119 protein-coding genes, 1 tRNA gene and 1 riboswitch (1 of these 121 running past the window's edge) are annotated in these 110,859 nt (G+C 68.5%); of the genes, 58 read left to right on the top strand and 62 right to left on the bottom strand.

Going from position 1 to position 110,859, the window contains the following annotated elements; translation table 11 throughout:
- From pstA to AB0E69_RS16135, 3 genes are all read left to right on the top strand, one after another.
- On the top strand, positions 1-805 hold the 3' portion of the coding sequence (gene pstA, locus AB0E69_RS16145) for a phosphate ABC transporter permease PstA (RefSeq protein WP_360145310.1). It extends 116 nt beyond the left edge of the window; 805 of the gene's 921 nt are visible here — the last part of the coding sequence; the start codon falls outside the window, past its left edge; the stop codon is at positions 803-805.
- A 22-nt stretch (positions 806-827) separates the two neighbouring features.
- On the top strand, positions 828-1,604 hold the full coding sequence (gene pstB, locus AB0E69_RS16140) for a phosphate ABC transporter ATP-binding protein PstB (protein WP_360145307.1): 777 nt from the start codon (positions 828-830) through the stop codon (positions 1,602-1,604).
- A gap of 156 nt (positions 1,605-1,760) precedes the next feature.
- The gene (locus tag AB0E69_RS16135; protein ID WP_360145304.1) at positions 1,761-2,387 is read left to right on the top strand and encodes a hypothetical protein; all 627 of its coding nucleotides are present in this window, start codon (positions 1,761-1,763) and stop codon (positions 2,385-2,387) included.
- A 3-nt stretch (positions 2,388-2,390) separates the two neighbouring features.
- Here the strand turns inward: AB0E69_RS16135 and AB0E69_RS16130 are convergent, their stop codons facing one another.
- Positions 2,391-2,831, bottom strand: coding sequence for a DUF2752 domain-containing protein (locus tag AB0E69_RS16130; RefSeq protein ID WP_360145301.1), 441 nt, complete (start codon positions 2,829-2,831; stop codon positions 2,391-2,393).
- 106 nt (positions 2,832-2,937) lie between these two features.
- Here AB0E69_RS16130 and AB0E69_RS16125 point away from each other — a divergent pair, with 106 nt between their 5' ends.
- Positions 2,938-3,702, top strand: coding sequence for an RDD family protein (locus AB0E69_RS16125; protein ID WP_360145298.1), 765 nt, complete (start codon positions 2,938-2,940; stop codon positions 3,700-3,702).
- Positions 3,703-3,816: 114 nt separating this feature from the next.
- The gene (locus AB0E69_RS16120) at positions 3,817-4,473 is read left to right on the top strand and encodes an RDD family protein (RefSeq protein ID WP_360145295.1); all 657 of its coding nucleotides are present in this window, start codon (positions 3,817-3,819) and stop codon (positions 4,471-4,473) included.
- Between the two features lie 901 nt (positions 4,474-5,374).
- On the opposite strand, the gene AB0E69_RS16115 is transcribed toward AB0E69_RS16120, so the two are convergent.
- The 3 genes from AB0E69_RS16115 to thiC form a co-directional block, all read right to left on the bottom strand.
- Positions 5,375-5,929, bottom strand: coding sequence for a hypothetical protein (locus AB0E69_RS16115; RefSeq protein ID WP_360145292.1), 555 nt, complete (start codon positions 5,927-5,929; stop codon positions 5,375-5,377).
- Complete coding sequence (locus AB0E69_RS16110; RefSeq protein ID WP_360145289.1) at positions 5,926-6,483, bottom strand: transposase; 558 nt, start codon at positions 6,481-6,483, stop codon at positions 5,926-5,928. Before AB0E69_RS16110 ends, AB0E69_RS16115 begins: the two co-directional genes overlap by 4 nt.
- Before the next feature lie 317 nt (positions 6,484-6,800).
- Positions 6,801-8,423 carry a phosphomethylpyrimidine synthase ThiC gene (gene thiC, locus AB0E69_RS16105; protein WP_360145286.1) on the bottom strand — a complete coding sequence of 541 codons (1,623 nt, stop codon included), beginning with the start codon at positions 8,421-8,423 and terminating at the stop codon, positions 6,801-6,803.
- A riboswitch (TPP riboswitch) is annotated at positions 8,415-8,546 on the bottom strand. It overlaps the preceding gene by 9 nt.
- Before the next feature lie 40 nt (positions 8,547-8,586).
- On the opposite strand from thiC, the gene AB0E69_RS16100 reads away from it, so the two are divergent.
- Together AB0E69_RS16100 and AB0E69_RS16095 are read left to right on the top strand one after the other, a co-directional pair.
- Positions 8,587-9,339, top strand: coding sequence for a lysophospholipid acyltransferase family protein (locus AB0E69_RS16100; protein ID WP_360145283.1), 753 nt, complete (start codon positions 8,587-8,589; stop codon positions 9,337-9,339).
- A gap of 129 nt (positions 9,340-9,468) precedes the next feature.
- Positions 9,469-9,993, top strand: coding sequence for a hypothetical protein (locus AB0E69_RS16095; RefSeq protein ID WP_360145280.1), 525 nt, complete (start codon positions 9,469-9,471; stop codon positions 9,991-9,993).
- Positions 9,994-10,075: 82 nt separating this feature from the next.
- Here the strand turns inward: AB0E69_RS16095 and AB0E69_RS16090 are convergent, their stop codons facing one another.
- From AB0E69_RS16090 to AB0E69_RS16050, 9 genes are all read right to left on the bottom strand, one after another.
- Positions 10,076-10,309 (bottom strand): hypothetical protein, encoded by a 234-nt coding sequence (locus AB0E69_RS16090; protein ID WP_360145277.1) that lies wholly within the window; start codon positions 10,307-10,309, stop codon positions 10,076-10,078.
- A gap of 13 nt (positions 10,310-10,322) precedes the next feature.
- A complete protein-coding gene (locus AB0E69_RS16085; RefSeq protein ID WP_360145275.1) occupies positions 10,323-11,459 on the bottom strand; it encodes an inorganic phosphate transporter in 1,137 nt (378 codons plus the stop codon).
- 85 nt (positions 11,460-11,544) lie between these two features.
- Positions 11,545-12,543, bottom strand: a complete 999-nt coding sequence (locus AB0E69_RS16080; protein ID WP_360145272.1) for an inorganic phosphate transporter — start codon at positions 12,541-12,543, stop codon at positions 11,545-11,547.
- Between the two features lie 2 nt (positions 12,544-12,545).
- Entirely contained in the window at positions 12,546-13,178 is a 633-nt protein-coding gene (locus AB0E69_RS16075) for a DUF47 family protein (protein WP_360145269.1), read from the bottom strand.
- 140 nt (positions 13,179-13,318) lie between these two features.
- Entirely contained in the window at positions 13,319-13,627 is a 309-nt protein-coding gene (locus AB0E69_RS16070; RefSeq protein ID WP_360145266.1) for a DUF202 domain-containing protein, read from the bottom strand.
- Positions 13,624-13,959, bottom strand: coding sequence for a DUF202 domain-containing protein (locus tag AB0E69_RS16065; protein ID WP_360145263.1), 336 nt, complete (start codon positions 13,957-13,959; stop codon positions 13,624-13,626). Before AB0E69_RS16065 ends, AB0E69_RS16070 begins: the two co-directional genes overlap by 4 nt.
- Entirely contained in the window at positions 13,956-15,197 is a 1,242-nt protein-coding gene (locus tag AB0E69_RS16060) for a glycoside hydrolase family 3 N-terminal domain-containing protein (RefSeq protein WP_360145260.1), read from the bottom strand. Before AB0E69_RS16060 ends, AB0E69_RS16065 begins: the two co-directional genes overlap by 4 nt.
- Before the next feature lies 1 nt (position 15,198).
- Positions 15,199-15,612, bottom strand: coding sequence for a MarR family transcriptional regulator (locus tag AB0E69_RS16055; protein ID WP_360145257.1), 414 nt, complete (start codon positions 15,610-15,612; stop codon positions 15,199-15,201).
- On the bottom strand, positions 15,605-16,552 hold the full coding sequence (locus AB0E69_RS16050) for a DMT family transporter (RefSeq protein ID WP_360145254.1): 948 nt from the start codon (positions 16,550-16,552) through the stop codon (positions 15,605-15,607). The genes AB0E69_RS16055 and AB0E69_RS16050 overlap by 8 nt, the downstream gene beginning before the upstream one ends.
- A gap of 37 nt (positions 16,553-16,589) precedes the next feature.
- Between AB0E69_RS16050 and AB0E69_RS16045 the strand changes: the two genes are divergently transcribed.
- Positions 16,590-17,225: a helix-turn-helix domain-containing protein gene (locus tag AB0E69_RS16045; RefSeq protein WP_360145251.1), complete on the top strand. Its 636-nt coding sequence runs from the start codon at positions 16,590-16,592 to the stop codon at positions 17,223-17,225.
- 38 nt (positions 17,226-17,263) lie between these two features.
- Here the strand turns inward: AB0E69_RS16045 and AB0E69_RS16040 are convergent, their stop codons facing one another.
- A complete protein-coding gene (locus AB0E69_RS16040; protein ID WP_360145248.1) occupies positions 17,264-17,779 on the bottom strand; it encodes an acyl-CoA thioesterase in 516 nt (171 codons plus the stop codon).
- Between the two features lie 106 nt (positions 17,780-17,885).
- Here AB0E69_RS16040 and AB0E69_RS16035 point away from each other — a divergent pair, with 106 nt between their 5' ends.
- Complete coding sequence (locus AB0E69_RS16035) at positions 17,886-18,827, top strand: hypothetical protein (RefSeq protein WP_360145245.1); 942 nt, start codon at positions 17,886-17,888, stop codon at positions 18,825-18,827.
- Here AB0E69_RS16035 and AB0E69_RS16030 read toward each other — a convergent pair.
- Positions 18,824-19,447: a flavin reductase family protein gene (locus tag AB0E69_RS16030; protein WP_360145242.1), complete on the bottom strand. Its 624-nt coding sequence runs from the start codon at positions 19,445-19,447 to the stop codon at positions 18,824-18,826. The genes AB0E69_RS16035 and AB0E69_RS16030 overlap by 4 nt on opposite strands.
- Positions 19,448-19,522: 75 nt before the next feature.
- Between AB0E69_RS16030 and AB0E69_RS16025 the strand changes: the two genes are divergently transcribed.
- The 3 genes from AB0E69_RS16025 (at position 19,523) to AB0E69_RS16015 (ending at position 22,489) form a co-directional block, all read left to right on the top strand.
- The gene (locus AB0E69_RS16025) at positions 19,523-20,500 is read left to right on the top strand and encodes an aminoglycoside phosphotransferase family protein (RefSeq protein ID WP_360145239.1); all 978 of its coding nucleotides are present in this window, start codon (positions 19,523-19,525) and stop codon (positions 20,498-20,500) included.
- 99 nt (positions 20,501-20,599) lie between these two features.
- Positions 20,600-21,634 (top strand): L-glyceraldehyde 3-phosphate reductase, encoded by a 1,035-nt coding sequence (gene mgrA, locus AB0E69_RS16020; protein ID WP_360145236.1) that lies wholly within the window; start codon positions 20,600-20,602, stop codon positions 21,632-21,634.
- A gap of 204 nt (positions 21,635-21,838) precedes the next feature.
- A complete protein-coding gene (locus AB0E69_RS16015) occupies positions 21,839-22,489 on the top strand; it encodes a hypothetical protein (protein ID WP_360145233.1) in 651 nt (216 codons plus the stop codon).
- Between the two features lie 221 nt (positions 22,490-22,710).
- Here the strand turns inward: AB0E69_RS16015 and AB0E69_RS16010 are convergent, their stop codons facing one another.
- A complete protein-coding gene (locus AB0E69_RS16010; RefSeq protein WP_360145230.1) occupies positions 22,711-23,688 on the bottom strand; it encodes a TAXI family TRAP transporter solute-binding subunit in 978 nt (325 codons plus the stop codon).
- Positions 23,685-25,697: a TRAP transporter fused permease subunit gene (locus AB0E69_RS16005; RefSeq protein ID WP_360145227.1), complete on the bottom strand. Its 2,013-nt coding sequence runs from the start codon at positions 25,695-25,697 to the stop codon at positions 23,685-23,687. Before AB0E69_RS16005 ends, AB0E69_RS16010 begins: the two co-directional genes overlap by 4 nt.
- Positions 25,698-25,815: 118 nt before the next feature.
- Here AB0E69_RS16005 and AB0E69_RS16000 point away from each other — a divergent pair, with 118 nt between their 5' ends.
- A complete protein-coding gene (locus AB0E69_RS16000; protein ID WP_012918592.1) occupies positions 25,816-26,481 on the top strand; it encodes a response regulator transcription factor in 666 nt (221 codons plus the stop codon).
- Between the two features lie 3 nt (positions 26,482-26,484).
- Positions 26,485-27,858, top strand: coding sequence for a HAMP domain-containing sensor histidine kinase (locus tag AB0E69_RS15995; RefSeq protein WP_360145224.1), 1,374 nt, complete (start codon positions 26,485-26,487; stop codon positions 27,856-27,858).
- Positions 27,859-27,868: 10 nt separating this feature from the next.
- Here AB0E69_RS15995 and AB0E69_RS15990 read toward each other — a convergent pair whose 3' ends face one another.
- On the bottom strand, positions 27,869-28,906 hold the full coding sequence (locus AB0E69_RS15990; RefSeq protein WP_360145221.1) for a TAXI family TRAP transporter solute-binding subunit: 1,038 nt from the start codon (positions 28,904-28,906) through the stop codon (positions 27,869-27,871).
- Positions 28,907-29,074: 168 nt separating this feature from the next.
- Here AB0E69_RS15990 and AB0E69_RS15985 point away from each other — a divergent pair, with 168 nt between their 5' ends.
- On the top strand, positions 29,075-32,089 hold the full coding sequence (locus AB0E69_RS15985; protein ID WP_360145218.1) for a glycoside hydrolase family 38 C-terminal domain-containing protein: 3,015 nt from the start codon (positions 29,075-29,077) through the stop codon (positions 32,087-32,089).
- Between the two features lie 52 nt (positions 32,090-32,141).
- Here the strand turns inward: AB0E69_RS15985 and AB0E69_RS15980 are convergent, their stop codons facing one another.
- Positions 32,142-32,978: an SGNH/GDSL hydrolase family protein gene (locus tag AB0E69_RS15980; protein WP_360145215.1), complete on the bottom strand. Its 837-nt coding sequence runs from the start codon at positions 32,976-32,978 to the stop codon at positions 32,142-32,144.
- A gap of 110 nt (positions 32,979-33,088) precedes the next feature.
- Here AB0E69_RS15980 and AB0E69_RS15975 point away from each other — a divergent pair, with 110 nt between their 5' ends.
- A complete protein-coding gene (locus AB0E69_RS15975; RefSeq protein ID WP_360145212.1) occupies positions 33,089-34,279 on the top strand; it encodes a helix-turn-helix domain-containing protein in 1,191 nt (396 codons plus the stop codon).
- Between the two features lie 14 nt (positions 34,280-34,293).
- The gene (locus AB0E69_RS15970) at positions 34,294-35,619 is read left to right on the top strand and encodes a cytochrome P450 (RefSeq protein ID WP_360145209.1); all 1,326 of its coding nucleotides are present in this window, start codon (positions 34,294-34,296) and stop codon (positions 35,617-35,619) included.
- Between the two features lie 40 nt (positions 35,620-35,659).
- On the opposite strand, the gene AB0E69_RS15965 is transcribed toward AB0E69_RS15970, so the two are convergent.
- Positions 35,660-36,163: a DUF5709 domain-containing protein gene (locus tag AB0E69_RS15965; RefSeq protein WP_360145206.1), complete on the bottom strand. Its 504-nt coding sequence runs from the start codon at positions 36,161-36,163 to the stop codon at positions 35,660-35,662.
- Positions 36,164-36,232: 69 nt separating this feature from the next.
- Between AB0E69_RS15965 and AB0E69_RS15960 the strand changes: the two genes are divergently transcribed.
- Together AB0E69_RS15960 and AB0E69_RS15955 are read left to right on the top strand one after the other, a co-directional pair.
- Positions 36,233-37,387, top strand: a complete 1,155-nt coding sequence (locus AB0E69_RS15960; protein ID WP_360145203.1) for an FUSC family protein — start codon at positions 36,233-36,235, stop codon at positions 37,385-37,387.
- 71 nt (positions 37,388-37,458) lie between these two features.
- Entirely contained in the window at positions 37,459-37,581 is a 123-nt protein-coding gene (locus AB0E69_RS15955; protein WP_360145200.1) for a hypothetical protein, read from the top strand.
- 216 nt (positions 37,582-37,797) lie between these two features.
- Here AB0E69_RS15955 and AB0E69_RS15950 read toward each other — a convergent pair whose 3' ends face one another.
- Positions 37,798-38,247: an OsmC family protein gene (locus AB0E69_RS15950; RefSeq protein ID WP_360145197.1), complete on the bottom strand. Its 450-nt coding sequence runs from the start codon at positions 38,245-38,247 to the stop codon at positions 37,798-37,800.
- 6 nt (positions 38,248-38,253) lie between these two features.
- A complete protein-coding gene (locus AB0E69_RS15945) occupies positions 38,254-39,396 on the bottom strand; it encodes a phosphatidylinositol-specific phospholipase C1-like protein (protein ID WP_360145194.1) in 1,143 nt (380 codons plus the stop codon).
- Between the two features lie 91 nt (positions 39,397-39,487).
- On the opposite strand from AB0E69_RS15945, the gene AB0E69_RS15940 reads away from it, so the two are divergent.
- Positions 39,488-40,105: a TetR/AcrR family transcriptional regulator gene (locus AB0E69_RS15940; RefSeq protein WP_360145191.1), complete on the top strand. Its 618-nt coding sequence runs from the start codon at positions 39,488-39,490 to the stop codon at positions 40,103-40,105.
- Between the two features lie 48 nt (positions 40,106-40,153).
- Here AB0E69_RS15940 and AB0E69_RS15935 read toward each other — a convergent pair whose 3' ends face one another.
- From AB0E69_RS15935 to AB0E69_RS15920, 4 genes are all read right to left on the bottom strand, one after another.
- A complete protein-coding gene (locus tag AB0E69_RS15935; protein WP_360145188.1) occupies positions 40,154-40,549 on the bottom strand; it encodes a hypothetical protein in 396 nt (131 codons plus the stop codon).
- A 196-nt stretch (positions 40,550-40,745) separates the two neighbouring features.
- Positions 40,746-42,647 carry a DUF5107 domain-containing protein gene (locus AB0E69_RS15930; protein ID WP_360145185.1) on the bottom strand — a complete coding sequence of 634 codons (1,902 nt, stop codon included), beginning with the start codon at positions 42,645-42,647 and terminating at the stop codon, positions 40,746-40,748.
- A 36-nt stretch (positions 42,648-42,683) separates the two neighbouring features.
- The gene (locus AB0E69_RS15925; protein WP_360145182.1) at positions 42,684-43,742 is read right to left on the bottom strand and encodes a CU044_5270 family protein; all 1,059 of its coding nucleotides are present in this window, start codon (positions 43,740-43,742) and stop codon (positions 42,684-42,686) included.
- Entirely contained in the window at positions 43,739-44,239 is a 501-nt protein-coding gene (locus AB0E69_RS15920; protein WP_360145179.1) for a SigE family RNA polymerase sigma factor, read from the bottom strand. Before AB0E69_RS15920 ends, AB0E69_RS15925 begins: the two co-directional genes overlap by 4 nt.
- A 90-nt stretch (positions 44,240-44,329) precedes the next feature.
- Between AB0E69_RS15920 and AB0E69_RS15915 the strand changes: the two genes are divergently transcribed.
- A complete protein-coding gene (locus AB0E69_RS15915) occupies positions 44,330-45,985 on the top strand; it encodes an FAD-binding dehydrogenase (protein ID WP_360145176.1) in 1,656 nt (551 codons plus the stop codon).
- Positions 45,986-46,277: 292 nt separating this feature from the next.
- Complete coding sequence (locus tag AB0E69_RS15910; protein ID WP_360145173.1) at positions 46,278-47,228, top strand: tannase/feruloyl esterase family alpha/beta hydrolase; 951 nt, start codon at positions 46,278-46,280, stop codon at positions 47,226-47,228.
- Here AB0E69_RS15910 and AB0E69_RS15905 read toward each other — a convergent pair.
- Together AB0E69_RS15905 and AB0E69_RS15900 are read right to left on the bottom strand one after the other, a co-directional pair.
- Positions 47,212-48,135, bottom strand: coding sequence for an RIO1 family regulatory kinase/ATPase (locus AB0E69_RS15905; RefSeq protein ID WP_360145170.1), 924 nt, complete (start codon positions 48,133-48,135; stop codon positions 47,212-47,214). The two genes, AB0E69_RS15910 and AB0E69_RS15905, sit on opposite strands and share 17 nt — an antisense overlap.
- A 149-nt stretch (positions 48,136-48,284) precedes the next feature.
- Positions 48,285-48,989, bottom strand: a complete 705-nt coding sequence (locus AB0E69_RS15900) for an NIPSNAP family protein (protein ID WP_360145167.1) — start codon at positions 48,987-48,989, stop codon at positions 48,285-48,287.
- A 194-nt stretch (positions 48,990-49,183) separates the two neighbouring features.
- On the opposite strand from AB0E69_RS15900, the gene AB0E69_RS15895 reads away from it, so the two are divergent.
- From AB0E69_RS15895 to AB0E69_RS15885, 3 genes are all read left to right on the top strand, one after another.
- Positions 49,184-49,984 carry a sigma-70 family RNA polymerase sigma factor gene (locus AB0E69_RS15895; protein ID WP_360145164.1) on the top strand — a complete coding sequence of 267 codons (801 nt, stop codon included), beginning with the start codon at positions 49,184-49,186 and terminating at the stop codon, positions 49,982-49,984.
- Between the two features lie 75 nt (positions 49,985-50,059).
- Complete coding sequence (locus AB0E69_RS15890) at positions 50,060-50,911, top strand: hypothetical protein (RefSeq protein ID WP_360145161.1); 852 nt, start codon at positions 50,060-50,062, stop codon at positions 50,909-50,911.
- 51 nt (positions 50,912-50,962) lie between these two features.
- Positions 50,963-51,841, top strand: coding sequence for a Ku protein (locus tag AB0E69_RS15885; RefSeq protein ID WP_360145158.1), 879 nt, complete (start codon positions 50,963-50,965; stop codon positions 51,839-51,841).
- Here AB0E69_RS15885 and AB0E69_RS15880 read toward each other — a convergent pair.
- A complete protein-coding gene (locus AB0E69_RS15880; protein ID WP_360145156.1) occupies positions 51,838-52,425 on the bottom strand; it encodes a hypothetical protein in 588 nt (195 codons plus the stop codon). The two genes, AB0E69_RS15885 and AB0E69_RS15880, sit on opposite strands and share 4 nt — an antisense overlap.
- Positions 52,426-52,501: 76 nt before the next feature.
- Here AB0E69_RS15880 and AB0E69_RS15875 point away from each other — a divergent pair, with 76 nt between their 5' ends.
- Complete coding sequence (locus AB0E69_RS15875; protein ID WP_360145153.1) at positions 52,502-52,960, top strand: MarR family transcriptional regulator; 459 nt, start codon at positions 52,502-52,504, stop codon at positions 52,958-52,960.
- On the opposite strand, the gene AB0E69_RS15870 is transcribed toward AB0E69_RS15875, so the two are convergent.
- Positions 52,923-53,600 carry a hypothetical protein gene (locus tag AB0E69_RS15870; protein WP_360145963.1) on the bottom strand — a complete coding sequence of 226 codons (678 nt, stop codon included), beginning with the start codon at positions 53,598-53,600 and terminating at the stop codon, positions 52,923-52,925. The two genes, AB0E69_RS15875 and AB0E69_RS15870, sit on opposite strands and share 38 nt — an antisense overlap.
- A gap of 165 nt (positions 53,601-53,765) precedes the next feature.
- Between AB0E69_RS15870 and AB0E69_RS15865 the strand changes: the two genes are divergently transcribed.
- Positions 53,766-55,883: a thiamine pyrophosphate-dependent enzyme gene (locus AB0E69_RS15865; RefSeq protein WP_360145150.1), complete on the top strand. Its 2,118-nt coding sequence runs from the start codon at positions 53,766-53,768 to the stop codon at positions 55,881-55,883.
- Here AB0E69_RS15865 and AB0E69_RS15860 read toward each other — a convergent pair.
- Entirely contained in the window at positions 55,880-56,359 is a 480-nt protein-coding gene (locus AB0E69_RS15860; RefSeq protein ID WP_360145147.1) for a DUF1992 domain-containing protein, read from the bottom strand. The genes AB0E69_RS15865 and AB0E69_RS15860 overlap by 4 nt on opposite strands.
- An 88-nt stretch (positions 56,360-56,447) precedes the next feature.
- On the opposite strand from AB0E69_RS15860, the gene AB0E69_RS15855 reads away from it, so the two are divergent.
- The 4 genes from AB0E69_RS15855 to AB0E69_RS15840 are packed head-to-tail and all read left to right on the top strand — an operon-like array spanning position 56,448 to position 60,712.
- Positions 56,448-57,029, top strand: coding sequence for a hypothetical protein (locus AB0E69_RS15855; RefSeq protein WP_360145144.1), 582 nt, complete (start codon positions 56,448-56,450; stop codon positions 57,027-57,029).
- A 33-nt stretch (positions 57,030-57,062) separates the two neighbouring features.
- The gene (locus AB0E69_RS15850; RefSeq protein WP_360145141.1) at positions 57,063-58,607 is read left to right on the top strand and encodes an aldehyde dehydrogenase family protein; all 1,545 of its coding nucleotides are present in this window, start codon (positions 57,063-57,065) and stop codon (positions 58,605-58,607) included.
- 15 nt (positions 58,608-58,622) lie between these two features.
- Positions 58,623-59,780, top strand: coding sequence for an FAD-binding oxidoreductase (locus tag AB0E69_RS15845; RefSeq protein ID WP_360145138.1), 1,158 nt, complete (start codon positions 58,623-58,625; stop codon positions 59,778-59,780).
- Entirely contained in the window at positions 59,780-60,712 is a 933-nt protein-coding gene (locus AB0E69_RS15840) for an ornithine cyclodeaminase family protein (protein ID WP_360145135.1), read from the top strand. The genes AB0E69_RS15845 and AB0E69_RS15840 overlap by 1 nt, the downstream gene beginning before the upstream one ends.
- Here AB0E69_RS15840 and AB0E69_RS15835 read toward each other — a convergent pair.
- From AB0E69_RS15835 to AB0E69_RS15810, 6 genes are all read right to left on the bottom strand, one after another.
- Positions 60,709-61,452 carry an SDR family oxidoreductase gene (locus AB0E69_RS15835; RefSeq protein ID WP_360145132.1) on the bottom strand — a complete coding sequence of 248 codons (744 nt, stop codon included), beginning with the start codon at positions 61,450-61,452 and terminating at the stop codon, positions 60,709-60,711. The genes AB0E69_RS15840 and AB0E69_RS15835 overlap by 4 nt on opposite strands.
- Complete coding sequence (locus AB0E69_RS15830) at positions 61,449-61,937, bottom strand: SRPBCC family protein (protein ID WP_360145129.1); 489 nt, start codon at positions 61,935-61,937, stop codon at positions 61,449-61,451. The genes AB0E69_RS15835 and AB0E69_RS15830 overlap by 4 nt, the downstream gene beginning before the upstream one ends.
- On the bottom strand, positions 61,930-62,277 hold the full coding sequence (locus AB0E69_RS15825; RefSeq protein ID WP_360145126.1) for a metalloregulator ArsR/SmtB family transcription factor: 348 nt from the start codon (positions 62,275-62,277) through the stop codon (positions 61,930-61,932). The genes AB0E69_RS15830 and AB0E69_RS15825 overlap by 8 nt, the downstream gene beginning before the upstream one ends.
- Positions 62,278-62,327: 50 nt before the next feature.
- Positions 62,328-62,987, bottom strand: coding sequence for a hypothetical protein (locus AB0E69_RS15820; RefSeq protein WP_360145124.1), 660 nt, complete (start codon positions 62,985-62,987; stop codon positions 62,328-62,330).
- Positions 62,988-63,194: 207 nt separating this feature from the next.
- Positions 63,195-64,604 (bottom strand): aromatic amino acid lyase, encoded by a 1,410-nt coding sequence (locus tag AB0E69_RS15815; RefSeq protein ID WP_360145121.1) that lies wholly within the window; start codon positions 64,602-64,604, stop codon positions 63,195-63,197.
- Between the two features lie 2 nt (positions 64,605-64,606).
- Complete coding sequence (locus AB0E69_RS15810; RefSeq protein ID WP_360145118.1) at positions 64,607-65,620, bottom strand: ornithine cyclodeaminase family protein; 1,014 nt, start codon at positions 65,618-65,620, stop codon at positions 64,607-64,609.
- Between the two features lie 61 nt (positions 65,621-65,681).
- Here AB0E69_RS15810 and AB0E69_RS15805 point away from each other — a divergent pair, with 61 nt between their 5' ends.
- Positions 65,682-66,389 (top strand): hypothetical protein, encoded by a 708-nt coding sequence (locus AB0E69_RS15805; RefSeq protein WP_360145115.1) that lies wholly within the window; start codon positions 65,682-65,684, stop codon positions 66,387-66,389.
- On the opposite strand, the gene AB0E69_RS15800 is transcribed toward AB0E69_RS15805, so the two are convergent.
- From AB0E69_RS15800 to AB0E69_RS15790, 3 genes are all read right to left on the bottom strand, one after another.
- Positions 66,386-66,772, bottom strand: coding sequence for a pilus assembly protein CpaE (locus AB0E69_RS15800; protein ID WP_360145112.1), 387 nt, complete (start codon positions 66,770-66,772; stop codon positions 66,386-66,388). The two genes, AB0E69_RS15805 and AB0E69_RS15800, sit on opposite strands and share 4 nt — an antisense overlap.
- Before the next feature lie 94 nt (positions 66,773-66,866).
- The gene (locus AB0E69_RS15795) at positions 66,867-67,034 is read right to left on the bottom strand and encodes a hypothetical protein (RefSeq protein WP_360145109.1); all 168 of its coding nucleotides are present in this window, start codon (positions 67,032-67,034) and stop codon (positions 66,867-66,869) included.
- 24 nt (positions 67,035-67,058) lie between these two features.
- Positions 67,059-67,784 (bottom strand): M15 family metallopeptidase, encoded by a 726-nt coding sequence (locus AB0E69_RS15790; RefSeq protein WP_360145106.1) that lies wholly within the window; start codon positions 67,782-67,784, stop codon positions 67,059-67,061.
- A gap of 349 nt (positions 67,785-68,133) precedes the next feature.
- Between AB0E69_RS15790 and AB0E69_RS15785 the strand changes: the two genes are divergently transcribed.
- Together AB0E69_RS15785 and AB0E69_RS15780 are read left to right on the top strand one after the other, a co-directional pair.
- Positions 68,134-69,600, top strand: a complete 1,467-nt coding sequence (locus tag AB0E69_RS15785; protein ID WP_360145960.1) for a histidine kinase — start codon at positions 68,134-68,136, stop codon at positions 69,598-69,600.
- Positions 69,579-70,337 carry a response regulator transcription factor gene (locus AB0E69_RS15780; RefSeq protein ID WP_360145103.1) on the top strand — a complete coding sequence of 253 codons (759 nt, stop codon included), beginning with the start codon at positions 69,579-69,581 and terminating at the stop codon, positions 70,335-70,337. The genes AB0E69_RS15785 and AB0E69_RS15780 overlap by 22 nt, the downstream gene beginning before the upstream one ends.
- Here AB0E69_RS15780 and AB0E69_RS15775 read toward each other — a convergent pair.
- Both AB0E69_RS15775 and AB0E69_RS15770 read right to left on the bottom strand, forming a co-directional pair.
- On the bottom strand, positions 70,283-71,206 hold the full coding sequence (locus AB0E69_RS15775; RefSeq protein ID WP_360145100.1) for a hypothetical protein: 924 nt from the start codon (positions 71,204-71,206) through the stop codon (positions 70,283-70,285). The genes AB0E69_RS15780 and AB0E69_RS15775 overlap by 55 nt on opposite strands.
- A 76-nt stretch (positions 71,207-71,282) precedes the next feature.
- The gene (locus AB0E69_RS15770) at positions 71,283-72,656 is read right to left on the bottom strand and encodes a S8/S53 family peptidase (RefSeq protein WP_360145097.1); all 1,374 of its coding nucleotides are present in this window, start codon (positions 72,654-72,656) and stop codon (positions 71,283-71,285) included.
- A gap of 41 nt (positions 72,657-72,697) precedes the next feature.
- On the opposite strand from AB0E69_RS15770, the gene AB0E69_RS15765 reads away from it, so the two are divergent.
- Positions 72,698-75,304 (top strand): CHAT domain-containing protein, encoded by a 2,607-nt coding sequence (locus AB0E69_RS15765; RefSeq protein ID WP_360145094.1) that lies wholly within the window; start codon positions 72,698-72,700, stop codon positions 75,302-75,304.
- A gap of 5 nt (positions 75,305-75,309) precedes the next feature.
- On the opposite strand, the gene AB0E69_RS15760 is transcribed toward AB0E69_RS15765, so the two are convergent.
- The 4 genes from AB0E69_RS15760 to AB0E69_RS15745 form a co-directional block, all read right to left on the bottom strand.
- Complete coding sequence (locus tag AB0E69_RS15760; RefSeq protein WP_360145091.1) at positions 75,310-75,792, bottom strand: hypothetical protein; 483 nt, start codon at positions 75,790-75,792, stop codon at positions 75,310-75,312.
- Positions 75,789-76,385 (bottom strand): sigma-70 family RNA polymerase sigma factor, encoded by a 597-nt coding sequence (locus AB0E69_RS15755; protein ID WP_360145088.1) that lies wholly within the window; start codon positions 76,383-76,385, stop codon positions 75,789-75,791. Before AB0E69_RS15755 ends, AB0E69_RS15760 begins: the two co-directional genes overlap by 4 nt.
- Before the next feature lie 402 nt (positions 76,386-76,787).
- A complete protein-coding gene (locus AB0E69_RS15750; RefSeq protein WP_360145085.1) occupies positions 76,788-77,129 on the bottom strand; it encodes an MmcQ/YjbR family DNA-binding protein in 342 nt (113 codons plus the stop codon).
- Between the two features lie 36 nt (positions 77,130-77,165).
- Positions 77,166-77,729 carry a dihydrofolate reductase family protein gene (locus AB0E69_RS15745; RefSeq protein WP_360145082.1) on the bottom strand — a complete coding sequence of 188 codons (564 nt, stop codon included), beginning with the start codon at positions 77,727-77,729 and terminating at the stop codon, positions 77,166-77,168.
- Between the two features lie 114 nt (positions 77,730-77,843).
- On the opposite strand from AB0E69_RS15745, the gene AB0E69_RS15740 reads away from it, so the two are divergent.
- Genes AB0E69_RS15740 through AB0E69_RS15725 form a run of 4 tightly spaced genes read left to right on the top strand, consistent with a single transcriptional unit; the run spans position 77,844 to position 81,800 of the window.
- Complete coding sequence (locus AB0E69_RS15740) at positions 77,844-78,932, top strand: alpha/beta hydrolase-fold protein (protein WP_360145079.1); 1,089 nt, start codon at positions 77,844-77,846, stop codon at positions 78,930-78,932.
- On the top strand, positions 78,892-79,638 hold the full coding sequence (locus tag AB0E69_RS15735; RefSeq protein WP_360145076.1) for an alpha/beta hydrolase-fold protein: 747 nt from the start codon (positions 78,892-78,894) through the stop codon (positions 79,636-79,638). Before AB0E69_RS15740 ends, AB0E69_RS15735 begins: the two co-directional genes overlap by 41 nt.
- A gap of 54 nt (positions 79,639-79,692) precedes the next feature.
- Entirely contained in the window at positions 79,693-80,928 is a 1,236-nt protein-coding gene (locus AB0E69_RS15730) for a hypothetical protein (RefSeq protein WP_360145073.1), read from the top strand.
- A gap of 5 nt (positions 80,929-80,933) precedes the next feature.
- Entirely contained in the window at positions 80,934-81,800 is an 867-nt protein-coding gene (locus tag AB0E69_RS15725) for an amidohydrolase family protein (RefSeq protein WP_360145070.1), read from the top strand.
- Here the strand turns inward: AB0E69_RS15725 and AB0E69_RS15720 are convergent.
- Together AB0E69_RS15720 and AB0E69_RS15715 are read right to left on the bottom strand one after the other, a co-directional pair.
- On the bottom strand, positions 81,786-82,451 hold the full coding sequence (locus AB0E69_RS15720) for a cation transporter (protein WP_360145067.1): 666 nt from the start codon (positions 82,449-82,451) through the stop codon (positions 81,786-81,788). The genes AB0E69_RS15725 and AB0E69_RS15720 overlap by 15 nt on opposite strands.
- Positions 82,444-82,785, bottom strand: coding sequence for a metalloregulator ArsR/SmtB family transcription factor (locus AB0E69_RS15715; RefSeq protein ID WP_360145957.1), 342 nt, complete (start codon positions 82,783-82,785; stop codon positions 82,444-82,446). Before AB0E69_RS15715 ends, AB0E69_RS15720 begins: the two co-directional genes overlap by 8 nt.
- Before the next feature lie 66 nt (positions 82,786-82,851).
- On the opposite strand from AB0E69_RS15715, the gene AB0E69_RS15710 reads away from it, so the two are divergent.
- The gene (locus AB0E69_RS15710; protein ID WP_360145064.1) at positions 82,852-83,571 is read left to right on the top strand and encodes a class I SAM-dependent methyltransferase; all 720 of its coding nucleotides are present in this window, start codon (positions 82,852-82,854) and stop codon (positions 83,569-83,571) included.
- Between the two features lie 24 nt (positions 83,572-83,595).
- Here AB0E69_RS15710 and AB0E69_RS15705 read toward each other — a convergent pair whose 3' ends face one another.
- A complete protein-coding gene (locus AB0E69_RS15705) occupies positions 83,596-84,327 on the bottom strand; it encodes a methyltransferase domain-containing protein (RefSeq protein WP_360145061.1) in 732 nt (243 codons plus the stop codon).
- Between the two features lie 268 nt (positions 84,328-84,595).
- Here AB0E69_RS15705 and AB0E69_RS15700 point away from each other — a divergent pair, with 268 nt between their 5' ends.
- Complete coding sequence (locus tag AB0E69_RS15700; protein ID WP_360145058.1) at positions 84,596-86,404, top strand: sugar-binding domain-containing protein; 1,809 nt, start codon at positions 84,596-84,598, stop codon at positions 86,402-86,404.
- 30 nt (positions 86,405-86,434) lie between these two features.
- Here the strand turns inward: AB0E69_RS15700 and AB0E69_RS15695 are convergent, their stop codons facing one another.
- Positions 86,435-87,544, bottom strand: a complete 1,110-nt coding sequence (locus AB0E69_RS15695) for a putative sulfate exporter family transporter (RefSeq protein ID WP_360145055.1) — start codon at positions 87,542-87,544, stop codon at positions 86,435-86,437.
- 78 nt (positions 87,545-87,622) lie between these two features.
- On the opposite strand from AB0E69_RS15695, the gene AB0E69_RS15690 reads away from it, so the two are divergent.
- Both AB0E69_RS15690 and AB0E69_RS15685 read left to right on the top strand, forming a co-directional pair.
- Positions 87,623-88,402: a GntR family transcriptional regulator gene (locus AB0E69_RS15690; protein WP_360145052.1), complete on the top strand. Its 780-nt coding sequence runs from the start codon at positions 87,623-87,625 to the stop codon at positions 88,400-88,402.
- A gap of 27 nt (positions 88,403-88,429) precedes the next feature.
- Complete coding sequence (locus AB0E69_RS15685) at positions 88,430-88,831, top strand: VOC family protein (protein ID WP_360145049.1); 402 nt, start codon at positions 88,430-88,432, stop codon at positions 88,829-88,831.
- Between the two features lie 335 nt (positions 88,832-89,166).
- Here the strand turns inward: AB0E69_RS15685 and AB0E69_RS15680 are convergent, their stop codons facing one another.
- Entirely contained in the window at positions 89,167-89,775 is a 609-nt protein-coding gene (locus AB0E69_RS15680; protein ID WP_360145046.1) for a flavin reductase family protein, read from the bottom strand.
- 66 nt (positions 89,776-89,841) lie between these two features.
- On the opposite strand from AB0E69_RS15680, the gene AB0E69_RS15675 reads away from it, so the two are divergent.
- Together AB0E69_RS15675 and AB0E69_RS15670 are read left to right on the top strand one after the other, a co-directional pair.
- Entirely contained in the window at positions 89,842-90,522 is a 681-nt protein-coding gene (locus AB0E69_RS15675) for a helix-turn-helix domain-containing protein (protein ID WP_360145043.1), read from the top strand.
- 63 nt (positions 90,523-90,585) lie between these two features.
- Positions 90,586-90,825, top strand: a complete 240-nt coding sequence (locus AB0E69_RS15670; protein WP_360145040.1) for a hypothetical protein — start codon at positions 90,586-90,588, stop codon at positions 90,823-90,825.
- A 395-nt stretch (positions 90,826-91,220) separates the two neighbouring features.
- On the opposite strand, the gene AB0E69_RS15665 is transcribed toward AB0E69_RS15670, so the two are convergent.
- From AB0E69_RS15665 to AB0E69_RS15655, 3 genes are all read right to left on the bottom strand, one after another.
- Complete coding sequence (locus AB0E69_RS15665; protein ID WP_360145037.1) at positions 91,221-91,883, bottom strand: zf-HC2 domain-containing protein; 663 nt, start codon at positions 91,881-91,883, stop codon at positions 91,221-91,223.
- Positions 91,880-92,389: a sigma-70 family RNA polymerase sigma factor gene (locus tag AB0E69_RS15660; RefSeq protein ID WP_360145034.1), complete on the bottom strand. Its 510-nt coding sequence runs from the start codon at positions 92,387-92,389 to the stop codon at positions 91,880-91,882. The genes AB0E69_RS15665 and AB0E69_RS15660 overlap by 4 nt, the downstream gene beginning before the upstream one ends.
- A 69-nt stretch (positions 92,390-92,458) precedes the next feature.
- Positions 92,459-92,875, bottom strand: a complete 417-nt coding sequence (locus AB0E69_RS15655) for a MarR family winged helix-turn-helix transcriptional regulator (RefSeq protein ID WP_360145031.1) — start codon at positions 92,873-92,875, stop codon at positions 92,459-92,461.
- Between the two features lie 51 nt (positions 92,876-92,926).
- Here AB0E69_RS15655 and AB0E69_RS15650 point away from each other — a divergent pair, with 51 nt between their 5' ends.
- The 5 genes from AB0E69_RS15650 to AB0E69_RS15630 all read left to right on the top strand — a co-directional run bounded on the left by AB0E69_RS15650 (position 92,927) and on the right by AB0E69_RS15630 (position 97,108).
- Complete coding sequence (locus AB0E69_RS15650) at positions 92,927-93,520, top strand: TIGR03086 family metal-binding protein (protein WP_360145027.1); 594 nt, start codon at positions 92,927-92,929, stop codon at positions 93,518-93,520.
- A 101-nt stretch (positions 93,521-93,621) separates the two neighbouring features.
- A complete protein-coding gene (locus AB0E69_RS15645) occupies positions 93,622-94,617 on the top strand; it encodes an NADP-dependent oxidoreductase (protein WP_360145024.1) in 996 nt (331 codons plus the stop codon).
- A gap of 45 nt (positions 94,618-94,662) precedes the next feature.
- Entirely contained in the window at positions 94,663-95,529 is an 867-nt protein-coding gene (locus AB0E69_RS15640) for an alpha/beta hydrolase (protein ID WP_360145021.1), read from the top strand.
- 31 nt (positions 95,530-95,560) lie between these two features.
- Positions 95,561-96,367, top strand: a complete 807-nt coding sequence (locus AB0E69_RS15635) for a hypothetical protein (protein WP_360145018.1) — start codon at positions 95,561-95,563, stop codon at positions 96,365-96,367.
- A gap of 138 nt (positions 96,368-96,505) precedes the next feature.
- Positions 96,506-97,108: a helix-turn-helix domain-containing protein gene (locus AB0E69_RS15630; protein ID WP_360145015.1), complete on the top strand. Its 603-nt coding sequence runs from the start codon at positions 96,506-96,508 to the stop codon at positions 97,106-97,108.
- Here AB0E69_RS15630 and AB0E69_RS15625 read toward each other — a convergent pair.
- From AB0E69_RS15625 to AB0E69_RS15610, 4 genes are all read right to left on the bottom strand, one after another.
- Positions 97,097-97,375, bottom strand: coding sequence for a hypothetical protein (locus AB0E69_RS15625; RefSeq protein WP_360145012.1), 279 nt, complete (start codon positions 97,373-97,375; stop codon positions 97,097-97,099). The genes AB0E69_RS15630 and AB0E69_RS15625 overlap by 12 nt on opposite strands.
- Positions 97,376-97,970: 595 nt before the next feature.
- Positions 97,971-98,126: a hypothetical protein gene (locus AB0E69_RS15620; protein WP_360145009.1), complete on the bottom strand. Its 156-nt coding sequence runs from the start codon at positions 98,124-98,126 to the stop codon at positions 97,971-97,973.
- A gap of 254 nt (positions 98,127-98,380) precedes the next feature.
- Entirely contained in the window at positions 98,381-98,536 is a 156-nt protein-coding gene (locus tag AB0E69_RS15615) for a hypothetical protein (protein ID WP_360145006.1), read from the bottom strand.
- A gap of 123 nt (positions 98,537-98,659) precedes the next feature.
- A complete protein-coding gene (locus tag AB0E69_RS15610; RefSeq protein WP_360145003.1) occupies positions 98,660-101,245 on the bottom strand; it encodes a hypothetical protein in 2,586 nt (861 codons plus the stop codon).
- A gap of 109 nt (positions 101,246-101,354) precedes the next feature.
- On the opposite strand from AB0E69_RS15610, the gene AB0E69_RS15605 reads away from it, so the two are divergent.
- Positions 101,355-102,302, top strand: coding sequence for a LysR family transcriptional regulator (locus tag AB0E69_RS15605; RefSeq protein ID WP_360145000.1), 948 nt, complete (start codon positions 101,355-101,357; stop codon positions 102,300-102,302).
- On the opposite strand, the gene AB0E69_RS15600 is transcribed toward AB0E69_RS15605, so the two are convergent.
- Together AB0E69_RS15600 and AB0E69_RS15595 are read right to left on the bottom strand one after the other, a co-directional pair.
- Positions 102,228-102,650: a PPOX class F420-dependent oxidoreductase gene (locus AB0E69_RS15600; protein WP_360144997.1), complete on the bottom strand. Its 423-nt coding sequence runs from the start codon at positions 102,648-102,650 to the stop codon at positions 102,228-102,230. The genes AB0E69_RS15605 and AB0E69_RS15600 overlap by 75 nt on opposite strands.
- Positions 102,647-103,210: a pyridoxamine 5'-phosphate oxidase family protein gene (locus AB0E69_RS15595; protein WP_360144994.1), complete on the bottom strand. Its 564-nt coding sequence runs from the start codon at positions 103,208-103,210 to the stop codon at positions 102,647-102,649. Before AB0E69_RS15595 ends, AB0E69_RS15600 begins: the two co-directional genes overlap by 4 nt.
- A gap of 189 nt (positions 103,211-103,399) precedes the next feature.
- Here AB0E69_RS15595 and AB0E69_RS15590 point away from each other — a divergent pair, with 189 nt between their 5' ends.
- Genes AB0E69_RS15590 through AB0E69_RS15580 form a run of 3 tightly spaced genes read left to right on the top strand, consistent with a single transcriptional unit; the run spans position 103,400 to position 107,738 of the window.
- Positions 103,400-104,683, top strand: a complete 1,284-nt coding sequence (locus AB0E69_RS15590) for a CHAT domain-containing protein (protein WP_360144991.1) — start codon at positions 103,400-103,402, stop codon at positions 104,681-104,683.
- Positions 104,684-104,692: 9 nt separating this feature from the next.
- Positions 104,693-105,205, top strand: coding sequence for a hypothetical protein (locus tag AB0E69_RS15585; RefSeq protein ID WP_360144988.1), 513 nt, complete (start codon positions 104,693-104,695; stop codon positions 105,203-105,205).
- Between the two features lie 16 nt (positions 105,206-105,221).
- A complete protein-coding gene (locus tag AB0E69_RS15580) occupies positions 105,222-107,738 on the top strand; it encodes a tetratricopeptide repeat protein (protein ID WP_360144985.1) in 2,517 nt (838 codons plus the stop codon).
- A 321-nt stretch (positions 107,739-108,059) separates the two neighbouring features.
- Here the strand turns inward: AB0E69_RS15580 and AB0E69_RS15575 are convergent.
- Positions 108,060-108,135: transfer RNA gene (locus tag AB0E69_RS15575), tRNA-Lys, on the bottom strand.
- Positions 108,136-108,236: 101 nt separating this feature from the next.
- Between AB0E69_RS15575 and AB0E69_RS15570 the strand changes: the two genes are divergently transcribed.
- The 3 genes from AB0E69_RS15570 to AB0E69_RS15560 all read left to right on the top strand — a co-directional run bounded on the left by AB0E69_RS15570 (position 108,237) and on the right by AB0E69_RS15560 (position 110,067).
- Positions 108,237-108,821 carry a hypothetical protein gene (locus AB0E69_RS15570; protein ID WP_360144982.1) on the top strand — a complete coding sequence of 195 codons (585 nt, stop codon included), beginning with the start codon at positions 108,237-108,239 and terminating at the stop codon, positions 108,819-108,821.
- A 249-nt stretch (positions 108,822-109,070) separates the two neighbouring features.
- The gene (locus tag AB0E69_RS15565) at positions 109,071-109,343 is read left to right on the top strand and encodes a hypothetical protein (RefSeq protein WP_360144979.1); all 273 of its coding nucleotides are present in this window, start codon (positions 109,071-109,073) and stop codon (positions 109,341-109,343) included.
- 88 nt (positions 109,344-109,431) lie between these two features.
- Positions 109,432-110,067, top strand: a complete 636-nt coding sequence (locus tag AB0E69_RS15560; protein ID WP_360145954.1) for a G5 domain-containing protein — start codon at positions 109,432-109,434, stop codon at positions 110,065-110,067.
- Here the strand turns inward: AB0E69_RS15560 and AB0E69_RS15555 are convergent.
- Positions 110,022-110,549, bottom strand: a complete 528-nt coding sequence (locus tag AB0E69_RS15555; protein WP_360144976.1) for a YceI family protein — start codon at positions 110,547-110,549, stop codon at positions 110,022-110,024. The two genes, AB0E69_RS15560 and AB0E69_RS15555, sit on opposite strands and share 46 nt — an antisense overlap.
- Before the next feature lie 106 nt (positions 110,550-110,655).
- Here AB0E69_RS15555 and AB0E69_RS15550 point away from each other — a divergent pair.
- On the top strand, positions 110,656-110,859 hold a 204-nt coding region (locus AB0E69_RS15550), incomplete at its 3' end, for a hypothetical protein (RefSeq protein ID WP_360144973.1).

Raw genomic sequence — 110,859 nt, 5'->3', positions numbered from 1 at the left:
CTTCGTGCTCGCCCTGATCCCGCTGATCTGGATCCTCTGGACGGTGGTCTCGAAGGGCTACCACCTGCTGCTCAACGCGGAGTGGTGGTCGCAGTCGCAACGCGGCATCACCTCGCGGCACGCGGGTGGCGGCGCGTACCACGCGATCATGGGCAGCCTGATCATGACCGCGATCACCGCGATCATCGCGGTACCGCTCGGCATCCTCGGCGCCGTCTACCTGATCGAGTACGGCAAGGGCACCCGCGGCGCCCGGATCGTCAGCTTCATGGTCGACATCCTCACCGGTGTGCCGTCGATCGTCGCCGCGCTGTTCGTCTACGCGATCTGGATCACGATCCTCGGCTTCAACCGGATCGGCTTCGCGGTGTCGCTGGCGCTGGTGCTGCTGATGATGCCGGTCGTACTGCGCTCCACCGAGGAGATGCTGAAGCTGGTACCGGACGAGTTACGCGAGGCGTCGTACGCGCTCGGGGTACCGAAGTGGAAGACGATCCTGAAGATCGTCGTCCCGACCGCGTTCGGCGGCATCATCACCGGCGTGATGCTCGGCCTGGCCCGGGTGATCGGTGAGACCGCGCCGCTGCTGATCCTGGTCGGCTACTCGAAGGTGATCAACTACAACCCGTTCTCCGGGTTCATGGGCGCGCTGCCGACCATGATCAACAACGACCGCGGCGACATGGCACTGCCGGCCGCGGAGAACCGGGTCTGGGCCACCGCCCTGACCCTGATCCTGCTGGTTCTTGCCCTCAACCTGCTGGCCCGGCTGATCGCCCGGTTCAGCACCATCAAGTCGAAATAGTCACGAGAGGTTCTGAGTCGATATGGCTAAGCGCATCGAGGTCAGCGGCCTCAACGTCTACTACGGCGACTTCAAGGCCGTCGAGGACGTGTCGATGACGGTCGAGCCCCGATCCGTCACCGCGTTCATCGGCCCGTCCGGCTGCGGCAAGTCCACCTTCCTGCGGACCCTGAACCGGATGCACGAGGTGATCCCCGGCGCCCGCGTTGAGGGCAAGGTGCTGCTCGACCAGCAGGACCTGTACGGCTCCGGGGTCGACCCGGTCGCCGTCCGCCGCGTGGTCGGCATGGTGTTCCAGCGGCCGAACCCGTTCCCGACGATGTCGATCTTCGACAACGTCGCGTCCGGCCTGCGGCTGAACGGGGTCAAGGACCGCAAGAAGCTCGCCGAGGTGGTCGAGGCGTCGCTCAAGGGCGCCAACCTGTGGAACGAGGTCAAGGACCGGCTGGACAAGCCCGGCGCGGGCCTGTCCGGTGGTCAGCAGCAGCGGCTCTGCATCGCCCGGGCGATCGCGGTCGAGCCCGAGGTGATCCTGATGGACGAGCCGTGCTCGGCCCTGGACCCGATCTCGACGCTGGCGATCGAGGACCTGATCGAGAAGCTGAAGGACCAGTTCACGGTCGTCATCGTCACGCACAACATGCAGCAGGCGGCCCGGGTCTCGGACCAGACCGCGTTCTTCAACCTGTCCGCGACCGGCAAGCCCGGCCGGCTGATCGAGATGGCACCGACCAAGCAGATCTTCTCCAACCCGACGGAGAAGGCCACCGAGGACTACATCACTGGCCGCTTCGGCTGATCGGTCCGGTACTGCGAACCGCAGCCGGCCGCCGCGATCGGAAGATCGCGGCGGCCGGTTTCTGCTGACCGGGGTGGTGGATCGGAGTGGGGGCGTGACCGGCAACCTGTCGAAAAGATAGCCTTCGAGGATTCGACGTTTCAGAAGGGAACCGCGGTGAGCACTCCGACGCCACCCACCGGCGACGAGAACGACCCGAACCGGCCGCAGGACACGCCGGACACCCCGGAGACGCCGGGCGAACAGCCGACGCAGTACGGCGCCTCGGAACAGCCCACGCAGTACGGGCAGGAGCAGCCTGGTCAGTACGGTCAGCAGCAGCCGGGGCAGTACGGGCAGTCGCAGCCGGGGCAGCCGGGGCAATACGGGCAGCCGCAGTACCCGGGACAGCCAGGGCAGTACGGGCAGCAGCCCGGGTACGGCCAGCAGCCTTACGGTCAGCAGCAGCCGGGGTACGGGCAACAGCCTGGCTATGGTCAGCAGCAGCCGGGGTACGGACAGCAGCCGTACGGTCAGCAGCCGGGGCAGTACGGCCAGTACGGGCAGCAGGGCTACGGGTACGGCCAGCCGCAGAGCAACGCCGGTCAGACGCTCGCGATCATCGGCATCGTCTGTCTCGTGCTGTGTGCGCCGGCTTCGATCGTGCTCGGGCTGATTGCCCAGAGCAAGTTCCGTGAGCAGGGGCAGTCGGACACACTGGCGAAGGTCGCCTGGATCGGCGGCGTCGCGCTGGTCGGCCTCGGCATCCTGCTCTCCATCATCAGCGCGCTGGCCCAGAGCTGACCGTCAGTTCAGGTTGCGCGCGACGCCGTACACGAGCAGCAGGGCGACCAGGCCCTTGACCAGCCAGTTCGTCGCTCGTGGGCTGATCGTCAACCGCGGCAGGCGGATCAGCCGGACCGACTCGAGCCCCCAGGCCAGCAGTTGGTAGCCGATGGCAACACCGATCAGCGGTCCGAGCACCAGCACCACCGGGTTGAAGTGCCAGGCGGCGTCCACATCGCCGCGTAGCAGGGCCGCGGCCATCCGGGTCGAGCCACAGAGCGGGCAGTTCAGCCCGGTGGTCGCGTGCAGGATGCAGGGCACGCCGATCGTGCCACCGGACAGCTGGTAGACGCCGGCGAGTGCGAAACCACCCAGGCCGACCCAGGTAAGGTTCAGCACCTTACGGTCCAGCGGCTGGACTGGGCCGATCGGCCGGCGTACGACGCTCTGCGCAAGGCTCACGCGACAACGGTAACCCTCGATCGGGGGGATCCGCTGCCCGGTCTGAGCCGTCGGACCACTAGCCTGCAATTCACTCCTCACCTAGCAATCAGTAGAAGGGATCGTCGTGAGCACTCCGACGCCACCGCCGGGTTACGGCCCGCAGGACCCACAGCAACCGGGTCAGTACGGCCAGCCAGGGCAGCAGCCCGGACAGCCGGGGCAGTACGGTCAGCCGGGCCAGCAGCCCGGTCAGTACGGCCAGCAGCCCGGGTACGGCGGCCAGCAGCAGCCGGGCTACGGGCAGCAGCCCGGGTACGGCCAGCAGCCGGGGTACCCGCAGCAGCCCGGTCAGCCGGGCCAGTACGGTCAGCAGCCGGGCTATCCCCAGCAGCCGGGTCAGTACGGCCAGCCGGGGCAGCAGTTCGGCGGTGCATACGGCGGTCAGTACGGTCAGGCGCCGTACGGTCAGCCCGGGTACGGCGGCACTCCCGGCAACCTCGCGACGTGGCCGGTCCGGGTCGGCGGCGCGCTGATCGACGGTGTGATCGTGGGCATCCCGTACGGCATCGGCGCCGCGTTCAACAGCGGCCGTGGCTCAGTCGGCCTGATCTCGCTGGTCTTCTTCCTGATCGCGATCGGCCTGGCGATCTGGAACCACGTCATCCGCCAGGGCAGCACCGGTCAGACCATCGGCAAGCAGGCCGTCGGCCTGAAGCTGGTCGGCGCCGACACCGGTCAGCCGATCGGCGCCGGCAAGGCGTTCGTCCGCCAGATCTCCCACTTCCTCGACAGCATCGCGTGCTACGTCGGCTACCTGTGGCCGCTGTGGGACGAGAAGCGCCAGACGTTCGCGGACAAGATCAACAACACGTACGTCATCAAGCTCTGACCCGCAGCTTCTTCCGAACGCCGTGGCCCCGCTCGGGTCGCGGCGTTCGGTTGTTTGCCGGGGGCGGTGGGCGATACTCAGTGCTGACCTGCGCAGCCGCCGAGAGGATCCTCCGTGACCACTCCTCCAGACCAGCCGGGCCAGTTCCCTCCCGGGCAGCAACCTGGACAGTTCCCCCCGGGTCAGCCTGGGCAGTATCCGCCAGGCCGGCCGGGGCAGTTGCCTCCTGGGCAGCCGGGGCAGGTTCCGTACGGGCAGTTTCCTCCCGGCCAGCCAGGGCAGTACTCGGGGCCGGGGGCGTACAACCCTTATGGGCAAGGTGCTGACGGTTTCTCCTACGCCCCACCGGGCCGCCTGGCCGACTGGCCGATACGAGTCGGCGCATCACTCCTCGACTCGCTCCTCACCCTGATCCCGTCGGTCGCCGGCGTGATCGCGGCACTGGCCATCAACGGCAACCGCGACGAATTAGGCGCGGCCGGCGGAGTGGCAATGGTCGGCGGCTTCCTGCTCGCCTTCCTCGTCTGGGTCTGGAACCGCATCATCACCCAAGGCCGCACCGGCCAGTCCTTCGGCAAGAAGATCACCGGCCTCCGCATCGTCGACCAAACCACCGGCCAACTGATCGGCTTCGGCAGAAACCTCGGCCGCGAAGTCTGCGCCCAGATCTTCAACCAACTCTGCTTCCTGAACGTCCTCTGGCCCCTCTGGGACGACAAGCAGCAAACCTGGCACGACAAGGCCGTCAACGACATAGTCATCCGCACCTGACGGCCAACCTTTGAGCCGGCGGTCGAGGCGGTGTACTGCGACGAGGAGCTGTCCAGCTGCTTCTGGCCCGACGACAGTGAACCACCACCTCAGCCAGCACCAGTAGTTCGTTTACAACGAACGCCAGCCCGCTGCTGTCACCCGCGAGCGCAGCGAGCAACTCCGCGGAGTCAGCCGGGAACCCCGGGGCGCTCGCCCCGAACAAGCAGGGTGGGTGGGGCGGCGCGTAGCACGACGACGAAGGAGCCGTGCGTAGTACGCGATGGGACTACCAGCAGCACCATGCGCAAGCAGTACGGCGCGTAGTACGCCAGCCCGGGCTAGTCGCCCTCACCATCTTGTCCGACGCGAGTGGCCGATCCGCGCGAGTTCCCTCCACCCGGTGAGATCTCCGGAACAAAAATGCCACCTGGTGGCACTTAATCTCCGAAGATCACCCGCGCACCCCAGACTGAGTCGAACCACCGCAGCCCATCACCAGCAGTACGGCGAGTGGTACGCCAGCCCGCGGTAGTGACCCGCGAGCGGCAGCTCGCAACCAGCGAGCGAAGCGAGCAACTCCGCGAGCACAGCGAGCGAGCCCCGGCACTCGCCGGGAATACCGGGGCGCGCCCGCCCCGAACAACGGGGTGGGTGGGGCGGCGCGTAGCACGGCGACGAAGGAGCCGTGCGTAGCACCGCGATGGGACTACCAGCAGCACCACTCACCAGCAGTACGAGGGGTAGTGAGCCAGCCCGCAGCTGTCACCCGCGGGCGGCAGCCCGCAACTCGCCAGCGGCAGCTGGCAGCATGCCGGCGCTAAGCCGGAGGGTGGGCGGGAGCTCGCGTAGTGGTCGCGTAGGAGGAGCGGAGCGACGACGGAGTGGCCGCGGAGCACGCGTGGGACGGACCCAGTACGAGCTAGCGCGAGAGGAGGAAGCCGGCGCAGGTTACGGACCAGAGGACGCTGGTGAAGGTGCCGATGATGAAGCGTTCGGCGACGGCTTGGGGGGTGACGGAGGCTGGTTGGTCGGGGCTGCGGAGCTCCGGGTAGCGGGCCAGGCCTTTGATGGCGAGGACGACAGCGATGCCCTCGGGCCAGCCGGCGACGAGGGCGGCGTAGATGGCGGCTCGCTCGAGTGCGCCGATGAGGGCGCCGCCACGCAGTACCTCGCCGGCTTTCTGCGTGGACTGGGCTCGCGTGTTGCCTCGGTCTACCAGCGCCAGCACAGACGTGGTGAGTGGTCCGCCGCCGGTCAGTGCGAGGCCGCCGGAGAGCAGCAACAGCACGTTCCACCAGCGCTCGGGCCAGCCGACCACGCCATGCCCGGCCAGCAGCAGCACCCCGACAGCGGCCAGGCACCCGAGCATCAGTCCGCAAAGCACGATCTCCAGAGTGGAACCAGATCGCGGCACCCACGCCAGCACAGCCAGCACCAAACCAGCCGCCGTCAACGACAGCACAAGTGCCGTCACGCAGCCGCCCCGGGCTCGAGGAGTGCCGCGGCCAAGACTCGGCCGCGTTGTTCTTCGGTGTAGCCGGCGGCTTGGGCTCGCTGGGTGACCGCGGACTGACTGATGCCCAGTTTGACGCCGATCTCTCGCCTGGAGAGCCCTTCGGACAGCAGGTCGGCTACTGCCCAACCGCGCTCGCTGCGGCGACGCAGGATCGACGCCATCAGCCACAGCACGGTCTCCACCTGCTCCGCGACCCGGGCGTCCGTCCCGACCACGTTCACATGGTGCGGGCTCGACTTGGCACGCGTGACCGCCTCCCGCGCGAACACGAAGGCATCCCCGTTCCCAGCTCGGGTACTGCGAGGCAGCGGCTGCGCGACCGCTCCGACGCCAAGTCCGACGTACCAGCTGTCCGAGCGGAGCAGCTCGACGATGACGTCGACGGTCGGGCGGGCCTCGGAAAGCACACCCTGCACCTCGTCCCCGGCGGTCCGCTCGAACTTCCGGAGCAGTCCGGGCCGCCGCGGCCGGCGGTTCAGGGAGTTCAGCAGCTCGGGTACGAGATCGCTCATGCTTCGGCTGCCGCGCTGATCTACCGTGAGAACGAAGACCATCACCGCCACCATCCTTCCGAACTTCCGGACTCCGAGCTTCCGGACCAGAGAAGTTCACCGGTCTTAAGGCTACAGTCTTATTCACGCTGAGTGAAGGATAAAACCTGAATCGGTTCAGCCGATCACTCCCAGTGATCGCCCCGGTGGCCGCCGATCCTCCAATTTTCCGCTCAAACCAGCCGGCCCGGCATCTCGACGCATGCCGCGGCTTCACCGAGAGTCAACGCGTGAGACCCTCCCGGCAGACACCTCAGCCTGCCGGGAGGACCGAAATCTCACTCGGCCAACGGCAGGTACAACTTGCTGTCCGCGGCCTTGAACGTCTCCGACATCTCGGCGAACCCGGCCTCGATCGCCTCGGTCGAGGTCAGCCCGTGCTCCTCGGCGTACGCGCGGACATCAGCCGTGATCCGCATCGAGCAGAACTTCGGCCCGCACATCGAGCAGAAGTGTGCCGTCTTCGCGGGCTCGGCCGGCAGCGTCTCGTCGTGGAAGGACCGCGCCGTGTCCGGGTCCAGCGACAGGTTGAACTGGTCCTCCCAGCGGAACTCGAACCTTGCCCTCGACAACGCGTCGTCCCAGTCCTGCGCGCCCGGGTGCCCCTTGGCCAGATCGGCCGCGTGGGCAGCGATCTTGTACGTGATCACGCCGGTCTTGACGTCGTCGCGGTCCGGCAGCCCGAGATGCTCCTTCGGCGTGACGTAGCAGAGCATCGCCGTACCCAGCCAGCCGATCTGCGCCGCGCCGATCGCCGACGTGATGTGGTCGTACGCCGGTGCCACATCGGTTGCCAACGGCCCCAAAGTGTAGAACGGCGCCTCCCCGCACAGCTCCTCCTCGAGCTGCACGTTCTCCGCGATCTTGTGCATCGGCACGTGCCCCGGACCCTCGATCATCACCTGTACGTCGTGCTCCCAGGCCACCCGGGTCAGCTCTCCCAACGTGCGCAGCTCGGCGAACTGCGCCGCGTCGTTCGCATCCGCGATGCACCCCGGCCGCAGCCCGTCGCCCAGCGAGAACGTCACGTCGTACTCCCGCAGGATGGCGCACAGCTCCGCGAAATGCGTGTACAGGAACGATTCCTGATGGTGCGCGAGACACCAGGCCGCCATGATCGACCCGCCCCGCGACACGATCCCGGTGATCCGCCGCGCGGTCAGCGGCACGTACCGCAGCAGTACGCCGGCATGCACGGTCATGTAGTCCACACCCTGCTCGCACTGCTCGATCACCGTGTCGCGGTACACCTCCCAGGACAGCTCGGCCGGATCGCCCTTCACCTTCTCCAGCGCCTGGTACAGCGGAACCGTCCCGATCGGCACCGGTGAGTTGCGCAGGATCCACTCGCGCGTCTCGTGGATGTTCTTGCCGGTGGACAGGTCCATCACCGTGTCCGCGCCCCACCGGGTCGCCCAGACCAGCTTCTCGACCTCTTCCTCGATCGACGACGAAACGGCCGAGTTGCCGATGTTCGCGTTCACCTTCACCAGGAACTTCTTCCCGATGATCATCGGTTCGCTCTCCGGGTGCCGCCGGTTCGCCGGGATGATTGCGCGGCCGCGCGCCACCTCCGACCGGACGAACTCCGGGTCGACGCCCTCGCGGACGGCGACGTACCTCATCTCCTCGGTCACCACCCCGGCGCGCGCGTACCCGAGCTGGGTCCGCGGCTCGCGGCCGTCGATCCAGGCCCGCCGCAAGGCCGGCAGGCCGGCCTGCAGGTCGATCTCCGCGGCCGCGTCGGTGTACACACCCGACGTGTCGTAGAGGTCGAAGTGCTCGCCGTTGGTCAGATGCACCCGGCGGGCCGGTACGTCCAGCTCCCCGCGGTAGATCTTCTCCGAGCCCGAGATCGGGCCGGTGGTGACGGCCGGACGAATCGTGCTGACATTCACCATGCTGGTGCTCCCTACGCCGGAATTACCCGGACAGGTTCGGCGGTCGGCGGCGCCGGCCAGGTGCGATTCCTGGTCCAGCCGCCCTCTCAGCCCACTACGGTGCGAGCTCCCGCGATCTCAAGTTGTCACTGGACACCCTAGACGAAGCCGATAGGTTCGGGGCATGCGAGATCTCGTGTACCCGCCCGTCGTCGCGTTCGCGAGGACCGCGTTCAAGGTGCTGGACCTGCGGCTCCGGATGACCGGGACCGAGCACGTACCGCGGACTGGTGGCGCGGTGATCGCCCTCAACCACATCAGCTACGTCGACTTCATCCTCGGCGGATACGGCGCGCTGCCGAGCAAGCGGCTGGTCCGCTTCATGGCCAAGGACTCGCTCTTCCGCAACCGGTACTCCGGTCCGCTGATGCGCGGCATGCACCACATCCCGGTGGACCGGGAGGCGGGCGCCGCGTCGTACCAGCAGGCCCTGGAGTACCTCGCCGCCGGTGAGGTGGTCGGGGTGTTCCCGGAGGCGACGATCAGCCGCTCGTTCGAGCTGAAGGAGTTCAAGTCCGGCACGGTCCGGCTGGCCGCGGAGGCCGGCGTACCGATCGTCCCGATGATCCTGTGGGGCACCCAGCGGATGCTCACCAAGGACCATCCGCGGGACTTCTCCCGGCATCGCACGATCGCGATCACCGTCGGCGAGCCGATGAAGGTCACCGCTGACGACGATCCCACCGAGGCGACCGCACAGCTCCGGACGACGATGGCCGGGATGCTCGACGAGACCATCCGCGCGTACCCGGAGCAGCCTGCCGGCGCGTGGTGGCTGCCGGCGGCGTACGGCGGTGGCGCGCCGACACCCGAGGAAGCGGAGCGGCTCGACCAGGAGGAACTCGCCCGGCGGGCGGCGAAACGCGCGCAGCGCTGAGCGGACAAGACCTTGACCACCAAGGGGGTACGACGGTACTAAGGCAGTCGTTGACGGAGCAGGAACCTGGGGGGTCCCTGTGTTGCGAGCCGGGCGGGCTCGCCGACTCAGGCGGGGCGGGGAACAATTTTGATCGATACACCGGAAGAACTGCACCTGTTCGACCCGGGCACGCTGACAGTGGCGCCGCACGTCGCCGAGCATCTCCCCGATGCCGGCGCGTTCTTCGTCGACTGGGCGACCCGAGGTCTTCCTATCGACCGAGCGCGTGAGATCGAGTCCGCGGTGAACGGCCGGCGCCACCAGAACGGCTGGTTCCCGCTGGAGAGCCTGGACACCATCGGCCCGAAGGGCTTCTGGCGCGGTCCGCTGACCTACCTGGCCCGGATGACCGCCGATGACGCGTCGATCCTGCAGGAGTGGGCCTCGGACGGCCTGGAGGGCGAGAACGAGCGCCGGATCCAGGCGACGGTGAACCACCTGCTCTTCCAGCAGGGGCACGCCGCCGCGGCGACGTGGGCGGTCGCAGTACGGCCGAAGACCTACCTGGACGCGGAGGTGCTGGGCGACCGCCTGCTGGCCGCGTGGGAGTACAACCTCGGCTCGATCCGCGCCAAGGACGTCGCCAAGTCGGTACGGCGCTGGAACCGCTGAAAGACCGTACGGCGGGGCAGCCGCCAGACTGCCCCGCCGTACCTCCGCTACGGCAGTGGAACCTAGCGGAACTCAGCGAACCTCAGTGGAACTGCGGAATGATCAGGTAGAGGCCGTAGAGGACCGCTGCGAAGCAGGCCGCGAAGCAGAGCGCCGCGACGCCGGTGTCCATCACCGACGGCTGCTTGTTGTTGTCGATCGCGACCGCGCGCCGCGCCATCGCGCTGATGCCGAGCGAGAACAGGACGGCCAGGCCGACTCCGAAGAGCAGGCTGACGATCGCCACCTCACCGAGCGCACCCCATTTGATGTGCATTGCCGTGCTCCTCTCAGGCCGCCGCGGCCGGGCTGGTGGCCGGTGTGGTGGTCGGGTACTCGTTCACGTTGTCCGACGTCACCGAGTTGCGCCGGGAGGCCCAGTAGATGGCGCCGCCGATCGCGACCGCGAGGACCGCGATGACCACCACGCCCCAGTTGCCGGAGTTGGCCACCCGGCCGGACAGCGCGCCGACGAGAGCGGCGGCCGGCAGCGTGAGCAGCCAGGCGACGGCCATCCGGCCGGCGACGGTCCAGCGCACCTCTGCCAGCCGCTTACCAAGGCCGGCGCCGAGGATGCTGCCCGAGCAGACCTGCGTGGTCGACAGCGGGAAGCCGAGGTGGGACGACGCCAGCAGCACGGCAGTCGAGCTGGTCTCCGCGGCGAAGCCCTGCGGCGACTCGATCTCGGCCAGGCCCTTGCCCATGGTCCGGATGATCCGCCAGCCACCCAGGTAGGTACCGGCGGCGATCGCCAGACCGGCTGCCAGGATGACCCAGAGCGGCGGCTTCGAGCCCGAGGCCAGGCTGCCGGAGGTGATCAGCACCAGCGTGATGACACCCATCGTCTTCTGCGCGTCACCCGTGCCGTGGGCCAGCGAGACCAGCGAGGCGGACGCGATCTGGCCGAGCCGGAAGCCCTCCTTGACCGTGCCCTGCCGGGACCGCCGGGTGATCGTGTAAGCGAGGTAGGTGCCGAGCAGCGCGACCACGCCGGCCACGATCGGCGCCGCGACGGCCGGGATGATGATCTTCTGGACGACCGTGCCGAAGTGCACGGCGCCGCTGCCGGAGGCGATCCAGGTGGCACCGATCAGGCCGCCGAAGAGCGCGTGCGACGAGGAGCTCGGAAGACCGACGTACCAGGTCATCAGGTTCCACAGCACGGCGCCGACCAGGCCGCCGAAGATCACCGGCACGGTCACCTTGGTGTCGTCGACGATGCCGCTCGAGATCGTCTTGGCCACCTCCGTCGAGATGAACGCGCCGACCAGGTTCAGCACGGCGGAGACCGCCACCGCGACCTTCGGTCTGAGCGCACCGGTGGCGATCGAGGTCGCCATCGCGTTGGCCGTGTCGTGGAACCCGTTGGTGAAGTCGAACACCAACGCGGTGATGACGACCACGACGACGAGGAAGGACAGGTCCATCAGGATCACTTCCCTAGGCGGACGGTCTACAGCGTCGATCGACCGTAGGCCCGGTGAGTGAATTCTGAATGAACCGGTTCGGCAGTTACTCCAAGATCAGGTGGGCAAGTACGTAACAACCGGCAGCGACCAGGCCGGCGGCCGGAATGGTCAGCACCCACGCGGTGACGATGCCCTTCGCGACCCCCCAGCGGACCGCGGACAAACGCTTGGTCGCACCCGCTCCCATCACCGCCGAAGTGATGGTGTGCGTCGTCGAGACCGGCGCGTGCAGCGCGATGGCCATCACGTACAGGACGGCCGCGGCGACCACCTCGGAGGCGAAGCCGCGCGCCGGGTCCAGGTGGATGATCCGGCGGCCGAGGGTCCGCATGATCCGCCAGCCACCGGAGTAGGTGCCGAGCGAGATCGCGGTCGCCGCTGAGATCTTCACCCAGAGCGGGATGCCGTCGGCCTTGTCGGCGTGACCGGTGGTGAGCAGGGCCAGGAAGATCACGCCCATCGTCTTCTGCGCGTCCTGGAGGCCGTGCCCGAGTGCCATCGCCGCGGCCGACAGCGACTGCGCCATCCGGAAGCCGCGCGTCGTCCGGCCGGGGTTCCGGTTCCGGAACACCCAGAGGATCGCCAGCATCAGCAGGAACGCGCCGGCGAACCCGACCGCGGGCGACAGCACCATCGGGATGACGACCTTGTCGACGATGCCCGACCACAGCACCACGCTGCTGGACGCCAGTCCGGCGCCGACCAGGCCGCCGATCAGCGCGTGCGACGAGGAGCTGGGCAGGCCGAAGTACCAGGTGATCAGGTTCCAGGTGATCGCACCGATCAGCGCCGCGATCACGATCACCAGCCCGTGCTGGCCGGCCGGTGCGCTGATGATGCCCTTGCCGACGGTCTCGGCCACCTCGGTGCCGGCCAGCGCGCCGAGGAAGTTGAAGATCGCTGCCATCGCGAGCGCCACCCGCGGGGTCAGCGCCCGGGTGGAGACCGAGGTCGCGATCGCGTTGGCGGCGTCGTGGAAGCCGTTGGTGTAGTCGAAGGCCAGCGCGATGACGACGACGGCGATGACGAGCGTGAACTCCACGCTCAGCTCTCCTTGACGGCGATCTGCTCGACCGTGTTGGCGACGGACTCGAACGCGTCGATCGCGGCCTCGAGCAGATCGACCACGGTCTTCACCTTCATCACCGTCAGCGCGTCGTACTCGCCGCTGAACAGCTTGGCGATCAGCCGCCGGTGCACCGCGTCGCCGGTGTTCTCCAGCCGGTTGATCTCGATCCAGTACTCGGCCAGATCCTTCATCGTGCGCAGCCGGGGCATGGTGTCGGCGGTCAGCCGGGCCGCCCGCTGGAGTACTTCGATCTGCTCGGCGATCTCCTCCGGCAGGTGGTCCAGCTTGAACAGGTGGACCGAGTCGACGGCCTCCTCCATGAAGTCCATGACGTCGTCGAGGGCGGAGGCCAGCCGGTAGATGTCCTCCCGGTCGAACGGGGTGACGAAGGTCGAGTTCACCCGGCGGATGATCGAGTGGGTGGTCTCGTCGGCCGCGTGCTCCGCGTCCTTCATCTGGGCGGCGATCTGGTGGCTCGAGGCCAGGCCGGTACCGGCCGCGCTGCCGAGCAGCTCGGCGAGGATCCGGGAACCGTCCACGAGGTGGTTGGCGGCCTCGGTGAAAAGGTCGTAGAACGTCGGGTCGTTCGGACGCAGACGTAACGGCACTTCAATCTCCGGGTGAACGAGGGACAAACCGTGAACATGCTAGAGGGGACAACCGGTTGACGCGGCATCCGCCCGGGTCAACGTATCGCGTCGTGATGAATTGGTCAGTACGACGTTGTGCTTTTGGTAATCGAACGATTTCAGCGCGTAATCACGGCGTACAGGTCGAAGAGTCCGACGACCAGCACCAGACCGGCCGCCACCCGGAGTACGTGATCGTGGCCGAGGGCATGGATCGCGCCGCCCCGGGTCCGGCGGTAGACGGCGCTGACAGCGGCCCAGCAGGCGAGGGACAGCACAAGGACGACGATTCCGAGGCCGGTGCGGACGTCCGAAGTACCGTGGCCGGAAGCAACCAGCAGGGCGCCGTTGGCGATCAGACCGAGCGCGGTACGGCGCCACGCGAGCAGCGTCCGCTCCGGCTGGCGGCCCGGGTCCGGTGTGCTCATCGCCACAGTGAGAAAACCAGGCCGATCAGACCGACCGTGGCGATGGTTGCCCCCAGCATCAACGGCAGCCGCGTCACCGGCAGCGCGCCGCCGCGCCGGATCGCGGTCAGGTTCTGCTGCCAGCGGCGAAAAGCTCCTGCCGTGGTGGCGATTCCGGCGCAGACGAGCACGATGCCGATGATCCTGGCCGGCCACCGGTCCGGTCCGAGGTCCAGGAACTGCACGGCGGACAGTCCGCCCGCGTAGCAGGCCAGCGAGGTCCGCAGGTAGGCCAGGTAGGTCCGCTCGTTCGCCAGAGTGAACCGGTAGTCGGGCTCCTGCTCCTCGGTCATCCGCAGGTCACCAGGCCGTGTTCCTGCTTCAGTGTCAGCACCCGCTGCACGCTACTGGTCAGCTTGGCGGCGAACGCCTTGTCCTGCTGTGCCTTGGCGACCAGTGCGTTGACCATGGTCGCGGTCAGCCCGGCCTTGGCGTTGATCACGATGTCGCCGCCGGCCGCGACGAACCGGGTCGCCCGGTCGCCCACTGGTACGGACGCCACCTCAGCCGCGGCACCAACGTCGTCCGTGATCACCACGCCACGCCAGCCGAGGTCGCCGCGGACCATGCCCTGGATCACGGTCGGCGAGAAGATCGCCCGGTTCTTCGGGTCGATCTTGGTGTACGTGACGGTGGAGACCATCACCATCGCGGTACCGGCCTTGATCCCGTCGGCGAACGGCTGCAGGTAGGCGTCACCGCGGACCGTGATCGTGTCGACGACGCCGGACGAGAAGTCGGTGTTGCCCCGCACCCGCCCGAGTCCGGGGAAGTGCTTGACCGACGTCATCACCCCTGCCTGGCGCATGCCCGTCACGAACGCGCCTACGCCCTGAGCGGCGTCTCCCGGCGTGTTGCCGTACTCGCGGTCCAGCTTGCCGATCGGTGCGTTCTGCGACTTCAGCGAGTTGGGTACGACGTCGGCCACGGGTGCGAGGTCGACGTTGATGCCCGCCTGCTTGAGCTGACTCCCCCACAGCTGCGCGCGTGCGGTCAGCTTGGCGCTGGACCACATACCCTGCGTCGTCGGGGCCGGGATGCGGTCGAAGCCGGCGCCCTTCAGACGCTGGATCTGGCCGCCTTCCTGATCCGCTGCGATCAGTGGACGGATGCCGTTGACCGTCGCCGCACTGGTGACCGACGCCATCGCCGCACGGGTGTGTTCCTGGCTACCGCTGGAGCCAAGCAGGAAGACGCTGCCGGGGCGCTGCTTCTGGACGACGGAGCGCTCGGCCGAGGTCATGCCGGACGCGCTGATGCCGGTCATGATCAGCTGGGCGGCCTGCTCGCGCAGGGTCAGTGTCTGGAGCTTCTGGTCGACGCAGTTCGGTGCTGGTGTGTTGCTCGGCGTCGGTGTGGGCGTAGGCGTTTCACTGGGGGTGTCCTCGGAGGTGCTGGGCTGCTCGGTCGGGGTGATCGGCACCGAGGACGACGGGGCTGTGCTGGGGCCCGCAGTCGGCGGGGAGTCGTTGCCGCTGCAGCCCGCGACTACCAGTGCGGTCAGCGCCACGACCGCCACAGGGCGTCTCACGTCAGCTACGCTCCCACGCCGCACGGTCGACCGTGTCACCCAAGTGCCTGGCGAGCGTGGAACAGACGTCGTACAGCGCCTCGACCTGTTCCTCGCTCAGTGCGTCGAAGATCGACTTGCGGACCTCCTCGACGTGGCCGGGCGCGGTGTCGACGAGCTTCTGCCGGCCGAGCTCGGTCAGGATCGCGACCTGGCCGCGGCGGTCGGACTCGATGCCCTCGCGCTTGACCCAACCGTTCTGCTCGAGCCGGTTGACCGCGTGCGACAGCCGGCTGCGCGAGCCTTGGGTGGCGACCGCGAGCTCGCTCATCCGCAGCCGGTTGGCCGGTGCGTCGGACAGCCGGACGAGGATCTCGTAGTACGTGTGCGGGATGCCGGCGTCACGTTGGAGCTGCTGCTCGATGCGGCTACTCACTACTCGCTGGGCTGCGATGTACGCGCGCCAGGCCTGTTGCTCTCGCTGGTCCAGCCACCGGGTCTCCGCCATTCCCGCAGCGTACTGGTTGGCCGACCCTGATCAGCAGTACGGCGGCCGCGCACACGAGCATGCCGACCACGGCGAGGGCGCCGATGGTCTCGTGGAAGCCGACGTACGCGAACACCATCGTCGTCGGCGGGACGAGGTAGAGCAGCGAGCTGATCCTCGTCGCACCCGACAGACGCAGGTTGACCAGGTACAGCCCCCAGCCACCACCCGTGGCCAGGAGCACGAGCCAAAGGACTGCACCGTAGAAGCCGGGCTGCTCCGGGACGGTCATGCGGTGCGTTGTCGTGGCCAGTGCAGTGAACAGGACCGCAGAGGTCAGGCTCTGCACAGCCAGTGCGTCGAGCGAGCTGGTCCTGGGCTGTCGGTAGCGCTCGAGACACGTGCCGGCGACGAGGCCGAGCAGACCCGCGATCGGCAGAAAGAACAGCCAGGGTGAGACGTGGCCGGCATTCAGATCGTCGGCGACGACCAAGCCCACCCCGGTCAGGCCGAGGCCGAGCCCGACCCACTGACGCCGGCTCACCCGTTCGCCGAGCAACGGACCGGCGACGGTCGCGATCAGCAGTGGCTGGAGCGAGCCGACGAGTGCGGTCACGCCGGCGCTGACGCCGTGGTCGATCCCGGCGAAGATCAGACCCAGGTAGACGAACTGCGTCAGGACTGCCATCGACACCTGCGTCACCAGGTCCTGGCGCGAGATCCTGGGCCGTCTGACGGCCAGGATCACCGCGGCGAGCACGCCGGCGGTGAGGAAACGCCAGGCGAGCAGGTCGAAGGCGTTCGTGTACTGCGTGCCCCAGCGGGCGCCGATGAAGCCGCAGCTCCAGAAGAGGACAAAGGCGGCTCCGGCGGCGAATCTACGGACCATGGCTCGAGGTAACCACACCGGTCGGTATACTGTCAGTATGGTCGACTGGCAGCTGAGACTGATCGTGGACCGTGGCGTACCCGAAGCGCCGCGGCTGACGCCTGCTGGGGAGCGGATCCTGACGGCCGCGTCGACGCTCTTCTACGCGCAGGGCATCCGGACGGTCGGGGTGGATGCGATCGCGGACGCGGCCGAGGTGACGAAGAAGACGCTGTACGACCGGTTCGGGTCGAAGGACCGGCTGATCGCGGCGTACCTCGAGCAGCGCAACCGGGAGTGGCACGCGTTCCTGGACGCACAGCTGGCCGATCGGCGGCCGTCGACGCCCGCGGAGGTGATCCTCGCGCTCTTCGAAGCCCTGACGGACTGGCTCGCGGGCTCTCGGAACGGGTGCGGATTCATCAACGCGAGCGTGGAGCTCGCAGCACCGGACCATCCGGCGATGCCGGTGATCGTGGGCCAGAAGCAGTGGCTGCGATCCGAGTTCGAGGCTCAGGCGCGAGCAGCCAGGCTGGCCGACCCTCCAGAGCTCGCCGACCGGCTACTGCTGCTACACGAGGGAGCATTGGTCAGCTATCGCGTCGCGGCAATGGAGCGGGCCCCCGAGGTGGCTGCACGAGCCGCTGCGGATCTGCTGGCAAGCTGGCCACGGGCGCGTCGCTCCGACGGGTGACGTCTCGCACCTGAGCCTCGCACCTGAGCCGACCAGCGTCAGTCGTCGCCGCTTTGCCGGCGGGAGGCGATGATTGCCGCGCGGCGGGCGAGACGGTGGCTTCTGCGGATCTCGGCCTCACGTAGGCGCCGCTGCTCATCCTCGGTCTGCGGCACGACCTGTGGCACTTCGCGCGGCTTGCCTTCCGCGTCGACCGCCACGAACACGAGGTACGCCGAGGCGACGTGAACCTGCGGTCCGACCGCGTCCCAGCGGTCGGCGGTGATCCGTACGCCGACCTCCATCGAACTGCGACCGGTCCAGTTCACCTGGCCGCTGAAGTGGACGACGTCGCCGACCCGGACCGGGACCAGGAACGTCATCTCGTCCATCGACGCGGTCACCGCCGCGCCACCGGAGTGCCGGGCCGCAACCACCCCGGCGACCGAGTCGACCAGCGTCATGATCACGCCGCCGTGCACGGTGCCGAGAAGGTTGGCGTCGTTCTGCGCGGTGATGTGCGACAGCGACAGCCGGGTCTCCGACGTCGGTCGCGACAACGGGCTGCTGGTCATCCCGGCTCCTTCGGCTGGTAGGTCCCGGCAGCTTATCCACAGCTTCGAAAAGGCCGGTTCCGGCGAGGCCCGATCCTCGTACTTTCTTGGGCGAGGAGGTTTTCCGATGACCCTTGACACCTTTACCGAACATGCTCACGGCAACCAACCGGATGCGGCCCTGGCACCCCTGTCCCGACAACAGGCCGCCCTGCTCGTGCAGCTCGGCCTGCGCGCGGCGACGAGCCTTGGTCTCGACGTGACCTACGAGGGCGGCGCGGCGCTCGTGCCACCCGACCACTCTGCTCGGGGACCAGTGCTCGGGCTGAGCAACCTTGCCCGGATGCTGGCGCGGTACGACGAGACCTGCTGGCCGATGCTGGTCGACGAGCACTTCACTGAGATCCTGCGGCAGCTGCGGGCGGGACCGCCGACGCCGCCGGCTGATCCTTCGCGGGAGCTGATCCAGCGGTTGGTTCCGCGCGATGCGCTGCCCGACAACTGGACGGCCGACCGGCCCGACTTCGTTCCGGGGCTGCTGGCCGTGCCGTCCTCGGTGGACGACGACATCGTGACGATGTGGCTGGAGCCCGCGGATCTCGGTCTGGTGTGGTCCGAGGCCGAGCGGTTGGGGCTGGCTAACCTGCGGAGCATGGTGGACCACGTCGAGTACCTCGAGCAGGACGACGTGCGCGTCGCGCTGGTGACCGGCTCGGCATTCGCGGCGTCCCGGGCGCTGGTCCTCGACACCGTCCTGCGCGAGACGCTGCAACTCGAACATCCCCCGCCGTACGGCGTCCTGGCCGCGATGCCGGCCCGGGACAGACTGCTCCTGCACGTGATCCAGGACCTGAGCGTCATTCCCGCCCTGGGCCTCTTGCTCCACCTGACCGCTCGCAGCCACACCCGCGATCCCGGACCGCTGTCCCCTGACGTCTACCTGGTGACCCCGTCCCTCACCTGGCACCCAGCGACCACCGCCTCCCCGGACCGCCTCCCACTCCGAATGTCCCCAGAACTCCAGTCCCTGTCCGAACGTCTCGCCGAATTCGATGCTGGTGGCAACTAGCTGCCCGGAGGTGTGAAGTGACCTGGCCATTGGGAGTAGCGGATGCGGGGGATTTCGCGGACCTCGCCGAGGGTTGTCCACTCGTCCTTGCCGAGGCGGGCGAGTGGGCGGAGGCGGTGGATGTCGGGGTGGTCGCCGTCCATGACTGCCGCATCGATCGCGAGGTGCCGGACGTGACCGATGACGACGGTGCAGTCACCGAGCCCGATCGTGGCGTGCAGCGTGCACTCGATCGCGACCGGCGACTCGGCAACCCGCGGTACGGCGACGGTCGCGGACGGCTCGGTGGTGACGCCGATCGCCTCGAACTCGGAGATCTCCGGCGGGAAGTTCGTCCCGGACGCGTTGACCTGTTCGTAGAGCGGCTCGGCAGCGAAGTTCACCACGAACTCGCGGGTGGCCTCGACGTTGTTGAGACTGTCCTTGCGTCCGACGGAGGTGAACTGCACCATCGGCGGCTGCACACACGACACCGTGAAGAACGAGTGCGGCGCCAGATTGAGGACACCGTCGGCCGACAGGCTCGACACCCAGGCAATCGGTCGCGGCACCACCACAGAGTTCAGCAACGCGTAGAACTCCCGTCGCCCGACAGCCTCCGGATCTACATCGACACGCACCCCCGCAGTACATCAAACTCACTGGATACCTCCGGACCCGAGGGCCCACCCCGTGCTGCCAGACGGAGAAGTCGATTGGATCAGCAGGACGTCCTGCAACAGCTACAAGCCGTAGCCCACCGCCACGGCGTACCCGCTTGGCAGGTCAAGGAAGTGACCGGAGGCGTGGCCAACCGAGCCTTCGTTCTCGGCGACCACCTCTTCCTCCGCACTGCGCGCCCGGGCTACGAGCAAGATCTCCACAAGGAATCCAAGGTCATACCCACCGCCCGTCTGGCCGGCGTCCAAACCCCCGCCATCGTGGAGTACGACAGCAGCCGGCACCTCCTGCCGACGCCGTACATGGTCACCGAGCGAGTCCACGGCATCGAACCTCTCACCGCGCCCGTCGCCCTGGCTCGACAACTGGTCCTCCTCCACCAGTTGGACCTCCCTAGCAGTGCGGTGCGTGACCTGCGCGCGGCGCTCCCCGAGGTACCAGAGGAGGAGTGGGGGGATCCGTGGGAAACGGTCGAAGGGCTTGCTCAGCGCGGGTACGTGGATCCCGGGACGGCTGACTGGTTGAGCGGCTGGTTCACGCGGTTGGCTCAGCGGTTCGACAGGAACAGGCCGAAGGTGCTCATTCACGGAGATGTTGCCGTGCACAACCTTCTGGTGGACGGGGAAGACAACCTGCGAGCGCTCATCGACTGGGGCGACGCCGCCTGGGCACCGCGCGCGATGGACTTCGCCAAGCTCCCCCTGACCGAGGTGGCCACCCTCCTCCCCACCTACCTCCACCACACCAGTCCCGCATACCAGCACACCAAGCTCGCCTCCAGCATCACTCCGCGCAGCACGCGCAGGCTGGTGGCCTCACGTCGGGAGACCGAGGCAGTTGAAGAGTTGGCCGCGGCGATCCTGTGGTTCCAGCTGTCCTGGGCAGTCTCCAAGCTCCCCGCCGCGCCGTGGCCGGGTCAACGGCACTGGACCGCTCCGACTGCCAGCCGGCTCCTGAGCATCCTCCGCTTCTTCACCACCAGCCCACTCGAGCCCTGGGCGGCCCTGACCTGAGCCGATCAAGAAGTAGGTTCTCTGGCTGTCAGTGATGGGGTTTCTGCCCGAAAACAAGGGGGTTTGCACTTGTAGTGACATGGGGCAGACTGGGGTTCCGTGACTGACTACGTGGCGGCCGAGAGCCGGTATGACGACCAGATGACCTACCGGCGGACCGGGCGGAGCGGGCTGCTGCTGCCGGCGATCTCGTTGGGGTTGTGGCACAACTTCGGCGACGACAAGCCGTTCGCGACGCAGCGCGACATCCTGCGGCGCGCGTTCGACCTCGGGGTCACGCACTTCGACCTGGCGAACAACTACGGGCCGCCGTACGGCTCGGCCGAGACCAACTTCGGGACGCACTTCGCGCGCGACTTCAAGCAGTACCGCGACGAGCTGATCATCTCGACCAAGGCCGGCTACGACATGTGGCCGGGGCCGTACGGTCAGGGCGGCGGCTCGCGGAAGTACCTGCTCGCCTCGCTCGACCAGTCGCTGAGCCGGATGGGCCTCGACTACGTCGACATCTTCTACTCGCACCGGTTCGACCCGGACACGCCGCTCGAGGAGACGATGGGCGCGCTGGACGCGGCCGTCCGCTCCGGCAAGGCGCTGTACGCCGGCATCTCCTCGTACTCCGCGGACCGCACCCGCGAGGCTGCCCGGATCCTGGAAGAGCTCGGTACGCCGCTCCTCATCCACCAGCCGTCCTACTCGATGCTGAACCGCTGGATCGAGGAGGACCTGCTCGACGCGGTCGGCGAACTGGGTGTCGGCGTGATCGCGTTCTCGCCGCTCGCGCAGGGCGTGCTCACGAACCGCTACCTCGACGGCGTGCCGTCGGACTCGCGGGCGGCGCAGGGCAAGTCCCTCGACCCGGATTCGCTCACCGACGACACGCTGCAGCACGTTCGCGCCCTCGCCGAGATCGCCAAGGAGCGCGGCCAGTCCGTCGCGCAGCTCGCGCTCGCCTGGACGCTCCGCGACGACCGCGTCACCAGCGCGCTGATCGGCGCCTCCAGCGTCGCCCAGCTCGAGGACAACCTCGCCACGGTCCAGAACCTCAAGTTCAGCGCCGACGAACTCGAAGCCATCGACGCCGACGCCGTCGAGGCCGGCATCAACCTCTGGAAGAAGAGCTCCGACGCCTGACCGAACCCAGAGCGCAAAACCCAGAGCGCACGCACCCCCACCCAGGGCGCGTGCGCTCTGTCATTTCCGGCCGAGCCGGTGGCGTCGGCGGAGCGACCGAGGGAGATCCCTGCGTGTTGTGGTTGGGTTACGGAGCGGGGTCGGTCGGTTGCGGTGGTGGCTGGTTGGGCACACGCTGGGAGAAGACCCCGGGAGGTGGTTGACATGACCGCTTCGACGCTCGAAATGGCCCTGACCTACGAACATGACCGGCTCCGGGAGCTGGCCGAGCCGGCGCACCATCCGGACGCCGCGCATCCCGAGCGCAGGCACCAGACGGACTGGTTCTACGCCATCGCAGCCCAGCACCTGGCGGCCGCCGAGGACGTGCTGCTGCCGCAGGTACGACGACTGCCCGACGGCGGCGAACTGGTGACTAGGTACGTCGGCAACGCAAGGGAGCTGGAACGCTCCCTGCGCTTCCTCAAGGGAAGGCAGTACGGCGACAGCCGTTTCCTGCACCTCGACCACGACGACCTGTGGCAACAGATCGACCGCCTGATGGCTGAGCACGTGGAGATGGAGACGACGTACAGCCGGCAGATCTGCGAGGAACTGGACTCGGCCACCGTGAACGCGCTGACCGAGGAGCTGCTGGAGGCCGAGGAAGTCGCACCGACCCGAGCCCACCCAAGCTCTCCGCACACCGGCAGGGCCGGCCGGCTGGCGCACCGGATGTGGCGGATGGCCGACGTAGCGTGGGACAGCGCCGAGGGCCGCGTCGTACCGGTCAAGTACCACGCGCATCCCAAGCGCGACTCGGTCCTCTCCCACTACCTGTACGGCACCGCGCTGTCCGGCGACGACCAGCAGTAGAAGACCGGGCCCGCCGACCACGGATGCCTCCGTGGGGCGGGCCCGGCTGCCGGGCCTCACTGCGCCTGGTTGTGGGGCCGGCGGATGGCCCGCACCGCTGCGCCTGGTGTGCGGGGCGGGCCGTACGTCCTCCCCCGCTGCGCCTGGTGTGCGGGGGAGGACGGTCTGTGGCGGATCGGCCTAAGGCCCCGCTGATCCGGTGCCCAGGGCCAATCCACAGGTCATCTCAGTCCGTCGATCGCCTTCTTCGCTCCGGGGTGCAGGGGCACCGGATCGGTCTTGTCGGCGTTCTCCAGCGTGATCCCCTTGGCCGCCGCGTTCACTGCGACCAAGGCGTCCTTGTTGTCGTAGATGACCTTCGTGAGCTGCTCGGCGAGCTCGTCCTTCATGTCCTTGCGGACCAGCAGGACGTTCGGCACGATGATCGTCGCGACGTCGGCCGGCTGCTTGTAGGTCGCGGCCGGGATCGGCGCCTGCGAGTAGACCGAGCCGTACTTCCCTTGCATTTTGGGCAGCAGGTCCGCGATCGGCAAGAGCTTCACACCCTTACCCATGCTGGTGGTCAGGTCGGTGATACCGCCGGTCGGCAGTCCGCCGGACCATACCAGGGCGTCGATCGACCCCGACTTCATCGCGTCCACCGACTCCGGCAGGCCGAGCCGCTGCGCCGTCACGTCCTTGGCCGGATCCAGGCCGGCCGCCTCCAGCAGCCGGCGGGCGATCACCTCGGTCCCAGAGTTCGGCGAGCCGGTGGAGACCCGCTTCCCCTTCAGGTCGGCGATCGAGTTGATCCCGGCTGACGTCCGTACGGCGACCTGCGTGTAGTTGTTGTACAACCGGGTCAGCGCAACCACGTCCTGCTTGGACTTGAAGCTGTTCTCGCCCTTCACCGCGTCCGCGGCCGAGTCACCCAGCGAGAACGCGATGTCGTAGTTCCCCGCGACCAGACCCTGGATGTTCTGCACCGAGGCCCCGGTCTCGCTCGCCGTCGCGCGGTAGCCGGACACCTTGGCCGAGATCACCGACGCCAGCGCCCCACCGAGCTGGTAGTAGACGCCCGTGGTGTTGCCGGTGGCAATCGTCAGCCGCCCACCGTTCGCCGAACCCGATCCGGCTGGTTCGCGCTGACCACCGCAGGCGACCAGCGAGACGGCAGCGGCCAGCGCCACTGCGACGACAGGGAGGCGGCGAAGTCTCATGAAGCAACAGATCCTTCCGGGGAAACGGCCTGGCGTTGCCGCCGGACCAGATTGATGACGACGGCAACAAGTAGCAAACAGATTCCGACCGTGATGGTTACGGGCGCGAGGTAGAGCAGCAGCAACGCCGACGGTACGCAGACCGCCCGCTCGAGCGGGCCGCACGCAACGAAGATCCAGCCTCCGGTCACCACCGCCAGCGCGGCGACCGCGAGCATCGACACCAGCGTCGTCCACACCATCCCGACGAACGACCCCTGCCCGAGCAGGTGTGCGCCGTTGTCGGTGAGGACGAAGGCGAACGGCACCAGGAACGCGGGCAGCGTGTACTTCCACGCCTGCCACATCGTCGGTATCACCTTGCCGCCGGTGATCGCGGCCGTCGCCACCGCGGCCAGTGCGGTCGGCGGCGACACCTCGGACAGTACGGCGTAGTAGAAGATGAACATGTACGCCTCGGGCTGCGTCACCCCGAGGTGCACCAGCGCCGGCGAGATGATCACCGCCGCGATGATGAACGACGCGGTCACCGGCACCGCCAGCCCGAGCACCAGGACCGCGAACCCGGACAGTACGACGGTCAGGATCAGCACGACGGTGTGGTTGTCGGTCAGCCCACGCGCCGCCCCGACGATGATCTCGGCGAGGTTCAGGCCGAGACCGGTCTGTGTCGTCACCGCGACGATCACGCCCGCGGTCGCGCAGGTCGCCGCCACCGGCAGCACCGAACGGGTGCCCTGGGCAAGCGCCTTGAACAGTGGCCATCCGGTCAACCGGTGCTCACGGTCCAGGAACGACAGCCCGAACTGGATGATCACGGCGTACACGACGGCCTTGAACGGCGGGACGTCGACCGCCATGAAACCGATGATCACGAACAGCGAGAGGAAGTGGTACCCGAAGCGCAGCAGCAGCCGCAGCGCCGAGTCGGTGGACGTCTCGGCCGAGGTGGTGCCGTGCCGCCGGGCGTCGATCTCGATCGCGAGCAGGATGCCCAGGTAGTAGAGGATCGTCGGGATCACGGCGAAGCCGAGCACCTTCAGGTACGACACCTGCAGGAACTCGGCGATGATGAACGCGGCCGCGCCGAGCGTCGGCGGCGACAGGATCGCGCCGATACCGGACGCCGCGAGCATGCCACCGGCCGGTTCAGGCGGGTACCCGGCCCGCCGCAGGATCGGCCACGACACCGTGCCCAACGACACGGCGGTCGCCGTACCCGAGCCGGACACGCTGCCGAGCAGGAAGCCCGCCAACGTGACCGTGCGACCCGGCGCCGTACGGCTTCGCTTGAACGCCGCGAACGACAGTTCGATGAAGAACTTGCCCGCGCCCGAGTAGTCGAGCACCGCGCCGTAGATCGTGAAGAGCACGATGTACGACGCCGCGACGCTCAACGGCGTCCCGTAGAACCCCGCCGTACCCATCGTGAACTGCGCGATGATCGCGTCGAAGTTGAAGCCCTGATGTGCCAGCGACCACGTGTAGGGCAGGTAGCCGCCGTAGTACGCGTAGGCGATGAAGACCAAGCTGAACAGCGGCAGGACCCAGCCGGTGGTACGACGGCACGCTTCGAGCAGCAACACCAGCAGCAGAGCGCCGGCGATCACGTCCATGGCAGTAGGAGCCTGTCGCCGCTCGAGGAAACCGTCGAAGTCGAAGAGCGGGTAGAGACAAACAGCCAACGCCACCGCTGCGAGGATCCAGTCCGTCACACCGGGGTCGTCGTGCGACCGCACGCGCGCGCCAGGGATCCGGAAACCGCGGTAGCAGAGCAGCGTGATCGGCAGCACGGCTGCGAGAAAGATCACGAGGTAGAACTGGGTGCCCTGTGGTAGTGGAAAGAACACCTGCACCAACACGCCGACGCTGACGATCGCGCACCAGATGGAGATGACCAGGTCGAGGGCAGGGCGAAGCCGCCGAGCGGGCCGTTCCTGCTCGTACTCGGCGAGTTCCTGCTCGGAGGGCGCGGTGACGCCACCCCCCGTGCCAACACCGACAGTCATCTACCGGTTCCCTCCTGTGGTCGGAAGGCTAACCACGCCGAACACTGCTTGGAGTCGCGTGATTACGTCTTTACCAAGATCTGACACATATCACCGTCACCTGGCCTACGATCACCGCATGAGTGGCGCGGTCCGGATTCTGCTGGTCGAGGACGATCTCGATATCGCCAATGCCCTGATACCCGCGTTGCGGCGGTACGGCCTGATGGTGACGCACGTCCGCACGGCCGCGGACGCCCTGGCAGCCGACCCCGGGGACCTGGTCCTGCTGGACCTGGGACTGCCGGACGGAGACGGCATCAACGTGTGCCGGCAGATCCGTACGGTGTCGGACGTCCCGGTGATCGCGGTGACGGCGCGCGGCGAGGCCGCCGACCGGGTGCGGGGTCTGCGCAGCGGTGCGGACGACTATGTGGTCAAACCGTTCGCGATTTCCGAGCTGCTGGCCCGCATCGATGCTGTACTTCGTCGTACCGGCCTCTTGCAGCCCCGGCCCCGGGTGACCGTCGGCGACCTGACCGTGGACATCGAGGCCAGGACGGTGCAGGTAGCGGACAAGCCCATCAGCCTGACCCGCAAGGAGTTCGACGTGCTAGCAGTGCTGGCCGCACACCACGGCCGGGTGGTGCCCCGCGAGCAGGTGGCGCTGTACGCCTGGCAGTCCGTGTTCGAGGCGTCGTCGCGAACCATGGACGTGCACGTCGCCAGCCTGCGCGCCAAGCTCGGGCGGCCCGAGCTGGTGCAGACGATCCGGGGCGTCGGCTACCGACTGGGTTCGGACTGACCGTTGCGCCGTCGACTGCTGCAGTCCCTCGTCCCGATGGTCGTCGCACTGGCCATCATCGCCGTCATCCCGCTGGCGAACTTCATCGCGACCACCACGTCGCGGACGCTCTTCCTGTCCCGCAGCAACGACGCGGACTGGTTTGCCACGATGGCGGAGTCCCCGCTGCAGACCGGCGACATCACCAACCTGCGGGAGCTGGCCGTTCGGTACCAGGAGCTGTACGACACCCGGGTCTTCGTCGTCGACGTCGACTCGAAGGTGATCGCCACCTCGGAGTCCGGTGTGGACGTGACCGAGCCGGACATCGCGACCGCGCTGCACAGCACGCTGGCCGGCCGCCTCCCGGCCGAGCCGCCGGCCCTGTGGCCGTGGCGCACCGGCGAGATGGTCGTGTCCCGTCCGGTCGTCAACAACGGCAGCGTCCTCGGTGCCGCCGTACTGCGGGTGCCGACGGACAAGGGCCGCGAGCAGGTGCAGCGGTACCTTCTGCTGCTCCTGGGCGGCCTGTTGATCAGCATCGGCGCCATCATCATCGGTATCGTCCGGCCGATCACCCGCTGGGTGCTGCGGCCGCTGCAGGACCTCGACAACGCCACCCACCAGATCACCCGCGGCGCGCTCGACACCCGGGTCTCCACCGACGGTCGTGCACCGGAGCTGCGCCGGCTGGGCGACAGCTTCAACTCGATGGCGCTGAGCCTTCACCAGGCGCGGCAGCGTGAGCGCGAGTTCGTCGCGGACGCGTCGCACCAGCTGCGTACGCCGCTGACGTCGGCGCGGATCCACATCGAGGGCCTGTCCCGGCTGTCCCCGACCGCACGGTTCGCGCTGAGCGACATCGACCGGCTCGGCCGGATCGTCCAGCGGCTGTCCCGCCTGGCCGGCTCGGACCGTCCCTCCGGTGAGGACGGTGCCAGCGAGGAGCCGCTGGACCTCGCGCAGGCGGTGAAGGAGCGGCTGGTCGGCTGGAAGGCCGTGTACGCCGCCGACGACCTGGAGCTGATCATCGGCGAGATGGTCCCGGGCGGGGTCGCACCCGAGCTCGAGGTCGACGACATCCTCGACGTACTGCTCGACAACGCGTCGAAGTACGGCGCTCCGCCGGTCGAGGTCTCGGTCACCCGTGACGGCACCGAGGTGGTCATGTCGGTACGCGACCACGGTCTGGGTCTCGGCTCGCGGGACCTCAAGAAGGTCGGCGAGCGGTTCTGGCGGAGCGCGCACCACCGGGAGATGCCGGGCACCGGTCTCGGCCTGGCGATCGTCCGCTCCGAAGCGGCCCGGGTCGGCGGCCGCGTCGTCGCCCGTCCGCCGATCGGCGGCGGCCTGGTGATCGAGGTCCGCGTCCCGCTGATCGACGACTACGACGTCTGAGCAGCTGGTTCTAGATGTGATTCTGGCGGTACCAGCGCTCCGCCGCGGGGTGCAGCGGGACGGGCATGGTGGCGATCGCCGAGCGGGGGTCCAGCGAGCCGGCCTCGGGGTGCTTGGCGGCGATCAGGTCGTTCTGGCGGCGGAACAGCGTGTTCACGGTCCACCACGCCCAGGAGTCGGACAGACCCTGCTTGGCGATCAGGTAGTTCGGCACCGCCAGCGTCGGCACCGAGCTGGCCAGCCCGTACTGCGACGGCGGGATCGCCGACACCACGAACCCGCCGAAGTTCGTCAGCGCGATCTCCTGCGCCACCGCCCCGATGTTGAGCAGCCGGAACCCGAGGTCCTTCTGGAGGTCCGCGATCGGAGTCGTCGGCACGCCGCCGCTCCAGATGAACGCGTCGATCCCGTTCGGGGCCGTCTCTTTGTCGGCCTTCGCCTTCAGCAGCTTGATCGAGTCGGTCAGCGACAGGTTGACCATCTCGACGTGGATCCCGGCGGTGCCCAGGATCAGCCTGGACACGATCTCGGTGCCGGACTCCTTCGGCCCGACCCCGACCCGCAGCTTCTTCGACGACTTCGTGTTCAGGTCCGAGAGGCTCTGCGCCTTCGACGCCATCGGTACGACGACGTGGACGTAGTTGTCGTACACCCGGCCCAGCGCGTAGAACCGCATGTGCGCGTTCTTGAAGGCTCCGGTGCCCTCGTAGGCCGCGAGCGCCGAGTCCGACGTACAGAAGCCGAGGTCGGCCTTCCGCTGGGCCACCAGGTTCAGGTTCTCCACCGAACCGTCGGTCGCGATCGGCCGCAGGTCCATGCCGGTGACCTCGCTCACCAGCCCGCACAGCGCGGCGCCGAACGCGTTGTAGACGCCGCCGGCGTTGCCGGTGGCGAACGTCGCCGACTCGGACGGCGCGGGCTCTTCCGCCCGGCCGCGGGAGCAGCCGGGGACCAGCAGCGCCGACGCGGCGGCAGCGCCGAAGCCGAGCACACTGCGGCGGGTCAACCCGGTCGGCCGGTCAGGGGTCAGCAGGCGGGGGCGATCCATGCAGCACAACCTAGACAACAACAGGTCCTCGGCGGTAGGCGCGTCACCGAACCGCTACCGGCAGGGATTGGGCCGGTCTGCGTCTGGACGCACCCCCGGTCGGTGTGACAGCGTTGTCATCCTGCGGCCGCGGCGGTCGCGTGAGGAACTTCCCCGGAGGCTGATTTCGTGCACGACGACCGTCAACTCATCGAGGAGCGGCTCTGGCGCGCCCTGCGGGAGCGGCTCCGCCCCGCGATCTACGGCGCGGCGGTCCCGCTGGACATCGAGGTGTGGCACGCACCTGGTGAGCCGGTGTCCCCCGCCGAGGCGCTGGCCCAGACCTACGAGCCGGCCGCGGTCGGCACGTCGTGGGGTCCGGCCTGGGGTACCGCGTGGTTCAAGTTCAGCGGCGAGGTGCCGCGGGACTGGAACGGCAGCGAGGTCGAGGCCGTCATCGACCTCGGCTTCAGCGGTGGTCCCGGCTTCTCCGCCGAGGGCCTGGTGCACACCACCTCCGGCCGGCCGCTGAAGGGCCTGCACCCGCGGCAGACCTACGCGCCGCTGTCCATCCTCGGCCCGGACGGTACGGCGGCCCAGCCGGGCGACCGGATCGAGTTCTTCGTCGAGGCGGCCGCCAACCCGGAGATCCCGCTCGACAACGCCACCGCGAAGGTCGACATCGGCGCCGGGCTCGGCGACCACCCGATCTACCAGGTCGCCCGCGCCGACCTGGCCGTGTTCAACGCCGAGGTGTGGGACCTGATCCTGGACCTCGAGGCACTGGACGGCCTGCAGAAGGAACTGTCGCTGCAGGAGCCGCGCCGCAAGGAGATCCTGCGGGCGCTGAGCCGGTCGCTGGACGCGCTGGACTACGAGGACGTGGCCGGCACCGCGGCGAAGGCCCGGGCCGAGCTGACCGAGGTGCTGAGCCGGCCGGCGCACGCCAGCGCACATCAGGTGTCCGCGGTCGGGCACGCACACATCGACTCGGCGTGGCTGTGGCCGCTGCGCGAGACCCGGCGGAAGGTCGCCCGTACGGTCTCCAACGTCGCGACGCTCGCCGAGGAGTACCCGGAGCTCGTCTTCGCGTTCTCCCAGGCCCAGCAGCACGCGTGGGTGAAGGACAACTACCCCGAGGTCTGGGAGCGGCTGAAGAAGGCCGTTGCCGAGGGACACATCGTCCCGGTGGGCGGGATGTGGGTCGAGTCCGACACCAACCTGCCCGGCAGCGAGGCGCTGGCCCGGCAGTTCGTGCACGGTAAGCGGTTCTTCCTGGACGAGTACGGGATCGACACCCAGGAGGTCTGGCTGCCGGACTCGTTCGGTTACACCGCGGCGCTGCCGCAGCTGGTGAAGCTGTCCGGGTCGCGCTGGTTCCTGACCCAGAAGATCTCCTGGAACAAGGAGAACAAGTTCCCGCACCACACGTTCTGGTGGGAGGGTCTGGACGGGACCCGGGTGTTCACCCACTTCCCGCCGATCGACACGTACAACTCCGACCTGTCCGGCCGCGAGCTCGCGCACGCGCAGCGGAACTTCCAGGAGAGCGGCGCGGCGACCCGGTCGCTGGCACCGTTCGGCTATGGCGACGGCGGTGGCGGCCCGACCCGTGAGTTCGTCGCGACCGCGCGCCGGGTGAAGGACCTGGAGGCGTCGCCGAAGGTCACGATCGAGGCGCCGAGCGAGTTCTTCGCGGCGGCCGAGGCGGAGTACCAGGAGCACGCTCCGGTCTGGTCGGGCGAGCTCTACCTCGAGATCCACCGGGCGACGTACACCTCACAGGCGAAGACCAAGCAGGGCAACCGGCGCAGCGAGCACCTGCTCCGCGAGGCCGAGCTGTGGTCGGCGGCGGCAGTAGTGGCGGGCAAGCTGGACGCGTACCCGTACGAGGACCTGGACCGGATCTGGAAGGCCGTGCTGCTGAACCAGTTCCACGACATCCTGCCGGGCTCGTCGATCTCCTGGGTGCACCGCGAGGCCGAGGAGACATACGCCCGGTTGGCTGCGGAGCTGGAAGCGATCATCGCGAAGGCCCAGCAGGCGCTGGCGGGTGAGGGTTCCGCGCAGATCGTGTTCAACGCGGCGCCGCACGCGCGCAACGGTGTCGCCGGGCTGGGTGCGGGCGTCACGGCCGGCGAAGGCCAGGCGGTCACGGTCGAGGGTGGCGTACTCGACAACGGGCTGATCCGGGTCGTCGTCGACGAGCGTGGCCTGATCACCTCGCTGTACGACGTCGAGGCGCAGCGCGAGGTGATCGCGCCAGGTGCTGCGGGCAACCTTCTGCAGCTGCACGTGGACACCCCGAACCACTGGGACGCGTGGGACGTCGACTCGTTCTACAAGAACAACGTGCGCGACGTGACCGAGGTCGACAGCGTCGACTTCAGCACCGTGGACGGGGTCGCCACCGTGGTCGTGAAGCGTTCGTTCAACCGATCGTCGGTGACGCAGACGTTGCGGGTCCGCCCGGGTACGAAGCGGGTCGACATCGAGACGTCGATGGACTGGCACGAGGCGGAGAAGTTCCTCAAGGCGGCGTACCCGGTCGACGTGCATGCGGACCGGTCCGCGTCCGAGACGCAGTTCGGGCACATCTTCCGGCCGACCCACCAGAACACCTCGTGGGACGCGGCGAAGTTCGAGATCGCGGCGCACCGCTGGGTGCACGTCGGCGAGCCGGGGTACGGCGTTGCCGTGGTCAACGACTCGACGTACGGCCACGACGTGAACCGGACCGCCCGGGAGGACGGCGGCACCACGACGACGATCCGTACGTCGCTGATCCGCGCGCCCCGCTTCCCCGACCCGAAGACCGACCAGGGCGTGCACGTGGTCAACCACGCGCTCGTCGTCGGTGCGGGCATCCCGGAGGCGATCGAAGAGGGCTACCGGATCAACCTGCCGGAGCGGGTCGTCACGGGCGGCGAGGGCGTCGAGCCGATCGTTGCCCTGGACAACAACAACGTCATCGTCGAGGCGCTGAAGCTGGCCGACGACCAGTCCGGCGACGTCGTCGTCCGCCTCTACGAGTCCTCCGGCGGCCGCTCCCGCGCCACCATCACCCCGTCGTTCACCGCGACCGCGGCCACCGAGGTAGACCTCCTCGAACGCCACCTCGCAGACCGCGAACTCACCGACAACGGAGTCACCTTCGAACTCCGCCCCTTCCAAATCCTCACCCTCCGCTTCAAACGCTCCTGACCCCCACCCCCCCCGAAGACCCGCCCAACCCCGTTGGGCGGGTCTTCGTGTTTCAGCGGGCGGCTGCGGCGACCAACTCACCGAAAGCCTGCATGCCTCGGGCGCTCGGGTGGAGTGGGGCTGCGGCGGACGTTGGGACTAGGCCTTCCAGCCAGCGTTGGGGGGTGGGGGCGCAGGCGTCGTGGGTGATGCTGGGGGTGCGGAGGTCTACGTACGTCGCGTGGTGGGTAGCGGACTGGGTGGCGAGCATGGTGTTGAGGTCGTCGATGGTGGACTGGAGGTAGTTGGCGTCGACCGGCCAGACGGGGATCTGGGGGTAGCAGCCGTTGGGACGGATGTAGTTGCCGTAGCCGGTGACGAGGATCTTGGCGTGCGGGGCCAAGGTGTGGATTCGGTCCAGGGCTTGGGCGAACGGGGCTGCGGTTGCATCGATGGCGGCGGCCAGCTGGTCACGGCCGCCCGCCGTGAAGCGGGCCTTGCAGGAGGCGCCGGCAGGTGGCGGGAGCAGGTTGATGCAGCTCAGGGCAGCAGCAACGAGCCCGGTGTCGTTGCCGCCGATGGCCACCGTGACGAGGTCCGTCGTCGGCTTCAGAGCGTCGTACTGCGGGGGCACGAAGCCGAACTGCTTTCCGCTGAAGTCAGGGATGACCGCCCCGGAGCAGGTGACATCGGTCAGCTGGGCGCCCAGCAGCTCAGCCGCCACGTGCGGGTAGTTCATACCGGAGCGCAGGCACGGCAGATCCACCTGCGGCGGGATCAGCGGGCCGGCCGCGGACGAGTCGCCCAGTGCGACATACTCCGGCGGCCCGTCAGCCTGCGCCGCCGCCGGACCACCGACCGTGCCGACCAGGCCGGCCAGGATCACACCTACCGCCAGCAGTACCTTCATCGCTCATCACCCTTCGCGGCCGATCGGTCACTACCTTTGGGTAGTAATGTTCGACCCCAAAGCACCCGCCGGTCGCTGGGGTGAGACCCAGACTTCGTGAGGTGATCGTTGTGACGGATCACAAGCAGCTGCGGTCCGGCGGCGTACCCGTGCACGAGATCCTGCGCACCGACCTCGGCCGCCTCGTCGACGCCGTACTCGCGCAGCTCGTCGCAGACATCCCGCTCTACGCGCAGCTCCCGGCCGAGGAGCTGCAGGGTGACATCCGCCGCATCACCGAGCGGACGCTGCGGGCGTTCGCGGAGACGTTCCGTACCGGCGTAGTACCGACCGGGGACGCACTCGACCCGCTCCGCGAGTCAGCGACGCGACGAGCTGAGGAAGGCGTACCGCTGGAGGCACTGCTCGCGGCGTACCACCTAGGCGGCAAGGTGTGCTCGGCGCACGTCGCGGACCACTTCCGGCCCGACGAGCTCCCGGACGCGATCGCCCTCAACCGCCTCATCCTCGACTTCCTCCAACGCGTCACCGCCGTCGTGTCCAGCAGCTACTTCGAGGAACGCCAATCCATCGCCGGCGAGGACCAGGCCACGCGCCAGTCAGCCTTCACCGCCCTCCTCGACGGCCAACCGGTCGAGGACCTGCGCCTGCCGGCGGAGTTCGTGGTGCTGGGGTTGGCGTTCGGCGCCCACCCGGACGAGCACCAACCAGGTGTCGACCGCCAGATCGTTGCCAGACGCAAGGTTCGCCGCATCCGGGTGGAGCTCGATCGCATCCCGGACAGCATGTCCGGGCTGTCCGCAGAAGGTGGAATCGCACTGCTCCCAGGCGCGGTGGCTGAGGTCGAGGGGCTCCGGGCCCGGCTGAGCCGGGTGGCTGGGATCGACGTGACGGTGGCGGTGGCGAACAGGTCCGCGGCAGAGGTGCCGGCAGGGGTCGCGTTGGTGCGGGAACTCCTGGAAGTCGTGCGCACGCACCACAGGCCGCCGGCCGTCTACCAGCTCGACGATCTGCTGTTGGAGTACCAGCTGAGTCGACCAGGCCCAGCACGCGATCGGCTGGCCGAGCTGCTCACGCCGCTGGCCGACCGCGACGACCTGCTCGGAACGCTCCGGGTGCATCTCCGCAACGGGCGCGACCGGCGCCAGACTGCGGCTGACCTGCATCTGCATGCCAACACCGTGGACTACCGGTTGAAGCAGGTGGCCAAGCTGACCGGGCTTGATCCGGTGCGCGACGCGGACCTCCCGACCCTCGTGGCTGCGCTTGTCGCACAGGACGCCCGGTGTTCACCCGGCTGACGTAGCGTGAAGGTATGGCTCCGACTCCCTTGCTCGGCTCCGGGACGCTTGACCGGCAGACCGCGCGGACGCTGCCGCCCGGACCGAAGCTGCCCACGCTGGTGCAGACCGTGCTCTTCGCGAGCCACCGCAAGACCTTCTTCCCGCGGATGCGCGAGAAGTACGGCGACGTCTTCACGATCCGGCTGGTCCCGTCGAGCCGCGTCTGCGTCGTCCTGAGCCGCCCGGACCACATCCGTGAGGTCTTCGGCAGCCAGCCCTCCGTCATGCACGCCGGCGAGGGCAACACGGCGCTGGAGCCCGTGATGGGTTCGCGCTCGCTGATGCTGCTGGACGACGAGGACCACGTCCGGATGCGCAAGCAACTCATGCCCGCGTTCTCGGGCGCGGCACTCCGCGGGTACTCCGCGATGGTCCTGGAGCTGGCGAAGGCCGAGGTCGCGAAGTGGCCGGTCGGCGAGCCGTTCAAGGTGCACCACCGGATGCGCAACCTCACCCTCGAGATCATCCTGCAGGTGATCTTCGGCGTCACCGACGAGCACCGGCTGAACACCCTGCGCCCGATGATGGACAAGATCGTCTCGGTGCCGCCGATCATGATGCTGGCCGGGTTCTACCCCAAGCTGCTCGGGATCCCGCCGTGGAAGAGTTACATCGACACCCAGCGCAAGGTCGACGCGATCCTGTACGACGAGATCGCCAAGCGCCGCAAGACGTTTGCCGACCGCAACGACGTACTCTCCCGCCTGCTCGCCGCCGGCAACTGGACCGACGAGGAGCTGCGCGACCAACTGGTCACCCTCCTGCTCGCCGGCCACGAGACGACCGCCACGGCCCTGGCCTGGGCGTTCCACGAGCTGGCGAGGCGACCGCAGGACCTGGAGTTCGGTCAGCGAGCCGCGGACAACGGATCCGACGGCGAACTGGAGGCGATCGTCAAAGAGTCAATGCGCCTGCATCCGGTCGTCTACCAGGTCGGACGCCGCGTCACTGAGACGACGGACATCGCCGGCTACCGGCTCCCCCGCGGTACGACGATCATGGCCGCGATCGGCCTGGTCCATCGCGACGCGGAGCACTTCCCGGTCCCGGAGGAGTTCCGTCCGCAGCGCTTCCTGGCGGACGATCCGCCCGCGCCCGGCACCTGGATCCCGTTCGGCGGCGGCGCCCGGCGCTGCATCGGCGCCGGCTTCTCGCTGATGGAGGGCACCGAGATCCTCCGCGCCGCCCTCGGCAGCTACGACGTCTCGGCCCCGGACCCGAAACCCGAGCCCGCCCAACCGAAGAACGTCACGCTGGTCCCGCGCAACGGCGCCGAAATCACCGTCAGCCCCCGCTGAACCCCACCCAAGTCCTGGGTGGGGTCAGCGGGACTGCGGGTCAGTCCTCGGGGTCGGTGACGTCGCCCAGGTCGACGTCCGCGTAGCTCTCCAGGTCTTCCTCGTCGTCGTCCTCGAGCTCGAAGTTGTCCTCGTCGTCCACCACGTGGACGGCTGCCTCTTCGGCACCGGCGGCACCGCCGTCGATGCCGACCTCCTCGGCGAACAGCTCGTCGTCATCGTCGCTGTGCGCACCCTCGTCGGACGCCACCAGCCGCCCGGACCGCTGGACACCGACCTCCGGTCCGCCGACGTCCTCCCCTTCCTCGGCGTACGGGTCCGCGTCGGGCTCCTCCTGGGACAGCCGCTGGTCCAGCGTCTCCCCCTGCAGCGCCTCGTCGGCCGTCGTACCGAATCCCTCGCCCGCGGACCACTTCTCCGGCGGCGAGTACCCCTCGTCGAGCAGGTCGTCCACGCCCCGGTCGTTCAAGGTGTCCTGGGGCTGCAGCTGGTCCTCGTCGTCGACGGAGTAGCTGCCGTAGTCCTCACGGCTGTCATCGCTCATGTGCCCACCTTGGCGCCTCGCGCGCGGCGGAATCAAGCTGGACCTGGAGGCGGGCCCAGAATGGGGCAGGTGGATCCGGTCAGGTTGACGTTGGACCAGCTGCGGGAGCTGCGCGACGACATCGCGCCGCGGGCCGCTCGCCGGTCCCGTGCCTCGGTCCGCCGCCGGCTCGACCGCTGGCGCAGCCGGGCCTTCTTCATCGCCCAGTGCGCCCTGGCCGCGGGTCTCGCCTGGGCCCTCGCCCGGTACGTCGTGGGCCACAAGCAACCGTTCTTCGCGCCGGTCGCCGCGATGGTCTGTCTTGGCTTCAGTTTCGGCCAGCGACTACGCCGCGTGGCCGAGGTGATGGTCGGGGTAGCGGTCGGCGTCGGCGTCGGGGATCTGTTCGTCCGGGTGTTCGGGACCGGGATCCTGCAGCTGGTGTTCGTGATCGCGCTGGCGATGAGCATCGCCGTACTGCTCGGTGCCGGGAACCTGATGACCACCCAGGCCGGGGTGCAGGCGGCGATCGTCACCACCCTGCTGCCGAACCCGAACGCCGGCTTCAGTCGCTGGCAGGACGCCGCGCTCGGCGGCCTGGTCGCCCTGGCCGCCGCGACCATCGCCCCGGCCACCGCGATCCGGCGCCCGCGGCAACAGGCCTCCGGCGTCCTCAACGAGCTGGCCGAAATCCTGGTGGAGACGGCCGAGGGCCTGCGGTCCCGCGACGAGGAGGCGATCACCGACGCGCTTCGCCGGGCCCGCGCCAGCGAGTCCCGCCTCGACGACCTGCGCAGCGCCGCCGACGAGGGCGTCGCCGTGGTTCGCCTGTCGCCGTTCCGCCGGCGGCACCGCGGTCGCGTCCAGGAGATCGCCGACCTCGTCGTACCGCTGGACCGCGCGATCCGGAACATCCGCGTCCTGGTACGGCGCTGCGCAGTGTCCGTCTGGCGGGACGAAACGATGCCCGACGAGTACCCGATGCTCCTCGAGCGCCTGGCCGACGGCACCCGCCTGATCGCCGAGTCCCTGTTCGAACCGGCCGCGGACGTCGCCGCCCACCGCGTCCTCGGCGAGCTGGGCCGCCGTACGGCGGCAATGCCGCTGCCGGTCGGCCTGTCCGCGGTGGTCGTCCTCGGCCAGATCCGGTCCACGATCGTCGATCTGCTGGAGCTCACCGGGACGTCGTACGACGAGGCCCGCAAGCTGGTCCCGCTCCGCCTCGACGGGCTCGACGAGAGCTAGCCGCGGGCGACGTGGCTCAGGTCACATCCGGAATTCCCGTCATACCTTGCGTACACCGGCGTCTCACCGGCATGACGATCCACCGACTGATGAGCCACATGGCCACCGAGCAGGTCCGTCAGCTCGAGGACCTGCTGGCGATCGACTCCACCCAGACCATCGACGACCGGAGCGACGCCGCCGCTGAGCAGTAGGGCGCGAACCGGACGAACGGGTCCGGGCGGCGCGCCGGACGGTCTTGCCCACCGAGCCAGACCGCACGGAAACCGCACGACGAACGCAGAGGCGCCCTGGTGCGCCGCGCCGCCGGACCTGTTACGAGGTGCACGGCCACAGACGTGCACCGAAAACACCCGCCGGCTGTCCTGACGCCGCTTGCGCGAGGCTCAGGCCGGACCGGCGGGTGTTTTTTACTTGCTATCGGCAACCGTGATCTCGGTGGTCACCGAGTTCGCGATGAAGCACTCCTGGTGTGCCAGGTGGTGCATCCGCTCGATCGTCGCGGCGTCCGGCTCGGCGCCGCCCCAGACGATCTTCGGGTGCAGTGTCACCTCGGTGATCGCGAGCCGGCCGGTCGCACCGACCGCCATCACGCCGACCGCGTGGTCGTCGTACGCGTCCACGACCAGCCGCTTCCGGGCCGCGATGGCCAGGAAGGTCAGCATGTGGCAGGAGGAGAGCGCCGCCACGAACGCCTCCTCCGGGTCGACCGGGCCTGGGTTGCCCAGGTACTTCGGGTTCGCCGAGCCCGGCACCGAGACTCCGCCGTCGAAGCGCCACTCGTGGTCGCGGTTGTAGGTGTCGTAGCTGAACTCGTGCTCACCACGGCTCCAGCTCACGTCGACCACGTGCTCCGACATCCGGGATCATCCTTCCGAGACGGCCGCCTTCTTCGCTGCCGCGGTGACGGGATTGCATCGTACGGGAGTGTGTCCCGGCAGCTTGGCGACGAAGTCGCTGTCGTACCGGGCCGCCATACCGGCCACCGGGAAGTCGGTGGTCACCCACTGCGCGCCGCTGGCCAGCGCGATCCCGAGCCGGGAGTAGTCCTTGTCCCGGATCGTCGCCATCGGCTCGTCGGACCGGGTCCGGACCAGGTAGCCCTTCTGCACCAGCCGCTGGATCTCCGCCTGGCCGGTACCGCGCGGGTCGTTCACCTCGGTCACCGCCGCGTCCGGGGCGCCCTCCGGGCCGCGGGTGAACACGGCGCGTCCCTCGAGGTTCGGCTTGCCGGCCGTGTACAGGTCGCGGATCTCACCGGGACCACCGTTGTCGAAGTAGAACATCACCTGGCCGTGCACCGAGCTCAGCCGGGGCCAGCCCTTGGTCAGCACCGACTGCTCCAGCGTCAGTCCCGGCTTGCGGACGTCGTCCGGCGTCAGGATCTCGTCCTCGGTGAAGACCGAGCGGATCTCGGTGTCGACGCTGTCCAGGTTCGCCGCGTCCCACGGCGGCGCCTTCACGCCACCGGCCGCGACCACCTGCGGGTCGGACTGCTTGAGCTCGAGGTTGATCGCGATCGGCACGTGGTTCGGGTGCGCGTCGGACCAGGTCTTCACCTGCTGCAGGCAGAGCACGAACGTGGCGCAGTTCGTGTTGTAGTCGAAGTCCGGGACGTGCATGACCTTGATCCCGGGCTTTGCCATCGCCGGGTCGGTCAGCGGGCCCTGGCCGGTCAGCTTCCGGATCAGCGGGTAGGTGTAGAGGCCACCCTGCGGGTCCGGGAACAGGTCCAGCTCGAGCGCGCGGGCGTTCTGGTCCTCGAGCTGCTGCGAGATCGGGGCGTGCGAGTACCAGAGGTCGACCGAGCCGGGGTTCTGCTGCAGCTGGACCTTCTGCTCGTTCGGGCTGAGCTCCCGGTGGTACGAGTTGTGGGTTCCGACCACCTGGATCTGGTTCAGCCGCAGATCGCTTCCGGCCGCACGGCTGGTGACCGCCGTACCGGCGACCCCGGACGCCGCGAGGGCCGCGGTGGTGAGGCCGGCAACGGCTGTTCTGCTGAGACGCATGTGGGAGTTCCCCTCCTGTGATGGACAGCTGACGGCAATCTGTCACACAGGAGTGGCAACGTTGTCCCCTTTCACCGTGGACAATAAGGGCATGGTGACTTCGGGTGCCTATCCGCTCCGCCGGACGCCTACCCAGGACCGGGCCAGCCGGCAGGTCGAACGCATCCTGGACGCGGCGTGTGCCGAGGTGGTCGAGCGCGGGTACGACGCGGCGTCGACCAGCGGGATCGCGAAACGGGCCGAGATCGCGGTCGGCAGCGTCTACCGGTACTTCCCGGACAAGCGCAGCCTGATCCAGGCGATCGAGCGCCGGAACCAGGCGCGCTACACCGAGGCGGTGGCCGCGCGACTGGCGGACGTGACCAGCTGGCGGGCGGCGGTGGACGTGACGCTGGACACGTTCCGGGAGATGCACCGGACCGATCCCGGTTTCCGGGCGGTCGTGCTCAGCGGTCTGGGCGACCCCGAGCTGGAGGCGAAGCCGGGCGAGTTCGACGATCAGCACGCCGGTGAGTTCGCGGAACTGCTGGCGGCACGGTTCGGTGCGCGGGACACCCACGACTTCCGGCTCGCGGTGACGCTGAGCATCACGATGGGCGAGGCGCTGGCGCATCTGGCGGACCGGTTGTCCGCGGACGAGGCGGAGTACGTACTGGCTCAGGGCCGGCCGGTGCTGTACGGCCTGCTCGCCCCACATCTCCCTGCTTGAGCCGGGTTGATGGCTCAAGCAGGATGTCCGGGCCGACTTCCGCGGCCCTCAGACCGGGGTCGCCGTCCGCGGCAGCGCCGGCCAATGGCTGACGCGGCCGGCCAGGCGGGCCCGCCGCGGTGACCGGACGTCGTAGCTGACGATGACCCGGTCGTCCTTCGCGTAGGTGATCCTGCTCCCGACCGGGAACTTCCGCGAGATCTCGTACGGTCCCTCGCCCCGGCGGGTGTAGTACTCCACGATGACCTCGGTGTAGACCGCCGGGGCACCGTTCTCCAGTTGGCCGCGGACCGGGCCACGCACCCGGATCACTCGTCCCGCGGTCTTCTCTTCCGTTCCAGTGGGGAGCACGTTCCGCCGGATCCCGGCCAGAACGTCACTCACGATGAAGGCTGCCACCACCAGTACGAGGCCCAGCCCACCGAGCACAACCGTTGCCACCATTGCACTCACCCCCGACGCGCCGCCCGCAAGCAGCGCGGTCGTCGTTGTCGAACTTTCTCGCGGTCGTCGTTGCCGCACACCCGGTGAGACGCCACCGGATTCCACTTGGTTCCACGTAATTACATGAGCTTCTCTACACCCTCATGGTAGAGCCAGGTGTACCGGTGTTACTAGAGGTAGAACCGACTTGTAGTCGTTAGTTTTCGCCCATTCCGAACCTGTACTGCGGTGGAACCGGCCGCTGCGCGCCCAATGCCTCCTCGGCGGCGAGCCAGTAGTCCGTCAATGGGTTCGCACCCTCGCGAACCGTGGCCAACTGGATACCCTCCGCAAGCAGTTCGTGCGCGGTCGCGGGGTCTCCGGTCTCGAGTGCGTACCGGACGCGCAGCAGCTGGATGCGTGGATCGTCCGGCGCCTCGGCGAGCATCCGTTCGGCTACTGCTATGTCGCTGTCCAGCGCTGCCGTCACCGCCTCCACCAGCAGCGGCACGAGGTCGGGCAGCAGGGCCACGGCTCGTTCGTAGTACGCCAGCTCACCAGTGACCACACCTAGGTTGCGCAGGGCCCAGGCGTTCTCCCCTGATCGCTGCCATGCGTCCACCGCGCCCGCGAGGTCACCGTGGTAGTGCCGGGCGACGCCGCGGTGGTACCAAACCAGCCAGTTGTCGTCAGCAGCCTCCAGCAGCTCCCGCCAGGCGACCAACGTCCCATCCGGTACGGCGTCCTCCGCCGGCAGCCGCCCGTCGAGCAGCGGCAGCCAAGCGCGCTCGCGCGAGGTCATGGTGTCCGGAGCAAACGGCGTACCCGCCGACACTGCCCAGCCGGTCCGAGCCAACTCGAGAGCGCCCCACCCCGACCCCACCGCCAACCGCTCCCCCGGCTCCACATCAACCACACCCGGCCCTGCCGCGAGCCGCTCCCCAGCCGCGCCCAGCCAAGCTGCCTCTCGCGCAGCCAGTTGGTCCAGCAGCGGCCCCGCCGCTTCGGCTCCGGCGGCTCTAGCTGTCTTCCAGTCCTGGGAGTGCGCGATCTCAGCATCCAACTGCAAACGTCCGTACGCCTCCATCCAGTGCCACGACGTACTAGCAGGCATCCGCAGGTGCTCCATCTGCGTCCGAGCCAGCCCCGCCTGGATCTCGGCGTACCCATGCCCCCGCAACCCCAGCCACTCCTGCCATCGACGCCCGCCGTCCCCCTCGCCCCAGACGAACAGCTTCCGCCCACGCAGTCGAGAAGTAGACGCCTGCACCAGCCCACCACCGGTCCTGTCCACAGCAGCGATCCACGGCCGCTCGCCTGCCAGCGGCTCGAAGAAGAAGTCCACCGCCCGCCGGTGCCGCATCGGATAGGTCAGGTCGTCACCCTCGTGCAGCGGTACGTCGACCAGGTCGAGCCGGTTGCCGTACCCGAACCGCCACGCCTGGTCCGCCGGGACCAGCACCCGCGTCTCGGGCGTCTGCTCGACCGCCATGTTCGACCACCAGTACGCCGGGACCTCGACGTCGGACGGGTTCTGCAGCCGGACTCCGACGTACAGGAACTCAGAGTCGGCCGGGAGCCAGAAGTCGAGCTGGGTGATCAGGTTCCGGGTGCGCTCGAGCTCCCAGAGGCGCAGGATCGGGCTACCGTCCGGGCCCTCGACGCGGGCCGCGTGCATCGGGGCGCAGGTGCCGGTCCAGTGCCCGGTGCTGCCGACGTTCCACTCGACGCCGCCGGCGAACCAGGCGTTCCGCAGGGCGAGGTTCGCCGGCTGGAAGATCGGGTTCTTGTAGAGCAGTTCCTGGCCGCTCGCCTTGTGCAGCAGCGAGTAGAGCCGCCCGCCGAGGCCGGGCAGGATCGTCGCGCGGAGGTGGTCGTTCTCCAGCACCAACGCCGCTAGCACTGTCTCGACCAGGGTGCGGTCGTAGCCGTCCTGGTCGAGACACGGCAGCGTGCTGCGCAGACCGCCGTACCGGATGTTCGCCTGCAGGTCGGCCGGAAGGCCGGCGAGGTTCTCGACCTGGTGCAGCTCCTGCTGGCTGCCGAGCGGCGCCAACGGATTCTCCGGACCGAGCTGGGCGGCCGGCAGGACGAGATCATGCGCAGAAAGGGTCGTCACCCCACTTATCTTTGCAATTTCGCGCAGTCCCGTCCATCACTTCAGCACTGGGTCCGGCACGTGCGGCGTCTCCGTGGACCACTCCGAGCTGAGCCAGATCACGCTCTTCTCGTCACCGATCAGGTACGTGCCGAGGTACTTGCCAGTCGGGTCGAACAGCATCCGGACCGTGCCGTGCCCGTACTTCTGCTCGTAGTCCACAGCCGTGCCCTTGCGGCCGAGCGGATCGGAGACGTTGTGCCGGACCACGGTGCCCGGCACCGTCGCCAGCAGCCGGAGCGCGGCCGCCCGCACCTTCGGAAGGACAGGGGAGAACCGGAGCAGGTCTCCGACGGTCTGCAGCAGGTACGCCGGGTCGGTGTGGTCGGGCCCTCGCCCCTTGGCCCGCATCACGATCGGGCGCAGCTTGTCCGGATCGCTCGGCAGCGCCAGCACCTCGTCGAGCGAGATCCCCTTGTAGCCGAGGCCGGCGAAGTGGTCGGTCGTCTCCGGTGACTCGAACAGGGTGCCCTCGTCGGGAGTGGTCTGGAGCGAGTTGCCGGTGAGCGGTTCGATCAACCAGCGCGTCGGTGACCCGGCCCGGCGCCAGGCCGCTTCGTCGGCCGGGGTCGCCGGCTGCGCCCCGAGGTTGCGGGTGCCGATGTACGACGTACCGCCCTTGACCCCTGTCCACTCCTCCTCGATCGTCGTGACCCGGAGCGTGTACCGCTCCTTGTTGCGGCCCTGCACCACTGCGTTGCCCACGGCCGCCGTGCGGACCCGGTAGTACTTGCCCTCCGTCGGCTTGGCTTGCTCCGCCACGTCCGCCGCCATCAGCAGCACCTGCTTCGCGGTCGCCGTGGCGCCGGGTTGCCGCCATGGGCTTGCCGACTGCGCAGGTGGCGCCACCTGCACGGCGGGGTCCTTGGGGAGGACCATCGGTAGCGTCAGCGCCGCGAGCACGAGAGCTGCAACGCCGGCGGTTGCGCCGATCCTCAGCGACCGGCGTCGGCTGGTCGCCCGGCGAGCCCGGCTGACGTCCGCCGCGACGTCGGAGTCGGTGACGACCGGCTCGTCGCCGGCGGCCAGTTCCAGCAGGTCCTTCACGTCGTTCATGCTTGCGTCTCCAGGGTCACCAGTTCACGGAGCTTGTCGAGACCGCGGGCGGTTTGGCTCTTCACCGTTCCTTCGCTGCACCTCATGACGGCTGCGACCGCGGCCACGTCGAGGTCGCAGAAGTACCGCAGTACGACGGTTGCGCGTTGGCCCTTCGGCAGCTGCGCCAGCGCGTTCAGCACGACCAGCCGGTCCTCGTGGACCTCGTCCGGAACCGCTCGATGCTCGATCAGTTCGTCGGTCAACGCCTCCCGGTGCCGCCAGAACCGGCGCTTCTCGTCGAGGAACCGGTTGACCAGAACCTTGTTCGCGTAACCGCCGAGGGCAGTGGAGCGGTCAACCTTGTTCCACTGCTGGTACAGGCGGACCAGCGCGCTCTGGACCAGATCCTCGGCCCAGTGCGCGTCCCCGGCGGTCAGCAGCCGCGCAGTACGCAGCATCCGGCCACGCTGTGCGGCGACGAACCCGGCGAACTCTTCGTCTTTGGTCGTAGCCACTCGGCTCCTCGAGGTGTGGGCGGCTTCTCACTGGTGACCACCGGGCAAGGAGCCCCAACGGTTGCACGGGTTGCGCTATACATGGACCCCATGGACGCCGATGTGATCGTCGTGGGGGCAGGGCTGGCCGGGCTGGCGGCGACCGCGGAGCTGGCCGACGCGGGACGGAAGGTGCTGCTGCTCGACCAGGAGCCCGAGGCGTCGCTCGGTGGACAGGCGTTCTGGTCCTTCGGCGGACTGCTGTTCGTGGACTCGCCCGAGCAGCGCCGGATGGGGATCAAGGACTCGCGCGACCTCGCGCTGCAGGACTGGCTCGGGTCGGCCGGATTCGACCGGCTGGACGACGAGGACAAGTGGGCCCGCCAGTGGGCCGAGTCGTACGTCGACTGGGCCGCCGGCGAGAAGCGCTCGTGGCTGCATGCCCAGGGGGTGCGGTTCTTCCCGGTCGTCGGCTGGGCCGAGCGCGGCGGCTACCACGCCGACGGCCACGGCAACTCCGTACCGCGCTTCCACATCACCTGGGGCACCGGCCCCGGACTGGTCGCGCCCTTCGAGCGGCGCGTGCGGGAGGCGGTCGCGAAGGGACTGGTCGAGTTCCGGTTCCGGCACCGGGTGGACGAGCTGACCGTGATCAACGGCGTCGTCGACGGGGTGGCGGGCAAGGTGCTCGAGCCGAGCGACGTCGCGCGCGGCGTGTCGAGCTCGCGGACCGAGGTCGGCGACTTCCAGCTGACCGCGCAGGCCGTGATCGTCACCTCCGGTGGGATCGGCGGCAACCACGATCTGGTACGGGCGCAGTGGCCGAAGCGGATGGGGGAACCGCCGCGGCGGATGATCACCGGCGTACCCGCGCACGTCGACGGCCGGATGCTGGCGATCACCGAGCAGGCCGGCGGCCGGTACGTGAACCGCGACCGGATGTGGCACTACACCGAAGGCATCCAGAACTGGGACCCGATCTGGCCGCAGCACGGGATCCGGATCCTGCCGGGTCCGTCGTCGCTCTGGTTCGATGCCACCGGTAAGCGTCTGCCGGTGCCGCTGTTCCCCGGGTTCGACACGCTGGGAACGCTCGAGCACATCATGCGGACCGGGTACGACTACACCTGGTTCGTGCTGACCGAGAAGATCATCGAGAAGGAGTTCGCGCTCTCCGGGCAGGAGCAGAACCCGGACCTGACCAACAAGGACGTCCGCGGCGTGCTCGGCCGGGCCCGGGGCGGCGCGACCGCACCGGTGCAGGCATTCATGGACAAGGGCGCCGATTTCGTTGTCCGTAGCAACCTTCCGGATCTGGTCCGGGGGATGAACGACCTGACCGGCGAGGACCTGATCGACCTCGACGACCTCGAGCGGCAGATCCTGGCCCGGGACCGGGAGCTGACCAACACGTTCACCAAGGACCTGCAGGTGACCGCGCTCCGCGGCGCCCGCAACTACCGCGGCGACAAGCTGATCCGGGTCGCGCCGCCGCACCGGATCCTCGACCCGAAGGCCGGGCCGCTGATCGCCGTACGGCTGAACATCCTCACCCGCAAATCGTTGGGCGGCCTGCAGACCGACCTGGACTCCCGCGTCCTGCGCACCGACGGCACCCCACTCCCCGGCGTCTACGCAGCCGGCGAGGTCGCAGGCTTCGGCGGCGGCGGCATCCACGGCTACCGCTCCCTGGAAGGCACCTTCGTCGGCGGCTGCCTCTACACCGGCCGCACCGCCGGCCGCGCCGCCGCCAAAGCAGTGTCCTGACACCCCACACACCCACCCGAGCTTGTGTGCGCCGATCCGATAGGTGAGCGAGGAGGCGACTTCTAGCGTGACGCCATGCCCCGCCTCGCCACCCTCGCCCTCCTTCTCATCCTCAGTGGATCCATGACCGTGCCGGCCGAAGCCCATCGTCACCTCCAGGTCCCGGGTGCCGAGTACCAGGAGGTCGCCCAGCTCGACGACCTGACCACGGCCGGGACCGTCGCGTCCGGTCAACACCAACCCGGCCGATTACGCCGGGCTCACTCACTCCGGGCTGCCCCAGCAGTCCGGCGTGCCCGGTCTGCAGGTCGACGGGTACTTCCCGGACACCTCGCACACGAACACCAACCACGGCTGGAACCACGACGCGCAGTTCGTCATCCGGCTGCCGCGGAACTGGAACGGCGGGCTCGTCGTCTCCGGCTCGCCCGGTGTGCGCGCGCAGTACGCCAACGACAAATCGATCTCCGACTATGTGCTGTCGCTCGGCTACGCGTACGCCGCGACCGACAAGGGCAACACCGGCGTCGAGTTCTTCACCGACGGCCTCCGCCCCGGCGACGCGATCGTCGAGTGGAACGCCCGTACGACGCAACTCGCCCGAGCCGCCCGCGCCACGGTCGCGCAGTTCTACGGCCACCCGGCGCGCGAGGTGGTCGCCGCGGGGATCTCGAACGGCGGCTACCTGGTCCGCTGGCAACTGGAGAACAACCCCGAGCTCTACACCCGCGGCGTGGACCTCGAAGGCACGCTGTGGACCGTCGACGGCCCGAACCTCTTCACCTACTTGCCGCAGGCAATCAAAGGCTACGAGCAGCACGATCCGGTAGCGATCGTCGCGGCCGGCTTCAACCCGCGCTCGGACTTCCTCTGGGACTACCACTACACCGTCTACTGGACGCTGACCCAGCGCATCTACACCGCCGAACTAGACCCCACCTATACGGGCACCGAAGCCGAGTACGACTACGCGCAACGCCCGGACGCTCACAGGGCCATCAGGCGGATCGCATTGACCGGAGACATTCGTAGGCCGCTGACGACGATCCACGGTACGTACGACAGCCTGCTTCCAATCACCCAGGACTCTGACGTCTACGCGATGATGGCCCACCACACCGGTCTGCACACGTACCAGCGGGTCGAGGGAGGCAATCATGTCGACGGGCTCGTCGACGCCTACCCCGACCGGCTGGTCGCGCTGGTTCCTGTCTTCCAGCGGGCGATCAGAAGACCATCGTGAGGAGATCGGCGAACAGCTCTTGCTCATCGACCTCGAGACCGCGGTTGGTGAACCAAGTCGTCATGTTGTGGCAGTCCCGGAGCAGGAAGTCCATGCCCTTGGGGTTGCCGACGATGTCTACCACCTGCGGCAGGTCGATCATCACGATCCGGTCGGGTTGGGCGAGGACGTTGTACGGCGAGAGGTCGCCGTGCGCCAGCCCCGCCCGGGCCAGTTCGCGCATCCCCTGCCGGAGTTGCTCGAAGTACAGCTCGACGATGTCCTTCGACGGGCGGACCTGCGCGAGCCGGGGTGCCGCCCCGCCCTCACCGTCGTCGATGAACTCCATCAGCAGCTCGGTCCCGTCCACCTGCACGGGATACGGCACCGGTACGCCGGCCTTCCACAACCGGCACAGCGCGTCCCACTCGGCGTAGGCCCAGTGGCCGGCCGCGACGCTCCGGCCGTGCGCCGTCTTCTTCTGCATCGCCCGCGAGTCACGGCTGTTCCGCGTCCGCCGGCCCTCGACGTACGACGTACTGCGGTGGAAGGACCGGTGCTCCTCGGAGCGGTACCGCTTCGCGGCCAGCAGCGAGGACTTCGCCGGGTTGTCGCCGATGGCTTCGACGGCCCGTTCGACCAGGAAGACGTCGGCTTCCTTGCCGGTTTTGAGGACGCCGAGCTCGGTATCGATCGCGGCCTGCTCCGTCACCACCCACGAGGGGCGGGGATCAGGCCCGCGAGAGCCGCGCTCGACGTCCAGCCAGGTGGACCACCGTTGATCCGGGCCCAGCTCCTCGTCGACGGAGTGGAACTTGAAGACGAAGGCGTCGGCCGGATCGGGTTGGGACTCGTCGCGGGTGAGATCGGCCCAGCGGGAGTCGAGGTCTGGATAGTAGTTAGCGCTGAGTTCGTACTCGGAAGACAACTGGGGTGCTCCTGAACTGAGAAGTGAGACTGACGCGGACATGCCGCAGCACAGTGATGGCCATCCGTCAGCCCTCCTTAGTCCAGGGCAGCGCTCTCGCCGCTCAGGTCAGTCCAGGATGCCCGGCACCCGGAACACCCGCAACGTATTTACCGCAGCTGAGAACGCCCGGTCGGCCGCAGCCGCAACTCCTGCGCCGGCCGCGCCGATCGGCAGACGAGCTCGGGCAGCACGAACTGCTGCCACCGCGCCGAGGACTGCAGCCGCCGGCGGTGCTCGTCGTACGCCGCGTCGTCGTCGAACCGTGCGAACCACGCCAGCACGATCTCGTCGCGCATCGGCAGCGCCGGAAAGTTGTTCTCGGCAACCAGCGACTCGAGCACCACGACCGGCTCCGCCCCACTGGCGGTCAACTCCGGTACGACGTGATCGCCGAAGAACTCGACGAACCCGTCATCGGCCGACCCGCGGTGGTAAACCGCACCGGCGACCACGGAGTCCGGCGCGTCGGCGCCGACCGGCGGCCGGGGCGACCCGAGCCGCGGGAACCCGTCGCCGAACCACAACGGTGTCAGTAGCAGCACGTTGTCGGAGTCGATCATCGTCGCGTTCGCCGTCGCCGCGTGCGCCCGCCAGACCGGACCGGTGTAGAACGCCTCGGAGGCCGCCTTCCGCGTCTCGTAGTCCGGGAAGCCCCGGATCCAGACGAACCGGTCCGGCCGGTCCAGATCGCGGAACTGACCGGCGATGTGCATCCCGGTCGCCTCCTGGCCGTCGACGAAGTACTCGTCGAAGACGTCGACCAGCGTGTCCCGCTGACCGGGGCGCAGCGTGTACTGACGGAGATCGACCACAGCGCAGCATTCGGGGTGCCTGTTCACGGGGTCCATCCAAGCAGCGAAACCTGACAGTTACTGTCAGGGAACACATGCTTCAAACACCCGTAACAGCCGGGTACTTGAAAGCCGTCGCCGAGTCTGGTCTGGTGGAGGTACGTGGTTCAGCCGTAAGCCACAGACGTGCCCGACGACACGACGAGGTTTCTCCCGTGACGATCGCAGCTGTCAGTGCTGACGATGCAAAACAGCGTATTGCCGCTACGACCCAGGAGCTTCTGCTCGAAGCCGACGCCGTACCCGATCCGCGCCACCAGGAACTGCTCGACGAGGTCGTCCTCCTGAACGCCCCGGTCGCCCGCTCGATCGCGTCCCGGTACCGCAGCAAGGGGGTCGACGCCGACGACCTGGAGCAGGTCGCGTACCTCGGCCTGGTCAAGGCCGCCAACGGGTATCGCCTGGACGCGTCCACCGCGTTCCTGTCGTACGCCGTACCCACGATCCGCGGCGAGCTGAAGCGGTACTTCCGCGACTGCGCCTGGACCATCCGGCCGCCGCGCCGGGTCCAGGAGATGCAGGGCAATATCGCCGCCGCCGAACCGGAGCTGATCCAGCGGCTCGGTCACGTACCGAGCGACCAGGAGACCGCGGCGGCCCTGGGCACGGACCCGGCCGAGATCGCCGAGGCGTCGTCGGTCCGGGGCTGCTTCAACGCGCTGTCGCTGGATGCCCCCGGTGCGAGCGACGGCGGGAGCAGTCTGATCGACGCCGTCGCGGACGCGGAGATCGGCTACGAATTGGTCGAGAACGTGCACACCCTGACGCCCGCGGTCGCAAGCCTGGGCGACCGGGAGAAGCGGATCCTCGAGCTGCGGTTCCGCAACGGCTGCACCCAGGAGGAGATCGGCAACGAGCTGGGCGTCAGCCAGATGCAGGTCTCCCGGCTGCTGCGCGGCATCCTGGACCAGCTCCGCACCGAGCTCGCCGCCGAACCCGCGCCCAGCGGAGCCTGATTCGGGTCCTGGATTCGGGTACCGTCGCCTGAGGGCGTGTCTCGTCGTTCCACGCCGTGCGACCAAGGAGGCGGCGTGGATTTCGAGGAAGCGGCGGACGCGCTGTACGCGGCACCGGCGGCCGACTTCATTGCTACTCGCAACGAGCTGGCCAAGCAGCTGAAGGCGGACGGCGACGCGACCGGGTCCGCCCGGCTGAAGGCGATGCGCAAGCCGACGGTCGCGGCCTGGGTGACGAACCTGCTCGCCCGCAAGCTGCCGGACGACCTCGACGACCTGCTCGCGCTCGGGGACGAGTTCCGCGAAGCGACGGCCGACCTGGACGGCGACCGGTTGCGCGAGCTGACGCCGCGGCGCCACCAACTGCTGGACAAGCTGGCCAAGGCGGCGAACCGGTTGGCCGCCGACGAAGGCCAGAAGGTCAGCGCCGACGTCGGTCAGAAACTCCGCGAGACGCTCGACGCCGCCCTCGTCGATCCGGCCGCGGGTGACGCCGTACGCGAAGGTCGGTTGAGCAGCGCGCTGCGGCACGTCGGCTTCGGGGTCGTCGACGAGAACGGCGAACCGTCCAACGTCACGCCGCTCACCGACGAACGCCGCCAGGCCGCCCGTGACCGCCGGAAGGCGCAGCAGGCCGAGGTCGACGCCGGCAAGGCGCAGGACAAACGCGACCGCGAGCAGGAAGAGCGCGAAGCCGAGGAGAAGGCCAGGGCCAAGAAGACCTTCGAGGACGCCGTCGCGGCCGCGACTTCCGCGGAGGAGAAGGTCGAGGACCTGGACACTCAGCTCGACAAGGCGCGCGACGCCCTCAGCGAGGCCCAGGCTCTGGTGCACCGCCTGGGCAGCGAGCTGGACGAGGCCCGGCGCGAGGCCCGGGAGGCCCAGAAATACAGCCGCGAGGCACGGAAGGCTTACAACCGGTTGTGACAACCCGCTGATACTTGGGTACCGGCTCGGTGACACGAGAGGAGCCGGTCGATGGCGCGGGCGATCTGGAGCGGGTACATCAACTTCGGGCTGGTCTCGGTGCCGGTCGGGCTGTACAGCGCGACGCAGGAGCACGAGATCGACTTCCACCAGTTCCAGAAAGGTACGTCGGACCGCATCCGGTACAAGCGGGTGAACGAGCGGACCGGGCGCGAGGTGCCGTACGAGAAGATCGTGAAGGGGCACGACGTCGGCGGCGGCGAGTACGTCATCGTCGAGCCGGAAGAGCTGGACGACATCGCGCCGGGCAAGTCGCGGTCGCTGGAGATCGACACGTTCGTCGACCTGGACGAGATCGACCCGATGCACTTCCAGAAGAGCTACTACCTCGGCCCGAAGGACGGCGACAACGCCTCGTCGTACGGGCTGCTCCGGGACGCGCTGGCGAAGACGAACCGGGCCGGGATCGCGAAGTTCGTGATGCGCGGCAAGGAGTACCTGGCGACGATCCGTGCGGACGGCAAGGTGCTCGTGCTGGAGACGATGTACTTCGCCGACGAGATCCGCGACCCGGCCGAGGAACTCGGTGAGCTGCCGCGCAAGTCGTCGTCCGGGAAGCAGCTCTCGATGGCCGTCGACCTGATCGAGGCGATGAGCGGCGAGTGGAAGCCGACGGCGTACGAGGACACGTACACCGAGCGGGTCAAGGAACTGGTCAAGTCCAAGCACGCGGGCAAGGAGATCGTGTACTCCGAGGAGGAGCCGCAGGCCACCAACCCGACCGACCTGGTCGCCGCCCTCCGCGCCAGCGTCGAGGAAGCCCGCAAGAAGCGCACCGCCAAGAAGACGCCCACCAAGAAGACTGCTGCAAAGAAGACCACCGCGAAGAAGACGGCGAAGAAGTCGGCTGCCAAGAAGAAGGCGGCCTAGCCCTTGGTGGTGACCTTGGCGACCTCGGGCAGCTGCCCGGAAACCAAACGGGGCATCGGGCCAACGGTGAACACGCGCGTGACCGGACCAGCAGTGACACCCACAAAGGATGCTTCAGCCGGGATCTGGGCCGGCAACGGCAGGCGGTGAGAGCCGGCTTCGAGCTGACCGTCGTACACGACCATCGACGCGCTCGTCGGCTCCGGCGGGGTGAAGGACGTCCCCCACCAGGCCTCGACCGTGACAGGCGCGGGCTGGGCGAGCGTCACCTGGATCGCGCGCTGGTCGTACTCGATCCCCAACCCGGCCTCCTGGACCTGCGCGGCGATCAGCCCAGGCACGCCGGCCAGCCCCTGGACGAACGTGATGCGCGGATTGCGCTCGGACACCTCCGCCCGCGGTCGCTCCTTGGTCTCGGGCGGCACCATCCCGCCGAAGACCAGGACGTCGAGTGCGGCGACCTCGTAGTCCTCGAGCACCCGGTCGAACTGGTTGGTGGCGTCCGCGGAGTACCCCTTGGCCCGCAGGATCTCCACCGCGGCGACGAGCACGCTGGGACTGCGACCGACGACGAGAACGTTCATGAGCGACCTCCCAATGAGTGTTGGCCTGGCCAACATAGCAAGTGTTGGCCAGGCCAACAACTGATATCCTCGATAGATGCCCCACCAACACCCCACCGGCCCCGCGCCCGCCCGGCTCGAAGCTCACGCGACCTGGCTGGTCGGCCGCGCGTTCGCGAGGTCCGCCGGACTGCTCAGCGCCGGTTTCGAGGCGTACGGCGATGGTCTGCGCGGGTACCACTACCGCCTGCTCGCCGCGCTGGAGGAGTGGGGACCCGCGAGCCAGGCCGACCTGGGCCGGCACACCGGGATCGACCGCAGCGACGTGACCGCCGCCCTGAACGACCTCGAGGCACGGCAGCTCGTCGAGCGATCGCCCGATCCCGCGCACAAGCGCCGGAACGTCGTCACCATCACCCCGGACGGCCTCGATCGCCTCGACCAGCTCGAGCAGGTCGTCCAGAACGTGCAGCAGGAGTTCCTGGCGCCGCTGACCGCCGCTCAGCGGCGGCAGTTCATCAGTTTGGTGGCTCTGCTGGGTCGCCAGGAGTCGTGAGCAGGTAGCGACCGGGGTTGGCCGGCGCGCCGGCGTCGAGCCAGCGCTGGAAACCGGTCGGGTTACGCCGCTCGAACTCGTCCAGGCAGATCCGCCGCACCTCGGCCACCGCCTGCCGATCGCGGAAGTCCGCACCCTGCGCCAGCTGCGACGCGGTCTCGGTCCAGACGCCGCAGAGCTCCTCGATGCTGAGCGGGCACTGCAGCGACGCGATCAGCGCTTCGTCCTCGGCGAACTGCGCTTCGGTGAGCCGGGTCAGTTTGCGCGTCGTCCGCGACAGCCGGATCCGGTGCGCCGGCACGACGAGGTCGATCAGCACGAAGAACCCCGCGAGGATCAGCGCCGCGACCAGCCCGAGCGCACCCCACGCGAGCAGCCGGATCAGTCCGGGCAGCGCGAGCACGGCGGCTGCCGCCGACGCGGCCACCACCGCCGCGGAGGCGTACGGCGCGTCGTCCGTGACGTGCCGGATCACCGAGGCCAGCGGCCAGACCAGCAGGAACACCACGGCCAGCAGGACCGTCGCGGCGAGCGGACCGAGCAGCAGGACGCCGGCCATCGCGCCGGCGGTCCCGACTCCGAGACCACCCGCGACCGCCGTTCGCCGTACCGCCGCACGCACCACCGCGGACAGAAGCATCACCGCAACTCACTCACCGTCATGCACCCCACCGATCCCCCTACCCCGGACGAACGAACGACACCTCTCCACCGTTCCCTGAGACCTGAGACTCCAATCGGGTGCCGTCTGGTTCCGTCGGCTTACACTGACGCTCATGTCATCCGCTCCGTTGTCGGACCACGTGTGACTGCGGTCGACGAGCGGTTCGCCGAGCGCGTCCGCGACCTCAAGCCGGTGCCGTGGGAGCACGACCCGGACCTGCTGATGAGTCTGTACGACGCACAGCTTGGCAGCCGGCACGCGGATCTCGCCGCGCGCTGGATGCAGGCGCAGGGCACCGGCTTCTACACGATCGGCTCGGCCGGCCACGAGGGCAACGCGGCGGTTGCGGCCGCCCTGGAGCCGACAGACCCCGCGCTCCTGCACTACCGGTCCGGCGCCTTCTACCTGACCCGCGCGGCGCAGTCCGGCTCGAAGGAGGGCCTGCGCGACATCCTGCTCGGCGTCGCCGCGGCCACCACCGAGCCGATCGCGGGCGGCCGGCACAAGGTGTTCGGCCGGCACGAGCTGGCGATCATCCCGCAGACCTCGACGATCGCCTCGCACCTGCCGCGGGCGATGGGCGTCGCGTTCTCGCTGGCCCGGTCGGCGAAGCTCGGCGTACCGTCGCCGTGGCCGTCGGACGCGATCGTGGTGACCAGCTTCGGCGACGCGTCCGCGAACCACTCGACCGCGACCGGCGCGATCAACGCCGTCCTGCACGCGTCGTACCAGGGTCTGCCGATGCCGCTGCTGCTGGTCTGCGAGGACAACGGGATCGGCATCAGCGTCCGCACCCCGGACGGCTGGATCCGGCAGGCCTACGGACAGCGGCACGGCCTCCGGTACTTCGATGCCGACGGCACGGACCTGGACGCCGCGCTGTCGATGGCGCGCGAGGCCGCGACGTTCGTACGCCGCAACCGGCGGCCCGCGTTCCTGCGGTTGCGGACGGTCCGGCTGCTCGGCCACGCCGGCTCCGACGTCGAGGCGGCGTACCGCTCACCGGCCGAGCTGGCAGCGGACGAGGAGCTCGACCCCCTGCTCGGTACGGCGAAGTACCTGCTCGGCAGCGGCTTCACCACCGACGAGATCGTCGACCTGTACGAGGACAAGCGGGCCGAGGCGCTCCGGATCGCGGCCGAGGTCGCGGGCCTGCCGCAGCTCTCCTCACCCGAGGCGATCGCCGCGCCGCTGCGCTTCCCGGACCGCTCGGCGGTGGCCAAGTCGTTGCCACAGGCTACTAAATTGGACGAGCGGCTGACCCTGAGCCAGTCCATCAACCAGGCGCTGAGCGACATCCTCGCGGCGTTCCCCGAGGCGATGGTGTTCGGCGAGGACGTCGGCCGCAAAGGCGGAGTGTACGGCGTCACGCGCGGCCTGCAGAAGTCGTTCGGACCGGCGCGCGTGTTCGACACCCTGCTCGACGAGCAGTCGATCCTCGGGCTCGCGCTCGGCGCCGGGGTGTCCGGGCTGCTGCCGCTGCCGGAGATCCAGTACCTCGCGTACCTGCACAACGCCGAGGACCAGCTCCGCGGCGAGGCGGCGTCGCTGAAGTTCTTCTCCCAGGAGCAGTACGCGAACCCGATGGTGCTCCGGATCGCCGGCTACGGCTACCAGAAAGGGTTCGGCGGCCACTTCCACAACGACGACGCGATCGGTGTACTGCGGGACATCCCGGGCATCGTGATCGCGTCACCGTCCCGACCGGACGACGCGGCAGCGATGCTGCACGCGTGCGCTGCCGCGGCCCGGTCGTCCGGCACGGTCAGCGTGTTCCTGGAGCCGATCGCGCTCTACCACCGCCGCGACCTGTACGCCGGCGACGAGCGCTGGCTCACGCCGTACCCCGAGGAACCGGTGGAGATCGGCCGCGGGCGCACGTACGGCGGCGGGAACGACCTGACCATCGTCACGTTCGGAAACGGTCTGCCGATGTGCCTGCGGGTGGCGGACCGGGTCCGTGGCGTCCGGGTTCTCGACCTGCGCTGGCTCGCGCCGCTGCCGGTCGAGGATTTGTTGCGTGAGGCAACGGCTACCGGCCGGGTACTGGTCGCGGACGAGACCCGGCGTTCCGGCGGCGTGTCCGAGGGCGTGCTGGCCACGCTGATCGACCACGGCTTCACCGGACGGATGGCCCGGGTGACCAGCTACGACTCGTACGTCCCGCTCGGCGCGGCCGCGCACCAAGTGCTGCTCAGCGAGCAAATGATCGAGACCGCAGCCCGCGAACTGCTGGAGGGGCGTCAGCCGCCTACCTAGCTGAACAGCTTCTGCCAGATCGACTTCTTCGCAGCCGGGCGGTCCTCGTGGGCCGGCCGGGGCTGCGGGTTGCGCGGGGGCCGGTCCATCCGCCACTGCGCCAGCAGCGCGTGCTCGTCCACGGGACCTGTCGGCACAACCGGTCCGGTGGTGTCGCGGATGCTGATCCGGATCCGCTTGTTCAGGTCGGCGAGGTACTCACGGACCTCGGACTCGTGCCGCATGGTCCGGATCTTCTCGTGGACCTGCTGCTTCTCCTTGCGGAGCTGCATCGCGGGCGGCAGCAGCGCGTCGGTCTCGATGTTCTCCCGGCGGATGAAGTTCTTCACCCACCAGTCCGGGTCGTGCTCGTCGGCCAGTTCGAGCGGTTTGCCGGCACCCGGCAGGTTGTCGAACTCGCCGGCATTCTGGGCCCGCTGGATCTGCGCCTCGACCCACTCCTGCCGGGACATCCCCGGCGGTCTGCGCTTCGTCATCGTCGAACACCCCATCTGTCGTCGTCGACAGTGCTCCGAGACCTCAGAATACCTGCTTGTGAATGCAATCACAAGGCATACTCGTAGGGTGCAGCTGACCGACGAAGAGATCGCGGCGATGACACCGGACGAGCGGCGGGAGCTGATCCTGCGGCTGGCCCCCCGCCCCACGGGACTGCCGTCCCGGCGCACCATCGACCGGATCCGGAAGTGGCGGACCGCGCTGATGCTGGTCTGTGCGGTGGCCCTGGTGCCGTGGACCGTCTACCTGGCCATCACCCTGCCCAGCCACTACGTCGCCCGGAACTGGGTCGCCACCTGGGTCGGCTTCGACATCCTGCTGCTGGCGATGATCGTGCTGACCGCGCTGGCCGGCTGGAAGCGGAAGCAGTTCGTGTTCCCGACCGCGTTCGCGACCGGGGTGCTGCTGATCTGCGACGCCTGGTTCGACGTGATGACGAGCCAGCGCGGCGGCGACCTCACCCAGGCGCTGCTGAGCGCGTGCGTGGTCGAGCTCCCGCTCGCGTTCCTGCTGATCGCCGGTCCGCTCCGCCTGCTCCGGTACGTCGCGATCCGGCACGGCATGATCCACCCGGACTCGCACCTGTGGCGGATGCCGATCCCGATCCCCGACCTCTACCCCGACCGCAAGGTGCCACCCGCGGCTTAAGGTGGTGCCTCCACGTCTGTGAGGGGATGCCGCATGGGTGCAGAGGTCCTGTCCGTGGTCGGTGGCGAGCGGATCGCGGAGACGGTACGGCGTACTCCGTCGACCAACCCCGCGCGGCTGAGCGATGTCGTCGGGACGGTCGGCAGCGCCGCGCCCGAGGTGTTCGTCCGGGCCGCCCGGGTGGCGCACGACGCGCAGGCCGCGTGGGCGGCGACGCCGGCACCGCAGCGCGGGCAGGTGATCTCGAACGTCGGCCGGCTGATGACCGCCAACAAGGAGCGGCTCGCGGCGCTCGTCACGCGGGAGATCGGCAAGCCGCTCGGCGAGGCGCGCGGCGAGGTGCAGGAGATCATCGACACGTGCGACTTCTTCCTCGGCGAGGGCCGCCGGCTGTACGGGCAGACGGTGCCGTCGGAGATGCCGGACAAGCAGCTGTTCACGTTCCGCCGGCCGGTCGGGACGGTCGCCGTGATCACGGCCGGCAACTTCCCGGTCGCCGTACCGTCCTGGTACATCGTCCCGGCGCTGCTCTGCGGCAACACCGTGGTCTGGAAGCCGGCGGAGTACTCCGCGGTGGTCTCCGACGCGTTCTACGAGATCTTCGCGCACTCCGGCGTACCGGCGGGGGTGTTCAACGTCGTGCACGCGGACGGGCCGGACACGTTCGCGGGGCTCGAGCAGGCGTTGCAGGCCGGGCTGGTGAACAAGGTCGGGTTCACCGGGTCGAGCGCGGTCGGCGAACGGATCGGCGAGCTGTGCGGGCGGCATCTGCAGACGCCGTGCCTCGAGCTCGGCGGCAAGAACCCGATGGTGATCACCGAGGACGCCGACCTCGACCTGGCCGTCGAGGGCGCGCTGTTCTCCGGGTTCGGTACGGCGGGTCAGCGGTGCACCTCGCTCGGTACGGCGATCGTGCACCGGTCGGTGTACGACGAGTTCCTCGCGCGGTTCGAGCGGGCCGTCGCGGACGCGGCGATGGGTGATCCGACGCAGGACGTGCTGTTCGGGCCGTTGCTGGACGAGAAGTTCGCGGCCGGGTTCGAGAAGTCGCTCGGGTGGATCGCGGCACACCACCGGGTGCTCGGGCGGACCGGGCGGGTGACCGCGGAGAACCCGCGGGCCAGGTTCGTCGGGGATCCGGCGGCCGGGTTGTTCTACCACCCGACGATCGTGGCGGACGTGCGGTCCGACGACGAGCTGTTCCTGAACGAGACGTTCGGTCCGGTCGTCGGCGTGACGGCGTACTCGACGCTGGACGAGGCGATTGCCTTGGGCAACAAGCCGGGGTACGGGCTGTCGAGCTCGATCTACACCACCGACCCGAACAAGGCGTTCCGGTTCGCGCAGGGGATCTCGGCCGGGATGGTGAGCGTGAACAACTCCACCTCCGGGGCCGAGGCGCACCTCCCGTTCGGCGGCAACGGGAAGTCGGGGAACGGCTCGCGGCAGAGCGGCATCTGGGTCCTGGACCAGTTCACCCGCTGGCAGTCGATGAACTGGGACTACTCCGGCAAACTCCAGAAGGCCCAGATGGACACCGCAACGGTCGAAGCAGACCTGACCTACGAGCTCCCCTGACCGGCTGCGCCTGCCATGTCCCCTCGCCTCCCGCAGAGCGCTGACGTTGTGATTGTCGGTGGGGGCGTGATGGGCACCAGCATCGCCTTCCACCTCGCCGAAGCCGGTGTCCAGGACGTCCTGCTGCTGGAGAAGGACCAGCTCGGCTCCGGCTCCACCTCCAAGGCGGCCGGCGGCATCCGGGCCAACTTCTCCGACGAGCTCAACATTGTGCTGGGTGCACGCAGCCTGGAGGCTTTTGCCCGGTTCGGTGAGCGGCCCGGGCAGGAGATCGACCTGCACCGCGTCGGGTACCTGTTCCTGCTGGACTCTGCCGAGCAGGTCGAGCTGTTTCGCGAGAGTACCGAACTGCAGAACCGGCTCGGGCAGCCCACTCGGATGATCTCTGTTGACGAGGCGTTGGCGTTGGCCCCGATCTGTACACCGGATGGGCTCGTCGGGGCCTGTTTCTCACCTACGGCTGGGCACTGCACACCGGAGTCCGTGGTGCTGGGATACGCGACCGCTGCGCGGCGGCTCGGCGCGACCTTGACGACCGGGTGCGAGGTGATCGGGATCGATGCTGTCGGCAACAACATCACCACGGTGCGGACCAACCGTGGCGATGTCCGGACCGGTGCGGTGATCTGCGCGGCCGGTGCGTGGGCCGAGCAGTTGGCGGCGTACGTCGGGGTGGACCTGCCGGTGACCCCACTGCGCCGGCAGATCGTCGTCACCGAGGCGATCCCGGGCCTCCCGCGGGACCTGCCGATGACGATCGACTTCGGGACGACGTTCTACTTCCACACCGAAGGCCCTGGACTGCTGGTCGGGATGTCCGATCCGGACGAGCAGCCCGGCTTCCACCTGAACCGCACCGACACCTGGCTTCCGCGCCTCACCGAGGCGATGGCCCGGCGGGCGCCCTCGCTGCTCGACGCCGGACTGACCAGCGGCTGGGCCGGCCTGTACGAGCTCACCCCGGACCACAACGCCCTGATCGCCGAAGCCTCCAGCGTGTCGAGATTCCTCTACGCCACCGGCTTCTCCGGCCACGGCTTCCTGCAAGGACCGGCGGTGGGCGAGGTCATCCGCGACCTGTACCTGCAGCGCGAGCCCTTTGTCGACATCAGCCCGCTCAGCGCCGACCGCTTCGCCACCGACAGCACGCGCGCCGAGCGGAACGTGGTCTGATGACGGTCCTGCTGACGCGCTCCGAGATCGTCCGGCTTCTCGACGTACCTGCTGTTCTGGCCGCGTTGCGGTCAGGCTTCGAGCAGGCCATGGAGGTAGCGCCGCTCCGGGTCCGCACCGACCTCCCCGGCCCGGGTACGGCGACCGCTCTGCTGCCCGGCGTGCTTCCCGGAGTACCGGCGTACACCGTGAAGGTCAACGCGAAGTTCCCCAACGCCACGCCCGCTCTGCGCGGGGTCGTCTGCCTGCACGACCTCACCGACGGCACCCTCCTCGCGGTCATGGACTCCGCCACCATCACCGCCTGGCGTACCGGCCTGGCCGCCGCCCTCGCCACCGACGTCCTGGCTCAGCCCGACTCAGCCGTCGTCGGCCTGATCGGCACTGGCGCCCAAGCCGGGATGACGGTCATTGGCCTAACCGCCCTGCGCCACTTGGACCACCTGGTAGTCCACGATCTCGACCCTGATCGTGCCGCCCGTTTCCTCAGCCAGCAGCCCGTCCCCGGCACCGTCGTCAGCACCCCACGCGATGTCGCCGCGCAGGCCGATGTCGTGGTCCTGGCCACCTGGGCACGCGAGCCACTACTCACCGCTGCAGACGCGCGACCCGGCCTCCACCTCACCACGCTGGGCGCCGACGAACCCGGCAAGGTCGAACTCTCCGCCGACCTCCTTGAGTCCGCGCGCGTGGTGGTCGACGACCGCAAGCTCGCCGCGGAGATGGGTGCCCTAGGCAACGTAGGACTCCCCGCCGAAGCCGCCGCCGCGACGTTCAGCGAGGTGCTGAGCGGCGCCGCCGCAGGACGCCGATCAGCCGACGACCTGACCGTCTACGCACCGGTCGGACTGCCTTGGCAAGACCTGGCCATCGCCTGGCCGGTCTACCAAGCAGCCTCCGGGGAAGCACGCACCATCAACTTCCTGGACTAGTCGACGGTGGCTCCCGCGGAGAGGTTGATCGCCGTGCCGGTGATCGAGCTTGCCTTGTCCGAGGCGGCGAAAGTGGCGACGGCTGCCACATCCGCGAGGGTTGCTGCCCGGTTGAGCATCGTCGCGGCTGCGGTGTTTTCGGCGATTTCTCGGCGGAAGTCTTCGGGATAGCTGTCGGGGTTGGACTCGGGGATCCCGTTGGTCTGCAGGGTGACGACGCGGATCCCGTGCGGGCCGAGCTCGCGGGCCAGGCTGCGACGGAGCGCCTCGACCGCGCCGAACCCGACCTGGAAGCCGCCGAGGTTCGCGGCCGGGTCGCCGTACCCGCCGAAGGTGAGGATGACGCCGGAGCGCTGCGGGATCATGTGGCGGGCGGCGGCGCGAGAGGTCAGGTAGTAGGTGCGCAGCATGTTCCGCACCGGCTGCTCGAAGTCCGCGAGCGACATCTCGACCAGCGGCGTACCAAAGAACTGCTCGTGGCCGATCAGGTTGAACGAGATGTCGATCCGACCGACCGCGTCCGCGTGCTCGTCCACCGACTTCTCGTCCAGCGCGTCGACCACCGCGGTCGACGCCGTACCTCCCGCCGCCCGGATCTCGTCCGCGACCTTCGCGAGCGTCGCGGTGGTTCGGCCGGCCAGGAACACCGTCGCGCCCTCCGCCGCGAACCCCTTCGCGACCGCGGATCCGATCGGGCCGGCCGCGCCGTACACGATCGCCTGTTTGCCGTCGAGCATCATGGCTGGGCCTCCTCGGCCAGTTGGGTGACAAGGTCGTCGAGGCGCCGCATCGACGTCCGCAGGCCGTGCTCCATCCCGCCGTCGACGTACAGGTCGCGATCCTCGACCGCGAAGAAGACCGTGTTCTGGGTCAGCGTGGTGACGCCGCCGGTCTCCTCGAAGGTGATCAGGTTCAGGTAGACGGTGCCGGGCGCCTGGTCGAACTCGTACGTCTGCACGATCCGCTCCGGCGACGGCGTCCCGTGGTACAGCCCGTGGAACACATACCCCTTGCCGTCCTGGTCGTACTGCGTCCACCGCCAGCGCCCGCCGTGCCGCGGATCGAGTTGGTTCACGACCAGCTCGAGGTTGCGCGGCCCGAGCCAGCGCTGGACGAGCTCCGGCTCGGTGTACGCCCGGAACAACAGCTCCCGCGGCGCCTTGAACTCGCGGACCAGGATGACCTGCGGTACGCCGGGCTCCGCGATGATCCGCATCTCAGTCATCTCGCTGCAGCTCCTCGAGTACGTCGTCCAGCCGGTCGAAGCTCTCCGCCCAGTACGAGCGGTAGTCCAGCAACCACCCGACGGCCGCGCGCAACGGCTCCGCCTCGAGATGACTCAACCGCGCCGTCGCGCGCTGCGTCCGGCTGATCAGCCCGGCCTGCTCCAGCACCTTCAGGTGCTTGGACACCGCCGGCTGCGACATGCTGAACGGCGCAGCGAGCTCGGCCACGGTCGCGTCACCGCGCCGCAGCTCGGTCAGGATCGCGCGCCGGGTCGGGTCGGCCAGAGCCGCGAAGACCCCGGTCAGATCCTTTTCATAACCAGATGGTTTCAGAACCATGTGGTTAAGAATGCGAGCAGAGCTCTCCAGTTGTCAACCGCTGAGGTGACTCAGGGGCTCCGGCGCGGTGGGCGGGTCGGCCCTTGCCAGTGGTTCGGGTCGCACCACTCGGCCGGCCAGCCGTGCTGGATGCAGTACTGCCGGAGGATCTCCTGCTCGGTCGGCTGGGTGGCCGTGGTCTGCGACGGGCGCGGAGTCCTTGTGGTCGTCCGGGTGGGCGTCGACGGCGCTTCGGTCTGGCGCTGGGTGGTGCGCGTCTTTGTCGGCCGGTCGGTCGGCTTGTGCGTCGGTCGGGTGGTGGGCGGCTGAGTGGGCGTCGCGGTCGTCGGCACGCGCGGCGGCGTGGTCGTCGTACCGGTGGTCGCCGGTCCGTCGGGAGTGGTCGTCTTCGGCGACGGCGTGCGGTCGTCGACGAACTGGACCGCGGCCGGGTCGTCGTTCTTACCGCCGAACAGGCCGATCGCGGACAGGGCCCAGATGTTCACGCCGAGGAAGATGACGGCGGCCGCGACCGCGGCGTACGCGACCCGGTTCGACGGACCGCCGTACCGGCCGATCGGGCCGCGGACCGGGTTGCCCTTGCCGTCGACCCAGAACTTCCAGTCCTCGGGTGCGGCCGGCCAGGCCGGGTCCGGGCGCCAGGTCTTCGGCGGAACCCAACTGCGGCGCGGCGGCGACGGCCAGGTCGGCGGGACCACGAACCGCTTCACAAGAAACTCCTCCAACTCCGCCGCGGGCCGGCCTGGGACCTTGGCCAGGCTAGTCGATCGAGTGACCGGTCACAGCCCTGCCAGGTTCAGGTCTTCGTTCAGATTCCGGCGCAGGCTCGGTGGCCTGCCCGCACACCCAACGACACAGACCCCACGCAGGCTACTTGCGACGGGGTTGCGACCGGCGTGTCGGACTGGATTTCTCGATCAACCCATGACTTCGGTCAGCAGGTTGGTCAGGTCAGTGCCGAACTGGCGGTCGGCGTCGATCGGGGGTACGACGGCGTCGACCGCGGCCATCAGCCCCTGGAGGCCCGGCGGGGCGGCGCGCTCGGCGAGGTAGAAGGCCTGGCGGACGGCGAGGAGTTCGCACGCTGTCGTCTCCCGGGTCAGCCGGATCGCTTCGGCGAGGACGCCGACGGCTTCCCAGGAGAAGGTCTGGACGTCCTCCTGGCCGTTCGACGTCTCCGTCGTACTGATTGCCGTCGGCAACGTTAGGCGGCGGAGCTGGTGGGCGGTGGCGACGGCACGCTTGTGGACCGAGACCATGCCTGCCTGGGGTCCTGGGTCCCTGGCGAGCTGTGCGGGCAATCCGGTGACGGCTGGGTCGAGCAGGCGGTGCAGGCGCGCGGTCGAGACCTCGGCTGCGTGGGCGAGGGCGGCCGTCAGGTGGTCGCAGTACGCCGCGAGGTCGATGCCGTGGAAGCCGGCGGTCCCGACGAACTCGCCGTCCAGGTACGCCGGTGAGTCGGTCACGCCGGTGAACGCGCGCTCGACTGCTTTCTGCAGGTCCGCGATCGACCGCCGTACGTGCGCGTGGACGTGCCCCGCGACCCGGAACGACACCGGCGCCTGCAAGCTGCGCGGCTCCGGCTCCTCACCAGCAAGCGCACGGATGCGCTGCAGCTCGCTCGCCAGCACCTCATCTCCACGCCCGACCACTTCCCGGTACGGATCGCGGTTGGCGCCCGCCACCACAATCGCGCCTGCCGCCACCTCACTCAGCCGATCCACCAACCGACGAGCCCGAGCCACCTGCAGACCAGCCCGCCCCGAGGCCCCTGGAATCCCCGCAAGCAAGGCAATACCTTCCTTGGGCCCCAGCACAAACTTCGGCAGAACCCCTGCTGCCGGTAGGAGTCGTCCGGTGGAGTCGAGCAGCTGTCCAACACCCACGAGTGGGCCGGCCGCGTGGGACATCGGGATGATCTCGCCGGCGGAACCAGCGCCTTCGGCCGGGATCGCGGGGACGTACGGACTGTTGATCAGGGCAACCAATTGTTGGATGAGTGCGGGGGAAACCGCAGAGTCGCCCGTGAGGAAGGTTCGTAGGCGACCGAGGAGGACAGCTCGCGCTTCGGCGGGCGGCAGCCAGGGTGGGCCGCCGACCGCACGACCCAGCAGCAGGTTGTGTTGATGGACGCTTTGTTCAGGTTGAGTCAGGCGGCGTTTGCTCATCGCGCCCATGCCTGTGGTGACGCCGTACACCGGGTCTCCGGACTCGAGACGGTGCAGGGCGGCGATGCGGATGGCGGCCAGGTGGTCCAGGAGGTCGGCGGCCAGCTCGATGGGTTCAGGGCTGGCCGGGTCCACGTCGGACGGGGAGGAGATGCTCATCGTCAGTGGAAGCGCAGCATCGTGCCGGCGTCTGCTGTCTCGGCCCGGGTGAGGATCAGGTGCGCGATCGCGACGTCGAGCAGCGACAGACCGCGATGCCAGAACAGCGTGCGCTCCGCGTCGGTCTCGCGTCCGGGCTTCCGGCCCGCCACGATCTCGCCGAGCTCGGCGTACAGCGTCTCCGGGGACAACCGCCCGCTGTCCACGTGCCGCCGCAGCGCCCCGAACCGGCCCGACTGCGCCTCTCGCCAGTCGTCCACGACGACCTTGTCCATCACGTCCAACAGGTCCAGCTCCACCGCCGATACCGTGCCGTACGGTATGCAAAGTGTTCCGGGTTTGACGGCGGACGTCCGCAGCAACGGCTCGGGTTCGGTGAGCCGGGTCGCCTCGACCAGGATGTCCGCGCCGTCGAACGCCTCCTCAGCGGTCGCGACCACCCGCACCGGCGTCGACAACTCCGCCGACAGCTCGGCCGCGAACTTCTCCCGCGACTCCGGTCGCTTCGACGTCACCCGGATCTCGTCCAGGTCGAACTCGTCGTCCAGCATCGTCACGTTCCACCACGCCGTACCGCGGGCGCCGGCGTGGGCCAGGATCTTGCTGTCCCGCCGCGCCAGGTGCCGCGCACCGACCGTCGTCATCGCGCCGGTCCGCGCCGCGGTGATCATCGTCGCGTCCAGGACCGCCAGCGGTACGCCGGTGGTCGGATCGAACAGCGTCGCCATCGCGAGCTCGCTCGGCAGCCCCTGCTGGTAATTCGGGACGAAGTCGCCGACCACCTTCACGCCGCTGACCCCGTGCTCGCCGAGCCGGTCCAGGTGCCCGCGCAGGACGTTGAAGTGCCCGATCCCGCCGTTGTCCGGGGTCAGGTGAACGCGCGGCTCGAACGCCGTCCGCCCCTCGCCGTGCTCCCGGACCGCCTCCTCGACGGCGTCCACGATCTCCCGCCGGGTCAACCCCAGTGCGTCGATGTTGGGGCCGCTGAGAAAGCGCAGCCAGATCCCGTCCGTCACGTAGCTCCTTCGGTCCGCCGATCGATACTTTAGTTTCGCTCCGCAACGTTACGTTCGAGGCATGGGGTCGACGACTGAGACGCCGGGGCGCACCGTGATCGGGCACTCGACCGGTGACAAGGTGGTGCTGTTCGGCGGGTTGGCGCTGGTCGGGCTGGTGCTCGGCTTCTTCCTGCCGCGGATCGCGGACTGGGCGGTGAACCAGAAGTGGGTGCCGTTCCAGGGTCCGCTGAAGCTGATCGCCGCCTGGGACAGCTGGTGGGTGGTCGTGATCTGCGTGCTGCTCGGGCTGGTGGCCGGTGTCCTGCTGGCCGGTATGGCGCTCGACGACACGCTCAAGGTGACCGTCACCAGCCAGTCGGTGGAGTTCCTGAAGAACCAGCAGACCGTCGTCGTGCCGCGGGAGAAGGTCGCGGTTGTGTTCCTGGACGGCAAGGAGATCGTGCTGCAGGACCCGACCTCGCGGGAGCTCGCCCGTGAGAAGCACGACCAACTGAGGTCCGAGGCCCAGCAGATCGCGGTCGCGTTCCGCTCGCACGGCTATCCGTGGTCCGACGCCGGTGATCCACGCGAGGCGGAATACCGGCGCTGGGTCGACGGTGATCCGGAGCTCTCACCGGCCGCCAACGCAGTACTGCGAGTCCGTTCGCGGTCCTTCGATCAGGGCGCCAAGGGCAAGGCCGACCTGCGGGAGTTCCGCGCGGAGCTCGCCGGCCTCGGCTACGCCGTCAAGGACAGGGACAAGAAGCAGTACTGGCGGCCGGCTTAAGCGCCCAGTAGGTGGATGACGGCTTTCGCATAGGCCTGTTCCGCGTCCTCTGACGAATGCGTGCTATCGGTGAGATGGACTTGAAACCCGCCCGGTACTGCTTCCAGCGAGCGGAAGGTCTCCCCGAGCAGGGCACGCAGCTGTTCCTCGCGCGGGAGCCAGATCACCTCGCGTTGCTCGATGCTGTCCAGGGCCCACTCGGTAGTGCCGTTGAAGCCGATCACCCTGCTGCCCTGGTAGTCGTGCACCTCGACGGTCATGTCGCTCACCACGAACACGTCGTCGTCCATGTCCCGGTCCGGTACGACGAAACGATCCCCTGCCGCGGGTGCCCACAGCACCCCGGCCTTGCGCAGTCGCCCGGCCTGCTCGATCGTGATCACCCTTCCATCCTCCCCACGGCACCCAAACGCCGCAGGTCCACGGCGAGCCGTGGGGAGTCGTCAGGAGCCGTCGGGGGGCGTCGGGGGCGCAGCGTCAGCGGTCGAGTGCGGCGCGCAGTTCCTCGGCGTGCTCCTCGGTGATCAAGCGGTCGGGCTCGGTCCCCTCCTCGCGCCTACGGACCACCTCGCGCCAGAGCGCCGGGACGGCGAGCCGTCCGCGGCGGTAGCGACGGGGCAACGGCTGTGCATAGGTCATCGTCATCGTGAGCTCCCCTTGGGTGTCGGTTCAGTCGGCCTGGGCCGTCGCGCTGGGTTCACGCGGCGGGCACTTCGTTCCGGGCGCGGTCAGCGCCTCGAAGTGCCAGGGTTCGTTGTCGTAGCGGCGGCAGACGCCGTACTTCCAGCCGTTCTTGTTCAGCCAGGCCATCGCGGCCGCCGGCGCGATGTCCACGGCCTTGCCCTGGACGTGCGCGGAGTCCTTCGGCGGGAGGACCCAGTGGATCGCGGCCTGGTACGAGCCGTACTTCTTGATCGCCTCGTTCAGCAGCCGCTGCTGCTTCGCCGCGCTCCGGCGGCCGGAGTTGATCCGGATCGGGACGCCGGCGGCCTTGGCGGCCGCGAACGCCTTGATCAGCCGGGCCCGCAGCTTCGGCGAGAGCGCGTCGATGCTCTCCTCGCGCGAGACCGGACCGGTGGTCTTGTCGTGGCCCGGCTTCTTGGTCGGCTGCTTCGACGGCGTCGTCGGGGTCCCCGACGGGTTCTTCGTCGGGCGGTGGGTCGGGCGGTGGGAGGGGGTGGTCGTCGCGAGCGTGACCGGCGGCATGCCGTTCGCCGGAGCACTCACGCTGGACACCACGGGCGCCTTGTCCGCGGCCAGTCCGAGCATCTCGCCCACCTGCGCATGCCAGAGCAGCAGCGATCCGACGACCGCCGCGACCACGCCCACACCGATCACGGACAGCAACCGCGTCCGCACCGCGCGGTCGGAGCGCGGCGGCAGGTCGTTCGTCATGGGGACAGCCTTTCCGGATCGGGGCGGACAGCACATCGGTCCCAGGGACCGTCCTCACGCCCCGCAGCTAGCCCCTGAGTATCACTTCGGACGCTGAGCCTCCTCCAAAAGTTGGAGGAACTGCCCCTCCGGGCAGATGAAGCCTTGTTGAACACCGGCTGACTACGCTGGGCGAGTGACCCCTCGGCGCTGTAGCTCGAGCGATGCACGTGTTCAGGTGCGTGCATCGCGGTGCTGGACGAGTGGCCTCGATGCGGAGCATCGTGGGCGCTCGTCCAGTGCCGTGAGGTGCGTGCCTGGGCGCGTGCAGCGCCGAGCTACAGCGCCGAGGGGTCACTGAGTGAGAGGGATGTGGCGGCGGCTGTCGCAGACGCAGCAGGATGTGCTGCTGGCTGCGGTTGTCGGGTTGGTCTGGTTCGTCGTACTCAACCTGATCACCGGCACCGGGTTACGGCCCACGAACCCGACGGTTTCCGTGGTCACCGGGGTCTTCCTGGTCGCGACGGTAGCGTTGGGGCGGCGGATCCCGCGCACCATGCTGGTCGCGGTGTCGGTCCTCTACCCGTTCCTGTACGCCGCTGTCGGGACCGGCCTGGCCGCTCAGGTCGGCCTCACGTTCTTCGGGCAGCCCGAGATCAGCAACGCCGCGCTGCAGTCCGAGATCCACCTGGTCCCGCTGCTCGTCATCGGGTACCTGGCCGCGGCGGCCGGCGTACGGCGGTTCACCTGTTTGTTCTTCACCATGGGCAGCCTGGCCGGGCTGATGATCGGGCTGCCGGCCGTGGTCGCGTTCGTGCTCAGCCACGCCAACCCGGACGTGCTGCTCGGGAGCCGGTACCAGCGGCTGCCGCGGGACATCCCGGCGCTCTACGGGTATGTCGACGTGTCGTTGTTCGTGTTCGCCGAGGCGCTGGTGTGCGGGATGGTGCTGCTCGGCGCGGACTCCCGGCGGCGGCGGAAGACGGTCGCGCTGCTCGAGGAGCGGAACGCTGAGCTGATCCGGCTGCGAGCGGTGGAGGCGGAGCGGGCCGCGGTCGCGGAGCGGACCCGGATCGCCCGCGACCTGCACGACGTGATCTCGCACCACGTCAGCGCAGTGGTGATCCGGGCGCAGGCGGCGGATCGGGTGGCGGACCAACGACCCGAAGTACTGCGGGAGGCGATCCGCTGGATCATTGCCAGCGGCAAGGAAGCACTGACCGCGATGCGGGAAACCGTCCGCGTGCTGAACACCGCCGCACCGGGCGCCGCTGGCGGGGTGGCCGGTGGCGGCGCGGCGGGTGGCAGAGGTGGCGCGGCCGGCGGAGGCGGTGGTGGTGGCGGCGGTGGGGGCGCTGTGGCGGCCGGCTCGGTTGGGGTGGGTGGGTCGCGGGGTGGGGACTCGGGGGGTGGGACGGCGCCGGTTCCTGATCTGGCCGAGGTGGCACGGATGGGTGAGCGGCTGCAGGCGGTCGGGATCGACGTGACGATGACGTTGCCACCCCGGCAGCGGCAGCTGACCACGGCGGCGGACCTGACCGCCGTACGGATCATCCAGGAGGCGCTGACCAACGTGATGGTGCACGCGAAGGCGAGTGCGGCGCGGGTGACCTGGCAAAGTGGGCCGCAGGGCGAGCTGCTGACCATCGACGACAACGGCAGCGGCGGACCCCCGCCGGTGAACGTGCTGGAGACCGCGCGGCGGAGCGAGAGCGGCCGCGGCAACGGGCTGATCGGGATGCGGGAACGGGCCACCGCGGTCGGCGGCACGCTCGCCGTCGCGGCCGGCCCCCTGGGTGGATGGAGAGTACAGGCATGGCTGCCGCCGCAGAACTGACCGAGCAGGAGATCCGGATCCTGGTCGCCGACGACCAGGGCGTGATCCGGATGGGCCTGGCGATGATCCTCGACCACGAGCCGGACCTGACCACGGTCGCCCAGGCCGAGAACGGCGAGGAGGCGCTCCGGATGATCGAGCAGTACGACCCCGACGTCGTGCTGATGGACATCCGGATGCCGGTCATGGACGGCCTGGTCGCCACCGAGCGGATCACCGCGGCGAACCAGGCGGCCGGCCGATCGCGTCCCGCCGTACTCGTGCTGACCACCTTCGACGACGAGGCCTACGTGCTGAGCGCGGTCCGCGCCGGCGCCTCCGGCTTCCTGCTCAAGGACACCGACCCGGACCTGCTGGTCGCCGCCGTCCGCGCCGTCCACCGCGGCGACTCACTCGTCGACCCGGCCTCCACCCGCGTGCTCCTGGAACGCTGCGTGGAACTCGAACGCCAGGTCGGCGGTACGACGACGCCGGCTCCTGCACAACCGGACGCCCGCTGGACCGGCCCCCTCTCCCAGCTCAGCGACCGCGAACGCGAGATCCTCGTCTGGATGGCCCGCGGCCTGTCCAACCGCGACCTCGCCACCAAACTCTTCGTCAGCGAAACCACCGTGAAGACCCACGTCAGCTCGGTCCTGTCCAAACTCGGCCTCTCCAGCCGGGTCCAAGCAGTCGTCGTCGCCTACGAGGCCGGTGTCGTCCGCCCCGGCGAGGCCGAGGTCCGCTGGGACGGCTGAACCGGCTGAATCGGCTGGGTGGTCCAGCAGATCGCTGTCCCGTCATCGCACGGGACCGGGGTCGGAGGCGGGGACGAGGAAGGCTCAGGCGTCGGCCCGGCGCTGGATTCCGTGGCGTTGCCCCAGATGCCGACGCGCTGCGCGATACCGCCCGGCTTGACGTGAACGACGACAGCGACTTCCCGGGCGCCGGCCCCGGTGGGGTGGAACTCGAGCTGGATCGAGCACGACTTGCCTCGCTTCAGAGTCTTGTGGCAGACCTTGGTCAGGGTGAAGTCGTCCTGATCACCCTCCAGCTCTCCGGTGCTGACCTCGAAGGTGGTCGCACCGGCGTTGGTGATGCCGATCTGCTTGCACGTCACCGTCTCACCGACTTCCGCGTCGGGGCACCGCCGCCGGCTGGGCGTCAGCTTGACGATCGGCCGCGGATGCGTGGCCGGGTGCGTCGACGGACCGGTGGTCCGCGGGCCAGTGGTTGCGTGGGTCGCTGGGAACGGCGCCGGCGGCGTCGGCGTGGGCTTCCGCTCGGTATCCACGAACGTGCCCGTACCCGCGCTGGTCAGGGATCCCTCGCCGGCGATCGCCTCCGGCACGGTGAACCCACTGATGGTGACGATGGCCGCGAACGCGGTCAGCAGCGCCATACCGACAGTACGGATCAGCCCAATTCGTCCTTTCGTGGTGAACATCGATACGACCAGCGGCGTCACGATCGCTCCCGCGACCGTCGGCAGCTTCCCAGCTCCGAGCACCGGAACGATGGCGGAGCACACGACCGACGACAGGGTGGCGAAGAGCAGCGACGTACCGCTGAAGCAGTTCGTCTCCTTGATCTTCTCGCTGACCCGCCGCGTCGACTGGGATTCCATGCGCCTGTCTCCTCTCGAACAGCTCCATCAGGAAGCCGAGTCGAGGAAACACACGCTGATACGCGAACGGCGGTAACTAGTCAGGGAGCAGCACGGCTCCAACGCCCGGTTGTGCTGCCGCCTGGGCCTCGGCGATCAGGGCCGCGGCTGCTTCCTGCCCGTTCTCGCCGGTGTGGGACATCCGGGCCGCGACCAGCCCGGCAACGATCGGCGTGCTGAACGATGTACCGCTCCATCTCGCCATGCCGTAGAACTGCTCCACCCGTGCCGCCTGTCCAGGCATGGCGAAGGGTGGTTCGTTGTACGTGTAGGTGCCCTCGGGGAAGGCGTTGACGAGTTCCTGGCCCGGTGCGTATACGTCCACCCAGCCGCCGTAGTTGCTGAAGGCGGCGATCCCGCGCCAGTGCGTGCCCAGCGCCCCGACGGACACCGTGTACGGCGACGCGGCCGGCCAGAACGGCTCCCGGTCGCCGTCGTTCCCGGCAGCCACCACCATCACCACTCCCTTGTGGCGACTGAGCCGCTCGGCGAACACCGGGAACGTGAGCGGCCCGCTCGCGTCGTACGCACGGGTGCCGGCCGACATGCTGATGATGTCCGGATGATCCTCTTCGAGGATGTCGTCCAGCCGGGCGACCAGGTCGGATTCCAGTGCGGCGCCGCCGAAGCCGAACACCTGCCGGACGACGACCTCCGCACGGGGCGCGACGCACTTGATGATTCCGGCAATGAACGTTCCGTGCCCGGCGTACTCCGCCAGGGTGCTGCCGTTGATCGCGTAGTCGTTGTCTCCGCGCACGCCCTTCAGCCACTTGCTGCGCTTGCGTGCCGACTTGTCGAAACCTGTGTCGACGACGACCACCTTCACGCCTTCACCCGCGCCGCGATCAGTGCTGAAGCCGGGCCAGGGAGAGCTCATGACCGGCAGCGGTTCCGGCTCGTCCGCCGGGCAGCCTGCGCCGTTGCCGCACAGGTGAATGGCGTGGTTGAGGCCGGCTACACCCCGGCCCAGTCCAATGACGGTGACCTTCTCCGTCGCCCGCCGGGACCGGCCCCGCTTGGAGTCGTCAGGCGGACGATTGATCGTGCGCTTCCCGCCATCGTGGATGAGGCCAAGGATCTCGAGCTCGGAGAGCTGCGGGTTGACGTCGCGGCGCAGGCGCAGCAGGCGGATTCCGGCCAGCACCGGACGTCGCCGCCGACGGTCCTCGTCGGCGGGCAGCAGGTACAACTTCGCCAGGATCTCGCAGACCTTCTCGAAGAATTCCTCCCGGACCAGAATGGCGTCCTTTTCGAACAAGAAGTCCGCACCGAATCCGGCGCTCCGGCTCCTGCCCTGGACCAGCCGCCGGGGTCGTTTGGCGCCATGGTCGAAGCGGCGCGCCATCAAGGCCCGCTGCACGAACTGCCGCGTGGTCGGCAGCTGCTTGATCGTTGCTTTCCTTACCATTTCCCCTCCCGGTTTCGTGCCGAATTGCTTAAAGTTCTTGAATGTCGGTCAGTCGCCGGAAAGGTCCAGAAGACCTGCTGCCGCTGGCTGTTTCCAGGCCGGCCGAGGCGTTTGCCGCGGCCACCGCGCTGCTCGGCGAGGCGGTGGATCCGGGGTCCGCGTCGATCGCTCATCAGGCCCGGGCGATCGTGTTGCGCGACTCCGGCAGTCAGGCCGAGGCAATCGCCGAACTGCGCCTCGCCCTGCGGCTGGCGAAGCGCAGCGGGGAGCCGAGCCGCGTCGCGGATGTGCAAGCCACTCTCGGCCTCACCCTCGGCCTCGGCGGCAAGCCCACCGAGGGCCTCGCTGTGCTGGCGAGGGCGATCGGCGCCAGCAAGGGCATCGCAGCTGGTCGGGCACTGACCAGGCGCGGCTACCTGCTCCGCGTGCTCGGCCGGTACGACGAAGCACTCGCCGACCTCCGCCGCGCCGTCCGCCTGCTCCGCGACGACCCGGTCTGGGAGGCTCGAGCCCGCGGCCACCGGTTCCTCGTCTACGCCGCCCTCGGACAGGCAGCGCACGCCGACCGTGACCTGGTCATCGCCGAGCGGCTCTCGGCAGCCACCGGGCAGGAGCTCGAGTCGGCGATGCTGGTCCACAATCGCGCGGATGTGGCCTTCCAGGCAGGCGATCTGCCCGCCGCGCTCGCGTTCCTCGACGAGGCGGGTTCCCGGTACGCAGCCTTGCAGACACACTGGCCGAGTCTCGCGACCGATCGGTGCGCCGCGCTGCTCGCGGCCGGTCTGGCGACCGAAGCCGTCACGGCCACCGAGGAGGTTCTGCAGGACCAGTTGCGCCACGACAGCACTGGCACCGGGACGGCCGACCTGCTGTTCGCCGTGGCGCAGGCAGCGCTGGCCGCTGGCCGGCTCGACCTGGCCGAGCAACGCGCGGCCGCCGCTGCTGAACTCTTCCGGCGACAGCAGCGAAGCGGCTGGTATGCCCGCGCGACGTACGTCACGCTGCACGCGCAGTACGACGCCGGCCGCCGCGATCAGCGACTCAGCACCAGGGCCGGCCGGCTCGCCGACCAGCTCGACGAGCTGAAGTCGGCGGACGGACCTTCGGCACACCTGCTGGCCGGTCGTCTGGCCGCCGCCCGGGGCCGACTGGCCGACGCGGATCGGCATCTCGCGCGCGCGGCGAGCTTCCGCCATCGCGGTCCCACCTTCGGCCACGCGGCCGGCTGGCTGGCCCAAGCGCTTCGGGCCGAAGCCCGTGGCGCTACTGCGGCCACGCTGATCGCCTGCCGGCATGGCCTCGAGGCCGCGACCGACCATCAACGATCCCTGGCCGCGCCCGAGCTGCGTGCCCACGCTGCGACGTACGGCGTCGAGCTCGCCGCGCTCGCCCAGCGTCACGCCGTACTGCGTAACGATGCGCGGATGCTGTTGCGCTGGAGCGAGCAGTGGCGCGCAAGCGCCCTGGCCTTGCCCGCCGTCCGGCCACCTGAGGACCCAGAACTGGCAGCCGATCTCGCGGCGCTGCGCAATGTGGCTCGCCGGCTGGACGCGGTGGGCGACTCCGATCGGCTCAGGGCCGAACGGAACCGCCTCGAAGCGGCGATCCGGGCCCGGACCCGACGGCTCCGGGCCGAAGGTTCCGGGGACGGGACCGATGCGCGCCGCGACACCGAGGCTGATTTCGGCGCCGCGATCGCCAGTCTGGGCGACCACCACCTGGTCGAGCTCACGGTCGTCGACGGCCTGCTCTATGCGGTGACGGTCGTCGGACGCCGGGTGCGGATGCAGGTGGTCGGCCCGGTGGCGTCTGCCGTCCGAGAGCTCGAGTTCGCGCTGTTCATGCTGCGGCGGCTGGCCCATGGCCGGGCGGCCGCGGGTGCTGTCGCCCAGCTCAACGCAGCAGGCCTTCGGTTGCAGGACGCGTTGCTGGGACCCGCGGCCAAGGACCTCAACGGTGCACCAGTCCTGGTCGTCCCGCCCGCTTCGTTGCACGCGGTGCCATGGGCGATGCTGCCGGCGCTGAGATCGGCGCCGGTCACGGTCGCGCCGTCGGCGTCGATGTGGTGGCGGGCCGGCCTGCTTCCGGCGCCGGCGCACCGCCGGGTCGCGCTCGTCGTCGGGCCCGGGCTCGAAGGCGGCCGGAACGAGCTGAAGGAGATCGGCCAGGAGTACCCGGGGTCGGTCGTGCTGACGGACGGGCAGGCCACCGCCGACCAGACCTTGACCGCGCTCGACGGTGCCTGGACCGCGCACATCGCGGCGCATGGGCGCTTCCGCCGCGACAACCCGCTCTTCTCCGCGATCGCTCTGGACGACGGTCCGCTGAATCTGTACGACCTCAGCCGGCTTCGCCGCGCGCCGCTGCGACTCGTGCTGTCCAGCTGCGAGTCCGGCGTCGCGGCGCCGATCGGTGCGGATGAGCTCCTCGGCGCGGTGTCCGCGCTCGTCCCGCTCGGTACCGCGAGCCTCCTGGCCAGCGTGGTCGCGGTCAACGACGCCACCACCGCGGGGCTGATGATCGACTTCCACCGGCACCTGCGCGATCGAGGCTCGTTCGGTGTCGCGCTGCGCGAGGCCCGCATCGGCGCCGGCGACGACCCGGTCGCGCTCGCGACGGCGCTGTCGTTCGTAGCCCTCGGCCGGTGAGGGGCTCACAGGTTGACCCAGGCAGTGGTGACCGGTCCCCCGCGCACCGACCGGCACCGGATCCGCACCGGGCCACGCTCCCTCCGATCGAGGATGAATCGCCCTAGCTCATCCAGTTGCACCCGTTCCCGGTGGCCATCGGCGGACTCCAACTCACACTCCATCGGCGAAGCGCCGAGAAGCTGACCGACGACCGTCAGCCCGTCGTCGCCCGGAGCGATCTCCAGCTCGATTCGGACACCCCCGCCTTCGAACGACAGCAGGCGATCCTCCGCCGTCTCCGGCGCGGCCCGGCGTACCGGTTCGTACTCCAGGTCAGGTGTGACCCCCGCCGAGTCGGCAATCAGGTCGGCCAGCTCGCCGTCGAGATCGCGCAGACCGATCACTTCGCGGGCCGCGGCGCTGATGTCCGCCGGCACCGGGTCAGCTTCTGCGGCGACGCGCCGGAGCCACTCCATGAGTTCGTCGTCGCCGTGGCCGGCATTCATCGCGAATCACCGCCGGCATCGGTGGCCAGGAACTCGAAGGGATACGGGTCGGCGGTCATGATCTCGCGGAGTGCCGCCAGACAGCGTTGCCGGGTCGGCCCGATACTCCCGATGCGCATGTCGAGTGCGGCCGCCACTTCTTCGTAGCTGGGCGGCGGATCGGCCATCAACACCCTGAGCAGGGTCCGGCAGCGCGGCTTCAACGAGCGGAACGCCCGCCACAAGGCCGAATCCTGCTCTCGGTGCAGCAGCGCGTGGTCCAGCGGATCGTCCTCGTCCGGTACGTCGTCCACGAGCTCGGTGATCTCCACCTTGGACCGGCGCCGCAACACCGCCAGGCACTCGTGCCGCATGGTGGTCGCGAGCCAGCTCCCGATGCTCTCCGGCTGCCGGACGCTGTCGATCCGTTCCACCAGCCGCAGCCAGGTGGTCTGGATGGCGTCGGCCGCGTCCTCGGTGTTCAGCCGCATGCCACGGGCGATGAACCACAAGAGGTTCGTGTAGCGATCCGCCAGGGCCGTCCAGGCGACCGGATCGTCCGAGCGAATTCCCGCGACGAGCGCGAGGTTGTCGAGCTGCCGTTGCTGGTCCATCGCACCGCGGCCCGGATTGTCGGAGCGGACCCACCCCCCTCGGCATTCTCGCCGAGAACAACAGCCGAGTCCACGGCGCATCGTGCCTCGCGAAACAGCCATCAGCCGCTCCTTCCGATCGCCCCGCTTGCGGACAAGAGCAGGAGACCGGAGGCCTGATACCGATTTAAGCCCGAAACATGCGCTTGACTAGAAGTACAGCCAAACCCCCACCACAACGGCGGCGAGCAGAAGTGCGGCGGTCAGAATCTGGCTGAGCACCGACGCCTTTTGGCGTCGGGGCAGGAAGTCCCCGGTCATACCTCCAGAATGCGTCGCGCCGGCCTGCCACCCATCGGTCTTCAGGACGGTTCCGGCGTCCTACCGGAGGATGAGAGACCGTTGCCAGGGGCATCCGATCGTCTACTCCCCGAAGACCTCGCGGCGGACCTTCTTCGGGACGCACATGGCCCAGGCGTCGAGGATCAGCTCGCGGAGTTCGTCGTACTCGAGGGCGTCGAGGCGGACCTCGATCCAGCGGAAGCGTTCGTCGGACGGGCTCGGCGGGAGGAACTTGTGCGGCTCAGCCGCCAGCGCCGCTGCCCGCTCCTCTTTCGGGAAGCCGATGCCCATCGTCTGCTCGTCCCGCGCCAGCGCGAGATACACGATCTGGCCGACGCGGAACTTGATCCGGTCGCGGACGAGCACCTCGTAGCTGCGGGGCAGGTCCTTCGTCACGCTGCGGATGTCCTCGAGGTCGACCACGACATCGACACTAGCCGGTAAAGCTGTCAACCGGTGTCAGCTTTGCGGGACGTACCGCAGTACCTGAATGCCCGACGTGTACGCCCGGGCGCTGACCAGGGTCAGGTCGGCACGGGACGTGAAGAGCGGGCGGCCGTTACCCAGCGCAACCGGGTAGAGCTTGATCCAGTACTCGTCGATGACGTTGTGCCGGGCGAACTGCTGGACGGTGTCGACGCCGCCGAAGATCACCAGGCCGCAGCCATCGGTCTGCTTGAGCTCGGCGATCTCCTCGGGAATGCCGGCGGTCGCCAGCCGGTCCTTCGGCGAGAGCAGCTCGGTCAGGGTGTTCGAGAAGACGATCTTCGGCGTCTCGACCATCCAGGTGGCAAAGTCGACCAGCTCCGGCGGGCTGTCCGGGTGGTCGCGCTGGGCGGTGAAGGCGGCGTTGAGCTGCTGGTACGCGTTCCGGCCGGTGAGCATCGTGTCCACCACCGCGCGCAGGTCCGCAGTGAACTCGACGTTCAGCTGGGGGTCGGGGAACATCCAGTCGAGCTCGCCGTTCGGGCCGGACAGGGCGCCGTCGAGGGTCAGGTTGAGGGCAGCGATCACAGAGCGCATCGGACTGTCTCCTTGGGGAAGTTCCGGTCTGGTCCCCCTAGCCTCTCGGTCGAGGGGGCTGCGGGTCATCCCCAGATCTGATGACATCGGGTCCGCCTTGGGTAACGTAGTCGGATGCCCGAGCGGAAACAGCGCGTCGTCAGCGCAGTCGAAGGAGCCGAGGTGGTGTTCCGCCTCGGTGACGCTGCGCATGCGTTCGCCGGCGTCCGGTTGTGGCAGGAGCTCGGGCTGCCGGCCGAGATGCTGGAGTTCAAACCGGTCGGCTACGGCTGGGAGCTGCGCCTGCCACGGCCGTCGGTGCACCGGATGGAGTACCTGTTCGACATCGCCGACCTCGGGATGCGGACCGACCCGACGAACCGGCGGGTGGTCGGCGGCGCGTTCGGCGATCACTCCTGGTTACCGCTGCCGGGGTACGTCGAGCCCGCATGGATCGCCGTACCGCCGATCGCGTCGACGCTGGCACCGCTGACGGTCGACTCCCCGGTCGGGCCGATCGACGTCCAGGTCTGGGCACCGGAAGGGATCACGCCGGCCTTCGAACTCCCGCTGCTGCTGTCGCACGACGGACCCGAGTTCGCGCTGTACGCCGGTCTGACGCACTACGTGGGCGCGATGATCGCGTCGGGCAGCCTGCCGCCGTTTCGGCTCGCGCTGATCCGGCCGACGACGCGCAACCTCTGGTACGCCGCGAACCCGCAGTACGCCGAGGCGCTCACGCAGTACGTGCTGCCGGCCGTGCGGGCGCAGTACCAGAGCCGGCGGCCGGTGATGATGGGCGCGAGCCTGGGCGCGCTGGCGGCGCTGCACGCGGAGTGGCTGCATCCGGGCAGCTTCGACGGGCTGTTCCTGCAGTCGGGGTCGTTCTTCACCCGCGAGACCGACCCGCAGGAGTCACGGTTCGAGTACTACGCGCAAGTGACCGCGTTCGTACGGCAGGTGCTGTCGGCAACCACGGCGCCGAGCACACCGCTGGTCGGGATGACCGCCGGGACCACCGAGGAGAACGTGCACAACAACCGGGTGCTGGCCGCCAAGCTCGCCGAGCTCGGGCTGACCGCGACCCTCGACGAAACGCCGGACATGCACAACTTCACGGCCTGGCGTGATGTGCTGGATCCTGATCTGACCGAACTACTGCTGCAGGTCTGGGGTGGGGCCGATGGAACGGGAGCAGGTAGAGCTGGAGGCGCCGGGACTTGACCGTCCGGGCACCCTGATCCGGTACGGCCATTTCGGCCGGCCGGTGCTGGTGTTCCCGAGCGAGCAAGGGCGCGCCTGGGACTACGAGAACAACGGCATGGTCGATGCCGTCGCCGACCTGATCGAGGCCGGCCGGGTCAAGTTGTACTGCGTGGACTCCTACGACCACGTCAGCTGGTCCGACCGCAGCATCCAGCTGGAGGATCGCGCGCGCCGGCACGAGTTCTACGAGTCGTGGATCGTCGACCAGGTGGTGCCGACGATCGGCGCGGACTCGCCCGGGGTGAGCGACATCATCACCACCGGCTGCAGCCTGGGCGCGTACCACGCGTTCAACTTCGCGTTCAAACGGGCGGACCTGTTCCCGGTCGCGATCTGCCAGTCGGGCAACTACAACGCGGCCAGCTGGCACGCGTGGGGTGAGCGCGGCGACGCGACGTACTTCAACAACCCGGCCGACTACCTGCCGAACCTGACCGGCGATCACCTGGAGTGGTTGCGCCGGCGGCTCTTCATCGTCCTGACCGTCGGTCAGGGCGACTGGGAGACCCACCCGACCGGCTCGTTGCCGTCCGCCCGCGTGACGGCTGCGATGCTGGCCGAGAAGGGCATCCCGCATGAGCTCGACCTGTGGGGGTACGACGTAGCGCACGACTGGCCCTGGTGGCGGCAACAGCTCGCCCATCACCTACCGCGATTCGTCTAGGAGGACCCCCCATCCCCCTTCTTCTTTCCTTTTCTTCTTTTCTTAGGAGGACTTGTGGCTGACCGCTCCCGCCATCTGATCGGGTTGTTGCTCGGCGCCGAGGAGGACTGGCCGCAGGCGTTCGAGGCGCTGCTGCAGCGGGTCGGCCCGGTGTCCCTGGACGGGCACGAGCACGAGTTCGGGTCGCGCCGGCTGACGATCGAGCCGTTCGACCTGAACGACCCGGTCCGGGTCGGGCTGGTGATCGACCGGCTCGCGTACTGGTACTACCACCCGCGCGAGTGGCTGAAGAAGGCCGCGCTGATGAACGGCACGTACCTGCTGAACTCGCCGTTCACGTTCCAGTCGATGGAGAAGCACTCGGCGTACTGCGCGATGCTCCGCCTCGGCCTGAAGATCCCGCGGACGGTGCTGGTGCCGTACAAGAATCCGGTCGACAACGTGCGCTGGGCCTACACGTCGGCGAAGTACAACCGGTCGTTCGACCTGGACGCGATCGCGGACGACCTCGGCTACCCGCTGTACATGAAACCGTTCGACGGCGGCGGCTGGCGGGGCGTGTCCCGGATCAACAACCGCGACGACCTGCACCGCGCGTACGACGCGTCCGGCGAGATGCTGATGCACCTGCAGGCGACGATCGAGTACGACAAGTTCGCCCGCGCGCTGTCGATCGGCGCCGAGACGATGGTGATGGACTTCCGCCCCGACGAGCCGATGCACAACCGGTACGCCGTCTCGCACGACTTCCTCTCCCCGTCCGCCGGCCACCAGGCGGTCGCGATCAGCCGGATCGTGAACGCCTTCTTCGGCTGGGAGTTCAACTCCTGCGAGATGCTGGTGGCGGGCGACTCCGTGCACCCCATCGACTACGCCAACGCCTGCCCGGACGTGGCGGTCACCTCCTTGCACTACTACTTCCCGTGGGCGATCAGCGCGCTGGTCAAGTGGTCCGTCTTCTCGCTCGCCACCGGCCGCCGCACCAAGGTCGACCTGCACACCGAGCGCTACTTCGAGATCGCCGACGACGAGTCCCTCGACTACGACGCCAAGCTCGACGGCTACCTGGCCCTCGCCGACGAGCACTTCGAGACCACGAAGTACCAGGAGTGGTGCGCCGCGAACCTGCCGGACTTCGACGCCCGCGTCCGCGACTGGGTGGCCGGCCCCGACTTCGCCCGCCTGTTGGGCGAGACGGTCGCCGCGACCTACCCGGCCCACGAGCAGGAGAAGTTCATGGCGCACTTCCAGGGCCTGACGAACCTCTGGCTGGCCGATCAGGCAGGCTAGGAGGTATGCGCGACGCGGAGGTGCCGGCCTGGTGGCGGCGGCTGGGGTTGGCCGGCTTGGTGGATGTGCATGTGCATTTTCTGCCGGATCGAATGATGGAGGCCGTCTGGGCGTACTTCGACGAGGCGCCCGCGCACTACGGGACCGAGTGGCCGGTGACCTACCGGACGTCGGTCGACGAGCGGCTGAAGACACTTGAGTCGCTCGGGGTTCGGGCGTTTCCCGCGCTGGTCTATCCACATAAGCCGGGGATGGCGGAGTCGCTCAATTCCTGGGCGCGGGACTTCGCCGCTGCCACTCCCGGGTGCGTCTCCAGCGGCACCTTCTACCCTGAGGCCTCCGCCGCCGGTTATGTGCGTGAGGCGTTGGAGTTGGGGACACGGATCTTCAAAGTGCATGTGCAGGTCGGCGACTACGACCCGCGGTCGGGGGAGCTGGATGACGTGTGGGGACAGCTCGCCGAGGCAGGTACGCCGGTAGTGGTCCACTGCGGCTCCGGACCGATCCCCGGCCGTCACACCGGCCCCGGGCCGATGGGCGAGGTACTGCGGCGACACCCTCAACTGACGGCGGTGATCGCGCACCTCGGCATGCCGGAGTACGCCGAACATCTCGCGCTCACGTCGTACCCGAACGTGCACCTGGACACGACGATGGCGCTGACACCGTTCACGGAGAAGCTGATGCCGTTCCCGCGGGAGTTGGTGGCTCGGCTCGGGGAGCTCCAGGACAGGATCGTGCTGGGGACGGACTTCCCCAACATCCCGTACGAGTACGCCGTCCAGCTCGAGTCGCTGGAGGCCCTCGATCTGGGTGACGACTGGCTACGAGCGGTCTGCTGGGACAACGGCGCCCGGCTACTTGCAGTCTGAGCAGCAGCCTTCGCCGCGCCAGGCGTCGACGCCCTCGCGGACGGCAACACCGGCGATGATCAGACCGGCGATCGGGTCCGCCCAGGTCCAGCCGAGCGTTGCGTTGAGCAATAATCCGACGAGCAGTACCGCGGACAGATACGTGCAGAGCAGGGTCTGCGTGGAGTCGGCGACGACCGCGTTGGACCTCAGCGCCTTGCCGGTACCCCGTTGCGCCCGCGAGAGGAACGGCATCACGATCAGCGATGCGACGGCGAGTCCGATCCCCACTGCCGACGTCTCAGGATGCGCGCCCGTGATCAGCGCGCGGACCGACTCGAAGCCGACGTACGCCGCCAACGCGAAGAACGAGCAAGCCAGCAGGCGAAGGGCACGCTTCTCGCGGGCCTCCGGCAACGGATGCTGGAACTGCCACAGGATGATCAGGCCGCTCGACACCTCCACCACCGAGTCGAGGCCGAACCCGACGAGGGCCACCGAGCCTGCGATCAGGCCGGAGGTCACCGCGATCACGGCCTCGATCAGGTTGTAGGTCACGGACGCGCCGGCCAGCAACTGCGCCCGCCGACCCAATCGCTTGCGTTCGGTGGGATCAACCACCGGCCGTCCAGCGCGGGTGACTGTCGGGCCGAGCTGCATCGGCTCACTCATGGTTGAGGCCGTAGTTGGGGCACAGGGCGACGGCGTCGCCGGTGAGGCCGAGTAGGCGTTCGGCGGAGGCCAGGAGGTCGAGGGTCGCTTCCGGGTGCGTCAGGCGGAAGAGCGAGGCCCGGCCCTGGGGGCGGGACTCGACCAAGCCGCAGTCGCGCAGGCATGCCAGGTGTTTCGAGACTGTCGACTGGGCCAGCCCGAGGTGCTCGGTCAGGTCGACGACGCGGTGCTCCCCCGTCGCCAGGTGCCGCACGATCGCCAACCGCGACGCGTCGCTGAACCCATGGAACAAACACCCTGCCACCCCGAGGGCGTCCACCTCGATCGCATTCATCGCCATTTGGCGATGTTATCGCAGTCCGGCAGGTCAAGGAACTCGGGGATTCGGTAAAATCTGGGGGTGTCGGAGACTCGGATTCACACCGTTGACCAGTTGCTGGACGTGCTCGATCGGGTGGTGAGTGCGAGTGGTCGGGGGGACCGGTCGCACCCGTCGGCTGCGGAGTTCTGGACGTCGTTGCTGAGCACTCCAGGTCACCCGCTCGCGACCCAGCTTCCCGATGAACCGCTCGTGGATTGGCAGTCCCGCGGGCTGCTCGGTGACCTCGCCAGCGCGCGGGTGCTCGACGTCGGCTGCGGAGGCGGCCGCAACACCCGCTGGTTCGCGTCGCAGGGTGCGACCGTCACTGGGCTTGATCTCGCCGCGGACCTCCTGGCGAGCGTTCGCGCCACGATGCCGGCTTCCGTCGAGCTGATCGCCTCCGACGTACTGCGTGATGCGCTGCCCGGCGGCCAGTTCGACGTGGTGTACGACTCTGGCTGCTTCCACCACATCGCGCCGCACCGACGGATCACGTACCTCGGTCGCCTCCTCCCGCTCGTCCGGCCTGGCGGCCGGTTCGGCATCGTCACGTTCGCCACCGAGCGGATGGAGGCCCCGTCCGACCTCGACGTTGTCACGACTGGCGACACGTACGGCGGCATGACCTTCTCCCTCGACGACCTCCGCACGATCTTCTCCAGGCTGACCGCTGTCGAGCTCCGCGCCGTCCACCCCGACCGCGACAACACCTTCGCCCCCGACTTCCTCAACGCAGCTCTCTTCACCGCCCCGGAGTAAGCACGCGGCCGGGTTGGTTCGTAGTCACCGCGGGCGGGTCAGCACGTAGGCGGTCGGCGTCGCGCCGTTGTACTTCAGCAGCCGACGCCGGACGGCCTTCAGCCCGCGCTGCCGGTCGACCGCCTGAAGGAGCAGACGTTTGTCCTCGGTGAGCAGGACCGCCCGCCCATCCGCGGTCAGCACCCGGTCGATCTCGCGAAGAGCCGCCGGATAGAGCTCGCGGTTGCCGCGATGAGTCCCCACCAACTTCCCGAACGGAAGATTCGCCACCACGCGGTCCACACTCCCGTCCGCGACCGGAAGGGCCCCAGCCTCGGCCCGCACCAGAGATATCTGCCGTCGCGTGTTCCGCGCCGCCATCGCCAGTGCCCGGCGATCGTTGTCCACTCCAACGACCCGTGCGCCCGGCGTACGCCGCCGTACCGCCAGCAAGATCGTGCCCGTCCCGCAGAACGGATCGAGCACCAGCTGACCCGTCCGGATCTTCGCCAGCCGGGTCAGTACCTCGGCGACCACCAGGTTCGTTGACCAGGGCAACCTTTCGAGCCGGCCGAACCGCCGTACCCACGACAGTGGCTCGAACGCGGCGGACGCGTACAACCCACAGGCCGCAAGCTCCTCGAGCGACCCGTCGACCGCACACTCCACGGTCTCGGCGGTCAACTGACGAATCGAATGAAGTGACGGCATCGCGCGAAGCTCCTCGATGAGGAGATCCGCCGCGCCGTCGACAGTACGCAGGACAAGGTGCGGCACTGACGCTCCGGAAGAATCGCGATCGACAAGGGAGTCGAAGCGCGGCGCAGGCAGCCGTCAGCGAACGGGCTCTGGCGGGGTCTGTCGGAGCGACCCCGCCCGGGCCCGTCAGAGCGACTGGGCTTGCGCCTTCAGGAACGCGTCATCCCGGGCAGCGTAGGCAGTCCGCGTCCCACCCCTCAACCGCTTTTCCCGAGCCCGTTGCCGACAGAATTCCAACGTTGTAACGTCGTCTTGTCCCGATCCGCCGCTCCCCACAGGAGAGAACATGCCCCAGCCCCGTGCCGAGTACCCACGTCCACAGTTCGTCCGCGCGGAGTGGGTGAATCTGAACGGCGAGTGGCAGTTCGAGAGCGATCGATCAGACTCGGGTCTCGAGCGGGGGGTGCGCGACCGCGAGCTGGCGCAGCAGATCGTCGTACCGTTCGCGCCGGAGTCTCAGTTGTCCGGGATCGAGGACGTCGACTTCCTGGAGGCGGTCTGGTACCGGAAGACCGTCACGATCCCGGCCGAGTGGGAGGGCAAGGACGCGATCCTGCACTTCCAGGCCGTCGACCACGACGCGACCGTCTGGGTGAACGGCGAAGAGGTCGTCCGGCACCGCGGCGGCTTCACCCCGTTCAGCGCCAACCTCAGCCGGGTCGCCAAGCCGGGCGAGGAAGCCACGATCGTGGTCCGCGCCCGTGACAGCCACCGCGGCCAGCAGGCGCGCGGCAAGCAGAGCCAGCTCTACCACAACCACAGCTGCCTCTACACGCGCACGACGGGCATCTGGCAGACCGTCTGGCTCGAAGCAGTTCCGACCGTCCACCTCAACCGCCCGCGGATCACCCCGGACGTTGCCGGCTCGAGCTTCCACCTCGCCGTACCGGTGTCGGCCAACAAGCCCGGCCACACGATCAGGGCCACGCTGAAGGACGCCGACGGCGACGTCACCACGGCGCAGGTCCGCGCCGACCTCGACTTCGCGCCGCGGCTGACCCTGCAGGTCCCGGCCGACCGCGTCCGCCTCTGGGACACGACGGACCCCCACCTGTATGACGTACTCCTCGAGCTGATCGATGCCGACGGCAACGTCATCGACACCGTGGACAGCTACGCCGGCCTGCGCTCCGTCTCGATCAACGGGCAGGCGATCCTGATCAACGGCCGGCACGTGTTCCAGCGGCTCGTGCTGGACCAGGGCTACTGGCCGGAGAGCCTGATGACCGCGCCGTCCGACGAGGCACTGGTCCGCGACATCGAGCTCAGCCTCGCGGCCGGCTTCAACGGCGCACGCCTGCACCAGAAGGTGTTCGAGGAGCGGTTCCTGTACCACGCGGACCGGCTCGGCTACCTGGTCTGGGGCGAGTTCGGTGACTGGGGCTCCGGCGTCGGCGACACCGGCGACAACAACCAGCAGCCGACCGCGTCGTACGTCGGTGAATGGCTCGAAGCGGTTGAGCGCGACTACAGCCACCCGAGCATCGTCGGCTGGTGCCCGCTGAACGAGACCCACCAGCTGCTGCACGACCGCATCACGCAGCTGGACGACGTCACCCGTGCGATGTTCCTGGCCACCAAGGCCGCGGACAGCACGCGTCCGGTCCTGGACGCGTCCGGCTACAGCCACCGCGTGCCAGAGACCGACGTGTGGGACTCGCACAACTATGAGCAGGACCCAGCCGAGTTCGCGAAGCAGATGGCCGGACTGGCGGACGGTGCGCCGTACGCCAACACGGGTGGGCACGAAGGACGGCCGATCTCCCAGCCGTACGCCGGCCAGCCGTACTTCTGCAGCGAGTTCGGTGGGATCTGGTGGAACGCGGAGAAGGCGGCCGCTGGGCGCGACGGTCGCGGGGCGGACTCCTGGGGGTACGGCCAGCGGGTCGCGGACGAGGAGGAGTTCTACACGCGCTTCACCGGGCTCGTCGACGTGCTGCTCGACAACCCGTTGATGTTCGGTTACTGCTACACGCAGCTGACCGACGTGTTCCAGGAAGAGAACGGCATCTACAACTTCGACCGGAGCAACAAGCTCGACGTCCCGCGGGTCAAGGCGGTGCAGGAGCGGCAGGCGGCGTACGAGAAGGACTAGTTGCATCGCAACTAGTCCTCAGGTAACTAGTTACGAAGTGAATGCCTGCAGGCCGAGGCTGCCGAGCGCGACCAGGGCCCAGAGGATCGCTCCGAGCAGGAGCGGCCGGGGCCCTGCGTCGCGCAACTCACGCGGCCGCAGTGACAGGCCGATCGCGGTCAGCGCGGCGGTGATCAGGCAAGTGCTGATCAGGCTCAGCGTCGAGGACCACGAGTCCGGTACGACGCCCGCGCTGCGCAGGCCCGCTGCCGCGACGAAGCCGACAAGGAAGAGCGGGAAGAGCTTCTTCCACGGCAGCGGCCGACGGGTCGACGCCGTGGATCCCTCGTAGTCATGGTCGTCGCGGTGCAGCGCCTGGGCCGCCCGGTTCTCCCGGCGGATCTTCAACGCGACCAGCGTCAGCACGATCGGAATGAGCGTCAGTGATCGAGTGAGCTTCACCACGATCGCCTGATCACCGGCCGCCTGGCTGTACGCGTACCCGGCCGCGACCACCGACGACGTGTCGTTCACCGCCGTACCGGCCCACAGCCCGAAGGCCTCCGAGCTCATCCCGAGAAGGTGGCCGAGCGGCGGAAACGTCAGCACCGCAACGACATTGAAGGTGAAGATCGTCGCCAGCGCATAGGCGACCGACGATCGCTTGGCCCCGATCGCCGCCGTCGCGGCCGCGATCGCCGAGCCGCCACAGATCGCCGTGCCGACTCCGATCAGCGTCTGGGTGTCACCCCGTACGCCGAGCAGCCGGCCGAACAGCCACGCGCCACCGAGCGCGATCGCCAGCGTCCCGAGCATGACGGGCAGCGACGAGACACCGACCTTGGCGACCTGCTGCAGCGAGAGGCCGGTCCCCAGTACGACGATCGACACCTGCAGCAGGGTCTTCGACGCGAACTCGTACCCAGGTCGCCAGGCCTCAGCTCTGAGAACCGGGACTGCACTGCCGGCGACGACGCCGAGCACGATCCCGAAGACGGGGCCGCCCACCAGCGGAACCAGCCGCCCGAGCGGGACCGCGATCGCGGTGATGGCGGCCACGATCAGCAGACCGCGCAGCTGCCAGAGCTTCGCGCCGAGGTGAGGGGAGGTGCGAGAGGCGGCGGGCGGGGCGTGCTGTGCCCTAACCTCGATCTGCACCATGCCGGAAGCCTCCTGCCTAAATGTACGCACATTTAAAGTAGGAGATGACCGGACATTTGGCAAGCCGGGAGGACGTAGATGGCTGGGCGCAAGCTCGAGCGGGTCAGCGGGTCGCCGCTGTGGAAACAGCTGCGCGAGGACCTGGTCCGGCGGCTGCGGTCCGGTGAGTTCGACGACGCGTTCCCGGGCGAGCTCGCGCTGGTCGACGAGTACGAGGTCAGTCGGCACACGGTCCGGCAGGCGCTCGGCCAGCTGCGGTCCGACGGGCTGATCGTCGCGGAACGCGGCCGGCAGCCGCGGGTCGCGACCGCGCCGGAGATCCGGCAGCCGATGGGCGCGCTGTACAGCCTGTTCTCGTCGGTCGAGGAGTCGGGACTGTCGCAGCATTCCGTCGTACGGGCGCTCGACATACGGGCCGACGGTGTGATCGCGGCGCGGCTCGAGCTGGAGGAGTCGATCCCGCTGCTGTACCTCGAGCGGCTGCGGTACGCCGGGGACGAGCCGCTCGCGCTGGATCGAGTCTGGCTGCCGGCCTCGCTCGCCTCGCCGCTATTGGAGGCAGACTTCACGCACACCAGCCTCTACAACGAGCTGGCAGTGCGGACGGGACTCAATCTCGACCATGGCCGGGAGGACATCCGGGCGGTGGTGCCGACTGCCTCCGAGCGGGCGCTGCTGCACTGTCCGGAGAACGCCGCCGCATTCTCGATCAATCGACAGGGGTCGTCGCAGAATCGCCCGGTGGAATGGCGCCACACGTTGGTGCGCGGCGACCGGTTTGGCCTCTCAGCCGAGTTCTCCGCCAACGCGGGGTATCGGCTGACCCCCAACACGGGCGCCCTAGCTCAGGCTTGGTGAGCATCCCGCCCCGTAGATACTGACTCCATGACAGTCAAAGAACTCCGCCTGGTAGTAACAGCAGAAGACTGGGACGAAGCAGTCCACTTCTACCGAGACGTCCTGGGCCTCCCCGAACGAGCGTCGTACTCGTCCGAAGACGGCCGAGTAACAATCCTCGAAGTAGAACGCGCCACCCTCGAAATAGCCGACCCCAACCAGGCCAACTACATCGACGCGGTAGAGGTAGGCCGCCGGGTAGCAGGCAAATACCGAATCGCCTTCGAGGTAGCAGACACCAATGCCACAACCCGCCACCTAGCCGACGCAGGCGCCACCGTCATCGCAGAACCCACCCGCACCCCCTGGAACTCCCTCAACGCCCGCCTACAAACCCCCGGCCAAATCCAACTAACCCTCTTCACCGAACTCGACCCCAACCACCCTTGACCGGTCTGCACCGAGCAGACGTCCTGTCATTGCTGGAGATTGCGGTTTCCCGTCACCAGGATCGCCTCCCGAGAAATGACCGGTCGACGAAAGCGCCGCAGTCACACGCGGGCGCTAGCCCGCAGTTCGCGGGCGGCAGCCCGCAACTCCCCGGCGCTAGCCGGGAGCACCTCCGGCGGTAGCCGGAAACCCCGGCGGTAGCCGGAAATGGAATGGTACGGCGCTAAGCCGGGGGTGGGTGGGAGCGCGCGTAGCAGGTGTGACGAGGAGCGGAGCGACGAGGAATGCCTGCGTAGCACGCGTGGGTCGGCTTCTCCCGCACGCGTGGGTCGGACTTACCTGCGTCTGGGGGTTTCGGTTCGGAAGGATTCGCCTAGTTCTTCGCCTGTGCCGAAGTAGTGGCGGAAGGTGTAGAGGAGGGGGGACCAGAGGGCGGGGTCTATGTGGTTGGTGTTGGGGATGACGATGTCCTTCAGAGCGTGCACTCGGAGGACCTGGGCCTGGGCGATCAGGAAGTTGCCCTTGGCATCTAAGTCCGCCTGGACCACGGTGGCTTCGAATTGGATGGGGCATTCGAGGACCCGCGGTGGGGTGACCAGTTCGGAGGCGACGGGAGTGAGTCCCGCGGCTCCAAATTTGCTCCGGCTGTGGCGGAAGCGGGCCTGTTTGGATGCCGGGACCGGGTAGCGGGCGGTCAGGCGGGCGATGCGTTCGACCGCTTTCCATTGGGCGGGTGAGGGGTAGTTGATGACTACCTCCGGTCGATCCCGCAGGTTCGCGGCGGTTTGGCCGGGTTCGCCGACGCCTAGGACCACGACGTCGCCGAGGGCCCACGCGGACGACATCGGGGCGAGGTTGACGGTGCCGTCCTCGTTCAGCGTGCTGAGGAGGGCGACCGGAGTACCGACGTACAGGATGGACGGTTCGATCGTCACGTGCGTCATGAACCACAAGCTAGAAGGCGGTTGCTTCGGCCGGCGCCTAACAATCGACCCGGCATGATGGAGGGCATGAGCAGCGAGGGCGAGGAACTGGCGGCGTGGGCGCGGATGCTGGCTGACGGCACCAGGGCGACCGTCTGCCTGGCCTTGCTCGACAACAGAGCGTGGACGGCGACCGAGTTGGCCACGTTCGCGAAGGTGTCGCGGCCGACGATCAGCGAGCACCTCAACCTGCTCGTCGAGGGCGGTCTGCTCACCGAAGTCAGGCAGGGCCGGCACCGGTACGTGAAGCTCAAAGGCCCCGAGACCGCCGAGCTGATCGAAGGACTCGCCGCCCTGGCGCCCCGACGCCAGGAAGTAGTGAACAGTCTCAAAGCTGTCAGCAAGCGTGACGCGTTCGCCAGAGCCAGGACGTGTTACGACCACCTGGCAGGGAAACTCGGCGTCGCGCTGGCCGACGCGATGACCGAGCGTGGCCTGATCGACTGGTCCGAGGGCATCGCGCTGACATCGGAAGGCCAAGCCTGGTTGGAAGATCTGGGCATCCGGATAGATGTACGGCGAGGTCGCCCGGCCGTCCGCTCCTGCCTGGACGTGACCGAGCGCCGCCCGCACATCGCCGGCGCGGTCGGTGCCGCGTTGTGTGAGCACGCTCTCAGGCACGGCTGGGTGACACACATCACCGGCGGACGCGCGTTGAAGGTGCACAGCGCGGTGGACAAGTTCGGCCTCGAGCTGCCCAGAGTCTGAGAATCACGAGAGGGAACACGCTTTCAGGAGGCGCCAGAGCCGAATTGCACCTAGCCTTCCGCCATGACTGAGTTCGAGCCCGGCACCGATCTGGTGTCCCGCCTCCCTCTGCCCAGCCACGTGGTCGTCCTTGCGGACGGCCAGTGGCGTCGCGGCTGGCTGATCGGCCGCGAGCACGAGGAGACGGGATGGACCGCTCTGGTGCAGTACGAGGGCGACGACGGTAACGAGCGGACGGAACGCCTGCCGGCGGACCGGATCGCTCTGCCTGAGACGGAGAGCCCGACCGAGCGCGCGTCGTAGTCGAAAGTCACCGCTGGAGGAGGAAGCAGCGCGAAGGCCCCCGGGGATTCCACCGGGGGCCTTCGTGCGTAACGCGGCCGTGGCGCCTCGAATCAGCGAACGAGAACCCCGGCCCAGGCCCTTCGGGCGGTTGACCTGGGACGGGATCCTCAGTGGCGTTACACACGGTGTATCGCTGGTGACGCCCCGAGTGTTACAGGATTCCTGGAAGTTTCTTCCGATCGGTTCTCAGCGGCGCGTTTCGAGTACGCCGCGATCCGAAAAGAGTCCGGGCAGCGGACGGCCCCGGTGCACGTCCCTGAACACCGGGGCCTGAGACCAGCGGCCTCTCGAGCGACCACTCATCTCTTCAAACAGGTGCCCCACTACTGACCGGTCATTCATGCCTTCAACAACTAGAAGCGCACGGCAAGCAGCACCCGTCCGGTCTCCGAGCTGCGGATGTCCAGCGCCTCGATCTCGTCGCGTTGCAGCTTGGTCGTCGCGGCCGGTTTCACCGTCGTACCGGGCGCCGACGTCCAGCTCGCGATCAGCTGCGCCTTGCCGGACCTGTCGGTGACATACAGCTCGTACCCGCGGGCGCGTTCGCTCGGCGTCGCGAGTTCGTCGTACCGGCAGCTGATCTCGATCGTCGTACCCCACTGCTCCGGGATCAGCCGCGCGTCTGCGGACAGCTTGCTGGACACGGTTTGCGCGAGTACGACGTAGTCGCCCTTCGGCTCGTCGCGGGTCAACGGGATCGCGATCACCGCACCGACCGCCGCGGCCGCGACGGCGATCCCGGTCATCAACGCGCCCAGCCGGATGCGTTGCCGCCGGCGTTCGCGTTGCACGCTGCGGACCAGCGCAGGCAGCAGGTTCGGCGGTTCGACCGTGATCGCCGCCAACGCCCGCTCAGCCGGCAGCGCGCCGAGCGTCGCCGGTACGTCGGCCAGCGCCGCCACCTCGGCGGAGCACTCGTCGCAGGTCCGCAGGTGCTCCTCGTACGCGCGCCGATCCTTCGCCGACAACGCCCCCAACAGGTACGCGGCATCCCAGTCCTTGTACGGATCGCTCACTGACTGGTCACCCCCTTCTCCTGCAGCGCGAGCTTCAGCGCCCGCAGCCCGTAGTGCAGCCGCGACTTCACGGTGCCCGGCGGGATATCCAGCTCTTCGGCGATGTCGGTAACCGTACGGCGCCCGTAGTACGCACGAACGATCACCTGGCGATGCTCTTCGGACAACTGCGCCAGCGACTCAGCCACCAGCCATGCATCCAGTACTGCGTTCGCGTGGTCGGCGCTCGGGTTCTCAGGCAGGTCGCCGCTGGCCACCTCGCGACTGACGCGGGCGCTGCGACGATCGTCGATGACGAGGTTGCGCGCCACCGTGAACAGCCAGGCCCGAGCTCCGGGCTCGTCCTCGGACAGGATCTGCGGCCGGCGCCACGCCCGCAGCAGTGTCTCCTGTACGACGTCCTCCGCGAGCCGATCGTCTCCGGTCAACCGGACCACGAACCGCCACAGCGCGGGCGCATGCACGTCATGCAACTCACGCAGCAGGGCCGCCCGGTCATCGGCCATCGGTGCTCCTGCTCTCTCGGCCGCTTCTCGCCCCCATTCTGCACAGGAAGCAAAGCGGTTGCGTACGGGTCAGCGGCCGGTGAGGGTTCGCAGGACGCGGACGAAGGCCTTGCGGTCGTCCGGCGGGATGGCGGCGAGCAGGCGCTCTTCCTGGACCCGGATGTCCTTGCGGACGGCCCGGCGTACCCTCCGGCCCTCCGCGGTGATGGCGAGCAGCCGGACGCGGCGGTCGTCGGGATCCGGCGTGCGGTCGATCAGGCCGGCCCGCTGGAGCTCGTCGAGGGTGCCGATGATGCGCGACTTGTCCGCGCCGATCGCCTCGGCGAGCGCGGCCTGGGTCCGCACCGGGGTGTCGTCGAGCGCGGTGAGGACGGAGTACCCCCACATCGACACGTCGTGCGCGGCCAGCACCGGGGTCTCGAGCGCGATCAGCTCCCGCACCAGCGGGTAGAGCAGCGCGGCGAGATCGGGGCGCTCGGTCGGCATGGCTCGAAGGTAACACTGGCGCAATCATATGCGTGCGCTTATGATATGCGCATGCCTACTATTGATTACGTTGCTCTCGACACGGTCGCCGTACTCACCAGCATCGAGGTGGCGGTCACGGTGACTCCCGACGATCTGACCAGGCCGACGCCGTGCCGGGCCTGGACTGTTTACGGGCTGCTGGCGCACATGGCCACGCAGCATTACGGGTTCGCGGCAGCCTCGCGGGGTGAGGACGACGCGGACGTCTGGAAGGTGCGGGATCTCGGGGACGACCCGGTCAAGGCGTACGTCGCCTCCGCGGAGCATGCACTGGAGGCGTTCGCGCAGCCTGGGGTGGCGGAGCGGGTGTTTCCGCTGCCTGAGTTCGGACCAGGGGTCTCGTTCCCGGGGGCGCAGGCCGTCAGCTTCCACTTCATCGACTACGTCGTCCACAGCTGGGACCTGGGCAAGTCGGTCGGCAAGCGGCCTGCATTCGAGCCGGCCGTACTCGAAGCCGCGCTCGACGTCGCCAAGCGCGTCCCGACCGGCGAGATCCGCGAGGCCCCCGGTACGCCATTCGGCCCCGACATCGCCTACACCGGCACCGACCTCCTCGACCAGACCGTCGCCCTCCTCGGCCGCTCCCCCAACTGGCCGAACTAACCCGTCGCCGCGCCGACCTTTCGTCCGCCCTTGACAATTTTCCTGAGTCTGCTCATTATTGAGTTAACTCAGGTTAACGAGTCATCGGTAGGAGAAGCGTCATGCGAGCGTTCGTCGTCAGTCAGTACAAGGGGCCGCTGCAGCAAGCGGATGTGCCCGAGCCCGTGGTCGGAGAGCACGACGTGCTCGTCCAGGTCCGCGCGGCCGGGCTCAACCTGCTCGACGAGAAGATCCGGGCCGGTGAGTTCCGGCAGATCCTCCCGTACAAGCTGCCGCAGATCCTCGGCAACGACGTCGCCGGAACGGTGATCGGCGTCGGCGCGAAGGTGCAGGGCTTCAGGCTCGGCGACGAGGTGTACGGCCGGCCCGACAAGGACCGCATCGGCACGTTCGCGGAGCGCATCGCGGTCGCCGAGGCCGACCTGGCGCTCAAGCCGGTGTCGATCAGCCTCGAGGAAGCAGCCTCGCTACCACTGGTTGCCCTGACCGCATGGCAGGCGCTCGTCGAGCGCGGCAACCTACAGCCGGGGCAACGGGTCCTCATCCACGCCGGCTCGGGCGGAGTCGGCTCGGTCGCGATCCAGCTCGCCAAGCACCTCGGCGCCACGGTCGCCACAACGGTCAGCGCAGGCAACGCCGACTTCGTCCGCGAACTCGGGGCGGACTTCGTTGTCGACTACCGCAGCCAGGACTTCGAACAGCTCCTCGACGGGTACGACCTGGTCCTGGACAGCCTCGGCGGGAAGAACCTCGAGAAGTCGCTCCGCGTACTGCGCCCCGGCGGCAAGGCAATCGGGATCGCCGGGCCGCCCGACGCGGCCTTCGCCCGCGAGCTCGGCGCGAACCCGCTGCTCCGGCTGGCGATGACGGCCCTCAGCAGCGGCATCCGTCGCCGGGCCCGGCGTCTCGGCGTGACGTACGAGTTCCTCTTCATGCGCGCGAGCGGTGACCAGCTTCGCCAGATCACCGCCCTCGTCGACGGCGGCACGCTGCGCCCCGTCGTCGGACGGGTCTTCGACTTCGACCAGACCGTTCAGGCAATGCAGTCGCTGGAAGTCGGCGGCATCCGCGGCAAGGCCGTCATCAGCCGGCCCTGAGACACCCATCTCAATCAGGCACCAACCACGAAACAGGAGAACACCGTGAATACCAGCAAGCACGTACAAGACAGCTTCATCACCGCCTATAAAGACGCTCCCGCCCGCACCGTCAACGCCGGCGGCGTCACCTACGCGTACCGCGAACTGGGACCGAAAGGCGGCATTCCCGTCGTCTTCTTCGTCCATCTCGCCGCGACTCTCGACAACTGGGACCCCCGGATCATCGACCCCATCGCACAGGGCCGCCACGTCATTGCCTTCGACAACCGCGGCGTCGGTGCGTCCACCGGCCGGGTGCCGGACAGTGTCGAGGCGATGGCCGACGACGCCTACACCTTCATCACGGCGCTCGGGTTCGACAAGATCGACATCTTCTCCTTCTCTCTCGGCGGCATGATCGCGCAGGCCCTCGTGGTGAAGCACCCCGAGCTGGTCCGCAAACTCGTCCTCACCGGCACCGGGCCGAAGGGCGGCAAGGACATCGACAAGGTCGCGCGTACGACGTACTGGGACATCCTGCGCGCCACCCTGACCCGGTCCGATCCCAAGGAGTTCCTGTTCTTCAACCGCAATGCCACCGGCAAACCTGCCGCTCGCGCGTTCGTCAACCGGCTCGAGGAGCGCACCGTCGACCGCGACGCACCGATCCGGATCACGGCGTTCCAGACCCAGTTGAAGGCGATCAAGAAGTGGGGCCGCTCCGCCCCCGACGACCTGTCCAAGATCACGCAGCCGACCCTGATCGCCAACGGCGACAACGACCGGATGGTGCCCTCGATCCTCTCCGAGGACCTGCACCGGCGCATCGAGGACAGCCAGCTGATCATGTACCCCGACTCTGGGCACGGCGGCATCTTCCAGTACCACGAGACGTTCGCGCCCGTCGCGGTCGAGTTCCTCGCCCGATGACCGCCCAAACCAGCAGGAGAAGGGCGACACCATGAGCACGACACCGACCGCCACGCAGCCGTCCGTGCAGAAGCACTTCACCTCGTCGATCCTGCTGTGGGTACGCACCGACCAGCCCCGCCAGACCGGCATGGACTACTGGAAAGGCCCGCACTCCGGGATCATCTCCGCCACCCCGGGTCTGGAGGAATACCGGCAGCTCCACCTCGCCGAGCACAACCCGGGCCTGTGGCCGACCACCGACGGGGTCGAGACCTCGATCCCTCTCGACCGCAAGATCGACGGCCTCGCGGAAGTCACCTTCCAATCCGCCCTGTCACCTCTGAGAGGGCGCAAGCAGACGCGGCTCGCCTTCAAGGACGAGATCAACGTGTTCCGCCGTACCCTGCTCTACACCGGCACGCCGAACTCGTCGCGCTGGTACGACGTCGCCGGTCCAGCTGAGACGGTCGGCGCTGGCGCCCTGGTCTACCTGCGCCGCCGAGGCGGGGTTGGCGCCGGTGAGTTCCGCAAGTTCATCACAACGCAGCTCGCGCCCGCGCTCGCCGGGACGGGCGTGCTGAAGGAGCTGCGCACGCAGACGTTCCTGCCCTGGATCGAGAAGCTCTGGGACACCCCGAACGTCGCGCACGACAACCCGGCGGATCAGCATTTCAACGCCTCCATCAGCCTCGGGTTCACCGACACCGCAGTACGGGACGCCTTCTTCGCGAACAGCGCGATCGAGAAAGTGTCCGACCAACTGGCGCCGCTCGCCTCCGCGATCCACGCGTACGACGTCACCGCCGCCCTCACGTACGTGAAGAACGGCGTCATCCTGCCGCAGTACCAGCAGTAGCGACGCACTTCGTCCACCAAGCCTGCGCACGTGGCGCGAAGCTCTATCCGAGCTCCGGGACATCGTCCCCATGAAAGAATGAGCGCCGGCACGAGCCCATACAGCAGGGGTCCACATAGCAGAAAAGGACGGCAGCCCATGCCACTCGCCTCCCAACCGGTCGGACGGCGCGAGCGGAACAAGCAGCAGAAGCTCGAGCGCATCACGGCCGCCGCCCGGGAACTGTTCGCCGAGCGCGGCGTCGACGAGGTCACCACCCAAGAAATCGCCGACAAGGCCGACATCGGTGCGGGCACCCTGTTCCTCTACGCCAAGACCAAGGGCGAGCTCCTCCTGCTCGTGCAAAACTCCACGTACGCCGACGCTCTCGCACAAGGCAGGTCGGCAGCCGAGAGCATCCCCGACCTGCTCGACGCGGTGATGGCGATCGTCCGCCCGGTCGTGGAATGCAACCGCAAACAGATCGACAACGGGCGCACGTACCTGCGCGAGATCGTCTTCGGCGACCCCGAAGAACCCCACCACCGCGACGCACTCAGCCTGACCGTCCAAACCGAACAGGCCGTCGCCGACGTACTCCAACGAAACAACCACACCACCCCCGACGACGCCGCAACCCTCGCGCACATCATCTCCGCCATCATGTTCGTCAGCATGGCCGCAACAATCAACATCACCAACCCAGTCGACGCCATCACCCAAGAAATCAAATCCCAGATCCGCGTCCTGCTACGGAAGTGACCCCGGGAGAATTCCTCTCGAGCCAGCCGCCGGAGCGGCCGTCCGTGTACGGCACGCTTGGCGATCATGCTCGAACACGACGATCTCGCCGTCGACGACAACCGCGCCCTGCTGCCCGGTGAACGCATCGACGACCTCGGGCCAGCTGTCGTCGAGCGACTTGCGGTTCCGCGAGTACAGGGCGGCGCGATAGGCGAGGCACCGCTCACCGCCGACCTTGCACTCGTAGATCCAATCCGGATCCGAGAACCACTCGCTGATCAACATCGCGAGTATCGGCGCCACCCAGCCCGACCGACTCCGCCGATTCCGTACCCACCGAACGCCCGCTCGCCAGTTCGCATTGGTGCCCGAGGCCCCAATCACAAACCAATCTCGCCGGCCGTTCCCCCAGCCCCCGCCCCGGCCTACCCCGACTTGGCGGCCATGTCGGACTACCGCCACTGCGCCTACCCCCGGCTCGGGGGCTGCCTTGGCCTACCGCGGCTGCGCCTACCCCCAGCTTGGCGGCCGTGTTGGGCCACCGCCGCCAAGCCCACCGCGACTTGGCGGCCGCGTTGCGCCAGCCACTGCGCCTACCCCCAGCTTGGCAACCGCTTAGGACTATCGCCGCCACGCCGACCCGACTTGGCAGTCGCGTTGGGCTACCGCGGCCACGCCCACCCTGGCTTGGCGTCGCGTTGGATTACCGCAGCTGCGTCTACCCCGGCTTGGCCGCACTGGGTCCTGCCGCTACGCGTACCCCAGCTGGCTCAACCGCGGCCGCGCCTACCCCCGGCTTGGCCGGGTACCGCGTTAGCTATCGCGGCCCCGGCTCCCTCCTCAAGCCCAACCTCGCGACCCACCTGCCGGGCGCGTCGGACTAGCGGCGCTCCGGCTGGCGCCGCCCACGGGACAGCCGGGACCCGCGACCGAACCAAGCATCCAGCGCCGCGTCATCCCCCAACGCCCCGAACGGCCCAGCCGGCCGCTCCACCATCCGCATCAACGCCAGCAACCGCTGACAGCGCTCACACATCCCGCCTCCCCTCTGTACTTGTATCGGGCAACAACCCCCGAACGTTTCAAGAACCCCCGACAGCCGCCGAACTCACGTCAGCGCGCGGACCCGACCTCGGTCACCCATGGTCGCGACGGTCACCTCGGTCACCCACGGTCGCGACGGTCACCTCGGTCACCCACGGTCGCAACGGTCACCGCAGTCGCCACGGTCGCCCGATCGCGCCAATCACCAGGATCACCATGGTCGCGAAGTCGCGCCGATCACCACAGTCACCACCGGTCACGACGCTCGCCACGGCCGCCCGCGGTCGCCGCGGTCACCAGGATCACCGCAGTCGCGGCCGTCACCACGGTCGCCCCTCTGGTCGCGGCGTTCACCAGGATCACCATGGTCGCGATGGTCGCGCCGACCACCACAGTCACCACCGGTCACGACGCTCGCCACGGCCGCCCGCGGTCGCCGCGGCCACCAGGATCACCGTGGTCTCGAGGGTCGCGCCGATCGCCACAGTCACCACCGGGCGCGATGCTCGCCACGGTCACCCACGGTCACCCACGGTCGCGGCGGTTGTCGCGGTCACCGGGGTTCCCGCGGTCGCGGCGGTCTGGGCCGGGCGGTCGGGGCGCTGCAGACTGGTCTGCCTGCGCGGGCTGGCGTGGCACGTGCACGTAGTGACTGTTGGTGGACGGCGGCGGCTCGCCTCCGGCACCGACCGTGTAGACGTCCATCCCGTCCACCTGACGGAGACGGACGCCGTTCACCAACTGCTGACTCTCCGCGAGCGGGGAGTGTGAGTCGGCGGGCTTGGCTTCCGGACCGTCCATCGCCTGGTGGTACGACTCCGCCACCTGCAAATCACGTCCCAGCCGGGCCTGGTGGTTCGCGACGTACCAGTCCACAGCCGCCATGTGATACCACTTCCCTCCCGACCCATCCACCACCTCAACAGGCCGCCCCGGCCGAGTATCAACCGTCTGCCAAGCCACCGCCCGCCCCCGCTCAACAACCGCAAGAGTCACCCGATACCGCTCCGCATCCTCCCCCACCGCCCCACCCCCACCACCACCCGAAACAGGCTCAGCCCCATCGGCCGACAACGGCTCCGCCGCACCGGCTGACACCAGCCCAGTCCCACCAGCCGACAGCGGCTCGGTTGAGCTGGTCGACGGGGGCTCATTCGGGGCTGGTGTGATGCTCGGGACTGTGCGGAAGACGTGGTCGAGTGCGGGTCGGTCCTCTGCGCGGGCGTGGGAGAGGACGGCGAGCTGAGCTCCGGTTTCGCGGCAGCGCTGCACCCCGGCGATGAAGAACTCGGCGATCGCCGGATCGCCCGCGGGGCGAAGCGCGTCCGTCTTCTCGACGATCGTCTGGGCGGCCTCGCCGGACAGCTGGACGTTCGTCAGCCACTCGGCGTCCGTCGCCACGACCCCACCGGTCGCCGCCCCCGCCTGCTGGTAGGTCTCGGCCAGCGCGCGCGTCGTGAAGACACCCACCGGCCGACCCTCGGCCTCGCGGTACGGGCCGTCGACGATCGCCGCCACGAGCGCGTCGCGATCAACCCCACCCGCCACCCCGAGCCTGATCCGCTGACCGGAGTCCCGATAACCCACCGCGGCCAGCGGTTTCCCGTCCTCCCCAACCGCGACCGCGATCGCCGTACCGCTGCCCTGCCCCGCAGCCGTGCCCGCCGGCGACTTCAGCGCCCGCAACACCGCAGCCAACTCCGGGTCCCGATCCGCGTCAGCAGTGTTCTCGCCGGACAGCCGCTCCAGCACGTCACCGATCAGCTCGGCACGCCCTTGGAGTACGTCGTACTGCGCCTGCTCAGGAGCCAGCCGCAGTACATGCCCGCCAGCGTCGTGAAACCGCGCTACAGCCGCAGCGACGTCATCGGCCGCTACCCCCGCCGTACCCGCATCCGCCCACCCCAGGCTCGGCACATCGTCCAGCCGACTACCGAGAACCGGCCGGACGTTGCGCATCACCTCGCCGGCGTACTCCGGAGACGCGTTGTAGCCGCCCTGCCCGTGCTCGTGGATACCGACCCCGAGCCGCGCCGCCTCGCGCAACCCGACCAGCAACGCGAGAGCGCGGTGGGGGTCGGGCATCTTGCCGCGCTCGTCGAGCACGATCGTGCCGGCGGAGGAGAGTCTGAACACGGCGATCTGCGCCGGCTTCCCGGAGTGATCGTCGATCGACACCAACCGCGGTCCCGCGGCCAGGTCGCCGTCATCCGGCAGTACGTCGACGGTCACGCCGTTGTCGAGGCCGTCCCGCGCGAGCAGTGCCCACTTCCCGTGCCGCGCCGGATCGTCCGACCACGCGTCGACTGCCGCGAGTGACTTCGCCTCCGGAAGCTGGCGGCTCGTCTCCTGTACGAGCTCTTCGACCTGCGACGCCGTCCAGTTCGGCTCGCGAGGCGCGATCCGCCCGTCGGTCGCCGGAACAGGCGAGATGCCCGCGGCGTCGACCACTCCCCGGCCTTCGCGGGCGGCGATGCGATTCACGGCGTACCAGACGGCGCCACCGAGCTGCTCGGCGGAGAGGATGTCGTCTCCGCGCCGCCCGCCGAGGTCGGGACGGTTCGCCAGAACGTCGCCGAGACTGGGTACGCCGCTGAACGTCGACGTCACGCCACGGTCAGCGGTCGCCGTGCCGGGATGGGTCGAGCCGGCGCCGACGATGCGCAGGTCCTCGCCCTTGCGGACGAAGGTCGCGACGGTGAACGTCTGGCGGTCGCCGGCGGTCGCAACGACGGCGTACTCCGGGCGTTCCTCGTCGTCCGGTACCGGTGGAAGGAGCTCCGGGTCGCGCGGCTCCCGAATCTCGAGCGCCGCCAAAGCCGCCCGACGCGCCTGCCACACCGGATTGCGTTCCTTCACCCACTCCTGCGCGCCCGGCCGAAGCCCCTTGATCACCAGCCCGACCAGCTCATCGCGCGCCGCATTTTCCTGCTCCCGCACCCGCTGAGCCGTCTCCAGAAACTGATCCGTCTCCAGAAACTTGTCCCGAGCCTGATCCGCCAATGTGTTCCACTCCGCGCTGCCCCGGGCAACGACCCGAACCTCACTCCCCGGCTGCCGCCCAAACCCCGCCACCGCACCCACCAGCCGCGCAACCTCCACATCACCCATCCCCCGATCGTCACCCACCCCCGGGTCACCACCCCAACCCTTCGACGACATCAAAAACCCAGCCAGATCCTGGCTGAGCGACTTAGCGATGGTTCTTATGCTTGGGGCCATGGCTGACGTGGAGTTGCGGCATCTGGCGACGATGGCAGCCGTCGTCGAGGAGGGGACATTCGGGCGGGCGGCCGCGCGGCTCGGGTACACGCAGTCGACGATCAGTCAGCAGGTTGCTGCTCTGGAGAGGGCCGTGGGTGGCGCCCTGTTCGAGCGGCCCGGTGGTCCTCGGCCGGTGCGATTGACGCCGCTGGGCACCGTCGTACTCGAACAAGGGCTGGGTGTACTGGCGAAGGCGGACGAGCTGACCGAGGCCGTCGATCGTTTCAAGGCCGGTGACGGGCGGATCGACATCGGCACCTTCCAGAGCGTGTCCAACCTGATCCTGCCGTCCGTCATCCGGCGGTTGCGGGACGAGCGTCCTGCCTGTGAGATCAGACTGACCGAGGTACCGACGGATCCGCAGCTCGACGGCCTGGACCTAGTGTTCTACGACCGGCCGATCGACGGCGACCTCGAGGTCGTCAAGCTGATCGACGATCCCTACCTGCTCGTGGCCCGGCCGGGCGACTTTCCCGACAGTCCGGTCGCGCTGAAACACCTCGACGACCAGCCGATGGTCGGCTGCCATCTGCCGTGCGACCAGGTGTGGCTGGACCAGGTGATCGCTGCCGGCGTACTCCCCCGGGTGGTTTTCCGGGCGCCGGGCAACGAGTCGATCCTGTCGATGGTGCGCGCGGGACTGGGCTGGGCGGTCCTGCCGCGGCTCGCTCTGCACGGGTCGGGCACGCGGTCCGACGACCGCCTCGCGGTCCACGAACTGCGTCCCGCGCCGAGCCGCGGGATCTACCTGCACTGGGCGGCCACGGCTTCCCGCTCGCCACTGGCGGATCGGGCCATCGCGATCGCCACCGAGATCGCGGCCGAGGTATCAGCCGAGGCCGGAGCGGGCTATCACGTTGGTGATGCCGATGTGTACCGCGGTGAAGCCCCCTTGAAGGAATGACTCGGCGAGCTCGCCCGCGGGCTGGTCGGGGTAGTAGCGGTCGGCGATCCCGATGGCAACGCGCTTGATCCGGTCCGGCTCGGCGCTGATCCGGGCCTCGCCCTCGATGGTGACGAAGCTGTAGGGCTGCTGCTCGTCGCTGATGCAGACCGCGACCCGCGGGTCCCGCGCCATACTCTTGCCTTTGACGCTGCCGGGCGAGAGGGCGAAGGCGAGTTCGTCCCCGTCGAGCACGAAGCAGATCGGGGTGACATGCGGCCGGCCGTCGGCGCGGGTCAGCGACAGGTGGGCGAGTCTGGTGCCCGCGGTGACGAAGGTACGCCACTCGTCGACGGTCATCGTGGTCATCGGGTCTTCCCTTCGTTCGCGATGCTGGATGGTGCGGTACGGAAGCGCCAGCGAGTCGCGCTGAACCCATCTTCCTTGCCAAAGGCAAACACCTGCACCGGCTGAACGGCATACACGTACCGCGGATCATCAAGGCCGCCGTCGGCCGGATCGTAAAACTCACCGCCCCGGACAAACGGATGCCACCACGGATACTTCACCGGGAAGGCCCCCGCGATCTCCCGCAGCCTCCCTTCATCCCGAACAAGACCGGCGACACCTTCAAACACCAGATCAACATCGGACCCCGGCACCGTGACAACGCACCGGCTATTACGCGCAAGATTCCGACTCTTACGAGCCCCCCGCGACGTAACAAAACAAACCATCCCCTCCACCCAAACAGCCAAAACCGGCACCACATGAGGCGCCCCACCAGGCCCAGTCGTCGCCACCAGATAGTCCCTCGCCCCCGCGATCCGCCCCTGCACATCCACCCAGCCCAGCCCCGTAAGAGGCGCCCCCCGAGGACTATCCAGCCGCTCACCCGCCGGCTCAACCGCCGCCGTATATCTCGCCATACCCCGACCCTAGAATCGCCCGCTACATCAAGAAAAGCGACAGTTCCCGATCCTATTGATCGCCAAACCGCACCACAATCCGCGCCCGTCAGCGCGTCGTGCCCCTGTGCGGACGCATGATTCTGTACTGACCTCGACCGGCCGCCGTACACGCGCGAACGGTGGCCTGCTCCAGGTCGAGGGTTTGTAATGGAGGCAGGGACTCGGGAGCGGGGGACGGATTTGGCTGGTGGGCGGGCCGCGGCGCTGAACTACTACAGCCACGCCGAGGGTCTGGTGATCTCGGTAGTGACGCCTGCGCCCTCGACGCCGCTCACCGTGGAGGTGCCGGCCGATGGCCCCGACTCACCCGTGAGACGTGACTATTTGAGTGCGGCAGCCAGCCGGCTGATCATCGACGTGCACGGCTTACCGAGCAGGTGGGACACCTCGTTCCACGCGGGCCGGCTCCGCCAAGCACTGGCCTTGCCGCCGTCGGTGAACGCAGCCAAACGGTCGGGACCGGTGCTCCAACGGAAGCTGCGGTCTTCGTCGTACCGCTATGGCCTGGACTATCTCGAGCGCCTCGGAGACGTGCTGTTCCCAGCCGTGGTTCGCTCCGCCATCGAGGACTGCGACGTGCTTTGCATCGTGTCGCACGGCCCGTTGCATGCGATCCCCTTCGCGGCGTTGCCGTGGAACGGACATCAGCGCCTGGGACAGCGCTTCGGACTGACCCACGTCCCGAGCGCCAGCCTCGTCCCGCTGCTACGAGAGAGGACCTCTCGCTTAGATCCCGGTGGACGGCCCCGAAAAGTCTTCACGGCGGCTGTGGCTGCAGCCGAGGACCTGGACCCAGAGGACTTTGAACAGGACAACCGGCTTCTCGCCGCCCTGACCGCAGGTCTCGGCGGAACCTGCCACGAGCTCGTCGGCGCCTCAGGTCCGAAGGCGGTCACCAAGTCGGCCGTCCGCCAGGGCGCCGCCGACCACGACCTCGTGCATTTCGCGTGTCACGGAGTCTTCCTGGACAGCTCAGGCGATGCGATGCAAACGTCCGGCCTGCTGCTCTCTGCCAATGGGGTCCCTCCCCAGCTGTCCATGCTGGCCGGTGACGACGACCGGCTCACCGGCGAAGCCGGCGAACACCTGCTGACGGCCGAGGAGGTGCTCGCGATGGATCTGAACGCCGACCTGGTCACGCTCCGGGCATGTTCATCGGGGCGCTCCGCTGTTCTGGCAGGCGATGAGCTGATGGGGCTGACCCGAGCGTTCATGTTCGCCGGCACCGCGAGCATGCTCGCGAGTCTGTGGAACGTCAACAAACTCAGCTCCCGCTTGCTCCTCACGGAGTTCTACCGGCGCTGGCTGCCGACGGACGGCGAAAGCAAGTGGCAGGCGCTCCAGGGAGCACAGGACGTCGTTCGGCAGACCGATGGGTACGAGCATCCCTTCCACTGGGCGGCCTTCGCCCTGCTGGGCAACTGGAGATAGGAGCGATCGATGACTGAGCTTGATGATGACCTGGACAGGTTGGACGACCGGCAAGTTTTGGCTGTGCTCGATGCCGTGCTCGGCGAGGTCGCCGCTGACGACACTCCAGAAGGAGAGAGCGACCAGGTCCTCGCACTTGACGCACTGATGGCCGACGACGGCCAGGGACCCGGTCTCCAAGCCCTCGATGAAGTCGACCCGGTCGCCGCGGCCGCCGCAGCCCGCGATCTCTTGCGCATGTTCGCGGATGCTCCCGAGACCGCGGACGTCGTACGCGAGTGGTTGGCGGAGCGCCCCGAGCAGGAGGCAGCGGCTGTACCGCTGATCCTTGCAGCGCCACTGGTGCTGACCGGATGCGTCGTGCTGCTGCAGATCGTCGGACACACAACCTTCAGCAGGGACTCCTCAGGGCAGTGGAGCGTGAGCTACGACCCCGCCAAGCGCACGCCGTTCGACGGCACCGTCAAGGAAATGGTGGGCACGCTCAGCAAACTGATGCGGACCATGACCGGTAACGGGTAACGCTGAAGAGCCGGCCATGACAGTCGACCCCAGGGCAGTCGTCAACAACAGACTCATCTCCATCGGCTTCGCCGCTGTGACGGGCAGCATGTCCGTCGATGAGGCTGTCGAGGCGGTGACAAATCCGCAACTCCTGACGGCGTACACCGACGCCGATCTCCGGGACCTCATCGAAGAAGCTGCTGAGTGGGCCATCGATCGCCACACTGACTACGCCGGATACGGCTTGATCTGGCAGCGCCTGTGCCTCGAGTGCGCGCAGGCACAAGTCAGACGCCTCGGAGAGGCTCGTCATCGGGCGCCCCAGCAGGTCTCCGACGAGTTGTTCTCGGCATGGATCGGCTTCGCATCCTGGCAGGCCATTTCCTACGGCTACTGGGCGATTCTGGGTCCCGATCTTCGCGAAGCGTACGCCATTCTGCAGGACGCAGAGCTCCTCGCTCGCGGTCTGCCGGACCTTGATCTGCCGCGCTTCTTCGAGATCGCCGCCGCGTTGTACGGCCAGGTGCGAGTCGCCAACCTCGGCGGACACCCGGAGTACGCCGCTCTGCCTGGTCTCCACCTCGACGAGGTGCTGGCCGCTCCGGGATGGCACACCAAAGACGCCGACCAGCAACGGTTCGTCGCCCTCTTCGATCAGGTCATCCGCGCCCGCGAAGCCGACGGCTCCCAGAGAGAGAACCTAGCTCCGGAGGCCGAGCATTCTTCGGCGGAGACCGACGCACTCGACTACTACGCCGCAGTCGCCGAACTGGCATCCACGATGTCGGAGCGAGACGCTGTCGTCGACCGCGCCCGCGAGATCACGCGGCCGGCCATGTCCGAGGCCAATGAGGAGATGGTCACCAATCTGATGGGAAGTGTGCTCGCAGACACACCGGCGACCGCGCTGCGAATGGCCCGGATCCACCACGCCGCCACCGAAATGACAAACCAGGACGTCACGTCGCCCGCACGTGCGCTGGCGGCTTTCGCCCTAGGACGTGCCCAGATCAAATGTGCCCTGATCGGAGGCGACCAGTTCGGACAAGACCTGTTCGCCGAGGCAGCACTCGTCCTGGAGCAGTGCATTCCCGGTCTCACTCACCACCGCTACGACGAAGCAAGCGCCATGGCGCAGCGCTACCTGGGTATGGCGCTGCGGGGTCAGGGGCGCATGGCCGAGGCTCACACCGCCTACCTCGAAGCAGCTGAGCGTCTCGAAGCTCTCCCGGACGGCCGCAACAAGCGCATCGAGCTCGCGTCGGCGCTGGGCAACCTGGCCGACACGTACGAGCACCTCGGACAACCTGCCCGTGCCTTGGATCTGCTGATCCGTGCTCACGAGAACTTCCTGCAGGACGGCGACGTGCGACTCGCGTTGCAAGCGCTTGGCAACATGTGGCGACTCGCCTACGCGGTGGGCCGCGGCGACGAAGCTGCCAACGCCGCACTTGCTTCCCTGCATCTGATGGAATCAGTCGCCAACCTGCAGGAAGCTGCCCAGGCCGCCGTGCGGCTGGCCGAATTCGCGATCACCTACAGGCAGCTCGACATCGCATACACCTTGCTCGACAGCGCCGGCGCGTTCCTTGGCACGGAGGATGCCGAACCCGATCGCGACCAGAAGTGGTACTCCTTGTGCAGCGAGGTCCTACTGTGGCAGGGAGTAGTGACCTACATGATCGCCAACGCTGAGGACCCGCCGTCGGCAGAGTACGTTTCGCTCGCCGCCGACTTCGCGACCAGATCGCGCGATGCTGCCGCACACGCCGGCAATTCATTTCGCCGAGCGAGCGCCGAGGTCTTTGAGGTCTGGTGCGCCCTCCTCGCAGGAGACCGCCCTTCGGCCGACAGGAAGTTGCGTGAGCTCCTGACCGACGGGTTCCCACCGCGGCTCACGGCTCAGGTCGAGACGCTGATGGGACGGCTTGCAGAGAGCCCGGAAGACGCGGCGCGGCACCTGAACAGGGCAATCGAGGGCTTCACTCAAGCGGGCCGACCGGACCAGGCGGCGGCCACGCTCACGTCCCTGGCTGACTTGCTGGAACGCGATGGTGACGTCGAGTCGGCGCTGGTCGCACTCGAAGATGCTCACCAAATGCTGAGCAAGCTGCGCGGCGCTCTCGCCAGGGACGACTCTCGCGTAGGACTCCGGGGCCAGTTCGAGTCCCTTTACGACCATGCTGTCGTCCTGAGCTGCCGACGCGACGACGGGCGGACATGGGCCTGGACCGAACGTGCCAAGTCACGAGCAACCGTGGAACTCATGGCGCTCAGCCCTATCCCCCTCGACCCGACCACCCTCCCTCCGGAGGCGGTGATCCTTCTTGCCGAGGAGAACCAACTGATCGACCAGATCCGGTCGGCTCGCTTCACCGATCTTGCCACGTTGTACCCGGACTCCTCCCGCGAACTGAACGCTGCCGTGGACGCCCACGACCAGCTCCGCGACATCTGGGACCAGCTTCGGCACCTCCTGCCCGAGTACGTGAGCCTCCGCACCGGCGAGGTCCGAGAGTGGACGGAAGTCCAGGCGGTCCTGGACAGCTAGTACCCCCGCGACGTGCGTGCAGCAGCCCTTCCATCACAACAGCCAATGACCCGCCGACTCGGACTCCTGCGCCGAGCATGAAGATGACCAGTTCCCGGGCGGGACGTCGGTCGGCCGGGGCCAGGTCGGGCGAACGAGAGCGGCGCGAAGCGACGAGATACGTCGCGCATCCGGCGGGTGGTCGGCGGGTCGGCGACCGACGGCACACCCACGGACGGCTGGACTCCAAGGCGCTCAGAAACCCACTCAGCTAAGTGGCTGGGTAAGAGCTGACCTGCAGACCCGCTCCCAGGGCGCCGATACGCGCCTGACCTGCGGTTTTGGTAGGCCCCGTGGGACTCGAACCCACAACCCGCGGATTAAAAGTCCGCTGCTCTGCCAGTTGAGCTAGAGGCCCTTGTGTTGAGGGGGACAGTGTGTCATGGATGGTGGTTTTGGTGGCTGTTCGGGGTGGGGTGGCGGGCGTACTCTCGGTGTGGGGAGCGAGGGGGAGTCGCTATGGGGGTTGTGGAGCGGGCGGAGATCAGCGGGTTGCACCGGGAAGTGCTGGACGGGTGGAAGCTGGTTGCGGGGCAGGCTTCGGCGCTCGGGTTGGCGGACCGGGTGGTGATCGGGGTTGCGCTGAAGGCTCGGGCTGAGGCGCTGGCCGCGTGTGAGCGAGTGGTTCGGGACGCGGGGGATCTTGCGGGGGATGCGCGGGCGTTCGCGGCGGCGATGCGGAGTCCGTTGGCCGGCGTGGCGATGGGGGCTGGGGTCGCGGCGGGGGTGCTCGGGTTTCTGGGGGTGTGGTCGGCTGCGGTGTACGGCGAGCTGCCGCCGACGACCGCTGCGCTCGTTGGGGTGTTGCTGGTGGCCGCTGCTGGTGTGGTGATTGCGGTGGCGCGGGCGATGGTGATTGCTCGGTGGGGGATGGCGGAGCGGTCGGTTTCGCGGGGGCTGTTGGAGGAGGTTAGGGCGGCGGAGGAGCAGCTCTTCGGGGCTCTTGAGGAGCGGGTGCCGGAGGTGGTTGTGCCGGTGAGTGTGGTTGCGGCGGCCGGGGTGTGCGGGTTGGTGATCGGGGCGCTGCTGGCAAGCGTGGGGTGATTGCGGGTTTGGTTACCCAGTGTGCAGACGTGTCTATGCGGTCGCGCTGGGGCCGGTCTGCTGGCGAGCTCGAGGTCGCCTGACTGCGGTTGAGCGGGAGCTGCTGGTGCTTGCGCGCCGGTTGGGTGCTCCCCCGGGCACAGTCAGCGGACGGCTCGTGCAGGGCTCGCGGCGGTTGCGGCGGCACCGTAGGCGGCTCCACAAAGCGCTGTGTGTGGTGGCTGCGCAGGTCCGGTTATCTCCCTGGACGTGGCGGCGGGCGATCCGGGCGTACTGGCGAAGGTCTGTCACGGGCTCGAGCGCTTCCAGCAGACCGGTTGGACGAGGGCTGCGGTACTGCGGGTCTGTCTCGGGCGGGTCGTGCTCTGCGAGCGAGCTCGCGGCCCACGCGGGGAGATCGTTGCCGGCGGCGTGGACGGGGGATGCATCGGGGGGTTGGTGACGATCTGGCGGGTGGGTGGCGCCGTGCGGCACGCGGTCAGGTCGATCAGTGTGAACGTACTCGTCGGTTCAAATTGGTGATCTCTAGCCGAGGCGCTGGTGATGGTGGTACAGATCGGAATTCGGCCGGGGAGGTCGGGTGGTGACGATCCTGCCGCGGGGGGAACCGATGGCGGGTTGGGGGGAAATTGTGTTTTACGTTCGTGCTGCGTTGGGTCTGTTGGGGGTTGGCGCGCTGGCCACTGGATGTGGGGGCACGGGGAGTGCGGCTGATCCTGCTCCGGTCGCGAGTGTTGTTTCCGTGGCGCCGAAGGCTGGTGCGACGGCGGCGGGGCCGGGTAGCAAGGTTTCGGGGCGGACTATCTCTCGGGAGATCGTCCAGTATCAGATTATCCCGTTCAAGAAGAAGACGGTGACGGATGATTCGTTGCTGAAGGGTCAGCGGACCGTTCGGACTGTTGGGGTGAATGGGACGCGGCGGTTGGTGTATCGGGTGACGATTGTTGGTGGGCGGCAGACGGCGAAACATCTTGTGCGACAAGAGGTTTACAAGCAGCCGAGGACTCAGGTGACGGCTGTCGGTACCAAGGTTGAGGAGCCGGTCGGGTCCACCGAGACGACCTCGCCGTCGGAGGAGTCCGGTTGCGATCCGAATTACTCGGGGTGTGTGCCGATCGCGAGTGATGTCGACTGTTCTGGCGGGAGTGGGAACGGGCCGGAGTATGTCGCTGGTCCGGTTCGGGTCGTCGGGCGGGACATCTATCGGCTGGATGCCGACGGGGATGGCGTCGGGTGCGAGGACTGAGGGGCGAGGGTGAATTGGAGGTCGAGGTCGATCTCTGGACAGACGAGGGCGGTTGTGAAGGCGTTCCAGTTCACCTGCCAGCGGTGGCGGTTGATTGTCAGGCGCGCGGTGAAGGCGTCCGGGTCTGTCAGGACCACGGGTACTGCGAGCGGTCGTGTTACTCCGCGGATCGTTAGGTCGCCGGTTAGCTCGTACGACGAGGTGTCCAGTTGAGCCACGTCGGTGGACACGAACGTCATCGCCGGGTGCTCCGAGACCCGTAGGAAATCCTTGCGGAGTTGGGCGTCGCGGCGGTTGTTGCCGGTCGAGATGCTGTCGGTTCGCACCGTTAGCCACGCGGTCGATGCGGGCGGATCGGTCCGGTTCAAGTGCGCGGTGCCCTCGAAGGATGAGAAGTGGCCGCGCACCCTTGTTCCGAGTCGGTGCCGCGCGGTGAAGGCGAGCCTGGTGCGGGATGCATCCAGGAAGTAGTCATTCGTCATGTCCAACCGACGGGCGACGGCGGGGAAGTGTGAGGTCCTTGCGTGCTGACGGATGTACGGCTCGGACATACTGCCGTCGTAGGCCCAGGACTGGAGGGAACAGCGGATGAGCGACGTGGAGCCCGGGGTGCCGGTCGAGTCGGCTGCGGTGGCAGGCGAGTCGGTGGAGATGACCGGCCCGGCAGAGGTCGGCCGCCCGGTAGAGGTCGGCGGCTCGGCAGAGGTCGGCCGCCCGGCAGAGGCGGGCGCCCCGGCAGAGGCAGGCGGTTCGGCAGAGGCAGGCGGCTCGGCAGAGGTCGGCCGCCCGACA

Origin of the sequence: Kribbella sp. NPDC026611, from assembly GCF_040638345.1 — a bacterium.
Lineage (GTDB): Bacteria > Actinomycetota > Actinomycetes > Propionibacteriales > Kribbellaceae > Kribbella.
Note: the sequence above shows the minus strand (reverse complement) of the source record. Positions and strands in the feature narration are given on the sequence as shown.

Bases quoted from the DNA above. Each gene is read 5' to 3' on its own strand.
- AB0E69_RS15925 (WP_360145182.1), bottom strand. From the start codon at position 43,742: ATGAACGACGTGAAGGACCTGCTGGAACTGGCCGCCGGCGACGAGCCG.
- AB0E69_RS15950 (WP_360145197.1), bottom strand. From the start codon at position 38,247: ATGTCGGAGCACGTGGTCGACGTGAGCTGGAGCCGTGGTGAGCACGAG.
- AB0E69_RS15980 (WP_360145215.1), bottom strand. From the start codon at position 32,978: ATGAAGGTACTGCTGGCGGTAGGTGTGATCCTGGCCGGCCTGGTCGGC.
- AB0E69_RS16070 (WP_360145266.1), bottom strand. From the start codon at position 13,627: ATGAGCACACCGGACCCGGGCCGCCAGCCGGAGCGGACGCTGCTCGCG.
- AB0E69_RS15845 (WP_360145138.1), top strand. From the start codon at position 58,623: ATGTCCCCTCGCCTCCCGCAGAGCGCTGACGTTGTGATTGTCGGTGGG.
- AB0E69_RS15840 (WP_360145135.1), top strand. From the start codon at position 59,780: ATGACGGTCCTGCTGACGCGCTCCGAGATCGTCCGGCTTCTCGACGTA.
- AB0E69_RS15670 (WP_360145040.1), top strand. From the start codon at position 90,586: ATGACTGAGTTCGAGCCCGGCACCGATCTGGTGTCCCGCCTCCCTCTG.
- AB0E69_RS16045 (WP_360145251.1), top strand. From the start codon at position 16,590: ATGGTCGACTGGCAGCTGAGACTGATCGTGGACCGTGGCGTACCCGAA.
- AB0E69_RS15745 (WP_360145082.1), bottom strand. From the start codon at position 77,729: ATGCGCTCTGTGATCGCTGCCCTCAACCTGACCCTCGACGGCGCCCTG.
- AB0E69_RS15600 (WP_360144997.1), bottom strand. From the start codon at position 102,650: ATGACCACGATGACCGTCGACGAGTGGCGTACCTTCGTCACCGCGGGC.
- AB0E69_RS15945 (WP_360145194.1), bottom strand. From the start codon at position 39,396: ATGCGTCTCAGCAGAACAGCCGTTGCCGGCCTCACCACCGCGGCCCTC.
- AB0E69_RS15915 (WP_360145176.1), top strand. From the start codon at position 44,330: ATGGACGCCGATGTGATCGTCGTGGGGGCAGGGCTGGCCGGGCTGGCG.
- AB0E69_RS15660 (WP_360145034.1), bottom strand. From the start codon at position 92,389: ATGGCCGATGACCGGGCGGCCCTGCTGCGTGAGTTGCATGACGTGCAT.
- AB0E69_RS15695 (WP_360145055.1), bottom strand. From the start codon at position 87,544: ATGGTGCAGATCGAGGTTAGGGCACAGCACGCCCCGCCCGCCGCCTCT.
- thiC (WP_360145286.1), bottom strand. From the start codon at position 8,423: ATGGTGAATGTCAGCACGATTCGTCCGGCCGTCACCACCGGCCCGATC.
- pstB (WP_360145307.1), top strand. From the start codon at position 828: ATGGCTAAGCGCATCGAGGTCAGCGGCCTCAACGTCTACTACGGCGAC.
- AB0E69_RS15610 (WP_360145003.1), bottom strand. From the start codon at position 101,245: ATGGGTGATGTGGAGGTTGCGCGGCTGGTGGGTGCGGTGGCGGGGTTT.
- AB0E69_RS15775 (WP_360145100.1), bottom strand. From the start codon at position 71,206: ATGGAATCCCAGTCGACGCGGCGGGTCAGCGAGAAGATCAAGGAGACG.
- AB0E69_RS15935 (WP_360145188.1), bottom strand. From the start codon at position 40,549: ATGGTGGCAACGGTTGTGCTCGGTGGGCTGGGCCTCGTACTGGTGGTG.
- AB0E69_RS16090 (WP_360145277.1), bottom strand. From the start codon at position 10,309: ATGCACATCAAATGGGGTGCGCTCGGTGAGGTGGCGATCGTCAGCCTG.
- AB0E69_RS15990 (WP_360145221.1), bottom strand. From the start codon at position 28,906: ATGGATCGCCCCCGCCTGCTGACCCCTGACCGGCCGACCGGGTTGACC.
- AB0E69_RS15885 (WP_360145158.1), top strand. From the start codon at position 50,963: ATGGCGCGGGCGATCTGGAGCGGGTACATCAACTTCGGGCTGGTCTCG.
- AB0E69_RS15850 (WP_360145141.1), top strand. From the start codon at position 57,063: ATGGGTGCAGAGGTCCTGTCCGTGGTCGGTGGCGAGCGGATCGCGGAG.
- AB0E69_RS15570 (WP_360144982.1), top strand. From the start codon at position 108,237: ATGGGGGTTGTGGAGCGGGCGGAGATCAGCGGGTTGCACCGGGAAGTG.
- AB0E69_RS15605 (WP_360145000.1), top strand. From the start codon at position 101,355: ATGGCTGACGTGGAGTTGCGGCATCTGGCGACGATGGCAGCCGTCGTC.
- AB0E69_RS15720 (WP_360145067.1), bottom strand. From the start codon at position 82,451: ATGAGTGAGCCGATGCAGCTCGGCCCGACAGTCACCCGCGCTGGACGG.
- AB0E69_RS15825 (WP_360145126.1), bottom strand. From the start codon at position 62,277: ATGGTTCTGAAACCATCTGGTTATGAAAAGGATCTGACCGGGGTCTTC.
- AB0E69_RS15685 (WP_360145049.1), top strand. From the start codon at position 88,430: ATGACAGTCAAAGAACTCCGCCTGGTAGTAACAGCAGAAGACTGGGAC.
- AB0E69_RS15690 (WP_360145052.1), top strand. From the start codon at position 87,623: ATGGCTGGGCGCAAGCTCGAGCGGGTCAGCGGGTCGCCGCTGTGGAAA.
- AB0E69_RS15680 (WP_360145046.1), bottom strand. From the start codon at position 89,775: ATGACGCACGTGACGATCGAACCGTCCATCCTGTACGTCGGTACTCCG.
- AB0E69_RS15590 (WP_360144991.1), top strand. From the start codon at position 103,400: ATGGAGGCAGGGACTCGGGAGCGGGGGACGGATTTGGCTGGTGGGCGG.
- AB0E69_RS15780 (WP_360145103.1), top strand. From the start codon at position 69,579: ATGGCTGCCGCCGCAGAACTGACCGAGCAGGAGATCCGGATCCTGGTC.
- AB0E69_RS15725 (WP_360145070.1), top strand. From the start codon at position 80,934: ATGCGCGACGCGGAGGTGCCGGCCTGGTGGCGGCGGCTGGGGTTGGCC.
- AB0E69_RS15875 (WP_360145153.1), top strand. From the start codon at position 52,502: ATGCCCCACCAACACCCCACCGGCCCCGCGCCCGCCCGGCTCGAAGCT.
- AB0E69_RS15645 (WP_360145024.1), top strand. From the start codon at position 93,622: ATGCGAGCGTTCGTCGTCAGTCAGTACAAGGGGCCGCTGCAGCAAGCG.
- AB0E69_RS15715 (WP_360145957.1), bottom strand. From the start codon at position 82,785: ATGAATGCGATCGAGGTGGACGCCCTCGGGGTGGCAGGGTGTTTGTTC.
- AB0E69_RS15620 (WP_360145009.1), bottom strand. From the start codon at position 98,126: ATGTGTGAGCGCTGTCAGCGGTTGCTGGCGTTGATGCGGATGGTGGAG.
- AB0E69_RS15965 (WP_360145206.1), bottom strand. From the start codon at position 36,163: ATGAGCGATGACAGCCGTGAGGACTACGGCAGCTACTCCGTCGACGAC.
- AB0E69_RS15650 (WP_360145027.1), top strand. From the start codon at position 92,927: ATGCCTACTATTGATTACGTTGCTCTCGACACGGTCGCCGTACTCACC.
- AB0E69_RS15830 (WP_360145129.1), bottom strand. From the start codon at position 61,937: ATGACTGAGATGCGGATCATCGCGGAGCCCGGCGTACCGCAGGTCATC.
- AB0E69_RS15795 (WP_360145109.1), bottom strand. From the start codon at position 67,034: ATGACGATGACCTATGCACAGCCGTTGCCCCGTCGCTACCGCCGCGGA.
- AB0E69_RS16005 (WP_360145227.1), bottom strand. From the start codon at position 25,697: ATGACTGTCGGTGTTGGCACGGGGGGTGGCGTCACCGCGCCCTCCGAG.
- AB0E69_RS15815 (WP_360145121.1), bottom strand. From the start codon at position 64,604: ATGAGCATCTCCTCCCCGTCCGACGTGGACCCGGCCAGCCCTGAACCC.
- AB0E69_RS15970 (WP_360145209.1), top strand. From the start codon at position 34,294: ATGGCTCCGACTCCCTTGCTCGGCTCCGGGACGCTTGACCGGCAGACC.
- AB0E69_RS16040 (WP_360145248.1), bottom strand. From the start codon at position 17,779: ATGACCAGCAGCCCGTTGTCGCGACCGACGTCGGAGACCCGGCTGTCG.
- AB0E69_RS16015 (WP_360145233.1), top strand. From the start codon at position 21,839: ATGACCGCTTCGACGCTCGAAATGGCCCTGACCTACGAACATGACCGG.
- AB0E69_RS16000 (WP_012918592.1), top strand. From the start codon at position 25,816: ATGAGTGGCGCGGTCCGGATTCTGCTGGTCGAGGACGATCTCGATATC.
- AB0E69_RS15555 (WP_360144976.1), bottom strand. From the start codon at position 110,549: ATGACGAATGACTACTTCCTGGATGCATCCCGCACCAGGCTCGCCTTC.
- AB0E69_RS16050 (WP_360145254.1), bottom strand. From the start codon at position 16,552: ATGGTCCGTAGATTCGCCGCCGGAGCCGCCTTTGTCCTCTTCTGGAGC.
- AB0E69_RS15870 (WP_360145963.1), bottom strand. From the start codon at position 53,600: ATGCTTCTGTCCGCGGTGGTGCGTGCGGCGGTACGGCGAACGGCGGTC.
- AB0E69_RS15560 (WP_360145954.1), top strand. From the start codon at position 109,432: ATGGCGGGTTGGGGGGAAATTGTGTTTTACGTTCGTGCTGCGTTGGGT.
- AB0E69_RS15805 (WP_360145115.1), top strand. From the start codon at position 65,682: ATGGGGTCGACGACTGAGACGCCGGGGCGCACCGTGATCGGGCACTCG.
- AB0E69_RS15735 (WP_360145076.1), top strand. From the start codon at position 78,892: ATGGAACGGGAGCAGGTAGAGCTGGAGGCGCCGGGACTTGACCGTCCG.
- AB0E69_RS15955 (WP_360145200.1), top strand. From the start codon at position 37,459: ATGACGATCCACCGACTGATGAGCCACATGGCCACCGAGCAGGTCCGT.
- AB0E69_RS15740 (WP_360145079.1), top strand. From the start codon at position 77,844: ATGCCCGAGCGGAAACAGCGCGTCGTCAGCGCAGTCGAAGGAGCCGAG.
- AB0E69_RS15785 (WP_360145960.1), top strand. From the start codon at position 68,134: ATGTGGCGGCGGCTGTCGCAGACGCAGCAGGATGTGCTGCTGGCTGCG.
- AB0E69_RS15655 (WP_360145031.1), bottom strand. From the start codon at position 92,875: ATGCCGACCGAGCGCCCCGATCTCGCCGCGCTGCTCTACCCGCTGGTG.
- AB0E69_RS15700 (WP_360145058.1), top strand. From the start codon at position 84,596: ATGCCCCAGCCCCGTGCCGAGTACCCACGTCCACAGTTCGTCCGCGCG.
- AB0E69_RS16065 (WP_360145263.1), bottom strand. From the start codon at position 13,959: ATGACCGAGGAGCAGGAGCCCGACTACCGGTTCACTCTGGCGAACGAG.
- AB0E69_RS15675 (WP_360145043.1), top strand. From the start codon at position 89,842: ATGAGCAGCGAGGGCGAGGAACTGGCGGCGTGGGCGCGGATGCTGGCT.
- AB0E69_RS15580 (WP_360144985.1), top strand. From the start codon at position 105,222: ATGACAGTCGACCCCAGGGCAGTCGTCAACAACAGACTCATCTCCATC.
- AB0E69_RS16035 (WP_360145245.1), top strand. From the start codon at position 17,886: ATGACCCTTGACACCTTTACCGAACATGCTCACGGCAACCAACCGGAT.
- AB0E69_RS15880 (WP_360145156.1), bottom strand. From the start codon at position 52,425: ATGAACGTTCTCGTCGTCGGTCGCAGTCCCAGCGTGCTCGTCGCCGCG.
- AB0E69_RS15835 (WP_360145132.1), bottom strand. From the start codon at position 61,452: ATGATGCTCGACGGCAAACAGGCGATCGTGTACGGCGCGGCCGGCCCG.
- AB0E69_RS15635 (WP_360145018.1), top strand. From the start codon at position 95,561: ATGAGCACGACACCGACCGCCACGCAGCCGTCCGTGCAGAAGCACTTC.
- AB0E69_RS15630 (WP_360145015.1), top strand. From the start codon at position 96,506: ATGCCACTCGCCTCCCAACCGGTCGGACGGCGCGAGCGGAACAAGCAG.
- AB0E69_RS15860 (WP_360145147.1), bottom strand. From the start codon at position 56,359: ATGACGAAGCGCAGACCGCCGGGGATGTCCCGGCAGGAGTGGGTCGAG.
- AB0E69_RS15770 (WP_360145097.1), bottom strand. From the start codon at position 72,656: ATGGTAAGGAAAGCAACGATCAAGCAGCTGCCGACCACGCGGCAGTTC.
- AB0E69_RS16110 (WP_360145289.1), bottom strand. From the start codon at position 6,483: ATGAGCGATCTCGTACCCGAGCTGCTGAACTCCCTGAACCGCCGGCCG.
- AB0E69_RS16085 (WP_360145275.1), bottom strand. From the start codon at position 11,459: ATGGACCTGTCCTTCCTCGTCGTCGTGGTCGTCATCACCGCGTTGGTG.
- AB0E69_RS16010 (WP_360145230.1), bottom strand. From the start codon at position 23,688: ATGAGACTTCGCCGCCTCCCTGTCGTCGCAGTGGCGCTGGCCGCTGCC.
- AB0E69_RS15755 (WP_360145088.1), bottom strand. From the start codon at position 76,385: ATGGACCAGCAACGGCAGCTCGACAACCTCGCGCTCGTCGCGGGAATT.
- AB0E69_RS15585 (WP_360144988.1), top strand. From the start codon at position 104,693: ATGACTGAGCTTGATGATGACCTGGACAGGTTGGACGACCGGCAAGTT.
- AB0E69_RS16100 (WP_360145283.1), top strand. From the start codon at position 8,587: ATGCGAGATCTCGTGTACCCGCCCGTCGTCGCGTTCGCGAGGACCGCG.
- AB0E69_RS15765 (WP_360145094.1), top strand. From the start codon at position 72,698: ATGTCGGTCAGTCGCCGGAAAGGTCCAGAAGACCTGCTGCCGCTGGCT.
- AB0E69_RS15790 (WP_360145106.1), bottom strand. From the start codon at position 67,784: ATGACGAACGACCTGCCGCCGCGCTCCGACCGCGCGGTGCGGACGCGG.
- AB0E69_RS15760 (WP_360145091.1), bottom strand. From the start codon at position 75,792: ATGAATGCCGGCCACGGCGACGACGAACTCATGGAGTGGCTCCGGCGC.
- AB0E69_RS15625 (WP_360145012.1), bottom strand. From the start codon at position 97,375: ATGTTGATCAGCGAGTGGTTCTCGGATCCGGATTGGATCTACGAGTGC.
- AB0E69_RS15940 (WP_360145191.1), top strand. From the start codon at position 39,488: ATGGTGACTTCGGGTGCCTATCCGCTCCGCCGGACGCCTACCCAGGAC.
- AB0E69_RS15595 (WP_360144994.1), bottom strand. From the start codon at position 103,210: ATGGCGAGATATACGGCGGCGGTTGAGCCGGCGGGTGAGCGGCTGGAT.